Source organism: Pseudomonas sp. Irchel 3A7 (genome assembly GCF_900187565.1).
Classification (GTDB): Bacteria; Pseudomonadota; Gammaproteobacteria; order Pseudomonadales; family Pseudomonadaceae; genus Aquipseudomonas.
In genome coordinates this window covers 1-102,567 of sequence record NZ_FYED01000022.1, presented here as the reverse complement: position 1 = coordinate 102,567, position 102,567 = coordinate 1, and the positions used below count along the sequence as shown (strand labels likewise).

At 60.4% G+C, this 102,567-nt stretch carries 83 protein-coding genes and 1 other RNA gene; 46 read left to right on the top strand and 38 right to left on the bottom strand.

The genetic code is table 11. The annotated features are described in order from the left end of the window. The first annotated feature begins 244 nt into the window (after positions 1-244). Positions 245-1,654 (top strand): MATE family efflux transporter, encoded by a 1,410-nt coding sequence (locus CKW21_RS29565; RefSeq protein WP_095197342.1) that lies wholly within the window; start codon positions 245-247, stop codon positions 1,652-1,654. A 65-nt stretch (positions 1,655-1,719) separates the two neighbouring features. Here CKW21_RS29565 and tusA read toward each other — a convergent pair whose 3' ends face one another. Next, positions 1,720-1,971: a sulfurtransferase TusA gene (gene tusA / locus CKW21_RS29560; RefSeq protein WP_095197341.1), complete on the bottom strand. Its 252-nt coding sequence runs from the start codon at positions 1,969-1,971 to the stop codon at positions 1,720-1,722. Positions 1,972-2,155: 184 nt separating this feature from the next. After that, complete coding sequence (gene rlmM, locus CKW21_RS29550) at positions 2,156-3,229, bottom strand: 23S rRNA (cytidine(2498)-2'-O)-methyltransferase RlmM (RefSeq protein WP_095197340.1); 1,074 nt, start codon at positions 3,227-3,229, stop codon at positions 2,156-2,158. Between the two features lie 222 nt (positions 3,230-3,451). Here rlmM and acnA point away from each other — a divergent pair, with 222 nt between their 5' ends. The 3 genes from acnA to CKW21_RS29535 all read left to right on the top strand — a co-directional run bounded on the left by acnA (position 3,452) and on the right by CKW21_RS29535 (position 9,014). Continuing rightward, positions 3,452-6,193, top strand: a complete 2,742-nt coding sequence (gene acnA, locus CKW21_RS29545) for an aconitate hydratase AcnA (RefSeq protein WP_095197339.1) — start codon at positions 3,452-3,454, stop codon at positions 6,191-6,193. Positions 6,194-6,552: 359 nt separating this feature from the next. Continuing rightward, entirely contained in the window at positions 6,553-7,344 is a 792-nt protein-coding gene (locus CKW21_RS29540; RefSeq protein ID WP_095197338.1) for a CPBP family intramembrane glutamic endopeptidase, read from the top strand. Between the two features lie 104 nt (positions 7,345-7,448). Next, positions 7,449-9,014, top strand: a complete 1,566-nt coding sequence (locus CKW21_RS29535; protein WP_095197337.1) for a PAS domain-containing methyl-accepting chemotaxis protein — start codon at positions 7,449-7,451, stop codon at positions 9,012-9,014. Positions 9,015-9,199: 185 nt separating this feature from the next. Here the strand turns inward: CKW21_RS29535 and CKW21_RS29530 are convergent, their stop codons facing one another. Continuing rightward, positions 9,200-9,895, bottom strand: coding sequence for an alpha/beta family hydrolase (locus CKW21_RS29530; protein WP_095197336.1), 696 nt, complete (start codon positions 9,893-9,895; stop codon positions 9,200-9,202). 86 nt (positions 9,896-9,981) lie between these two features. Between CKW21_RS29530 and ccoN (CKW21_RS29525) the strand changes: the two genes are divergently transcribed. From ccoN (CKW21_RS29525) to ccoP (CKW21_RS29490), 8 genes are all read left to right on the top strand, one after another. Next, positions 9,982-11,406 carry a cytochrome-c oxidase, cbb3-type subunit I gene (gene ccoN, locus CKW21_RS29525; RefSeq protein WP_095197335.1) on the top strand — a complete coding sequence of 475 codons (1,425 nt, stop codon included), beginning with the start codon at positions 9,982-9,984 and terminating at the stop codon, positions 11,404-11,406. 10 nt (positions 11,407-11,416) lie between these two features. Continuing rightward, positions 11,417-12,025 (top strand): cytochrome-c oxidase, cbb3-type subunit II, encoded by a 609-nt coding sequence (gene ccoO, locus CKW21_RS29520; RefSeq protein ID WP_095197334.1) that lies wholly within the window; start codon positions 11,417-11,419, stop codon positions 12,023-12,025. A gap of 3 nt (positions 12,026-12,028) precedes the next feature. Next, on the top strand, positions 12,029-12,232 hold the full coding sequence (locus CKW21_RS29515; RefSeq protein ID WP_095197333.1) for a cbb3-type cytochrome c oxidase subunit 3: 204 nt from the start codon (positions 12,029-12,031) through the stop codon (positions 12,230-12,232). Next, positions 12,229-13,185, top strand: a complete 957-nt coding sequence (ccoP, locus tag CKW21_RS29510) for a cytochrome-c oxidase, cbb3-type subunit III (RefSeq protein ID WP_095197332.1) — start codon at positions 12,229-12,231, stop codon at positions 13,183-13,185. The genes CKW21_RS29515 and ccoP (CKW21_RS29510) overlap by 4 nt, the downstream gene beginning before the upstream one ends. Positions 13,186-13,677: 492 nt before the next feature. Then, positions 13,678-15,120, top strand: coding sequence for a cytochrome-c oxidase, cbb3-type subunit I (ccoN, locus tag CKW21_RS29505; protein WP_095197331.1), 1,443 nt, complete (start codon positions 13,678-13,680; stop codon positions 15,118-15,120). Further along, positions 15,120-15,728: a cytochrome-c oxidase, cbb3-type subunit II gene (gene ccoO, locus CKW21_RS29500; protein ID WP_095197330.1), complete on the top strand. Its 609-nt coding sequence runs from the start codon at positions 15,120-15,122 to the stop codon at positions 15,726-15,728. Before ccoN (CKW21_RS29505) ends, ccoO (CKW21_RS29500) begins: the two co-directional genes overlap by 1 nt. Positions 15,729-15,733: 5 nt before the next feature. Then, positions 15,734-15,919, top strand: a complete 186-nt coding sequence (locus tag CKW21_RS29495; RefSeq protein WP_003175465.1) for a CcoQ/FixQ family Cbb3-type cytochrome c oxidase assembly chaperone — start codon at positions 15,734-15,736, stop codon at positions 15,917-15,919. Next, positions 15,916-16,899: a cytochrome-c oxidase, cbb3-type subunit III gene (gene ccoP / locus CKW21_RS29490; RefSeq protein ID WP_095197329.1), complete on the top strand. Its 984-nt coding sequence runs from the start codon at positions 15,916-15,918 to the stop codon at positions 16,897-16,899. The genes CKW21_RS29495 and ccoP (CKW21_RS29490) overlap by 4 nt, the downstream gene beginning before the upstream one ends. 113 nt (positions 16,900-17,012) lie before the next feature. Here ccoP (CKW21_RS29490) and CKW21_RS29485 read toward each other — a convergent pair whose 3' ends face one another. Then, on the bottom strand, positions 17,013-17,276 hold the full coding sequence (locus CKW21_RS29485; protein WP_095197328.1) for a hypothetical protein: 264 nt from the start codon (positions 17,274-17,276) through the stop codon (positions 17,013-17,015). A gap of 240 nt (positions 17,277-17,516) precedes the next feature. Between CKW21_RS29485 and CKW21_RS29480 the strand changes: the two genes are divergently transcribed. The 10 genes from CKW21_RS29480 (at position 17,517) to CKW21_RS29435 (ending at position 26,894) form a co-directional block, all read left to right on the top strand. Then, positions 17,517-17,771 carry a type II toxin-antitoxin system Phd/YefM family antitoxin gene (locus tag CKW21_RS29480; RefSeq protein WP_056857098.1) on the top strand — a complete coding sequence of 85 codons (255 nt, stop codon included), beginning with the start codon at positions 17,517-17,519 and terminating at the stop codon, positions 17,769-17,771. Continuing rightward, on the top strand, positions 17,771-18,181 hold the full coding sequence (locus CKW21_RS29475; RefSeq protein ID WP_095197327.1) for a type II toxin-antitoxin system VapC family toxin: 411 nt from the start codon (positions 17,771-17,773) through the stop codon (positions 18,179-18,181). Before CKW21_RS29480 ends, CKW21_RS29475 begins: the two co-directional genes overlap by 1 nt. Before the next feature lie 206 nt (positions 18,182-18,387). Continuing rightward, positions 18,388-19,803: a cytochrome c oxidase accessory protein CcoG gene (gene ccoG / locus CKW21_RS29470; protein ID WP_095197326.1), complete on the top strand. Its 1,416-nt coding sequence runs from the start codon at positions 18,388-18,390 to the stop codon at positions 19,801-19,803. Between the two features lie 11 nt (positions 19,804-19,814). Continuing rightward, positions 19,815-20,354 carry a FixH family protein gene (locus tag CKW21_RS29465; RefSeq protein WP_095197325.1) on the top strand — a complete coding sequence of 180 codons (540 nt, stop codon included), beginning with the start codon at positions 19,815-19,817 and terminating at the stop codon, positions 20,352-20,354. A 157-nt stretch (positions 20,355-20,511) separates the two neighbouring features. Beyond that, on the top strand, positions 20,512-22,962 hold the full coding sequence (locus CKW21_RS29460) for a heavy metal translocating P-type ATPase (RefSeq protein ID WP_095197324.1): 2,451 nt from the start codon (positions 20,512-20,514) through the stop codon (positions 22,960-22,962). A gap of 22 nt (positions 22,963-22,984) precedes the next feature. Beyond that, positions 22,985-23,203, top strand: a complete 219-nt coding sequence (gene ccoS / locus CKW21_RS29455) for a cbb3-type cytochrome oxidase assembly protein CcoS (protein ID WP_095197323.1) — start codon at positions 22,985-22,987, stop codon at positions 23,201-23,203. Next, positions 23,196-23,879, top strand: a complete 684-nt coding sequence (locus tag CKW21_RS29450; protein WP_095197322.1) for a sulfite exporter TauE/SafE family protein — start codon at positions 23,196-23,198, stop codon at positions 23,877-23,879. Before ccoS ends, CKW21_RS29450 begins: the two co-directional genes overlap by 8 nt. A gap of 178 nt (positions 23,880-24,057) precedes the next feature. Beyond that, positions 24,058-25,440 carry an oxygen-independent coproporphyrinogen III oxidase gene (gene hemN, locus CKW21_RS29445; protein WP_095197321.1) on the top strand — a complete coding sequence of 461 codons (1,383 nt, stop codon included), beginning with the start codon at positions 24,058-24,060 and terminating at the stop codon, positions 25,438-25,440. A 90-nt stretch (positions 25,441-25,530) separates the two neighbouring features. Then, positions 25,531-26,265: a fumarate/nitrate reduction transcriptional regulator Fnr gene (fnr, locus tag CKW21_RS29440; RefSeq protein ID WP_095197320.1), complete on the top strand. Its 735-nt coding sequence runs from the start codon at positions 25,531-25,533 to the stop codon at positions 26,263-26,265. 80 nt (positions 26,266-26,345) lie between these two features. Continuing rightward, positions 26,346-26,894 (top strand): adenine phosphoribosyltransferase, encoded by a 549-nt coding sequence (locus tag CKW21_RS29435; protein ID WP_095197319.1) that lies wholly within the window; start codon positions 26,346-26,348, stop codon positions 26,892-26,894. Between the two features lie 138 nt (positions 26,895-27,032). Here CKW21_RS29435 and CKW21_RS29430 read toward each other — a convergent pair whose 3' ends face one another. From CKW21_RS29430 to dnaX, 5 genes are all read right to left on the bottom strand, one after another. Continuing rightward, on the bottom strand, positions 27,033-28,181 hold the full coding sequence (locus tag CKW21_RS29430; protein ID WP_095197318.1) for an acyl-CoA dehydrogenase family protein: 1,149 nt from the start codon (positions 28,179-28,181) through the stop codon (positions 27,033-27,035). A gap of 193 nt (positions 28,182-28,374) precedes the next feature. Next, on the bottom strand, positions 28,375-28,977 hold the full coding sequence (recR, locus tag CKW21_RS29425; protein WP_095197317.1) for a recombination mediator RecR: 603 nt from the start codon (positions 28,975-28,977) through the stop codon (positions 28,375-28,377). Between the two features lie 75 nt (positions 28,978-29,052). Beyond that, entirely contained in the window at positions 29,053-30,087 is a 1,035-nt protein-coding gene (locus CKW21_RS29420; RefSeq protein WP_095197316.1) for an NADP-dependent oxidoreductase, read from the bottom strand. 262 nt (positions 30,088-30,349) lie between these two features. Beyond that, a complete protein-coding gene (locus tag CKW21_RS29415) occupies positions 30,350-30,688 on the bottom strand; it encodes a YbaB/EbfC family nucleoid-associated protein (protein ID WP_095197315.1) in 339 nt (112 codons plus the stop codon). Between the two features lie 67 nt (positions 30,689-30,755). Then, positions 30,756-32,831 (bottom strand): DNA polymerase III subunit gamma/tau, encoded by a 2,076-nt coding sequence (gene dnaX / locus CKW21_RS29410; protein WP_095197314.1) that lies wholly within the window; start codon positions 32,829-32,831, stop codon positions 30,756-30,758. 135 nt (positions 32,832-32,966) lie between these two features. On the opposite strand from dnaX, the gene CKW21_RS29405 reads away from it, so the two are divergent. Beyond that, the gene (locus CKW21_RS29405; protein WP_095197313.1) at positions 32,967-33,707 is read left to right on the top strand and encodes an ABC transporter substrate-binding protein; all 741 of its coding nucleotides are present in this window, start codon (positions 32,967-32,969) and stop codon (positions 33,705-33,707) included. Positions 33,708-33,858: 151 nt separating this feature from the next. Here CKW21_RS29405 and CKW21_RS29400 read toward each other — a convergent pair whose 3' ends face one another. Continuing rightward, a complete protein-coding gene (locus CKW21_RS29400; protein ID WP_095197312.1) occupies positions 33,859-35,559 on the bottom strand; it encodes a bifunctional diguanylate cyclase/phosphodiesterase in 1,701 nt (566 codons plus the stop codon). Positions 35,560-35,849: 290 nt separating this feature from the next. Between CKW21_RS29400 and CKW21_RS29395 the strand changes: the two genes are divergently transcribed. Then, the gene (locus CKW21_RS29395) at positions 35,850-36,164 is read left to right on the top strand and encodes a helix-turn-helix domain-containing protein (protein ID WP_095197311.1); all 315 of its coding nucleotides are present in this window, start codon (positions 35,850-35,852) and stop codon (positions 36,162-36,164) included. 175 nt (positions 36,165-36,339) lie between these two features. On the opposite strand, the gene ffs is transcribed toward CKW21_RS29395, so the two are convergent. The 6 genes from ffs to CKW21_RS29365 form a co-directional block, all read right to left on the bottom strand. Continuing rightward, positions 36,340-36,436, bottom strand: an RNA gene (gene ffs, locus CKW21_RS29390) — signal recognition particle sRNA small type. Positions 36,437-36,581: 145 nt separating this feature from the next. Next, on the bottom strand, positions 36,582-37,748 hold the full coding sequence (locus CKW21_RS29385) for a putative zinc-binding metallopeptidase (protein WP_095197310.1): 1,167 nt from the start codon (positions 37,746-37,748) through the stop codon (positions 36,582-36,584). 210 nt (positions 37,749-37,958) lie between these two features. Beyond that, complete coding sequence (gene ligA, locus CKW21_RS29380) at positions 37,959-40,316, bottom strand: NAD-dependent DNA ligase LigA (RefSeq protein ID WP_095197309.1); 2,358 nt, start codon at positions 40,314-40,316, stop codon at positions 37,959-37,961. Positions 40,317-40,536: 220 nt separating this feature from the next. After that, positions 40,537-41,388, bottom strand: coding sequence for a cell division protein ZipA (gene zipA / locus CKW21_RS29375; RefSeq protein ID WP_095197308.1), 852 nt, complete (start codon positions 41,386-41,388; stop codon positions 40,537-40,539). A gap of 257 nt (positions 41,389-41,645) precedes the next feature. Beyond that, positions 41,646-45,134 carry a chromosome segregation protein SMC gene (gene smc / locus CKW21_RS29370; protein WP_095197307.1) on the bottom strand — a complete coding sequence of 1,163 codons (3,489 nt, stop codon included), beginning with the start codon at positions 45,132-45,134 and terminating at the stop codon, positions 41,646-41,648. Positions 45,135-45,136: 2 nt separating this feature from the next. Further along, positions 45,137-45,796, bottom strand: coding sequence for a GntR family transcriptional regulator (locus tag CKW21_RS29365; protein ID WP_095197306.1), 660 nt, complete (start codon positions 45,794-45,796; stop codon positions 45,137-45,139). Positions 45,797-46,062: 266 nt separating this feature from the next. Between CKW21_RS29365 and xdhA the strand changes: the two genes are divergently transcribed. The 4 genes from xdhA to guaD all read left to right on the top strand — a co-directional run bounded on the left by xdhA (position 46,063) and on the right by guaD (position 52,225). Beyond that, positions 46,063-47,517: a xanthine dehydrogenase small subunit gene (xdhA, locus tag CKW21_RS29360; protein WP_095197305.1), complete on the top strand. Its 1,455-nt coding sequence runs from the start codon at positions 46,063-46,065 to the stop codon at positions 47,515-47,517. After that, positions 47,510-49,909, top strand: coding sequence for a xanthine dehydrogenase molybdopterin binding subunit (xdhB, locus tag CKW21_RS29355; protein WP_095197304.1), 2,400 nt, complete (start codon positions 47,510-47,512; stop codon positions 49,907-49,909). Before xdhA ends, xdhB begins: the two co-directional genes overlap by 8 nt. A 142-nt stretch (positions 49,910-50,051) precedes the next feature. After that, positions 50,052-50,897 carry a xanthine dehydrogenase accessory protein XdhC gene (gene xdhC, locus CKW21_RS29350; RefSeq protein ID WP_095197303.1) on the top strand — a complete coding sequence of 282 codons (846 nt, stop codon included), beginning with the start codon at positions 50,052-50,054 and terminating at the stop codon, positions 50,895-50,897. A gap of 23 nt (positions 50,898-50,920) precedes the next feature. Continuing rightward, positions 50,921-52,225: a guanine deaminase gene (gene guaD / locus CKW21_RS29345; RefSeq protein ID WP_095197302.1), complete on the top strand. Its 1,305-nt coding sequence runs from the start codon at positions 50,921-50,923 to the stop codon at positions 52,223-52,225. A 176-nt stretch (positions 52,226-52,401) separates the two neighbouring features. Here guaD and CKW21_RS29340 read toward each other — a convergent pair whose 3' ends face one another. Further along, positions 52,402-53,166 (bottom strand): GntR family transcriptional regulator, encoded by a 765-nt coding sequence (locus CKW21_RS29340; RefSeq protein ID WP_095197301.1) that lies wholly within the window; start codon positions 53,164-53,166, stop codon positions 52,402-52,404. A gap of 355 nt (positions 53,167-53,521) precedes the next feature. Between CKW21_RS29340 and CKW21_RS29335 the strand changes: the two genes are divergently transcribed. Beyond that, the gene (locus tag CKW21_RS29335; protein WP_095197300.1) at positions 53,522-54,715 is read left to right on the top strand and encodes a benzoate/H(+) symporter BenE family transporter; all 1,194 of its coding nucleotides are present in this window, start codon (positions 53,522-53,524) and stop codon (positions 54,713-54,715) included. A gap of 86 nt (positions 54,716-54,801) precedes the next feature. Here CKW21_RS29335 and CKW21_RS29330 read toward each other — a convergent pair whose 3' ends face one another. After that, positions 54,802-55,143, bottom strand: a complete 342-nt coding sequence (locus CKW21_RS29330; protein WP_046042876.1) for a YggL family protein — start codon at positions 55,141-55,143, stop codon at positions 54,802-54,804. Positions 55,144-55,376: 233 nt separating this feature from the next. Between CKW21_RS29330 and dacB the strand changes: the two genes are divergently transcribed. Further along, positions 55,377-56,837 carry a D-alanyl-D-alanine carboxypeptidase/D-alanyl-D-alanine-endopeptidase gene (gene dacB / locus CKW21_RS29325; protein ID WP_095197299.1) on the top strand — a complete coding sequence of 487 codons (1,461 nt, stop codon included), beginning with the start codon at positions 55,377-55,379 and terminating at the stop codon, positions 56,835-56,837. Between the two features lie 124 nt (positions 56,838-56,961). Here dacB and CKW21_RS29320 read toward each other — a convergent pair whose 3' ends face one another. After that, the gene (locus tag CKW21_RS29320) at positions 56,962-59,361 is read right to left on the bottom strand and encodes a GGDEF domain-containing protein (RefSeq protein WP_095197298.1); all 2,400 of its coding nucleotides are present in this window, start codon (positions 59,359-59,361) and stop codon (positions 56,962-56,964) included. A 197-nt stretch (positions 59,362-59,558) separates the two neighbouring features. Continuing rightward, complete coding sequence (gene rlmKL, locus CKW21_RS29315; RefSeq protein WP_095197297.1) at positions 59,559-61,829, bottom strand: bifunctional 23S rRNA (guanine(2069)-N(7))-methyltransferase RlmK/23S rRNA (guanine(2445)-N(2))-methyltransferase RlmL; 2,271 nt, start codon at positions 61,827-61,829, stop codon at positions 59,559-59,561. 529 nt (positions 61,830-62,358) lie between these two features. On the opposite strand from rlmKL, the gene rmf reads away from it, so the two are divergent. After that, complete coding sequence (rmf, locus tag CKW21_RS29310; RefSeq protein ID WP_003223300.1) at positions 62,359-62,574, top strand: ribosome modulation factor; 216 nt, start codon at positions 62,359-62,361, stop codon at positions 62,572-62,574. A 293-nt stretch (positions 62,575-62,867) separates the two neighbouring features. On the opposite strand, the gene CKW21_RS29305 is transcribed toward rmf, so the two are convergent. Then, positions 62,868-63,887: a quinone-dependent dihydroorotate dehydrogenase gene (locus CKW21_RS29305; protein WP_095197296.1), complete on the bottom strand. Its 1,020-nt coding sequence runs from the start codon at positions 63,885-63,887 to the stop codon at positions 62,868-62,870. A gap of 228 nt (positions 63,888-64,115) precedes the next feature. Here CKW21_RS29305 and CKW21_RS29300 point away from each other — a divergent pair, with 228 nt between their 5' ends. From CKW21_RS29300 to cobA, 5 genes are all read left to right on the top strand, one after another. Then, the gene (locus CKW21_RS29300; protein WP_095197295.1) at positions 64,116-65,327 is read left to right on the top strand and encodes a CmpA/NrtA family ABC transporter substrate-binding protein; all 1,212 of its coding nucleotides are present in this window, start codon (positions 64,116-64,118) and stop codon (positions 65,325-65,327) included. Between the two features lie 15 nt (positions 65,328-65,342). After that, entirely contained in the window at positions 65,343-65,918 is a 576-nt protein-coding gene (locus CKW21_RS29295) for an ANTAR domain-containing response regulator (RefSeq protein WP_095197294.1), read from the top strand. A 375-nt stretch (positions 65,919-66,293) separates the two neighbouring features. Next, positions 66,294-67,505, top strand: coding sequence for a NarK/NasA family nitrate transporter (locus CKW21_RS29290; protein WP_095197293.1), 1,212 nt, complete (start codon positions 66,294-66,296; stop codon positions 67,503-67,505). Positions 67,506-67,512: 7 nt separating this feature from the next. After that, positions 67,513-69,183, top strand: a complete 1,671-nt coding sequence (locus CKW21_RS29285; RefSeq protein ID WP_095197292.1) for a bifunctional protein-serine/threonine kinase/phosphatase — start codon at positions 67,513-67,515, stop codon at positions 69,181-69,183. Between the two features lie 173 nt (positions 69,184-69,356). Next, the gene (gene cobA / locus CKW21_RS29280; protein WP_095197291.1) at positions 69,357-70,121 is read left to right on the top strand and encodes a uroporphyrinogen-III C-methyltransferase; all 765 of its coding nucleotides are present in this window, start codon (positions 69,357-69,359) and stop codon (positions 70,119-70,121) included. 86 nt (positions 70,122-70,207) lie between these two features. Here the strand turns inward: cobA and CKW21_RS29275 are convergent, their stop codons facing one another. The 8 genes from CKW21_RS29275 to ppsA form a co-directional block, all read right to left on the bottom strand. Next, positions 70,208-71,242: an OmpA family protein gene (locus tag CKW21_RS29275; RefSeq protein ID WP_095197290.1), complete on the bottom strand. Its 1,035-nt coding sequence runs from the start codon at positions 71,240-71,242 to the stop codon at positions 70,208-70,210. Positions 71,243-71,349: 107 nt separating this feature from the next. Next, entirely contained in the window at positions 71,350-71,940 is a 591-nt protein-coding gene (gene sigX / locus CKW21_RS29270; protein WP_064678884.1) for an RNA polymerase sigma factor SigX, read from the bottom strand. Between the two features lie 91 nt (positions 71,941-72,031). Further along, the gene (locus CKW21_RS29265; RefSeq protein ID WP_008048604.1) at positions 72,032-72,856 is read right to left on the bottom strand and encodes a mechanosensitive ion channel domain-containing protein; all 825 of its coding nucleotides are present in this window, start codon (positions 72,854-72,856) and stop codon (positions 72,032-72,034) included. Positions 72,857-72,858: 2 nt separating this feature from the next. Then, positions 72,859-73,113: a CrfX protein gene (locus tag CKW21_RS29260; RefSeq protein WP_371917554.1), complete on the bottom strand. Its 255-nt coding sequence runs from the start codon at positions 73,111-73,113 to the stop codon at positions 72,859-72,861. Positions 73,114-73,170: 57 nt separating this feature from the next. Then, a complete protein-coding gene (locus CKW21_RS29255) occupies positions 73,171-74,166 on the bottom strand; it encodes a zinc transporter ZntB (protein ID WP_095197288.1) in 996 nt (331 codons plus the stop codon). A 35-nt stretch (positions 74,167-74,201) separates the two neighbouring features. After that, a complete protein-coding gene (gene rraA / locus CKW21_RS29250) occupies positions 74,202-74,690 on the bottom strand; it encodes a ribonuclease E activity regulator RraA (RefSeq protein WP_170948765.1) in 489 nt (162 codons plus the stop codon). A 140-nt stretch (positions 74,691-74,830) separates the two neighbouring features. Then, positions 74,831-75,820 carry an alpha/beta fold hydrolase gene (locus tag CKW21_RS29245; RefSeq protein ID WP_095197286.1) on the bottom strand — a complete coding sequence of 330 codons (990 nt, stop codon included), beginning with the start codon at positions 75,818-75,820 and terminating at the stop codon, positions 74,831-74,833. A 198-nt stretch (positions 75,821-76,018) separates the two neighbouring features. Continuing rightward, the gene (gene ppsA, locus CKW21_RS29240) at positions 76,019-78,394 is read right to left on the bottom strand and encodes a phosphoenolpyruvate synthase (protein WP_095197285.1); all 2,376 of its coding nucleotides are present in this window, start codon (positions 78,392-78,394) and stop codon (positions 76,019-76,021) included. Between the two features lie 174 nt (positions 78,395-78,568). Here ppsA and CKW21_RS29235 point away from each other — a divergent pair, with 174 nt between their 5' ends. Continuing rightward, positions 78,569-79,387 carry a pyruvate, water dikinase regulatory protein gene (locus CKW21_RS29235; RefSeq protein WP_095197284.1) on the top strand — a complete coding sequence of 273 codons (819 nt, stop codon included), beginning with the start codon at positions 78,569-78,571 and terminating at the stop codon, positions 79,385-79,387. A 106-nt stretch (positions 79,388-79,493) separates the two neighbouring features. On the opposite strand, the gene prpD is transcribed toward CKW21_RS29235, so the two are convergent. The 6 genes from prpD to CKW21_RS29205 all read right to left on the bottom strand — a co-directional run bounded on the left by prpD (position 79,494) and on the right by CKW21_RS29205 (position 88,127). Beyond that, the gene (gene prpD / locus CKW21_RS29230; protein WP_095197283.1) at positions 79,494-80,978 is read right to left on the bottom strand and encodes a 2-methylcitrate dehydratase; all 1,485 of its coding nucleotides are present in this window, start codon (positions 80,976-80,978) and stop codon (positions 79,494-79,496) included. 199 nt (positions 80,979-81,177) lie between these two features. Continuing rightward, positions 81,178-82,380 carry a 2-methylaconitate cis-trans isomerase PrpF gene (gene prpF / locus CKW21_RS29225; RefSeq protein WP_095197282.1) on the bottom strand — a complete coding sequence of 401 codons (1,203 nt, stop codon included), beginning with the start codon at positions 82,378-82,380 and terminating at the stop codon, positions 81,178-81,180. 57 nt (positions 82,381-82,437) lie between these two features. Then, complete coding sequence (gene acnD, locus CKW21_RS29220; protein WP_095197281.1) at positions 82,438-85,032, bottom strand: Fe/S-dependent 2-methylisocitrate dehydratase AcnD; 2,595 nt, start codon at positions 85,030-85,032, stop codon at positions 82,438-82,440. A 204-nt stretch (positions 85,033-85,236) separates the two neighbouring features. Then, a complete protein-coding gene (gene prpC / locus CKW21_RS29215) occupies positions 85,237-86,364 on the bottom strand; it encodes a 2-methylcitrate synthase (protein ID WP_095197280.1) in 1,128 nt (375 codons plus the stop codon). Positions 86,365-86,523: 159 nt separating this feature from the next. Continuing rightward, positions 86,524-87,414, bottom strand: coding sequence for a methylisocitrate lyase (gene prpB / locus CKW21_RS29210; RefSeq protein ID WP_095197279.1), 891 nt, complete (start codon positions 87,412-87,414; stop codon positions 86,524-86,526). After that, a complete protein-coding gene (locus CKW21_RS29205; protein ID WP_170948764.1) occupies positions 87,411-88,127 on the bottom strand; it encodes a GntR family transcriptional regulator in 717 nt (238 codons plus the stop codon). The genes prpB and CKW21_RS29205 overlap by 4 nt, the downstream gene beginning before the upstream one ends. A 301-nt stretch (positions 88,128-88,428) precedes the next feature. Here CKW21_RS29205 and CKW21_RS29200 point away from each other — a divergent pair, with 301 nt between their 5' ends. The 4 genes from CKW21_RS29200 (at position 88,429) to pabB (ending at position 93,096) form a co-directional block, all read left to right on the top strand. After that, entirely contained in the window at positions 88,429-88,965 is a 537-nt protein-coding gene (locus tag CKW21_RS29200) for an ATP-dependent zinc protease (RefSeq protein WP_095197277.1), read from the top strand. Between the two features lie 5 nt (positions 88,966-88,970). After that, a complete protein-coding gene (locus CKW21_RS29195) occupies positions 88,971-90,506 on the top strand; it encodes an inactive transglutaminase family protein (RefSeq protein ID WP_095197276.1) in 1,536 nt (511 codons plus the stop codon). Continuing rightward, positions 90,506-91,492 carry an alpha-L-glutamate ligase-like protein gene (locus CKW21_RS29190; RefSeq protein ID WP_095197275.1) on the top strand — a complete coding sequence of 329 codons (987 nt, stop codon included), beginning with the start codon at positions 90,506-90,508 and terminating at the stop codon, positions 91,490-91,492. The genes CKW21_RS29195 and CKW21_RS29190 overlap by 1 nt, the downstream gene beginning before the upstream one ends. Positions 91,493-91,752: 260 nt before the next feature. Next, a complete protein-coding gene (pabB, locus tag CKW21_RS29185) occupies positions 91,753-93,096 on the top strand; it encodes an aminodeoxychorismate synthase component I (protein WP_095197274.1) in 1,344 nt (447 codons plus the stop codon). Between the two features lie 108 nt (positions 93,097-93,204). On the opposite strand, the gene thrH is transcribed toward pabB, so the two are convergent. Further along, positions 93,205-93,822, bottom strand: a complete 618-nt coding sequence (gene thrH / locus CKW21_RS29180; protein WP_095197273.1) for a bifunctional phosphoserine phosphatase/homoserine phosphotransferase ThrH — start codon at positions 93,820-93,822, stop codon at positions 93,205-93,207. A gap of 163 nt (positions 93,823-93,985) precedes the next feature. Here thrH and CKW21_RS29175 point away from each other — a divergent pair, with 163 nt between their 5' ends. From CKW21_RS29175 to CKW21_RS29165, 3 genes are all read left to right on the top strand, one after another. After that, positions 93,986-94,726, top strand: a complete 741-nt coding sequence (locus tag CKW21_RS29175) for a phosphoadenylyl-sulfate reductase (RefSeq protein ID WP_095197272.1) — start codon at positions 93,986-93,988, stop codon at positions 94,724-94,726. A gap of 572 nt (positions 94,727-95,298) precedes the next feature. Then, a complete protein-coding gene (locus tag CKW21_RS29170; RefSeq protein ID WP_095197271.1) occupies positions 95,299-96,840 on the top strand; it encodes an NCS1 family nucleobase:cation symporter-1 in 1,542 nt (513 codons plus the stop codon). Between the two features lie 57 nt (positions 96,841-96,897). Next, positions 96,898-97,626: an aspartate/glutamate racemase family protein gene (locus CKW21_RS29165; RefSeq protein WP_095197270.1), complete on the top strand. Its 729-nt coding sequence runs from the start codon at positions 96,898-96,900 to the stop codon at positions 97,624-97,626. Between the two features lie 130 nt (positions 97,627-97,756). On the opposite strand, the gene CKW21_RS29160 is transcribed toward CKW21_RS29165, so the two are convergent. Beyond that, entirely contained in the window at positions 97,757-98,680 is a 924-nt protein-coding gene (locus tag CKW21_RS29160) for a LysR family transcriptional regulator (protein WP_095197269.1), read from the bottom strand. A gap of 125 nt (positions 98,681-98,805) precedes the next feature. Here CKW21_RS29160 and CKW21_RS29155 point away from each other — a divergent pair, with 125 nt between their 5' ends. After that, positions 98,806-99,552: a 3-oxoacyl-ACP reductase family protein gene (locus CKW21_RS29155; protein WP_095197268.1), complete on the top strand. Its 747-nt coding sequence runs from the start codon at positions 98,806-98,808 to the stop codon at positions 99,550-99,552. 126 nt (positions 99,553-99,678) lie between these two features. Here the strand turns inward: CKW21_RS29155 and CKW21_RS29150 are convergent, their stop codons facing one another. Then, complete coding sequence (locus CKW21_RS29150; protein WP_095197267.1) at positions 99,679-100,374, bottom strand: HAD-IA family hydrolase; 696 nt, start codon at positions 100,372-100,374, stop codon at positions 99,679-99,681. A gap of 245 nt (positions 100,375-100,619) precedes the next feature. Here CKW21_RS29150 and CKW21_RS29145 point away from each other — a divergent pair. Continuing rightward, on the top strand, positions 100,620-102,567 hold a 1,948-nt coding region (locus CKW21_RS29145), incomplete at its 3' end, for a DUF6531 domain-containing protein (RefSeq protein ID WP_256590341.1).

Below are 102,567 nucleotides of genomic sequence, written 5' to 3'. Positions count from 1 at the left end.
GGCCCCCAAACAGATCATCTGTGCAGCAATGCGCAAGCTCCTACATTTTGTCTACGCCGTTCTTAAATCGGGCCAGCCATTTGACCCGAATTTTGCGCTTGCCCGATGAGGGACAAGACGGTATCTACAAAAAAATCGCGTAAAGCTGAAGGTTTACAAATCCGCAACACAGTCTTTTCCTGACCGATACGTCAACGCGTAGAATGCGCTGCCTTGCGCATCAAAAACCTTGGACGCTTCGCTAGTGAATTCCGTGACTGAGACTACCGCCACAACCGCCACTCCCCGCACGACCCCGGTTCGCCAAGAACTCAAAGGCCTGCTCGGGCTGGCTCTGCCGATCATGGTCGCGCAATTGGCCACGACGGCCATGGGCTTCGTCGATGCCGTGATGGCCGGCCGTGTCAGCCCACGGGATCTCGCTTCGGTGGCCCTGGGCAACTCGATCTGGATTCCGGTTTACCTGTTGATGTCCGGCGTTCTGCTGGCCACCACACCCAAGGTCGCCCAACGCTTTGGCGCTGCACAACTTGACGAGATCGGTCCTCTGGTCCGCCAGGCCATGTGGCTGGCGTTGTGTGTCGGGCTGATCGGCAGCGCCCTGCTGCTCAGCGCCGAGCCGATCCTGCATTGGATGAAGGTCGATCCACAGTTGATCGAACCGAGCATGGGCTACCTGCACGGCATCGCCTTCGGTTTGCCCGGTATTGCTTTCTATTACGTACTGCGCTGCTACAGCGACGGCATGGGCCGCACCCGGCCGAGCATGGTCATTGGGCTGTGCGGGCTACTGCTGAACATCCCGCTGAACTATGCGCTGATCTACGGCCATTTCGGCATGCCGGCCCTGGGCGGCGTCGGTTGCGGCTGGGCCAGCGGTATCGTGATGTGGTTCATGGCGTTGAGCATGGCCGGTTGGACCTGCTGGGCGCCCTTCTATGCCCGCACACGCGTACTGGTTCGTTTTGACCGCCCGCAATGGACGGTGATCAAGCGCCTGGTGGGCATCGGCCTGCCAATCGGTATCGCGGTGTTCGCCGAATCCAGCATCTTTGCGGTGATCGCACTGCTGATTGGCAGCCTGGGCTCTACCGTGGTGGCCGGGCACCAGATAGCCCTGAACATCAGCTCGCTGCTGTTCATGATTCCTTATTCCCTGGGCATGGCGGTGACGGTAAGGGTCGGTCAGGCGCTGGGCGCCGGCAATCCTTATCAGGCACGCTTCGCGGCGAAGGTCGGGCTGGGCGCCGCACTGGTGTTTGCCGCGTTCTCGGCCAGCCTGATCATGCTGCTGCGCGAACCTATCGCTTCGATCTATACGCCTGACAAGACCGTGATCCAGATTGCGTCGATGTTGATTGTCTATGCCGCGCTGTATCAGTTCTCCGATGCCATCCAGGTGATCTGCGCCGGGGCACTGCGGGGCTACCAGGACACCCGGGTGACGATGATTCTGACGCTGTTCGCCTACTGGGGCATCGGCCTGCCGGTGGGTTATGTGCTGGGCCTGACCGATTGGTTCGGTCCGGCCAGCGGCCCGAGCGGGTTGTGGGAAGGTTTGATCGCAGGCCTGAGTTGCGCGGCACTGATGCTGTCGATCCGCCTGACACGCAGTGCGCGTAAACGGATTCGTATCAGCCGTTCAGTCGGATGAGACTCAATGGCTAGACAAAAACTGTGGGAGCGAGCCTGCTCGCTCCCACATGTTTTGCATTGTTGTTAACCGGACTTTTTGCGAATCCAGTACAGATAGGTACCGGCATCTTCGTGCTGCGCCACCAGTTCGTGGTCGAGAAACACGCAGAACTTGGGGATGTCGCGACGTGTCGACGGGTCGGTGGCGATCACCTTGAGCAGGCCGCCAGGCACCAGGTCGCGGATGTGCTGGTGCAGCATCATCACGGGCTCCGGACAATTGAGACCGGTGGCGTCGAGGGTGCCGTCAACCGGCGTGTCAGTCATTTCGCTCATGATTCACTCCTGAAACTTGCCGGCATTGTCGCGCATTGCCGGGTGTTCGGTCATCTGTGGCATTACGCCGCCCCCCCTTGTGGGAGCGAGCCTGCTCGCGAAGGCGGTGTGTCATCCAACATAGATACTGACTGACCGGACGCTTTCGCGAGCAGGCTCGCTCCCACAGGGTATTCGCTGAGTGTCAGCGGGACTTGGGCTTTTTCACATCGAGCCGGCGAAGGTGGCAGGTCACTTCTTCGCGGTCGTGGTACAGCTGCTTGCAACCAATCTCCACGCGAATGCCCCGCGCCTTGAAGCCGTCGGCGATGCGCTCCAACAGGCGCTTCACTTCGGCATAACGCTGTTTCATCGGCAACTTGAGGTTGACCACGGCTTCGCGGCAATGGCCTTCGCCGATCCACTCTTCCAGCATCGCGGCATTGCGCGCCGGTTTCTCGACGATATCGCAGACCATCCAGTCCACCGGCTGCTTGGGCTTGAAGGTAAAACCGTCGGCCATCAGATGCTGTACCAGGCCGGTGTCCATCAGGCTTTCGGCCATCGGGCCATTGTCGATGGCCGTCACCAGCATGCCGCGATTGACCAGTTGCCAGGTCCAACCACCGGGCGCGGCACCAAGATCGACACCCGTCATGTCGCTGTGCAGACGCTCGTCCCACTGGTCACGCGGGATGAAATGGTGCCAGGCCTCCTCCAGCTTAAGGGTCGAACGGCTGGGCGCCTCGCGCGGAAACTTCAGACGCGGAATGCCCATCGGCCACATCGCCGAGTTGTTTGACTCCGCCAGGCCCATGAACACTTCACGACCACTCTTGAAGGTCAGCAACAGGCGCGGTTTATGGGCGTCTTCCACCAGTTTGCCGGCGGCTATCAGCGCCTTGCGCAGGTGCACTTCGAATTTCTTGCAGAAGTTCGACAGTTCCTTGCCATCGTTGGTGTCGACCATTTCCAGCCACAGGCTGCCGCAGGCCGGGAAGTCCGCCAGGTGCGCGAGGATCACGCTGATGCGGTCGGTTTCCGGCAGGTCGATAAAGATCCCGCGAGCCCATTGGCGCGGGAAGATCAACTGATCGAAACGCTGGCCGCGCATCAGGCGTTCGGCGCCGTCTTCTTCGGTGCAGACAAACTCGGCGCAGGCGCTGGCGGTCTTGGCCTTGGCATAACCGGCCACGTTCAGCCGTGCGGCGAGGTCGGAAATCTCGGAACAGACTTCGCCTTCGAAGCCCGGCCGGCAATGCATAAAGAGGGTGTTCATTCTTACTCCTGGGCAGATGGCGAGACATTCACCACTGCGCGATGCCCAGACTTGCGCTGGAGCAAAGCCTGTCACGAAAACCGGCGCATGATAGCCGACTTCGGAACCTCGAACTTAACGATAGAGTCCAGTTATTAGCCAGCTACCTAAAACAGGGCTAGGTTTAATGCTCTGCCCGTCCCCCTCAGTCCGTAGCCGTGCGGACGTAAAGGAGTGATCGTAATGCCGTCTCTCGATAGCTTGAACACCCTTAAAACCCTGCAAGTCGACGACAAGACCTACCACTATTTCAGTCTGCCGGATGCCGCCAAGAGCCTGGGCGACCTGAGCCTGCTGCCGATGTCGTTGAAAGTGCTGCTGGAAAACCTGTTGCGCTGGGAGGACGAAAAAACCGTCACCGGCGCCGACCTCAGGGCGATTGCCGCCTGGCTCAAGGAGCGTCGCTCCGACCGCGAAATCCAGTACCGCCCGGCGCGGGTGCTGATGCAGGACTTCACCGGCGTGCCCGCCGTGGTTGACCTGGCCGCGATGCGTGCTGCGATGGCCAAGGCTGGCGGCAACCCGCAACGGATCAATCCGCTGTCGCCGGTGGACCTGGTAATCGATCACTCGGTGATGGTCGACAAGTTCGCCACCAGCAGCGCCTTCGAACAGAACGTCGACATCGAAATGCAGCGAAATGGCGAACGCTATGCGTTCCTGCGCTGGGGCCAAAGCGCCTTCGATAATTTCAGCGTGGTGCCGCCGGGCACCGGCATCTGCCATCAGGTGAATCTGGAATACCTGGGCCGCACGGTCTGGACCAAGGATGAGGACGGCCGCACCTATGCCTTCCCGGACACATTGGTGGGCACCGACTCCCACACCACCATGATCAATGGTCTTGGCGTCCTCGGCTGGGGCGTCGGCGGCATCGAGGCGGAAGCGGCGATGCTTGGCCAACCGGTGTCGATGCTGATTCCGGAAGTGATCGGTTTCAAACTCACCGGCAAACTCAGGGAAGGCATCACCGCCACCGACCTGGTGCTGACCGTGACGCAGATGCTGCGCAAAAAAGGTGTGGTCGGCAAATTCGTCGAGTTCTATGGCGACGGCCTCGCCGATCTGCCGCTGGCGGATCGCGCGACCATCGCCAACATGGCCCCGGAATATGGCGCCACCTGCGGCTTCTTCCCGGTAGACGACGTGACGCTGGAATATCTGCGCCTGTCCGGCCGCCCTCTCGAAACCGTGAAACTGGTCGAGGCCTACAGCAAGGCGCAGGGTCTGTGGCGCTTACCGGGCAAGGAACCGATATTCACCGACAGCCTGGCGCTGGACATGGCCAGCGTCGAAGCCAGCCTTGCCGGGCCGAAACGCCCGCAGGACCGGGTTTCGCTGCCGAATGTCGCGCAAGCGTTCAGCGACTTCATCGGCCTGCAAGTCAAGCCCACCAGCAAGGAAGAAGGTCGCCTGGAAAGCGAGGGCGGCGGCGGTGTCGCGGTGGGTAACGCCGATCTGGCCGGTGAAGTGGACTACGACTTTGAAGGGCAAACGGTGCGACTGAAAAACGGCGCGGTGGTGATTGCGGCGATTACGTCCTGCACCAACACGTCCAACCCGAGCGTGATGATGGCCGCCGGCCTGGTGGCGAAGAAAGCTGTGGAAAAAGGCCTGCGCCGTAAACCCTGGGTGAAAAGTTCGCTGGCCCCAGGCTCGAAAGTGGTCACCGACTACTACAAGGCGGCTGGACTGACGCAATACCTCGATGAACTGGGCTTTGCCCTGGTCGGATATGGCTGCACCACCTGTATCGGCAACTCCGGTCCCTTGCCGGAACCGATCGAAAAAGCCATCCAGAAAGCCGATTTGACCGTAGCTTCCGTCTTGTCGGGTAACCGTAATTTCGAAGGCCGGGTCCATCCACTGGTAAAAACCAACTGGCTGGCCTCACCGCCGCTGGTGGTGGCTTATGCGCTGGCCGGCACCGTGCGCATCGACCTCAGTCGCGAGCCTTTGGGCGAGGACCAGAACGGCAATCTGGTTTACCTGCGCGACATCTGGCCAAGCAGCAAGGAAATCGCCGACGCCGTGGAGCAGGTCAACACCGCCATGTTCCACAAGGAGTATGCCGAAGTGTTTGCCGGCGATGAACAGTGGCAGGCCATCGAAGTGCCGCAAGCGGCCACCTACGTCTGGCAGGCGGATTCGACTTACATCCAGCATCCACCGTTCTTCGATGACATCGGCGGACCGCCACCTGTGGTCAAGGACGTGAACGGTGCCCGCATCCTTGCGTTGCTCGGCGATTCGGTAACCACCGACCACATCTCCCCGGCCGGCAACATCAAGGCTGACAGCCCGGCGGGTCACTATCTGCGGGAAAAAGGCGTCGAGCCTCGGGACTTCAACTCCTATGGCTCGCGACGCGGCAACCACGAAGTGATGATGCGCGGCACCTTCGCCAATATCCGTATTCGCAATGAAATGCTCGGCGGCGAAGAAGGTGGCAATACCCTCTACATCCCGACCGGGGAGAAACTGGCGATCTACGACGCGGCCATGCGTTACCAGGCTGCAGGCACACCGCTGGTGGTGATCGCCGGGCAAGAATACGGCACCGGTTCGAGCCGTGACTGGGCGGCCAAGGGCACTAATCTGCTGGGCGTCAAAGCGGTGATTGCCGAGAGCTTCGAGCGCATTCACCGCTCCAACCTGGTGGGCATGGGCGTGTTGCCGCTGCAATTCAAACTCGACCAAAACCGCAAGAGCCTGAATCTCAGAGGCACTGAAACCCTGGCCATTCTCGGGTTGACCGGCGTCGAACTGACGCCACGGATGAACCTGACCCTGGTCATCACCCGTGAAAACGGTACCCAGGAGAAAGTCGAAGTGCTGTGCCGCATCGATACGCTCAATGAAGTGGAGTACTTCAAGTCGGGAGGGATTTTGCATTACGTGTTGAGGCAGTTGATTGCCTCGTAATTTAACGCTGACAACGACACCGCCTTCGGGCGGTGTTTTTGTTTGAGTGCCCCGGCATACAATCACCCGATTACGTACCAACACATGGCCATTGTGGGAGCGAGCCTGCTCGCGAAGGGGTCACCACATTCAACATTAGTGTCGCCTGATACACCGCATTCGCGAGCAGGCTCGCTCCCACAGGGGATCTGTGCCGGACACAGAAACTGCGACTGTCACCTCACTATTGTGGGAGCGAGCCTGCTCGCGAAAGCGGTCTGTCAGCCTCCATCTCTGGTGCATGTGCCGCCGTCTTCGCGAGCAGGCTCGCTCCCACAATGGGCCGAGGCGACTTGCAGAAATACAAACAAGGATATTCAATGCTGACTCTGCCATGGACCCACCTGGCCCTCCTCTCCCTCGGCTACGGAATGGCGCTGGCTTACGGTCACCTTGGCTGGTTCGCCACGATCTCCGTCGCGCTGTTGCTGATCGCCGGTTTCTCCGTTCGCCAGCAAACACTTCCACTGGGCCGCTACCTCGGCCACGCCCTGTTCATCGTGCTGGCCGTGGCCTTGGCGACACACTGGCTACCCGGTTTCTACAACGGCCGCGTCATTGACCCGCAGCGCTTTACCGATAATGCCGTGCCGTTTTCAATGTACCTGAATCTGGACAAACCCCTGATCGGTTTCTGGCTGCTGCTGGTCTGTCCGTGGATCGTCGGCCGGCGCTCGTCGCGGCTGTTTCTGTATGCCATCGCACTGGCCCTGCCCCTGAGCGCCGTGTTGGCCCTGGGCGGCGCGCTGGTGCTGGATGTCATCGATTGGGCGCCGAAATGGCCAGAGCAGGCCTGGCTGTGGCTGCTCAACAATCTGCTGCTGGTGACGCTGGTCGAGGAGGCGTTGTTTCGCGGCTACATCCAGGGTGGTTTGAGCCGACGCCTGGGACACCTGCCTTACGGCGAAAACCTCGCCCTGCTGCTCGCTTCGCTGGTATTCGGCCTGGCGCATGTGGGTGCCGGTTGGCAATGGGTATTGCTGGCGAGTCTGGCCGGTATCGGCTATGGCCTGGCTTACCGCTTCGGTGGGCTGGCGGCGGCCATCGCCACGCATTTCGGTTTGAATCTGCTGCACTTCAGCCTGTTCACTTATCCGATGCTTGCCGGCTGACGCAAGGGGCATTTTGCGGCGCACAACTGATTATCGAAAAATAATCTCAACAAATCGCAACGGATGCCGATAGAGCACTTGAAAGCCTTGCGGATTAAAAAGCCATGCGTAACAACCAGCCAATTACACAACGCGAGCGGACCTTCCCGGCCCAGCAACGGTTGATTTCCACCACCGATGCCAAGGGCATGATCACCTACTGCAACGACGCCTTCGTCGAGATCAGCGGGTTTTCTCGTGAGGAACTGATCCGTGCGCCGCACAACCTGGTGCGTCACCCCGACGTTCCGGCCGCGGTGTTCGCGCACATGTGGGCGACACTGAAACAAGGCTTGCCATGGATGGGTATTGTCAAGAATCGCTGCAAGACCGGTGACCACTATTGGGTCAACGCCTATGTGACACCGATCTTCGAAGGCAATCAGGTGATCGGTTACGAGTCGGTGCGGGTCAAACCCTCCGCCGAACAAATCCGCCGTGCCGAAGCGCTTTACCAACGCATCAACCAGGGCAAGTCGGCCGTTCCGGCCACCGACAAATGGTTGCCGGTCCTGCAGGACTGGCTGCCGTTCATTCTGGTCAGCCAGTTGAGCTTCATGATCGGTGCCTCGCTCAACTCCCAGTGGGGATTTGCTTTGGCCGCCGGCCTTTCGGTACCGCTGGGCCTGATGGGCCTGAGTTGGCAGCAACGCGGCATCAAGCGTTTGTTGCGTCTGGCCGAGCAGACCACGTCCGACCCGTTGATCGCGCAGATGTACACCGACAGCCGCGGCGCCCAGGCGCGCCTGGAGATGTCGATCCTCAGTCAGGAAGCACGCCTGAAAACCTGCCTGACCCGCTTGCAAGATACCGCCGAACACCTCACCGATCAGGCGAAACAATCCGACGCCCTGGCGCACAACAGCTCCACTGGCCTGGAACGCCAGCGTGTCGAAACCGAGCAAGTGGCCACCGCCGTCAACCAGATGGCCGCCACCACGCAGGAAGTCGCCAGCCATGTACAACGCACCGCCGATGCTACGCAGGAAGCCAATCGCCTGACCGGGCGTGGACGTGACATCGCCGGGGAGACCCGCGAAGCCATTCAGCGCCTGTCGGTGGTGGTCGGGGAAACCGGCCTGACCGTGACCCAACTGGCCAAGGACAGCGATGAAATCGGTGGCGTGGTCGATGTGATCAAGGGCATTGCCGACCAGACCAACTTGCTGGCGCTCAACGCCGCCATCGAAGCGGCCCGCGCCGGTGAGATGGGTCGCGGCTTTGCGGTGGTGGCTGATGAAGTACGGCAGCTGGCACAACGCACCAGCGAATCCACCGGACAGATTCACGCGCTGATCGCCAAGCTGCAGCAGACCGCCGGGACGGCGGTGCAAACCATGGAAGCCGGGCATCGCCAGGCTGAAGAAGGTGTGGCCCGGGTACTGGAAGCGGATCAGGCACTGGTGGGGATCAGCGAAGCGGTGGCCAACATCACCGACATGACCACCCAGATCGCTGCCGCGACCGAAGAGCAAAGTGCCGTGGCCGAAGAAATCAGCCGCAACATCAGCAACATTTCCGAACTGGCTGACCAGACTTCGGAACAGGCGCAGAACTCGGCCTTGTTGAGTGAAGAACTGACCAAAACCGCGAATACCCAGTATTCGTTGGTGGAGCGGTTTAACCGCTGATAGATGCGGGAAACAACAAACCCGGACGGTGAAAACCTCCGGGTTTTTTATTGCCAGTCTTAAAGTGATGTCGCCTGTTCGGGCCTCATCGCGGGCGAGCCCGCTCCCACAGGGTTCTGCATAGCTCTCAACATCAAGCCACACCAAAGATCACTGTGGGAGCTGGCTTGCCAGCGAAGAGGCCGTCACAGCCGGCAAAAAGTCTCACTGAAGAATGCAGCCACTTTTTGCGCCGCAGCCGCCAGATGCTGTTCATGCGTAAACCCCGAAGCCTTCAACGGCTTCATATCATGATCCCCCGCCACCAGCCAGAACACCTCGATGCTCGGTGACAGATCATAGCCCTCGACCGACTCACGATTCCCCAACGCATCCCGCTCGCCTTGCACGATCAACGTCCGCGTCTTCAATCCGGCCAAATGCTCGACCCGTGGCTTCTCCGGTTTGCCCACCGCATAAAACGGATAACCCAGGCACACCAACGCATCGGCGCCTAATTCATCTGCCAGCAAACTGGCCATCCGCCCGCCCATGGACTTGCCGCCGATGGCCAACGGCCCAGCGACATGGCGTCGCACCTCGGCATACAGCTCACGCCAGCATTCCAGCAGCTTCGGTGCCGGATTGGGCGGGCGCTTGCCGCCGTCGACACGCCGTTGCGCCATGTACGCAAACTCAAAGCGCAACACGTTGACGCCAAGCGCCGCGAGGCGTGCAGCCATGTCGTTCATCCAGTCGCTGTCCATCGGCGCGCCGGCGCCATGGGCGAGGATCAGCGTCGCCGACGCCGGCGCCACGGCGGCATCCCACAGCCATCCATGATCCTGCACGCACTGCGCCCATTGATCCCCGTCAATACCGGCCTTGTGCTGTTTGTCCATGCTTGCCTCGCTTTTAGTCTGCCTATAACTCCAGGCGAAGGGTGCGCTGCCGGCGCTTCCTTCGGCTGAACCGTGGATGGGGAACCATGAACACTTCTATCAGTACCGCCTACAACTACAAGGTGGTCCGCCAATTCGCCATTATGACGGTGGTGTGGGGCATCGTCGGCATGGGGCTCGGGGTATTTCTCGCCGCCCAGTTGGTCTGGCCCGAACTCAACTTCAATTTGCCCTGGACCAGTTTCGGGCGGTTGCGCCCGCTGCACACCAACGCGGTGATCTTCGCCTTCGGCGGCTGCGCCTTGTTCGCCAGTTCGTTCTACTCGGTGCAACGCACCTGCCAGACCCAGTTGTTTGCTCCGAAAATCGCCGCGTTCTGCTTCTGGGGCTGGCAACTTGTGATCCTGCTGGCGGCCATCAGCCTACCGCTGGGCTACACCAGTTCCAAGGAATACGCCGAACTGGAGTGGCCGATCGACATCCTGATCACCATCGTCTGGGTCGCGTACGCCATCGTGTTCTTCGGCACGGTGATGCAGCGCAAGACCAAGCATATCTACGTCGGTAACTGGTTCTTCGGCGGGTTCATCATCACCGTCGCCATCCTGCACATCGTCAACAACCTTGAGTTGCCGGTGAGTTTTACCAAGTCCTACTCGCTGTATGCCGGTGCGACCGATGCCATGGTGCAGTGGTGGTACGGCCACAACGCCGTGGGCTTTTTCCTGACTGCCGGTTTCCTCGGCATGATGTATTACTTCGTGCCCAAGCAGGCCGAACGCCCGGTGTACTCCTATCGCCTGTCGATCGTGCACTTTTGGGCGCTGATCACCCTGTACATCTGGGCAGGTCCCCACCACCTGCACTACACCGCGCTACCTGACTGGGCGCAATCGCTGGGCATGGTGATGTCGCTGATCCTGCTGGCGCCGAGCTGGGGCGGCATGATCAACGGCATGATGACCCTGTCGGGCGCCTGGCATAAATTGCGCAGTGACCCGATCCTGCGCTTCCTCGTGGTCTCCCTGGCGTTCTACGGCATGTCGACGTTCGAGGGACCGATGATGGCGATCAAGACCGTCAACGCCCTCTCCCACTACACCGACTGGACCATCGGCCACGTTCACGCCGGCGCGCTCGGCTGGGTGGCGATGATTTCCATCGGCGCGCTGTACCACATGATCCCGAAAGTCTTCGGCCGTGAGCAGATGCACAGCATCGGCCTGATCAACGCGCACTTCTGGCTCGCGACCATCGGCACCGTTCTCTACATCGCTTCGATGTGGGTCAACGGCATTGCCCAGGGCTTGATGTGGCGCGCGGTGAACGAAGACGGCACGCTGACTTACTCCTTCGTCGAAACCCTGGTGGCCAGCCACCCGGGCTTCATCGTGCGACTGGTGGGCGGGGCGATCTTCCTCAGCGGCATGTTGCTGATGGCTTACAACACATGGCGCACCGTGCGGGCTTCGCAACCTGCCGAAGTCGCCGCTGCCGCGCAGATGGCCTGAGGAGTCCGCCATGAAACACGAAACAATCGAGAAAAACGTCGGCCTGCTGATGCTGCTGATGGTGTTCGCCGTGAGCATCGGCGGCCTGACCCAGATCGTCCCGCTGTTCTTCCAGGACGTGACCAATAAACCGGTGGAAGGCATGAAGCCCTACACCGCGCTGCAGCTCGAAGGTCGCGACATCTATATCCGCGAAGGCTGTGTCGGTTGTCACTCGCAGATGATCCGCCCGTTTCGCGCCGAGACCGAACGCTACGGCCACTACTCGGTGGCGGGCGAAAGCGTCTGGGATCACCCGTTCCTCTGGGGCTCCAAACGCACCGGGCCGGACCTGGCGCGGGTCGGGGCGCGCTACTCGGATGACTGGCACCGCGCGCATTTGTACAACCCGCGCAACGTGGTGCCGGAATCGAAGATGCCCGCCTACCCGTGGCTGGTGGCCAATCAGGTTGACAGCAGCCACACCGAAACCAAGCTCAAGGCCATGCGTACGCTGGGCGTGCCCTACACCGACGACGACATTGCGGGCAGCGTCGAGTCACTCAAGGGCAAGACCGAGATGGACGCACTGGTCGCCTACCTGCAAGTGCTCGGCACTGCGATCAAGAGCAAGAGGTAACACATGGTCTTTGAAGTCAGTACTGGCATGATCCGCGGCCTGGGCACGGTCGTGGTGTTCGTGGCCTTCGTCGGCCTGACCCTATGGGTGTTCAACGGCAAGCGCAGCCCCGAATTCGCCGAAGCACGCCTGCTGCCGTTCGCCGACGAGCCGCCATCGGAAAACAGCCCTCAACAAGAAACCGCCGCAAGGAGTACCCGGCCATGACCACCTTCTGGAGTACGTGGATCTGCGTACTGACCATCGGCAGCCTTATCGGCCTGACCTGGTTGCTGATCGGCACCCGCCGGGGCGAAACCAAGGGCAGCGTCGACCAGACCATGGGCCACAGCTTTGATGGCATCGAGGAATACGACAACCCATTGCCGCAATGGTGGTTCATGCTGTTCGCCGGCACCCTGGTGTTCTCCGTCGGCTATTTGATTCTCTATCCGGGCCTGGGCAACTGGAAAGGCATCCTGCCCGGTTACGACAACGGCTGGACCGGCGTGCACGAATGGGAAAAGGAGATGGACAAGGCAGACGCGAAGTTCGGTCCGATCTTCGCCAAATTTGCCGCGATGCCAGTGGAGGAAGTGGCCAAGGACCCGCAAGCACTGAAAATGGGCGGGCGTCTGTTCGCCTCCAACTGCTCGGTATGCCATGGCTCGGACGCCAAGGGAGCATTCGGCTTCCCCAACCTGGCGGACAGCGACTGGCGCTGGGGCGGCAACGCCGAAACCATCAAGACCACCATCATGGGCGGACGCATGGCGGCGATGCCGGCCTGGGGTGAAGTCCTCGGCGAGGCCGGCGTGAAAAACGTCGCGGCTTATGTGCGCCACCAACTGGCCGGCCTGCCTCTGCCTGCCGGCAGCGGGGCCGACCTGCAAGCCGGGCAGCAAGCGTTCAACACCACCTGCGTCGCCTGTCACGGGGCGAACGGCCAGGGGACTGAAGCCATGGGCGCGCCGAACCTGACGCACCCGGCCGGTTTCATCTACGGCACCAGCCTGACCCAGCTTGAACAGACCATCCGCCATGGCCGCCAGGGCCATATGCCGGCGCAGAGCGAACTGCTCGGCAACGATAAAGTGCAACTGCTCGCGGCTTACGTGTTCAGCCTTTCAAAAGGTGATGAGCAGTTGAGCGGCAAGCTGCAAGCTACAAGCGTCAAGTAAGAGCAAAAGCAAAAACCGCAAGCTACAAGCTCTAACTTGGAGCTTGTAGCTTGCGGCTTGCAGCTGCTTCTTTTTGTCGCACCCTCCACGAGTCTGCCTTTCGGTTCCCCGGATTCGGGTCTAAGCTTCCTCCGATGCGGACTGGCCAGTGCCGGTTCCAGGTCGACCCTGAACGATGTGTTCGACGAATCTGCCCGATGACAGGCCGCAAAGGCTGGTAGATACCGGCTGTCGCGCCAATTGCCTGCGGTCACCCAATCGTTGTGTTTGAACACACCCCGTTACATCCGACCTGACCCCCTCGCCTGATCAGTTTTCCGGGACGTTTTGTCCGCGGCCGATTTTGTCCTTACGCGGCGCATGGAAAGGCCGCAGAATCAGCATTTGAACGCATTGACCCAGGTCATGGCGCGTTGCAATGACCCTACGCTTTCTACATACTTGCGGCCGATTTTTAATCCTAATAAAACACCCAAACCGTGGAACCTTAGAATGAGCACAGCAATCAGTCCGACTGCTTATAACTATAAGGTAGTCCGCCAGTTCGCCATCATGACGGTGGTCTGGGGGATCCTTGGCATGGGGCTCGGTGTCTTCATCGCCTCTCAACTGGTCTGGCCGGAATTGAACTTCGGTCTGCCCTGGACGAGCTTTGGACGCCTGCGCCCGTTGCACACAAACCTGGTGATTTTCGCCTTCGGTGGATGTGCACTGTTTGCCACTTCCTATTACGTCGTGCAGCGAACCTGCCAAACGCGACTGATTTCCGACAGCCTCGCCGCCTTCACCTTCTGGGGTTGGCAAGCGGTGATCGTCGGCGCCATCGTTACCTTGCCGCTGGGTTACACCACCACCAAGGAATACGCTGAGCTGGAATGGCCCCTGGCTATTCTGCTGGCCATCGTCTGGGTCACCTACGGTCTGGTGTTCTTCGGCACCATCGTCAAGCGCAAGACCAAGCACATCTATGTGGGCAACTGGTTCTACGGTGCCTTCATCGTCGTGACGGCGATGCTGCACATCGTCAACCACGCTTCCCTGCCCGTCAGTTTCTTCAAGTCGTACTCGGCCTACTCGGGTGCGACCGACGCGATGATCCAGTGGTGGTACGGCCACAACGCCGTAGGCTTCTTCCTGACCACCGGCTTCCTGGGGATGATGTACTACTTCGTGCCGAAACAGGCCGAGCGTCCGATTTACTCCTATCGCCTGTCGATCGTGCACTTCTGGGCGCTGATCACCCTGTACATCTGGGCCGGTCCGCACCACCTGCACTACACCGCGCTGCCGGACTGGGCGCAATCGCTGGGCATGGCGATGTCGATCATCCTGCTGGCGCCGAGCTGGGGCGGCATGATCAACGGCATGATGACCCTGTCGGGTGCCTGGCATAAGCTGCGCACCGACCCGATCCTGCGCTTCCTGGTCGTCTCCCTGGCTTTCTACGGCATGTCGACCTTCGAAGGCCCGATGATGGCGATCAAGACCGTGAACTCGCTGTCTCACTACACCGACTGGACCATCGGCCACGTACACGCCGGCGCCCTGGGCTGGGTAGCGATGATTTCGATCGGCGCGATCTACCACATGATCCCGAAACTGTTCGGTCGTGCGCAGATGCACAGCGTCGGCCTGATCAACACGCACTTCTGGCTGGCCACCATCGGTACCGTCCTGTACATCGCTTCGATGTGGGTAAACGGCATCACCCAGGGCCTGATGTGGCGTGCAATCAACGATGACGGCACCCTCACCTACTCGTTCGTCGAAGCGCTGCAAGCCAGCCACCCTGGTTTCATCGTCCGCGCCCTGGGCGGTGCGTTCTTCGCCGCCGGCATGCTGTTCATGGCCTACAACGTGTACCGCACCGTACGCGCCTCGAACCCGGCTGAAGCCGAAGCCGCCGAACAGATCGCTGTAGTTGGAGCTCACTGATGAAGCATGAAGCAGTCGAGAAGAACATTGGCCTGCTGGCCTTCTTCATGGTCATCGCCGTCAGCGTCGGCGGCCTGACCCAGATCGTTCCGCTGTTTTTCCAGGACGTCACCAACAAGCCGGTCGAAGGCATGAAGCCTCGCTCCGCCCTTGAACTGGAAGGCCGCGATATCTACATCGCCAACGGTTGCGTCAGCTGCCACTCGCAGATGATCCGCCCGTTCCGTGCTGAAACCGAACGTTACGGCCACTACTCGGTTGCCGGTGAAAGCGTCTGGGACCACCCGTTCCTGTGGGGTTCCAAGCGTACCGGTCCGGACCTGGCCCGTGTCGGCGGTCGTTACTCCGATGACTGGCAGCGTGCGCACTTGTACAACCCGCGCAACGTGGTGCCCGAATCGAAAATGCCGGCCTACCCGTTCCTCGTGGAAAACAAGCTCGACGGCAAAGACACCGCGAAGAAAATGGAAGTCTTGCGCGCGCTCGGCGTCCCTTACACCGACGAAGACATCGCCGGTGCCAAGGATGCCGTGAAGGGCAAAACCGAAATGGACGCGCTGGTGGCCTATCTGCAAGGCCTGGGCACCATCATCAAAAGCAAACGGTGATCTAAATGGATATCGGGATGATTCGTGGCCTGGGCACCGTTGTCGTGATGGTTGCCTTTATCGGTCTGGCCTTGTGGGTGTTCAGCCCCAAGCGCAAGTCGGAGTTTGAAGACGCGACCTTGCTGCCTTTCGCGGATGATCCCGAAGCCATCAAGCACGTCGAGCAAGCTTCTAGGAGTAACAAAGAATGACTACATTCTGGAGTCTGTACGTCACAGTCCTCAGTCTCGGTACGATCTTTTCCCTGACCTGGCTGCTGCTGTCGACCCGCAAGGGCCAGCGCACCGAGTCCACCGAAGAGACGGTTGGGCACTCCTTCGACGGGATCGAGGAGTATGACAACCCGCTGCCGAAATGGTGGTTCATGCTGTTCGTGGGCACCATCATTTTCGCCCTGGGTTACCTGGTGTTGTACCCGGGCCTGGGCAACTGGAAAGGCTTGCTGCCAGGTTACAACTACCTGGACAACGAGAAGCAGACCGCGTTCGCCAACGGCCAGACCGGCTGGACCGGCGTTCACGAGTGGGAAAAGGAAATGGCTCGTTCGGACGCCAAGTTCGGTCCGATCTTCGCCAAGTTCGCTTCCATGCCGATCGAAGAAGTGGCCAAAGACCCGCAAGCCCTGAAGATGGGTGGCCGCCTGTTCGCCTCCAACTGCTCGGTCTGTCACGGTTCCGACGCCAAGGGCGCTTACGGCTTCCCTAACCTGACCGACGCCGACTGGCGCTGGGGCGGCGAGGCGGAAACCATCAAGGCCACCATCATGGGCGGCCGTCACGCGGTCATGCCGGCGTGGGCTGAAGTGATCGGCGAGCAAGGCGTCAGTGACGTTGCTGCTTTTGTCCTGACCAACCTCGATGGCCGCAAGCTGCCGGAAGGCGCCAAGGCTGACCCGGTTGCAGGCCAGAAGCTGTTCGCTGCCAACTGCGTGGCTTGCCACGGTCCGCAGGGCAAAGGCACCCCGGCCATGGGTGCTCCTGACCTGACCCACCCGGGCGCCTTCATCTACGGTTCGAGCTTCGCTCAACTGCAGCAGACCATCCGTTACGGCCGTCAGGGCCAGATGCCTGCGCAAGAGCAAATGCAGGGCAATGACAAGGTTCACCTGCTGGCCGCTTACGTCTACAGCCTGTCTCACGGCGAGAAGGCTGCGGCGGAAAATGCCCAGTAAGGCAAACGCTTGATGCGATGAAAAAGGCCCCGCCAATGTGAATTGGCGGGGCCTTTTTCATTCAAACCTGCAAGGTGATTCCTGGGTCGTACATGGGAAGCCAATGAACGGACTCAAACAATATTGCCACCCCCCAAACTATCCAGAGAACCAAGGCTCTTGGTCTTTCGTTTTTTTTTCGGCCCGTCATTCCGACCGTTTTCCCCACTTGTGAGACTCATGGTCTGGGGGAATTCGCCCCCTGACTCCAGCGCGGCAAGCGCCGCTTCCAGGTAAGCCGTCAGTGCGGGTGTTCCCGTGGTTCCCGAACGGAGAATTGCCCTCAATGTTTCTATTTCAAGACTGACATCCAACTCTTGCTCAATAGCGTCATTCATAAACTCTCATCCTTGAAAAAATCCACCGCAGTAAGAAATTTGCGGCGCTCGTTTAATGCCATAGGCGGCGCAAACAACAATACCGCCGTGCGAACCCGCCTTCTAATCGGCCATTGTCTCAAACCATGTGGGCAGATTTTCAAACGACACCGGCGGTCGACCATTCAGCGTCGGAGGTTGCGAGGCCCACAATCAGGTAGTAACGTTTCTACATCAGAACGTCCAGGAGGGTCACTCATGATGGCCATCACCACCATTTCCAGCCGTGAGTTCAACCAGGATACAAGTGGTGCCAAAAAAGCCACGCGCCAGGGTCCGGTTTTCATCACCGACCGAGGCAAGCCGGCCCATGTGCTGCTAAGCATTGAGGATTACCAGAAATTGACCGGCATCAACGCCGACATCGTCGAACTGCTGGTAATGCCAGAAGCGGCAGACATCGAGTTCGAAACCGAACGCGCCGTGATCACTCATCGCCCCGTGGACTTGTCCTGATGTTTCTACTCGACACAAACGTGATTTCCGAACTTCGCAAACCCCAGGCTGACGCCCAGGTCGTCGCCTGGGCCAAAAGCATCATCGCTCCCCGTATGTTTATTTCGGCCATTACTTTGAAGGAGTTGGAGACAGGCGTTCTACGCATGGAGCGTCGCGATCCCGCCCAGGGAAAAGTATTGCGTACCTGGCTCAAACGTCACGTCATACCGGCTTTCGATGCCCGAATCCTGCCGATCGACGCCGCCGTGGCCCTTCGGTGTGCAAGTTTGCATGTTCCAGATCGCGTCAACGAAGCAGACGCCTTGATTGCCGCGACGGCGCTGGTTCATGGCCTGATTGTCGTCACCCGGAATGTCAGCGACTTTCAATCGAGCGGTGTTCAGTTGATCAACCCATGGGCTGATTGAGCTCTGCCCTGCGCAAAACCGGCCATAATTCACAAGTCAATTGATACAGGTCATTACACGGTCATTTGGATTCCACCAACGTGACCAAAGGTCGCACCCTTGAGCCAGAGCGACAGGCGTATCATTGCGCCACTGCAACACCTCTTTTTGACCGCGGTCGGCACGTACTGACCGAGGCATTTTTCCACTGCCGTGGGATGCAACCGATGAGCAACCAGATTCCGGTACACGACGTTACCCCGCCCGCCAAAAACGGGAACAACACCGTCGACCTCTACGCCTCTCGAGAAAAGATCTACACCCGTGCCTTCACCGGCATTTTCCGCAACCTGCGGATAGCCGGTGGTGCTGTGCTGTTCCTGTTGTATTTCGGTACGGTCTGGCTGAACTGGGGCGGTCACCAGGCTGTCTGGTGGAACCTGCCGGAGCGTAAATTCTTCATCTTCGGCGCGACCTTCTGGCCACAGGACTTCATCCTGCTGTCGGGCATGTTGATCATCGCCGCCTTCGGTCTGTTCTTCATCACGGTGTATGCGGGCCGGGTCTGGTGTGGTTACACCTGTCCGCAGAGCGTCTGGACCTGGATTTACATGTGGTGTGAAAAGGTCACCGAAGGCGACCGCAACCAGCGCATCAAGCTCGACAAGGCGCCGATGAGCGCCAACAAATTCCTGCGCAAGTTCAGCAAGCACACGATGTGGCTGCTGATCGGTTTCGTGACCGGCATGACCTTCGTCGGCTACTTCTCGCCGATCCGTGAGCTGACCATCGACTTCTTCACCGGCGAGGCCGATGGCTGGTCCTATTTCTGGGTCGGCTTCTTCACCCTCGCCACCTATGGCAACGCCGGCTGGCTGCGCGAGCAGGTGTGTATTTACATGTGTCCGTATGCGCGCTTCCAGAGCGTGATGTTCGACAAGGACACCTTGATCGTTTCGTACGACCCGCGTCGTGGCGAAGGTCGTGGCCCACGCAAGAAAGGCATCGACTACAAGGCTCAGGGCCTGGGCGACTGCATCGACTGCACCATGTGCGTCCAGGTCTGCCCGACCGGCATCGACATCCGTGACGGCCTGCAAATCGAATGCATCGGTTGCGCCGCCTGCATCGATGCCTGCGACGCCATCATGGACAAGATGGAGTATCCACGCGGCCTGATCAGCTACACCACCGAACACAACCTGTCCGGCCAGAAAACCCATAAACTGCGTCCGCGCCTGATTGGCTATGCCGTGGTGTTGCTGGCAATGATCAGCCTGCTGGTCACCGCGTTCTTCATGCGCTCGCTGGTGGGTTTCGACGTCAGCAAGGACCGTGTGCTGTACCGCGAGAACGCCGAGGGCCGGATCGAAAACGTCTACAGCCTGAAGATCATGAACAAGGATCAGCGCGACCATACCTATGTGCTCGAAGCCACCGGCCTGCCGGACCTCAAGCTGCAAGGCAGGCGCGAGATCAAGGTCGCGGCCGGCGATATCGTCAGCCAGCCGGCCGAACTGTCCGTGGCCCCGGAACACCTGCCATCGAGCACTAACGAGGTGAAATTCATCCTCAAGGACGCCGATGACGCCAGCATTCACGTTGAAGCCAAGAGCCGATTCATCGGCCCACAAATTCGTTGAGAGAAGTGATCATGCCCGCAGCAACTGCCGCAAGTCCCTGGTACAAGCACCTTTGGCCATGGATCATCATCGGGATCCTGGCTTGTTCGGTGACCCTGACTTTGTCCATGGTGACCATCGCGGTGAACAATCCGGACAACCTGGTCAACGACAACTACTACGAGGCCGGCAAAGGCATCAACCGCTCCCTCGACCGTGAACTGCTGGCGCAGACCCTGTTGATGCGCGCCAGCGTTCACCTGGATGACGTGACCGGCGAAGTCGACCTGCGCCTGAACGGCAACAGCCAACCGAAAACCCTTGAGCTGAACCTGATCTCGCCGACACAGCCGGAAAAGGACCGCAAGATCGTCCTGACCCGCAGCGAAACCGAACAGGGCCGCTACATCGGTCAGTTGAGCGACAAGATCGAAGGCCGTCGCTTTGTCGAATTGCTGGGTACTCAGGACGATCACATATGGCGCATGTTCGAGGAAGAACTGGTCAGCCATGACAAGGATCTGCTGCTCGGTGATGAACCGTTGCAGGGTGCGGAAGACCTGAAGAAGTAAAAAGCTGCGCTTCGCGCATTCGCGAGCAGGCTCGCTCCCACAGTTGATCACTGTCGTGCTTGAAGTTTGAGTACACCAATGATCCATGTGGGAGCGAGCCTGCTCGCGAAGAGGCCCTTTCTGATGACCCGGATTCAGCGGTACCAGTGAATATCCAATGACCACCCCAACCCCCTGCTACCACTGCGCCCTGCCCGTCCCGGCCGGCAGCCGTTTCACCGCGGCGGTCCTGGGGCAAACCCGCGAGTTCTGCTGCCCGGGTTGCCAGGCTGTGGCCGAAGCGATAGTCGCGGGCGGGCTGCAAAGCTATTACCAGCATCGCAGCGAAGCGTCGGCCAACCCCGAAGCGCTGCCGGTGCAATTGGTGGATGAACTGGCGCTGTACGATCGCGCCGATGTCCAGCAACCCTTTGTCCGCCATGAAGGCGAACTGGCCGAAACCACACTGCTGATGGAAGGCATCAGTTGCGCCGCCTGCGGCTGGTTGATCGAGAAACACCTGCGCGCCCTGCCGGCGGTGGCCGAAGCACGCCTGAACCTGTCCAACCATCGCTTGCACGTGCGCTGGGCGGACGCGCAGTTACCGCTGAGCCAAGTCCTCAGTGAACTGCGCCAGATCGGCTACGCTGCCCACCCCTATCAAGCCGACCGCGCCAGCGAACAACTGGCCAGCGAAAACCGCCTGGCATTGCGCCAGCTCGGCGTAGCCGGTCTGTTGTGGTTCCAGGCGATGATGGCAACCATGGCCACCTGGCCGGAATTCAACATCGACCTCAGCCCTGAACTCCATGCGATCCTGCGCTGGGTCGCGCTGTTCCTCACCACACCGATCGTGTTCTACAGCTGCGCGCCGTTCTTCAAGGGCGCCATGCGCGACCTGCGCACCCGTCACCTGACCATGGACGTTTCGGTGTCACTGGCCATTGGCAGTGCCTACATCGCCGGGATCTGGACCTCGATCACCGGCGTCGGCGAACTGTATTTCGATGCGGTCGGCATGTTTGCGCTGTTCCTGCTGGCCGGACGCTATCTGGAGCGCCGCGCCCGGGAACGCACCGCCGCCGCCACCGCCCAGCTGGTCAACCTGCTGCCGGCCTCCTGCTTGCGCCTGAGCGGCGACGGCCAGAGCGAGCGGATCCTGCTCAGCGAACTGCGGGTGGGCGACCAGGTCCTGGTGCACCCGGGTGCAATCCTCCCGGCTGATGGCAAGATCCTCGACGGCCAGTCGAGCATCGACGAGTCGCTGCTGACTGGCGAATACCTGCCGCAACCCCGTACGCCAGGCGACGCCGTCACTGCAGGCACCCTGAACGTCGAAGGCGCGCTGACCGTGCAAGTCCAGGCGCTCGGCCAGGACACGCGCCTCTCCGCCATCGTCCGTTTGCTGGATCGTGCCCAGGCGGAAAAACCACGACTGGCGGAAATCGCCGACCGCGCCGCCCAATGGTTCCTGCTGCTGACGCTGATTGCGTGCGCCTGTATTGGCCTGCTGTGGTGGGAGCTGGACTCGTCGCGAGCCTTCTGGATTGTGCTGGCGATGCTGGTGGCAACTTGCCCCTGTGCCCTCTCCCTGGCGACGCCGACCGCCCTCACCGCCGCCACCGGCACCCTGCACAAACTCGGTTTGCTGCTGACGCGTGGTCATGTGCTCGAAGGCCTGAATCAGATCGACACGGTGATTTTCGACAAGACCGGCACCCTCACCGAAGGACGTCTGGCGCTACGCTCGATCCGCCCCCTCGGCGCCCTCCACAGCGATCAATGCCTGAGCCTGGCCGCCGCTTTGGAAAACCGCTCCGAACACCCGATCGCCCGCGCCTTCGGTCGCGCGCCACTGGCCGCCGAAGACGTGCACAGCACGCCGGGCCTCGGCCTTGAAGGACTGGTCGGCGAACAGCGTCTGCGCATCGGCCAAGCCGGGTTTGTTTGTGAACTCAGCGGTGCCGTCGTGCCATCGATGCCGGATGAGCCTGGCCAATGGTTGCTGCTCGGCGACCAACAGGGGCCCCTGGCCTGGTTCGTGCTCGATGACCGCTTGCGCGCCGACGCCCCGGCCCTGTTGGCCGCCTGCAAGGCACGCGGCTGGCGCACATTGTTGCTGTCGGGCGACAGCTCGCCGATGGTCGCCAGTGTCGCCGCCGAACTCGGCATCGACGAAGCCCGCGGCGGCTTGCGCCCCGATGATAAGTTACAGGTTCTGCAACAGCTGCATCTGCAAGGTCGCAAGGTGTTGATGCTCGGGGACGGGGTCAATGATGTGCCGGTGTTGGCCGCCGCTGACATCAGTGTCGCCATGGGCTCGGCCACCGATCTGGCAAAAACCAGCGCCGACGCCGTGTTGCTGTCCAATCGCCTCGATGCACTGGTGCAAGCCTTCGGCCTGGCCCGGCGCACCCGTCGGGTAATCATCGAGAACCTGCTGTGGGCGGCGCTGTACAATGGCCTCATGTTGCCGTTCGCCGCCCTCGGCTGGATCACGCCGGTGTGGGCTGCGGTCGGCATGTCCATCAGTTCGTTGACCGTGGTGCTCAATGCCCTGCGCCTGACTCGCCTGCCGAGTGGGCCGGCTGCCGGCATCACGCCAGAAACCCGCCCGTTGCCGGCCTGAGCCGAGCGGGCATGGAGTCCAGATGCCAGCTCTTTACGTGATGATCCCGGCCGCGCTGCTGATCGTGGCCATCGCTATCTACATCTTCTTCTGGGCGGTCGACAGCGGTCAGTACGACGACCTCGACGGCCCGGCCCACAGCATCCTGTTCGATGATCAGGACCCGAAGCACACCGCAGCCGTCGACGAGGCCAGCGGCCATCCGGCCCAACCCGACGACAAGGCCCCGCCCCATGCTTGAATTGGCGCCATTGCTGGTGTCTGCGGTGATTCTCGGTCTGCTCGGTGGCGGTCATTGCCTGGGCATGTGCGGCGGCTTGATGGGCGCGCTGACCCTGGCGATTCCCAAGGAGCAACGCAGCCGCCGCTTTCGCCTGCTGCTGGCGTACAACCTCGGGCGAATCCTCAGCTATGCCGCCGCCGGCCTGCTGATCGGCCTGGCCGGCTGGGCGGTGGCCAACAGTCCGGCGGCGCTGTTCATGCGCGTGCTCGCCGGCCTGTTGCTGATCGCCATGGGCCTGTACCTCGCTGGCTGGTGGAGCGGGCTGACGCGCATCGAAAGCGTAGGTCGTGGGCTTTGGCGGCATATCCAGCCGGTGGCCAACAAACTGCTGCCGGTGTCGAACGTCCCCCGCGCACTGCTTCTGGGAACGCTCTGGGGCTGGCTGCCTTGCGGTCTGGTTTACAGCACCCTGCTGTGGTCGGCCAGCCAGGGCAATGCACTGGACAGCGCGTTGCTGATGTTGGCGTTCGGCCTCGGCACCTGGCCGGTGCTGCTCGCCACCGGGCTGGCGGCGGAACGGGTGACGGCATTGTTGCGCAAACGCAGCGTGCGCATGACCGGTGGATTGCTGGTGATGCTGTTCGGTATCTGGACCTTGCCGGGGCCGCATCAGCATTGGCTCATGGGACATTAGTTCCGCGGCGCGCCCTTCGCGAGCAGGCTCGCTCCCACATTTGGAATGCGCTCCCCTGCTCGCGAAGCGGTCCGCACCAACGACACAGATCCCGACCTTGATGCAAATCAAGATCCCCACATGTCACCCCCCCTAGACTGGCCGCCACTGCCAGCCTATTCCGGGGGATGCCCGCATAATGCTCGACGCCATTCGTTGGGATACCGATCTGATCCGCCGTTATGACCTGGCGGGACCGCGCTACACCTCCTATCCGACCGCCATGCAGTTCCATGGCCAGGTCGGCACCTTCGACCTGTTCCACGCCCTGCGCGACAGCCGCAAGGCCCAGCGCCCGTTGTCGCTGTACGTCCACGTGCCGTTCTGCGCGAACATTTGCTATTACTGCGCCTGCAACAAAGTCATCACCAAGGATCGTGGCCGCGCCCTGCCCTACCTGCAGCGCCTGGAACAGGAAATCCAGCTGATTGCCTGTCACCTCGACCCCGCGCAAAAGGTCGAGCAGCTGCACTTTGGTGGCGGCACGCCAACGTTTCTCAGCCACGACGAACTGCGTCAGCTGATGGCGCACCTGCGCAAGCATTTCAATTTGCTGGATGACGATTCCGGCGACTACGGCATTGAAATCGACCCTCGTGAAGCCGACTGGTCGACCATGGGCCTGTTGCGCGAACTGGGCTTCAATCGGGTCAGCATCGGCCTGCAAGACCTCGACCCGGCCGTCCAGCGTGCAGTCAATCGCCTGCAAAGCCTGGAGGAAACCCGCGCGGTGATCGACGCCGCCCGCACCCTGCAATTTCGTTCGATCAACATCGACCTGATCTACGGCTTGCCGAGACAGACCCCGGAGAACTTCGCCCACACCGTCGAAGAAGTCATCCGCCTGCAACCGGACCGGCTCTCGGTCTTCAACTACGCGCATCTGCCGGAACGCTTCATGCCGCAACGGCGGATCAACAGCGATGAGTTGCCGACGCCAGCGCAGAAGCTGGAAATGCTGCAGCGCACCATCGAACAACTGACCGGCGCCGGTTACCGCTACATCGGCATGGATCACTTCGCCCTGCCTGACGATGAACTGGCGGTTGCCCAGGAAGAATCGACCCTGCAACGTAACTTCCAGGGTTACACCACCCACGGGCATTGCGATCTGATCGGCCTGGGCGTGTCGGCTATCAGCCAGATCGGCGACTTGTACTGCCAGAACAGCAGCGACTTGAACCAGTACCAGAACGCTTTGGACTCTGCGCAACTGGCCACCAGCCGCGGCTTGTTGTGCAACGCCGATGACCGCCTTCGGCGTGCCGTGATACAACAGTTGATCTGCGATTTCACTCTGGAATTCGCCCAGATCGAACAGGCCTTCAACATCGATTTTCAAGGCTATTTCGGCGAACTTTGGCCGCAATTGCAGAACATGGCCAAAGACGGCCTGATCGAACTGAGTCGTGAAAGAATCACTGTATTGCCGGCCGGACGCTTGCTCGTGCGCTCGGTGTGCATGGTGTTCGATGCATACTTGGAACACCACAGCCGCCAGCGGTTTTCACGGGTGATCTAGAGGTGCGACAAAAGCGCCATGCACTGGCCCAGTGCCCTCTGCTGAGTTACCCTTACGTCTTATGTGTGTTTTCCCACAAGGATCGAAGAAATGTCCGAGCCAGTAAAACTGCGCGCTCATAACCAGGCCCATTGCAAGGATTGCAGCCTGGCCCCGCTGTGTTTGCCGCTTTCGCTGAATCTGGAAGACATGGATGCGCTGGACGAAATCGTCAAACGTGGCCGCCCGTTGAAAAAGGGTGAGTTTCTGTTCCGCCAGGGCGACACTTTCGACTCCGTTTACGCGGTACGCTCCGGCGCCCTCAAGACCTTCAACTTGAGCGATGCCGGTGAAGAACAGCTCACCGGCTTCCACCTGCCGAGCGAACTGGTCGGCCTGTCGGGCATGGACACCGAAAAGCACCCGGTCTCGGCGCAGGCACTGGAAACCACTTCGGTCTGTGAAATTCCCTTCGAACGCCTCGACGAACTGGCCCTGCAATTGCCGCAGTTGCGCCGTCAGTTGATGCGGGTGATGAGTCGCGAGATTCGTGATGACCAACAGATGATGCTGCTGCTGTCGAAAAAGACCGCCGACGAACGCATCGCCACCTTCCTGGTCAACCTGTCGGCACGTTTCCGCGCGCGTGGCTTCTCGGCCAATCAGTTCCGCCTGAGCATGTCGCGCAACGAAATCGGCAACTATCTGGGCCTGGCGGTGGAAACCGTGTCGCGGGTGTTCACGCGCTTCCAGCAGAACGAGCTGATCGCCGCCGAAGGCAAGGAAATCCGCATCCTCGACCCGATCCAGCTATGCGCTTTGGCCGGTGGTTCGATCGAGGGCTGATTCAAGATGTTGCGGCTGAGCATAAGGGGTCAGCCGCCGTTATAATGCGTCGTTTGCAGCCCTGCCAGGACACCCCAACGATGGCCTTCGACTCCTTCGACATCAAATCCCTTATCCGCCCCGTGATCGACTTCCCCAAGCCGGGGGTGATTTTTCGCGACATCACTCCGCTGTTCCAGTCGCCCACGGCCTTGCGCCTGGTGATGGACAGCTTCGCCCATCGTTATGTCGAAGCCGATTTCACCCACATCGGCGCCATGGACGCCCGTGGCTTTCTGATCGGTTCGGTATTGGCCTATCAGCTGAACAAACCGCTGGTGCTGTTCCGTAAGCAAGGCAAACTACCGGCCGATGTCCTGGCCGAAGGCTATGCGACCGAGTACGGTGAAGCCTTCCTCGAAGTGCACGCCGACAGCCTCTGCGAGGGCGACTCGGTGGTGATGTTCGATGATTTGATCGCCACCGGTGGCACTCTGATCGCGGCAGCGAACCTGATTCGCCGCATGGGCGCCCGGGTGCATGAAGCGGCGGCGATCATTGACTTGCCGGAGCTGGGTGGATCGCAGCGTCTCGAAGATATGGGTATTGCGACGTTCTGCCTGACTCAGTTTGCCCTTACCGACAAGTAAGTAGCGTCTGTACCGGCCTCTTCGCGAGCAGGCTCGCTCCCACAGTCGACTTTCGTCATACGCAAAATATGTGTACGCCGAAGCCCCCCTGTGGGAGCGAGCCTGCTCGCGAAAGCGTCAGTAGTCACACCGCAAATCTCAAAGCCCCATCTGCTTGCTGATGATTTCGTTCATCACTTCCCGCGTCCCGCCCCCGATCGAAAGTATCCGGTTATCCCGGTACAGCCGCTCCACCAGACTCTCGCGCATGTAGCCCATTCCCCCCAGGATCTGCACCGCGTCGTGAGTAATCCTGTCCGCCGTGTCGGTGGCGAAATTCTTGGCCATGGAGATCTCCTTGATCACACTCTGCCCCGCGGCCATTTTCGCCGCCTGGCGGTAGGTGAACTCCCTTGAGACTTCCAGTTCTGTGGCCATTTCGGCGAGGCGGTGCTTGATCACCTGGAACTTGCCGATAGGTTTGCCGAAGGCCTCACGCTCCCGTGCCCATTTCAGGCTTTCCTCCAGGGCGAGCTGCGCCGTCATGTTGGCCATCAAGGCCAGCGCCAGGCGTTCGCTCTGGAAATTGCCCATGATGCAGGCAAAGCCCATGTTCTCGCTGCCGATCAGATTGCCCACCGGCACGCGGCAATCATCGAAGAACAGCTCGGCGGTGTCCGATGCCCACCAGCCCATTTTCTTCAACTGCCGCCCCACGGTGAAACCGGGGGCGCCCCTCTCGATCAACAACAGGCTGATGCCGGCGAAACCCGGCTCACCGGTGCGCACCGCAACCGTGTAGTAATCCGCACGTACGCCACTGGTGATAAAGGTTTTGCTGCCGCTGACCCGGTAAAAATCGCCGTCACGCACGGCGCGGGTTTGCAGGTTGGCGACGTCTGAACCGCCGCCGGGTTCGGTGACGGCCAGGGCGCTGATCTTCTTGCCGGACACCACCTGCGGCACGACGTGGTCACGGACTTGTGGCCTGGCCCATTTAAGAATCGGCGGCAGACCGATGTCCAACGACCCCAACCCCGCTACCAGGCCACCTGAACCACAGCGCATCAGCTCTTCGCTGGCGGCGACCTTGGCGAACAAATCTCCTTCATGGCTCCCGCCGAGCGCTTCCGGGTAACCGATCCCGAGAATCCCCGCCGCACCAGCCTTGAGGTAAAGCTCACGGGGAAAGCTTTCGGCTTCTTCCCACTGATCGATGTCAGGAAGAATCTCGCGTTCGACGAATCGTCTGACGCTGTCGCGGACCAATTGGTGGCTGGGATCGAAGTATTCCTGAAAGGCAGGCATCGGCGAACTCCACTGAAGGGTTCAGCGAAGTTAACCGAGCGCTTGCTTGGTTTACAACAGGATTGTGTGAATCAGGGAGTCCGAGGTGCACCCTTCGCGAGCAGGCTCGCTCCCACAAGGGATTCGTATACACCGAAAATCCAATGTGGGAGCGAGCCTGCTCGCGAAGGCGTCATAACAGACGACACACAAACTAAAGCGAAATCGGTTTACGCCCCGCAAACGAATGCGCCAGTGTCCCACCATCCACCAGTTCCAACTCGCCCCCAAGCGGCACGCCATGGGCAATACGCGAAGCGATCAGGCCTTTGCTGCTGAGCAACTGGGCGATGTAGTGCGCCGTGGCCTCCCCTTCCACCGTCGGGTTGGTGGCGAGGATCACTTCGGTGAACGTACCCGCTTCCTCGATCCGCGCCATCAACTGGGGAATGCCAATGGCTTCCGGCCCCAGGCCATCGAGGGGCGACAGGTGTCCCTTGAGCACGAAATAGCGGCCGCGAAAACCGGTCTGCTCCACGGCGTAGACATCCATTGGCCCCTCCACCACGCAGAGCAGCGTATCGTCGCGCCGGGTATCGGCGCACTGCGGGCAAAGATCATCTTCGGTCAGCGTGCGGCACAAACGGCAGTGACCGACCCCTTCCATGGCCTGGCTCAGGGCCTGTGCCAATCGCGAGCCGCCGCTGCGATCACGCTCAAGCAACTGCAACGCCATGCGCTGGGCGGTTTTCTGACCCACGCCTGGCAAAACGCGCAGGGCATCGATCAGTTGGCGAATCAAAGGGCTGAAGCTCATGGGGGAAAAATCCGACAAAACAACGAGACGCGGTTTATACCCGCGCCTCTGTTTAGCGTCAAATTGCAGCATCAATTAGTTCTGGGCGACCCGTACCACCAGTTTGCCGAAGTTGCGTCCTTCCAGCAGACCGATGAACGCCTGGGGCGCATTTTCCAGGCCATCGACCACATCTTCACGGAATTTCACCTTGCCGTCACGCACCCACGGCGCCATGGCGCTGGCGAACTCAGGCTGACGGTCGCCGTAATCGTCGAACACGATGAAGCCCTGGATCCGCACGCGCTTGGTCAGCAGCGTACGCTGCAATTGCGGCAGGCGATCCTGCCCGCTCGGCGCTTCGCTAGCATTATAGGAAGCAATCAGGCCGCACAGCGGAATCCGCGCCTTGGGATTGAGTAACGGCACGACCGCGTCGAAGACTTTGCCACCGACGTTTTCGTAATAGATGTCGATACCCTTGGGGCACGCCTGAGCCAGTTCATCGACGAAGTCCGGGCTCCTGTGGTCGATGCAGGCATCAAAACCCAGATCTTGAATCACGTAGCGGCACTTGTCTGCGCCTCCCGCCACACCGACCACCCGCAAGCCCTTGATCTTCGCCACTTGGCCAACCACCGAGCCCACCGCGCCGGATGCAGCCGCCACTACCAGGGTTTCACCGGCCTTGGGTTGACCGATGTCCATCAATCCCATGTAGGCAGTCATGCCCGGCATGCCCAGGACGCCCAGGGCCATGGACGGGCTGGGCAGCGTTGAGGGAATCGGCATGATGCTGCGACCGTCATTGATGCTGTGGCTTTGCCAGCCCGTGGCACCCACCACCAGATCGCCTTCCTGAAACTTGGGATTGAGCGAGCGCTCGACCCGACTGACCGCGCCACCGGTCATCACCTCGCCGATTTCCACCGGGGCTGCGTAGGACGGAGCATCACTCATGCGTCCGCGCATGTACGGGTCCAGCGACAGATAAAGGGTTTTGAGCAACACCTGACCGTCCGCCAGATCGGGTAGCGCGACCCGTTCCAGGCGAAAGTTCTCCGGCGTCGGCGCGCCGACCGGGCGCGAGGCCAGGACGATGCGTTGGTTGAGGGTCAATGGATCGGACATGTCAGCGTCTCCTTTGGTCGATGAGTTCGGGGGTATAGGGAGCAGACCTTTGGGGCAATAGTGCGTTCGATGTTTCTACTTTAAGGCCGGGTTGTCTTCTTCGCGAGCAGGCTCGCTCCCACATTGGAATTCGACCACCTGTGGGAGCGAGCCTGCTCGCGAAGGCGATTTCACAGACTTCGCATTTCCAACAGCCGGAAACAAAAATGCCAGGCGCAATGCCTGGCATTTTCATTTAGCCCATCCGAAGCGCTGTGGCGAATCAGAACGGCAGCTTCATGCCCGGTGGCAGTTGCATGCCGGCAGTCATGCTGCCCATTTTTTCCTGGCTGTTGGCTTCGATCTTGCGCACCGCGTCGTTGACGGCGGCAGCGACAACGGCTTCCAGCATTTCCTTGTCGTCTTCGCTCATGCCTTCGACCAGGCTTGGGTCGATGCTCACGCTCTTGACGTCATGACGACCGGTCATCACCACGGTGACCATATCGCCACCGGCTTTACCGGTGACTTCGGCGTTGGCCAGCTCTTCCTGCATCTTGGCCATTTTTTCCTGCATCTGCTGCGCCTGCTTCATCAGGCCGGCCATGCCACCTTTCATCATGGTAATCACCTCAAAAGTACTTGGATTAAAGCGGCGCCCGGTGCTTGTAGCCGAACGCCTTCAGTTATTAGCCCTGACTGACCAGGGCTTCGACAGGTTCAATAGTATCGTTACGGATCACCGCACCGAACTGCTGCATCATTTGCTGGATGAACGGATCGCCGTGGATCGACTCCTCGGCCTCGCGCTGGCGGTCGGCGCGACGACGTGACGCCGCCTGGGCCGGGGTCTCCTGCTCGGGCTTGATCAGCTCCATGGTCAGGGTCAGGGTACGCCCGTGATACTGGTTCAACGCATCGTTGAGGCGACGCTGTTGCGTGGCATTGAACAAGGCGCTGTGGGCCGGGTCCAGGTGCAACAGCCAATGGTCGCCATCCACGGCGATCAAGGTACAGTTGGCGGCGATGCTGCCGGTCATGCCGGAGATCGACAGTTTCGGGAACAGTTCCAGCCATTGCAGGGCCAACCCCGTGGCCGGCGCGGCGGCAGGCTCAGGCTCGGGTTCCGGTGTCGGCTCGGCGGCATGTTCGCTGGCCAAATCATCCAGGTAGCTGTAAGCCGAGTCCATGTCCGGCTCGATGTAGTCCTCGTCCAGCGGCGGCTCGTCGTCCAGGTCCATGCCCGGTGTGGCGGCATCGACTTCGGCCACGGTCGGTTCCGGGATCGGCGCCGCGGCCCACTCTGGAGCGTCCGGCACCGCGGTGTCCGGCGTCGGCAACGGCATCGGTGGCAATTCGGGTTGTTCAGCGGCGGTTTCCAGCACGGGCTCGACCGCTGGCTGCTGGACCGGGGCCGGCTCGACCGGGTCGTTCCACGGCAGGTCGACGACCTCTTCGACCACCACTGGCTCGACCACCGCCTGCGCGATCACCTGCGGCACGACCGGTTCAGGCACAGGCGCGGGCTCCGGTGTGACAACTGGCGCAGGTACGACGGGTGCAACTGCCGCAGCGACTACCGGCGCAACAACGGGCGCGGCAGCCACGGATTTGGCGGAATCAACTGTGGCCTGGCTGATCCCCACTGGCTTTAGCGGTTGCCTCGGGGCGTCCGCGGTGTCGGCGGGCCGGAACGCGAGCATGCGCAACAGCACCATTTCGAAGCCGCCCCTTGGGTCCGGCGCCAATGGCAGGTCGCGACGGCCAATCAGGCCCATCTGGTAGTAGAACTGCACGTCTTCGGCTGGCAGGGCCTGGGCCAGCGCCAATACCCGGTCACGGTCGCCGTGCCCGTTGTCGACGCCCTCAGGCAAGGCCTGGGCGATGGCGACACGGTGCAGCACGTTGAGAATTTCCGAGAGCACGCCATTCCAGTCCGGGCCTTGTTCCGCCAGATGACGGACAGCTTCGAGCAAAGCCTTGGCGTCGCCTTCGATCAACGCATGAAGAACGTCATAGACCTGACCGTGATCGAGGGTCCCGAGCATCGCCCGCACATCGGCGGCCATGACCTTGCCTTCACCAAAGGCAATCGCCTGGTCGGTGAGACTCATGGCATCGCGCATCGAACCGTCGGCGGCGCGGCCCAGCAACCACAGGGCATCGTCTTCAAACGGCACGTTCTCGACACCCAGCACGTGGGTCAAATGCTCGACCACCCGCTCCGGCGTCATGTTCTTCAGGGAGAACTGCAGGCACCGCGAGAGAATCGTTGCAGGAAGTTTCTGCGGGTCGGTGGTGGCCAGGATGAACTTGACGTAGGGTGGCGGCTCTTCAAGGGTTTTGAGCAGCGCATTGAAGGAATGGCTGGAGAGCATGTGCACTTCGTCGATCAGGTAGACCTTGAAGCGCCCGCGGCTCGGCGCGTACTGCACGTTGTCGAGCAGCTCGCGGGTATCCTCGACCTTGGTGCGGCTGGCGGCGTCGATCTCGATCAGGTCGACGAAGCGGCCTTCATCGATCTCGCGGCATACCGAACACTCGCCACAGGGCGTGGAAGTGATACCTGTTTCACAGTTCAGGCATTTGGCGATGATCCGCGCGATGGTGGTCTTGCCGACCCCGCGGGTACCGGTGAACAGGTAGGCGTGGTGCAGCCGCTGGCTGTCCAAGGCATTGATCAGAGCCTTGAGCACATGGGTCTGGCCGACCATTTCGCGGAACGAGCGCGGACGCCATTTACGTGCAAGAACCTGATAACTCATCGAAAACCATCGCAACGAAAGAAGCAGAAGCGGCTAATGCTAGCGGAGCAAGGCCAAAATTGCATCCGGTGCGCTCGTCTAATCTGGGTAAGCTACGTTTTGCGGGCTTTTTGTTTCGAAGATAGCGGAGCGTTTATGCGGCTGGCCTTGGTGGCACTGCTGTCGATCAGCTTGAACGGCGTCGCCGCGCAAGCGCCGTTGCGCTTTGTGGTGCCTGACAGTTGGGCAATGCCGATGGTGCAGCTTGAACATGGCCGGCCGACCCAGGGCATTTTGTATGACGTGATGCTCAGCCTCGCGACCCAGGTTGGCGTCCCGGCGCAGTTCCACGTTTTGCCCAGAGGGCGCGTGCAAAGCGCCATGGAGCATGGCGAGGTCGATGTCCGCTGTTATGCCGCGCAATCCTGGTTGCCGAACCAGTCCGGCGACTACCTCTGGAGCATCCCGCTCTTTACTCAACCCGATTTACTGATCAGCCGCCCTGACCCGCAAACCTCGGTGATACCGGCGAACCTGTCGCGACAACCCATCGGCACCGTGCTCGGCTATAGCTACCCGACCCTGCAACCGCTGTTCGATGCCAATCAGCTGCTACGCGACGACGCTCGCAATCAGGAGCAAGTGCTGGAAAAACTTCACGCCGGGCGCAATCGCTATGCCGTCAGCAATCAATGGACGCTGGACTGGTTCAATCAGCGGCTGCTGCCGGGCCGACAACTGCAAGGTGTAGCGGTGCTGCAGGAGCAAAGCGTCGGTTGCTACGTACGCAATGATCCGAAGGTGCCGGTACAACGGATTCTGCGTACGTTGGTGCGCATGAAAATGTCCGGGGAGATTGATGACATCATTCGACTTTATATTGGTGGCAAATCATAACCTTCCCCACAGAGCACCACTGTGGGAGCGAGCCGGCTCCGGGCGGCGTTCCGACGAAGAATCCCTCACATCCAATATCGATGCTGACTGATCCACCGCTTTCGCGAGCAGGCTCGCTCCCACATTTGCTCTTCATCCTGCCAAAAGGAATTCAGGCAGTTTGATCCAGTGACCGCCACTGCGGCGGCGCAACAAACCCTGCCACCCAGCCCGGCACTTCCACGGGTGGCATCGGCCGGGCAATGAAATAGCCCTGCGCCACTTCGCAACCCAACTGCAGCAGCAACTCCCCGTGCTCGACGCTCTCCAATCCTTCGGCAATCACCTGCCGGCCAAATGCCCGCGCCAGGCCGATGATCGCGGTGGTCAGGGCAAGGTCGTCACGGTCATGCAGAATATCGCGCACAAAAGATTTATCGATCTTGATGGTTTGGGTGCGCAGACGCTTGAGGTAGCTCAGGGACGAATAACCCGTGCCGAAATCCCCCAATGAGAATTGCACCCCCAGCGCCTGACAGGCTTGCAAGCAGTCGCTCACATGCTGGATGTTCTCGATGGCGACCGACTCGACAATTTCCAGGTCCAGCCGTTGCGGCGCAACCCCGACATGCCTTGCCAGCACACCCTTTAGCCGTTCGACAAAGTCCGCCCGCTGAAAATGCCGCGCCGCGATGTTGACGCTCACCGGCCAGTCATGCCCGGCGTGCCGCCACTGCTCCATCTGCGCCAGCACCTGATCCATCACCCACTCACCGATATCGATGATCAGGTCGGTCTCTTCGACCACCGGCAAAAACTCACGGGCAGGCACGATGCCATTTTGCGGATGTTGCCAGCGCAGCAACGCCTCGAAACCGACGACTTTGCCACGACGCATGTCGACCTTGGGCTGGAAATGCAGGCGCAACTCGTCGCAAGCAAGCGCCTGACGCACCTGCTCGACCGTCTGGTGGGTGGCCTTGACCTCTCGATCCCGGGACACATCAAATAAATGAAAGCGCTTGCGGCCACTCTGCTTGGCCACGTACATCGCCTGATCGGCATGGCGCAACAGCGTTTCGGCATCTTCATTATCATGGGGGAACAGCGTGACGCCGATGCTGGCAAACACATTGATGTCCTTGCCACTGAGCGAGTAAGGCGCGCAGATCGCTTCCAGCACCCGGTTCAGCGCCGCGTGCAATTCCGGCAAGTCGCGCACATAACGCAACACCAGCACAAACTCGTCACCGGCCAGTCGCGCCACCACATCTTCGCCACGCAGGATGCCGCGCAATCGTTTGGCAACTTCCACCAATAAAAGATCGCCGCTGGCATGCCCGTAGCCATCGTTGACGGCCTTGAAACCATCGAGATCGAGCATGCACACCGCCAGCGGGATGCTTTCCTGCCGCGAGAATTCCAGCGCCTGGTCCAGCAAATCCGAGAGAAACGCACGATTGGGCAGCCCGGTCAGCACGTCATGTCCGACCCGCCATTGCAGGGAATGCAGCAGTTGACGCTTTTCGCTGATATCGAAGCGAATCGATAAATAACGCTCGATGCGTCCGGTGGTTTTATCGAGCACCGGCACCATGGTGCTTTCGACCCAGTACAGGCTGCCATCTTTCGCGCGGTTGCAGATTTCGCCCTTCCAGACATTGCCCGAGGCGATGGTGCGCCACATTCCAGCGAAGAACTCGGCCGAGTGCATGCCGGAATTGAGCAGGCGATGGTTTTGCCCGAGCAACTCCTCGCGGCTATAGCCGGAGATCGCGCAGAATTGATCGTTGACGTGGGTAATCCGGCCGGTCGGATCGGTTTCGGAAAAAATCGCGGCGGCATCCACGGCCCTGCGGTACTTCTCATCCATGAGTCAGACTCGCTGTCGCTGGCGGTGGGACCCGTTTAAGGCAGCAGCACCAATACTGGTAATATTTTGCAAGGTTTCAGTAGCGAGCCCAGGTTCTCGCAACCCTGCGAGTGGGCGCGATAATAGCTCACTCGCATTGTTCGAACTTGCTGGAACAAGTCACTAAACCACCCTTTTGGGCGGCGATTCTACGAAACACATCACATTTTGCAAAGCAAGGTGATGGATCATGCAGTTGTCTAATGCAAAAATCTATCGTTAAGTTCTTGATTCTGAATGGGAATTGAGCGATGCAAATTTCAAGTTTGGGTCCGGCCATTCGGCGCTACCGCAAGGTCGCGGGGCTTACTCAGGCTGAACTTGGCGAAAGAACCGGTTTTGACCCCAAAACCATCAGCCGCTTCGAAACCGGCACCTATACCCCCAGCGTCGATGTACTGTTCTTGCTTGCCAATGTGCTGGGCGTGAAGCTGAAAGCTTTTTTCGTCGATCCGGGCGATGAAGATGAACAGCGGGCGTATCTGTTCGGTGTCATACATAAAGCCACCCCGAAGGATCTGGGAAAGCTGATCGCAGCGGTTGACCAGGCCTTGTCCAAGCCTTAGCGCCAGAAAAGAAAAAGGAGGCCGACTTGTCGCACTGACAGGTCGGCCTCCTTTTTATGCCGCTTCCCAAACTGGAAACGACAAAAAACCGCGATAGACAAATTCCATGGCAGCGCAATTGAAAGTATTCATTCGGATAACGCGAGAGAGGACTCGCTTGGCGTTAAGGTGGCGACCCCACCAGCCACACCCCGGCACACAATGTCACCGCTGCGGCTGCTCCCTTCCAGGCCTGACCGGGTTCACGGCTGATCGTTGCGGGGGGACCGATGGGGTCACCATAACGACGCTCACCTGTCGGCGAGCCGCGCCATTGTACCTATCTGAGACGAAGTTACAACCGTTCGGGCGGATTAAAAAATATAGCTGCTTCAAGGACATGCAGAACGCCTGAAAGATCACGGCGTCCGCCCGCCTTCACAGGTCCTGTACGACCTCATCCGCCCTGCCGCCCTCGCGCTGGATGACCAGATGAATGAAGTGCAGCTTGGCGATCACCGCCGGTGGCAGCACAAAGGGATAAAAATCCGGCTGCCCCATGCTGCGCGACAGTTCATTGAGCATGCCGGCCAGCTCGATCCAGGCGTTGACGAAGGAGAGAAACGCCGCGCCGCCGGGATGCTGCGGATCATAGAGGGTATCCAGCGGAAATGGCTGATAGTCGAAGTCCATTTCCCGGGCACTCATGCCAAACCCCAATGCCGTATCTACCGCGTCCATCATGTGCAGGTAGTGCGCCCAGGTTTCCGCCCAGTCTTCCCAAGGGTGCATGGTGGCGTAGGCGCTGACGGAGTGCTGCTGCCAATCAAGCGGAGCGCCTTGCTGATAATGCCGCTCCAGGGCGTCGGCATAGCTGGCGCGCTCATCGCCGAACAGCCCGCGAAACGGTTCCAGCCAATCGGTGTTGGCAATCAACCGATCCCAGTAGTAGTGCCCGACTTCGTGCCGAAAGTGCCCGAGCAACGTGCGATAGGGTTCGTGCATCTGCACCCGGACCTGTTCGCGATGGGCGTCATCGGCTTCTTTGATATCGAGGGTGATCAGACCGTTCGCGTGGCCGGTGGTGGGTGGCTTGCCTTCAAGATCCACACCGATGAAATCGAAAGCCAGGCCGGTATCTTCGTCCATGGCTTTAGGAATGACCTGCAACCCCAGGCTGACCAACTGCGCCACCAGACGCCGCTTGGCGGTCTCCACCTTGCGCCAGCGTTCGTGGTTCTCGTTGATAGATAGATCGGGAATGGTGCGATTCAGGCTACAGGCGATGCACAAGGCATCCTTATCGTTGGCGCGCAGCAGCCAATTGCAGGCGGCTGGGGAGTCGAGGTTGGCGCAACGGCGAAACAGGCCGGCGTCGGGATCGACATCAAGCGTCCAGGTATTTGATTGCACGCCCGGCTGCAGCGAGGACAAGCGACTCTGCTCCGGCTGATAACCCAAGGCTGCCGAACAGGCCAGGCATTGACTGTTGCGAAAGAACAGCGACTGCCCGCAACGACAGGGCCAAACCTTGCTGTTGCGCGAGCTTTCACCCATGAAAGGCGCGGCGATGCGCGAGCTGAGTTGTTCGAAGAACCGGTACATGGCGATCTCTCCCTGGGGCTTGCCAAGACTAGATCATTCTCCGAACAAGATCGTTCCATGTTCCAAAACAGCCTTGTGGCGAGGGGATTTATCCCCGCTGGGCTGCGAAGCGGCCCCCAAACCATCCAAACCCGTTGTGCCAGATAACACACGATTGCAGGATTTGCGGCGGCTTCGCCACCGAACGGGGATAAATCCCCTCGCCACAGGTCAGACTGCTATACCGTGATCCTTCAAGAAAACGACAAACGCCTCTTCATCCAGCACCTTGAGCCCCAGCTCATTGGCCTTGGTCAACTTCGACCCCGCCCCCGGCCCTGCCACCACACAATGGGTCTTGGCCGATACCGAGCCGGCGACCTTGGCGCCGAGGCTTTCGAGCTTGTCCTTGGCCACATCGCGGCTCATCAATTCCAGCGAACCGGTCAGCACCCAGGTCTGACCGGCCAGCGGCAAACCTTCCACGACTTTCTTTTCGCTGTGCCAGTGCATACCGAAATCGGCCAATTGCTTTTCGGCCGAGACCGCAAGCAGGCGATTGTCCTCGACGGCAAAAAACTCCCGAACCGAATTAGCCTGCTTCTCCGGCAGCGCCTGGCGCATGTCCAGCCAGTCAGCGTCGATCACCCCTTGCAACGAACCGAACCTGTCGGCCAGCTTCTGCGCCCCGCCCGGTCCGACCGAAGGAATGTGCAGCTTGTCGAGGAAACCACCGAGGGTAGTGCTGGCGGCAAATTCGGCGCCCAGTTCGCCCTGATCCTGAATCTGCAAGCCGTGCCTGAGCAGATCGGCGATGACCTGCTGGTTATGCGCATCCTCAAAGAAACTGTGAATCTCATGGGCCACTTCCAGGCCGACATCCGGCAAGTAAGTCAGCACCTGCGGCAGCGCTTGCTGCACTCGCGCAAGCGAGCCCAGCGAGCGCGCCAGCACCTTGGCCGTCTCTTCGCCGACATCGGGAATCCCGAGGGCGTAGATGAAGCGCGCCAGGCCCGGTTTCTTGCTGTCTTCGATGGCACCGAGCAACTTCCGGCTCGACAGTTCGGCAAAGCCTTCCAGATCGACAATATCCTCGAACTTCAAGGCATAGAGATCAGCAGGCGAACTCACCAGCCCCTCATCCACCAGTTGCTCGACGCTCTTGTCGCCAAGGCCTTCGATGTCCATCGCCCGACGGGAAACGAAGTGAATGATCGCCTGCTTGAGTTGTGCGCCGCAGGCCAGTCGACCGACACAGCGATACACCGCGCCTTCGCTGACCGTCTCGCGACCCTTGCTGCGCTTGACCAGTTGCGTGCGTTCGACATGAGAACCGCAGACCGGGCATTGCTCCGGAATCTGCACCGGCCGCGCGTTTTCCGGACGCCGCTCGGTGACCACTTGCACCACTTGCGGAATCACGTCACCGGCGCGGCGAATGATCACCGTGTCGCCGATCATCAGCCCCAGACGCGCCACCTCATCCATATTGTGCAGCGTCGCGTTGGCCACGGTGACACCCGCGACCTTGACCGGCTTCAGGCGCGCCACTGGCGTGACCGCACCGGTACGGCCGACCTGGAATTCCACGTCGAGCAGTTCGGTGAGCTCTTCCATGGCCGGGAATTTATGAGCGATGGCCCAGCGCGGTTCGCGGGCGCGGAAACCCAGCTCACGCTGGGAGGCGATGCTGTTGACCTTGAACACTACGCCGTCGATTTCATAGGGCAACGCGTTGCGGCGTTCGCCGATGTCGCGGTAGTAATCCAGGCACGCATCAATGCCGTTCGCCAGTTTCAGCTCATGGCTGATCGGCATGCCCCAGGCTTTGAGCTGCTGCAAATTGCCGATGTGCGTGTCGGCGATATCCGCAGACACCTGGCCGATCCCGTAACAGCAGAATTCCAGTGGCCGATTGGCGGTGATCTTCGAGTCCAGTTGCCGCAAACTGCCCGCCGCCGCATTGCGCGGGTTGGCGAACGTCTTGCCGCCGACTTCCAGCTGTGTGGCGTTGAGCCGCTCGAATCCAGCCTTGGACATGAACACTTCGCCGCGTACTTCCAGGGTTGCCGGCCAGCCCGAGCCGTGCAGCTTGAGCGGGATGTTACGCACGGTACGCACGTTGACACTGATGTCTTCACCGGTGGTGCCGTCGCCGCGCGTGGCACCACGCACCAGCACACCCTCCTGATACAACAGGCTGACCGCCAGGCCATCGAGTTTGGGTTCGCAGCTGTATTCAACCGCCGCACCACCACCGAACAGGTCGCCGGCCGGCAGGTCCAGCCCCTCCGTTACCCGGCGATCGAATTCGCGCATATCGGTTTCTTCGAAGGCGTTGCCGAGGCTGAGCATCGGCACTTCGTGGCGCACCTGGGTGAATGCCGACAACGCCGCGCTGCCCACCCGCTGGGTCGGCGAGTCGCTGGTGATCAATTCGGGATTGGCGGCTTCGAGTGCCTTGAGCTCGTTGAACAACCGATCGTACTCGACGTCCGGAATGCTCGGCTCATCCAGCACGTGGTAGCGATAGTTGTGCAGATCCAGCTCGGCACGCAGTTCTAGAATGCGGTCTTTGGCGGCAGTCATGGATGTTCTCTCATAAAGCAAAAGAGCAGCCGAGGCTGCTCAATCTTCTAAATCACAGTAGCTTAAGGCTATGGACATTGTGGCGAGGGAGCTAGCTCCCGCTCGGCGGCGTAGCCGTCGTAAATCCTGCAATCTCATCGTACCTGGCACAACGAGGTGGATGGCCTTGGGGCCGCTTCGCAGCCCAGCGGGAGCAAGCTCCCTCGCCACAGAAGCGCCCTTATCGTTTCTGGGTCAGTGCGCGACGCTCGAATTCAACGATGCGCTGACGATAGTGCTCGATCGTCTGGGCGGTCAGCACGCTGCGCTGATCGTCTTTCAGTTCGCCGTTCAGCTCTTGCGACAGCTTGCGAGCCGCCGCCACCATCACGTCGAAGGCCTGCTTCGGATGACGCGGGCCTGGCAGCCCCAGGAAGAAGCTCACCGCCGGTGTGCTGAAGTGGTCGATGTCATCCAGATCGAAAACCCCTGGCTTGACTGCGTTGGCCATGGAGAACAGCACTTCGCCATTCCCCGCCATGCTTTCGTGACGATGGAAAATATCCATTTCGCCAAAGCGCAGACCGCTTTCCAGAATGTTCTGCAACAGCGCCGGACCTTTGAAACCGGCCGCATCGCGGCAAATCACGCTGATGACCAACACTTCTTCAGCTTGTGGCTGTTCTTTGTCGCTGACCGAAGGCGAAGCCTTGGTGTCTTCGACGAAATCGTCGTCGCGGCTGCTGAAGCTTGGACCGCCATCCAGATCGAGACTCAGATTCATATCGCCCTGGGACGGCTCACCACCACGCTTGCCGCGCTTGGAACCCGATTCACGAGGCTCGCGTGCCGGCATGCTCACCGACGGCAGATCCTGTTCGTCCAGTTGCGGTTCCTTGTGGTTGTCCAGCACGCGGGACGGGCCCAACAGCTCGGCGCTGGTGTCCTCGTCCGGCAGGTTGGACAGACTTCGGTCAAGACGGAATTTCAGTTTTCCCTTGCCGCCGCGCATGCGGCGCCAGCCATCAAAAAGAATACCGGCAATGACAATAATGCCGATGACGATCAGCCACTCGCGCAGACCGATTTCCATGTAATCCCGTGCCTCTATAAAAAATGCTGAAAAATAAGGGGTTTACAACCTGTAAACCGCTTTAAAACGTGGCGCCAACTCTATGTTCTGACAGGCGTTTTGCCCACGTATACGAAAAATTGACATTAAACTAGCACGACCAAAGGCAACTTTACACCGTCTGTCACTATGGCTTCAGCGAATATGTCGATTGGCCAGCAAGTCAGGACAAGTAAAAAAGTCCTATAAGCCCGTAGTATCCATCCTACAGATACAAATCAGGCATCCACCATCGCCATCGCCTCCTCGACATCCACTGCCACCAGTCGCGAACAACCGGGTTCATGCATCGTCACCCCCATCAATTGTTCGGCCATTTCCATGGCGATCTTGTTGTGGGTGATATAGATGAACTGCACCGTCTGCGACATCTCTTTGACCAGCCGTGCGTAGCGTCCCACGTTAGCGTCATCCAATGGCGCGTCAACCTCGTCGAGCATGCAGAACGGCGCCGGGTTCAACTTGAAGATCGCAAAAACCAGGGCCAATGCCGTCAGGGCTTTTTCGCCACCGGAGAGCAAATGGATGGTGCTGTTCTTCTTTCCGGGCGGCTGCGCCATGATCGTCACCCCTGTATCGAGTAGATCTTCGCCCGTCAGTTCCAAATACGCGCGACCTCCACCGAAAACTTTTGGGAAAAGCGCCTGTAAACCGCCATTGATCTGATCAAAGGTATCCTTGAAGCGGTTGCGGGTTTCCTTGTCGATCTTGCGAATCACGTTTTCCAGTGTCTCAAGCGCTTCCACCAGATCGTCGTTTTGCGCATCCAGATAACGTTTACGCTCGGATTGTTGCTGGTATTCGTCAATGGCCGCGAGGTTGATCGCACCGAGGCGCGCAATCCGCGCGGCAATGCGCTCAAGTTCTTCCTCGGCGGCCTTTTCGCTGGCCTCGGCGGTCAGTGTGGCGAGCACGCCGTGCAGGTCGTAACCGTCTTCGAGCAATTGGTCCTGCAAGGCTTTGCGTCGCACGGTCAGGGCTTGCCATTCCATGCGCTGATGTTCGAGCTGACTGCGGATCAACTGCGATTGCTGCTCGGCCTGGCTGCGGCGCTTCTCGGCGTCGCGCAGTTCGCGGTCGGCGTCTTCGAGGGCGATCTGCGCGGTCTTGAGTTCTTCGTCGACGGTCATGCGCTTGTCGAGCAACTCTTCAAGTTTCAGGCGCAACTCTTCCAGCGGTGCCTCGCCCTCCTCCAGATTGAGGCTCAACTGCTCACGCTTTTCGGTCAGGCGTTCGGACTGCATTTCCAGTCGCTCCAGCGCCTGGCGCGTCGAATCGTGCTGCGCCCGCAGGGAACCGAGGCGCACCGCCAGTTGATGGGCGTGATCCTTGTGTTGCCGCGCTTCCTGACGCACCCGGTCCAGCCGCTCGCGCAAGCTGTCGCGTTGGGCCAACAGTAACTCGCGCTGCTCGGTGTCCAGCGCCATGCTGTCGAGGGCTTCCTGCAATTGCAGGCGCGCTTCGCCGATGTGCTCGTGCTCCAACGCGCGCTGTTCATTCAACTCGGCGAGTTCTTCATCGAGTCGGGTGCGGCGCAGGGTCAGCTGTTCGGCCTTGGCTTTGCCGGCCGACAACTGGGCTTTCAATTCACCTTGCTGACGGGCTTCGTCTTGCAGCAATCGACGCAAGTGTTCGCGACCGTTTTCCTGCTGGCGCTGTTGCGCGCGCAGGTTTTGAAGCTGGGTTTCCAGGGCTTCGACGGCGGCTTCACGCTCTTCACGCTCAAGGCTCAACTGCTGGATTTCCTGCCCCCGGGCCAGAACCCCGCTTTCCGCTTCGCTGGCACGCCGCACCCGCAGGAAATGCCGGCCGACCCAATAACCGTCGCGGCTGATCAGGCTCTGCCCGACGGCCAATTGCCCGCGTAAAGCCAGGGCCTGTTCAAGACTCTCGACCGGTTTGACCTGACCCAACCACGGCGACAGATCAATCTGCGCCTCGACCTTGTCGAGCAAGCTGCCCGGCACACGCACGCCATCGCTGGCCGGGCTGAGCAAACGCAGGTCGCCCTGGGCAAACCCGGACAGATTGAAAGCGTTGAAATCGTCCACCAGCACCGCTTGCAGATCGGCACCCAACACGGTTTCCACCGCCAGCTCCCAACCGGCTTCAACGTTCAGGCCTTCGGCCAGCCGCGGGCGATCCGCCAGATGTTGATCGCGCAGCCACTCGGCAGTACCGGTGCCTGGATCGAGGGCCGCTTGCTGCAAGGCTTCCAGCGACGCCAGACGCCCGTTGAGCCGTTGCAAATCACACTGGGCCTGCTGCTGCGCCGACAGGGTTTGCTGCAATTGCTGGCGCAGTTGCTCGAGCTTTTCGACCTGAGCTTCTTCACTGGTCTGCAAATCTTCCAGGGTCGCCTCGGATTCAGCGAGTTGCTCGCTGAGTTCCATGATCGCCGCGTCCTCCGGGTCCGCGGCAAGCAAGGCACGCTCTTCGCCCAGACGCTTCTGGCGATCGGCCAGACGCTCAAGGCTGGTTTCCAGCTGCTGGATTCGCGATTGCTGAACTTCGGCCTGACGCCGCGGCTCGGCGGCGGTCAGGTTGAACGTGTCCCACTGCTCCTGCCAGCCATGCATGGTGGTTTCGGATTCTTCCAGTGCGGCGGCGGCTTCTTCGGCAGCGGCACTGGTGACTTCCTGCTCGGGGGTGAGCATGTCCAGCTCTTCACCGAGGGTCAGCAGCAAGGTACGGTCATGGCCCAGGTGCGACTCGGTTTCCAGGCGCGCGCGCTCGGCTTCTTTCAAATCGTCCTGCAGCTGGCGCAAACGCTGCTGGCCGTGCTGAATGCTCTGCTCGACCCGGGCGATATCACCACCGACCGAATAGAAGCGTCCCTGCACCAGATTGAAGCGTTCTGACAGGTCATGGTGCCCGTCCCGCAAGCGTTCGATGCTGGCATCGGCATTGCGTTGCTCGGCCACCAAGGCTTCGAAACTGATTTCCTGGGTGCCAATGATCCCCTCACGCTGGCCGACCTGATCGTTCAGATCCTGCCAGCGCAGGGCTGACAGTTGTGCCTTGAGCTGACGCTCCTCGCCCTTGTACTCCTGGTACTTCTTGGCGGCCTCGGCCTGGCGGTGCAAGCGTTCAAGTTGACGCTCCAGCTCTTCGCGCAGGTCGGTCAGTCGCTCCAGGTTTTCATGGGTTCGACGAATGCGGTTTTCAGTCTCGCGCCGGCGCTCCTTGTACTTGGAGATGCCCGCCGCTTCTTCGATGAAGTTGCGCAGGTCTTCGGGCTTGGACTCGATCAGCTTGGAGATCATCCCCTGCTCGATGATCGAGTAACTGCGCGGACCCAGGCCGGTGCCGAGGAAGATGTCGGTGATGTCACGGCGCCGGCATTTGGTGCCGTTGAGGTAGTAGGTGGTCTGGCTATCACGGGTTACTTTGCGGCGGATGGAAATCTCCGCATAGGCCGCGTATTCACCGAGCAGTGTGCCGTCGGAGTTATCGAACACCAGTTCGATGCTCGCCTGACTCACCGGCTTGCGGCTGGTGGAGCCATTGAAGATGACGTCGGTCATCGACTCGCCACGCAAGTTCTTGGCCGAGCTTTCGCCCATCACCCAGCGCACGGCGTCGATGATGTTCGACTTGCCGCAACCATTGGGTCCGACCACCGCCGCCATGTTACTGGGGAAGTTCACCGTGGTCGGATCGACGAAGGATTTGAACCCCGCCAGCTTGATGCACTTTAGCCGCACGCTCAGGCGTCCGTCAGGGCAGAGATCACCAGATCGCAACTGCGCTGACCGTAAGCCGTCAGCACTTGGCGAATCTGTGGAAAGTCACGGGCGATCACCGCGGCGAGCAGGCGCTCGAACAGCTCCAGGTACTCGCTCATCGAGGCCTTGCGCTGATCCAGCGCCAGGAAGTAGGCACGGCTCATGGCCGGCTGCAGATTCTCGACGGTTTCCTGCAGATAGGGATTGTCGGCGAACGGATACGTGGCACGCATCACGTTGAAACTGTCGTCGACGAAGGCATGGATGTCCTGACGTTCGTAACTGGCGGTCAGGCGCTGCTGAATCTGCACGAACGGCGCCAGGTCGGCCTGGACTTTCCAGCCGGTGGCCACGGCGTTGGCCAGCAGGATGTACATCTCGCTCATCAGCGTGCACAGGCTCCGCACCTTGTGCGCGGTGAGTTCGGTTACATGGGCACCACGTCGCGGCAGGATCGCGATCAGATGGCGACGCTCGAGAATCAGCAAGGCCTCGCGGACAGAACCACGGCTGACGTCGAGCGCCTGCGTGACCTTCTGTTCCTGGATGCGCTCCCCGGGCTTCATTTCACCGCGAATGATGCGTTCGGCGAGGTGGTGAGCGATTTGCTCGGCGAGGCTGTCCGGCGCCTTGAACGTCATGGTTGTCCTTCAAACTCTTCGATTTGCACAAGCGGCGCAGTGTAGCGCAATTGATACGTCATGGCGGAGTGCCCGGGCGGCGGTTTTTGGCACGATTCAAGCAAAAAGCAGGCTATCCCGCGAGGGTCAATACTGTAGGAACGAGTCGTTGATCGACGAAATGCATTTTCCTGACCTTTAAGTCAGAAAATCATTGACCGGAAAGTCAGACCTGCTAAATTCGGTTCAAGTCGGTTAACAACAATAATGAGTCTGCGAGGCCTTCCGTGATCCAGTTTTTACTAAACCAGGAACTCCGTAGCGAGCACGCCCTGGACCCGAACCTGACCGTGCTCAATTATCTGCGCGACCATGTGGGCAAACCCGGCACCAAAGAAGGCTGCGCCAGCGGTGACTGTGGCGCGTGCACCGTGGTGGTGGGCGAGTTGCAGACGGATGAAGCGGGCCGCGAACACATTCGCTATCGCAGCCTCAACTCGTGCCTGACGTTCGTTTCGTCCCTGCACGGCAAACAACTGATCAGTGTCGAAGACCTCAAACACCAAGGCGAGCTGCACAGCGTGCAGAAAGCCATGGTCGAGTGCCACGGCTCGCAATGCGGCTTCTGCACCCCCGGTTTCGTGATGTCGCTGTTCGCCCTGCAAAAGAACAGCGATGAACCGGACTCGCACAAGGCCCACGAAGCCCTTGCAGGCAACCTGTGCCGCTGCACCGGTTATCGGCCGATCCTGGAAGCGGCCCAGCAATCCTGCTGCGGCAAAAAACCGGACCAGTTCGATGCCCGTGAAGCCGAGACCATTTCCCGCCTGAAAGCCATCGCGCCCACCGATATCGGCGAACTCAACAGTGGCGACAAACGCTGCCTGGTGCCGCTGACCGTGGCCGATCTGGCCGACCTCTACGACGCTTATCCACAGGCACGCCTGCTGGCGGGCGGCACGGACCTGGCACTGGAAGTGACGCAGTTCCACCGCACCCTGCCGGTGATGATCTACGTCGGCAACGTCGCCGAAATGAAGCGCATCGAACGCTTCGACGACCGCCTGGAAATCGGCGCCGCCACCGCCCTTTCCGACTGCTACGACGCCCTTAAGGCCGAGTACCCGGATTTCGGCGAATTGCTGCAGCGTTTCGCTTCCCTGCAGATCCGCAACCAGGGCACCCTGGGCGGCAACATCGGCAACGCTTCACCCATCGGTGATTCGCCTCCCCTGCTGATTGCCCTCGGTGCACAGATCGTGCTGTGCAAGGGCGAAACCCGCCGCACCATGGCTCTGGAAGATTACTTCATCGACTACCGCGTCACGGCGCGTCAGGAAAGCGAATTCATCGAGAAGATCATCGTGCCGCGCGCCAGCGCTGAACAATTGTTCCGCGCCTACAAGGTGTCCAAGCGTCTGGACGATGATATCTCGGCAGTTTGCGCGGCTTTCAATATCCGCCTCGAAAACGGCGTGATTGCCGATGCCCGCGTGGCTTTCGGCGGCATGGCGGCGATTCCGAAACGCGCCTGCGCCTGCGAAAACGTCCTGCGCAATGCGCCGTTCAACAGTGCCACCGTCGAACGCGCCTGCGCGGCCCTGGCCGAAGATTTCACCCCGCTCTCGGACTTCCGCGCCAGCAAGGAATATCGCCTGCTCAGCGCGCAGAACCTGCTGCGCAAATACTTCATCGAACTGCAAACACCGCACATCGAGACTCGGGTGACCGCTTATGTCTAACCATCACGCCGTAGAGAAGACCCAGGCCGAACTGGCTGAACTGTTCGCCAAGGACCTGACCACCGGTGTCGGCCGTAGCGTCAAGCACGACAGCGCCGCCAAGCATGTGTCCGGTGAAGCGCAGTACATCGACGACCGCCTGGAATTCCCCAATCAGCTGCACGTTTATGCACGCCTGTCGGACCGCGCCCACGCGAAGATCATCAGCATCGACACCTCGCCCTGCTATGCCTTCGAAGGTGTGCGCATCGCCATCACCCACGAAGACGTTCCGGGGCTGAAAGACATCGGTCCGCTGATGCCGGGTGACCCATTGCTGGCCATCGACACGGTGCAGTTCGTCGGCCAGGTGGTGCTGGCCGTGGCCGCCCGTGACCTGGAGACCGCACGCAAAGCCGCCATGGCCGCAGTGATCGAATACGAAGATCTGGAACCGGTGCTGGACGTGGTCGAGGCCTTTCGCAAAAAGCATTTCGTGCTGGACAGCCATACCCATGAACGCGGTGATTCGGCAGGCGCGCTGGCGACGGCAAAAAATCGCATCCAGGGCACATTGCACATCGGCGGCCAGGAGCACTTTTACCTGGAAACCCAGATCTCTTCGGTAATGCCTACCGAAGACGGCGGCATGATCGTTTACTGCTCCACGCAAAACCCCACCGAAGTGCAGAAGCTGGTGGCTGAAGTACTGGACGTGTCGATGAACAAGATCGTCGTCGACATGCGCCGCATGGGCGGTGGTTTCGGCGGCAAGGAAACCCAGGCGGCGAGCCCGGCCTGCCTGTGTGCGGTGATCGCGCACCTGACCGGCCAACCGACCAAGATGCGTCTGCCACGGGTCGAAGACATGCTGATGACCGGCAAACGCCATCCCTTCTATGTCGAATATGACGTAGGTTTTGACGACAGCGGGCGCCTGCACGGCATCCAGCTGGAACTGGCGGGCAACTGCGGCTGCTCGCCGGACCTGTCGAACTCGATCGTCGACCGGGCGATGTTCCACTCGGACAACTCGTATTACCTGGGCGATGCGACCATCAACGGTCATCGCTGCAAGACCAACACCGCCTCGAACACTGCTTACCGTGGTTTCGGCGGCCCGCAGGGCATGGTCGCCATCGAAGAAGTGATGGACGCCATCGCCCGTCATCTGGCCCTCGATCCGCTGGCGGTGCGCAAGGCCAACTATTACGGCAAGACCGAGCGCAACGTCACTCATTACTACCAGACCGTCGAGCACAACATGCTCGAGGAAATGACCGCCGAACTGGAAGCAAGCAGCCAGTACGCCGAGCGCCGCGAAGCGATCCGTCGCTACAACGCCAACAGCCCGATCCTGAAAAAAGGTTTGGCGCTGACCCCGGTGAAATTCGGCATCTCCTTCACTGCCAGCTTCCTCAACCAGGCTGGCGCCTTGGTGCATGTCTACACCGACGGCAGCATCCACCTGAACCATGGCGGCACGGAAATGGGCCAGGGCCTGAACACCAAGGTTGCGCAGGTGGTGGCCGAAGTGTTCCAGGTGGAAATGGACCGCGTGCAGATCACCGCGACCAACACCGACAAAGTGCCGAACACCTCGCCGACCGCAGCGTCCAGCGGTGCGGACTTGAACGGTAAAGCTGCACAAAACGCTGCAGAGACCATCAAGAAACGCCTGGTGGAGTTTGCCGCGCGGCAATACAAAGTCAGCGAAGAAGACGTGGAATTCCACAACGGCCATGTGCGGGTTCGCGATCACATCCTGACCTTCGAAGCGTTGATCCAGCAGGCGTATTTCGCTCAGGTGTCGCTGTCGAGTACCGGGTTCTACAAGACCCCGAAAATCTACTACGACCGCAGCCAGGCCCGTGGTCGTCCGTTCTATTACTTCGCGTTCGGCGCGGCGTGCTGTGAAGTGCTGGTCGACACCCTGACCGGCGAATACAAGATGCTGCGTACCGACATCCTCCACGACGTCGGCGCCTCGCTGAACCCGGCCATCGACATCGGCCAGGTCGAGGGCGGTTTCATCCAGGGCATGGGTTGGCTGACCATGGAAGAACTGGTGTGGAACAACAAGGGCAAGCTGATGACCAACGGCCCGGCCAGCTACAAGATCCCGGCCGTGGCGGACATGCCGCTGGACCTGCGGGTGAAGCTGGTGGAAAACCGCAAGAACCCGGAAGACACGGTGTTCCACTCCAAGGCCGTGGGCGAGCCACCATTCATGCTCGGCATCGCCGCGTGGTGCGCGATCAAGGACGCGGTAGCGAGCCTGGGCGACTACCGGCATCAACCGAAAATCGACGCACCGGCGACGCCGGAGCGGGTGTTGTGGGGCTGTGAGCAGATGCGCCGGTTGAAGATGGCGAAAGCCGTTGAAGCCGAAACCGAGTTGGCTTCGCTCTAAACCGAGGCGCGCCAATCGCTGGCAAGCCAGCTCCCACAGGATTTGCGTGGAATCCAAATTGTGTGGGCACCACAAAACACTGTGGGAGCTGGCTTGCCAGCGATGAGACCCGAACAGACAACGATGTTGTAGGGGTGAAAACATGTACAACTGGATCGACGCCCTCGCCGACCTGCAAAACCAGGGTGAGCCCTGCGTCTTGGTGACCATTATCGAAGAACTCGGCTCGACGCCGCGCAATGCCGGCTCGAAGATGGTCATCAGCGCCAGCCAGTCGTTCGACACCATCGGTGGCGGGCACCTGGAATACAAAGCCATGCAGATCGCCCGCGAGATGCTTGCCAGCGGCAAACAGGATACTCACCTGGAGCGCTTCAGCCTCGGTGCCAGCCTGGGCCAGTGCTGCGGTGGCGTGACGGTGTTGCTGTTCGAACCAATGGGCCAAGTCCAGGCGCAGATCGCCGTGTTCGGTGCCGGCCATGTCGGCCGGGCGCTGGTGCCGTTGCTCGCCAGCCTGCCCTGCCGCGTGCGCTGGATCGACTCGCGGGACGCCGAGTTCCCCGAGCAGATCCCCCACGGTGTACGCAAGGTCGTCAGCGAAGAACCCGTCGATGAAATCGACGACCTGCCCGCCGGCAGCTACTGCATCGTCATGACCCACAACCACCAGCTCGACCTCGAACTCACCGCCGCGATCCTCAAGCGCAACGACTTCGCCTACTTCGGCCTGATCGGTTCGAAGACCAAACGGGTGAAGTTCGAACATCGTCTGCGCGACCGTGGTTTTGACAGCGCGGTGCTGCAACGCATGCGCTGCCCGATGGGCATCGGCGAAGTCAAAGGCAAGTTGCCCGTGGAAATCGCCATCTCCATCGCCGGCGAAATCATCGCCACCTATAACGCGAATTTCGGCCAGCACAGCGCCAACGCCGGATCGTCGATTGCCAAACTGCTGCCCGCTTCTCGCCGCAGCCAAGCCTCCAATTGATAAGCCTGAAAACCGGGAATCCCATGCCTCTGACACGCAAAGCCTACCGCGCCGCCATCCTGCACAGCATTGCCGACCCCGCTGAAGTGGGTATTGAAGCCTCCTACGAGTATTTCGAAGACGGCTTGCTGGTGGTCGACAACGGTAAAATCAGCGCCCTTGGTCACGCCAGCGAGCTGCTGCCGACCCTGCCCGCCGAAATCGAAATTACCCATTATCAGGACGCGCTGATCACCCCCGGCTTCATCGACACCCACATCCATCTGCCGCAAACCGGCATGGTCGGTGCCTACGGCGAGCAACTGCTGGACTGGCTCAACACTTATACCTTCCCGTGCGAAAGCCAGTTCGCCGACAAGGCCCATGCCGATGAAGTCGCGGACATTTTCATCAAGGAATTGCTGCGCAACGGCACCACCACCGCACTGGTGTTTGGCAGCGTGCATCCGCAGTCGGTGAACTCGTTCTTCGAAGCCGCCGAGCAGTTGGACCTGCGAATGATCGCCGGCAAGGTGATGATGGATCGCAACGCCCCGGACTACCTGACCGACACCGCCGAATCCAGCTATGTCGAAAGCAAGGCGCTGATCGAGCGCTGGCACGGCAAGGGTCGCCTGCACTACGCGGTCACCCCACGCTTTGCACCGACCAGCACCCCGGAACAGCTTACCCTGGCGGGGCAGTTGCTCAGTGAATACCCGGATCTGTACATGCAGACCCACATCAGCGAAAACCTCAAGGAAGTCGAGTGGGTCAAGGCGCTGTTCCCGGAGCGCAAAGGCTACCTGGACGTCTACGATCACTATCAGTTGCTTGGCGAGCGCTCGGTGTTCGCCCACGGCGTGCATCTGTGCGACGACGAGTGCGCGCGATTGGCCGAGACGGGCTCTGCCATTGCCTTCTGCCCGACGTCGAACTTCTTCCTGGGCAGCGGTCTGTTCAACCTGCCGATGGCCGAGAAGCACAAACTCAATGTCGGCCTGGGCACCGACGTCGGTGGCGGCACCAGTTTCTCGCTGCTGCAAACCCTGAACGAAGCGTACAAGGTCATGCAACTGCAAGGTGCGCGCCTGAGCCCATTCAAGTCGCTGTACCTGGCGACCCTCGGCGGCGCTCGTGCTTTGCGTCTGGAAGACAAGATCGGCAACCTGCAACCGGGCACCGACGCCGACTTCCTGGTACTGGATTACAACGCTACACCGCTGCTCGGGTATCGCTTGAAGCAGGCCAATAACATTGCCGAGTCGTTGTTTGTGCTGATGACCCTTGGGGATGACCGGACGGTGCTGCAGACCTATGCGGCGGGGAATCTGGTGCATCAGCGGTAAGGTTTCAGGCAAAAAAATCCCCCGTCGCTGTGAAGCCCGGGGGATTTTTTATTGCCTGTCCTGCCGCCATCGCTGGCAAGCCAGCTCCCACAGGGTCCGAGGTGAGTTGCAAGTTCTGTAAACACCGAAGATCACTGTGGGAGCTGGCTTGCCAGCGATGGCGGCGCCGCGGTCTATCAGATTTTCGCCGGCGAACGCCCCGGCTTCTTGGTCTGCAACAGATGCGAAAACACCGCATGCAAATCATCCGACGCACTTTCTTCGTCGAGGTTGAGTTTGCTGTCGATGTGATCCATGTGGTGCATCATCAAGTCCACCGCCAGCTCGCCGTTGCGCGCTTCGATCGCATCGATCAACTGGGTGTGCTCGTCGTAGGAGCAGTGGGAACGGTTGCCGGTTTCGTACTGGGCAATGATCAGCGACGTCTGGGACACCAGGCTGCGCTGGAAACTGATCAACGGCGCGTTTTTCGCCGCCTCGGCCAGTTTCAGGTGGAACTCGCCCGACAGACGGATGCCGGCACCCCGATCGCCGCGGGAGAAGCTGTCGCGCTCGTCGTTGACCATCTGGCGCAACTCGGCAATTTGCTCGGCGGTGGCGTGTTGCACCGCCAGCTCAGTGATTGCACGCTCTACCAGACGTCGGGCCATGAACACCTGACGCGCCTCTTCGACGCTCGGGCTGGCTACCACGGCGCCGCGATTCGGACGCAACAGCACCACGCCTTCATGGGCCAGGCGCGACAGCGCGCGGCGAATGATGGTGCGGCTGACCCCGAAAATTTCCCCCAGCGCTTCTTCGCTCAACTTGGTGCCGGGCGCCAGACGCTGTTCGAGGATGGCCTCGAAGATATGCGCGTAGACAATATCGTCCTGGGTACCGCTGCGGCCGGCTTTGCCTGCTCGCGGTTGTTTCTTGAGGGGTTGCAACTGTTCGTTCATGGGCACTCGAGTCGGGAGAACTGCGGCGAATTGACCGTGACTGTAATACGGCACAGTGGGTCGCTGGCAAGTATCGCGTAAAAAACACTGCAATTGTACACAATGGATGGTGGCAACACGACTGTACGGCTGTTTGTCGCTTCTGCTGTATAGCAACGCCTGCTTACATTTGAGTTTAGGCTAATCCCGAAATCCACCGCTCAACGCAATACCCCTGTGGGAGCGAGCCTGCTCGCGAAGGCGGCGTGTCAGTCAACGCAGATGTCGACTGATCCACCCCTTTCGCGAGCAGGCTCGCTCCCACAGGGTTCAGCGTCGATTCGTACATCTTTTTCAGAACCAGGAACGCGCTGTCATGAACGACGCCACGCACACCCATCTCCGCCCATTGGCCGATACCTCCCCTTCGGCCATCGTCGCCGGCTTCATCGCCATGATGACCGGCTACACCAGTTCCCTGGTCCTGATGTTCCAGGCCGGGCAAGCGGCGGGCCTGACCAGCGGGCAGATCTCCTCGTGGATCTGGGCGATTTCCATCGGCATGGCGGTGTGCTCGATCGGCCTGTCGTTGCGCTATCGCACGCCGATCACCATCGCCTGGTCGACCCCGGGCGCGGCATTGCTGATTACCAGCCTGGGCGGTGTGAGCTATGGCGAAGCCATCGGGGCCTATATCACCTGCGCCGTGCTGGTGACGATCTGCGGTTTGACCGGCAGCTTCGAGCGTCTGATGAAAAAAATTCCCGCGTCACTGGCGGCGGCGCTGCTGGCGGGGATCCTGTTCAAGATCGGCAGCGAAATTTTCGTCGCCGCCCAGCATCGGACCGCGTTGGTGCTCGGCATGTTTTTCACCTACCTGGTGGTCAAGCGAGTGTCACCGCGCTACGCGGTATTGGCCGCGTTGCTGATCGGCACCGCGTTGTCGGGGTTCATGGGACTGCTGGACTTCAGCGGTTTTCGGCTGGAAATGGCCACGCCCGTCTGGACCACGCCGAACTTTTCCTTCGCCGCAACGATCAGCATCGGCATCCCGTTGTTCGTGGTGGCAATGACCTCGCAAAACATGCCGGGCATCGCCGTGTTGCGTGCCGACGGCTACAGCGTTCCGGCTTCACCGCTGATCACCACCACCGGTATCGCTTCGTTGCTGCTGGCGCCCTTCGGCTCCCACGGGATCAACCTCGCTGCCATCAGCGCGGCGATCTGCACCGGACCGCATGCCCATGAAGATCGCAACAAACGCTATACCGCAGCGGTGTGGTGCGGGATTTTCTATGGCTTCGCAGGGGTGTTCGGCGCGACGCTGGCGGCCTTGTTTGCCGCACTGCCCAAGGAACTGGTGCTGTCGATTGCCGCTCTGGCGCTGTTCGGCTCGATCATCAATGGCTTGAGCATCGCCATGAGCGATGTAAAGGAACGTGAGGCGGCGCTGATCACCTTTATGGTCACGGCATCGGGGCTGACGCTGTTTTCCATCGGTTCGGCATTCTGGGGGATTGTGGCGGGGGTGGTGACGTTGGTGATCCTGAATTGGAGAAAGCAGCTATAAGCTTCAAGCTTCAAGCTTCAAGCTTCAAGCTTCAAGCTTCAAGCGCAATTAACTTGCCGCTTGCAGCTTGAAGCTTGCAACTGCCCTTAAGCCTGATTGATCGGCTTTTCCGGGTACCAAACGTCCAGCAGCGGGCTGACTTCAACGCTGGTCAACTCGGTGCGCCCCTTGAGCCAGGCTTCAACGGCAGCGCGCTGTTCAGCGCTGACCGAGCCACGCTTCTGCAGGCAAACCAGACCGTAGTCGTCGCCGCCAACATAACCCAGGCCGTTGGCTTCCATGGCTTCTTTGAGGAACGCATCGAGGAAAGCATCAATGGCTTCATCAGCCAAATCTTCTTTGAAATCCAGGTTCAGTTCGAAACCCAGCTCTTGAAATTCATCGACGCACAGTTTTTTGCGCAGACGCTGGGAACGGTTAGTCGCCATTGGAACAATCCTCTTAAGTAATAACGGCCGGCACTTTAGCAGTTTAAGTCGCCGATTGCCCGCCTCTGAACGGCGCGCACCCTACCGCCGGTAAAAAAATAGCCGATAACAAGACCAAGGCACGGCACAAGCCATGACACCTTGGGGCATAATGCCGACACTTTCATGACCGCTGAGGGCTTTTCATTTTCATGCCCTCGTCTTTTCCCCTCGGCTGTAGGGTTTTATTTCACATGATCAAATCGTTGCGTCCACTGCTGCTGGCTGGCCTCCTTTTCCCGCTGGCCCTCCCCGTTTCCGCTGAACCGATCAACACCGCGCTGTCGCCCAACGTTGAAAAAGCCCTCAAAGCCAGCAAGTTGCAGGACAACGCCCTGTCGTTGGTGATGATTCCACTCAACGGCCCGGGCACCCCGACCATTTTCAACGCCGACGTATCGGTCAACCCGGCCTCGACCATGAAACTGGTCACCACCTACGCGGCCCTGGAAATGCTCGGCCCGAACCACCAGTGGAAAACCGAGTTCTACACCGACGGCACCCTCAGCGGCGGCATCCTCAACGGCAACCTCTACCTCAAGGGTGGCGGTGATCCGAAACTGAACATGGAAAAACTCTGGCTGTTGATGCGCGATCTGCGCGCCAATGGCGTGACCCAGGTCACCGGCGACCTGGTGCTGGATAAGAACTTCTTCGCGCAACCGCAATTGCCGGAGTTCAACGACGACGGCAACGATGAGAACAAGCCGTTCCTGGTCAAGCCCGATGCGTTGCTGGTCAACCTCAAGGCCCTGCGCTTCGTTGCCCGCAACGATGGCGGCCGGGTGCTGATTTCCGTGGAACCGCCGATTGCCAGCATCCGCATCGAAAATCAGGTCAAAGCACTCAATTCCAAACAGTGCACCGGCGGTGTGCGTTACAACCCGGTCACCCAGGCCGATGGCAGCGTGACCGTCACGGTCGGCGGTCAATTGGGCGAAGGCTGCAGCTCGCAGACTTACCTGTCACTGCTCGACCATGCGACCTACACCGCCGGTGCCGTGCGCGCGATCTGGAAAGAACTGGGTGGCAGCATTCAAGGCCGGGACGTTCTGGCGCCAACGCCGAAAGACGCCAAGGTACTGGCCCGGGCATTCTCGCCGGACCTGGCGGAAATCATCCGCGACATCAACAAATACAGTAACAACACCATGGCCCAGCAGCTGTTCCTGAGCCTCGGCCAGAAATTCCGCACCGACGCCGACGGCGACGACGCCAAGGCTGCCCAGCGCGTGGTGCGTCAGTGGCTGGCCAAGAAAGGCATCACTGCGCCGCATCTGGTAATGGAGAATGGCTCCGGCCTGTCCCGCTCCGAGCGCGTCAGTGCCCGGGAAATGGCTTCAATGCTGCAAGCCGCGTGGCGCAGCCCATACGCCGCCGAATACATCAGCTCGATGCCGATAGCCGGTACCGACGGCACCATGCGTAAACGCCTGAAGACCACCGCGATGCGCGGTGAAGCCCACGTCAAGACCGGGACCCTGAACACCGTGCGGGCGATTGCCGGATACAGTCGCGACGTCAATGGCAATACCTGGGCCGTGGTGGCAATCCTCAACGACAAGGCCCCGTTCGGCGCCTCGTCGGTGCTCGATCAGGTGCTGCTGGACCTGTATCGCCAGCCGAAAACGCCGCAGACGGCTTCGGTTCTATAAGACACCACAGAACCACTGTGGGAGCGAGCCTGCTCGCGAAGACGGCAGCACATTCAACATTGATGTGACTGATAGACCGCTTTCGCGAGCAAGCCCGCTCCCACAGGTAAAGGTGTACGACTGACTAATTCATCTCCCCCTGCACCCGATCCCTTCCCGCCTGCTTCGCCGCATAAACCCCGGAATCCGCGCGCAGCAATAGCGCATCCGCGCCCTCGCCGACCCGCCAGCTGGCAATCCCGAAACTGGCCGTGACGACCCCCACTTCGTCGATCGGTGCATTGCGCAAGCTTTGCCACAATTCCACCGCCAGCAGATGGGCCTGTTCGCCGCCGATGTCCGGGCACAGCACCATAAACTCTTCGCCGCCCAGACGGCAGAACACATCCGTGCGTCGCAGCCGTTGACCAATGCGCTCACACACCGCCTGCAACACCCGATCGCCCACGGCATGACCGTGCTGATCATTGATGCGTTTGAAGTGGTCGATGTCGAGCATGATCACCGACAGCTCGCCGCCGCCACGCTCCACCCGGGCCATCTCGCCGGTCAGGCGCTCCTGGAAATAGCGGCGGTTGTGGATACCGGTCAGGGCGTCGGTGACCGACAGCGCGCGCAGCTCTTCTTCCACCCGCTTCATGTCGGAAATGTCCGAGATATAGCCATGCCACAGTACGCCGCCACCGGGGAGTTCCTCCGGCGTCGCCTCACCGCGGACCCAGCGCAGGCCGCGCCGGGGCAGTTGCACGCGGTATTCCTCGCGCCAGGGACTGAGGGTGTCCGCCGAAGCGCGGATCGATGCGCGAACACGAGTCGTGTCTTGAGGATGAATGCGCGTGAAGATCGCTTCGGCATTGAGCAGCAACACATCCGGTTCGAGCTCGTAGATCTCGCGAATACCGTCGCTGGCATAAATGACGCTGAAGCGACCGTCGAACTCCATCTTGAACTGGTAAATCCCGCCGGGCACATGGGCGCTGAGTTTCTTCAACAGCAGGTCCCGCGCCGCCAACGCCTCATGCACGCGTTTGCGTTCGGTAATGTCGATGCATACCGCCAGATGCCCGACCCACAAGCCTTGTTCGTCGAGCACCGGAGTGGCCAGCATGTTCACCATCAAATGGCTGCCATCGCCACGCACCAGCGTCCACTCCCGCGCTTCGTGCCCGCCCTCGATGCTGTTCTCGACCAACATCGCGTGGCAGGTCGGCACCGGCTTGCCGAATCGCGCGCTCAACTCGGCCGAACGTGCGGCGAGCTCCCGGGGCAAGTGCAGGTTTTCCAGGGTCATGTGCCCCACCACTTCGGCGGCGGTGTAGCCGAGCATTTGCTCGGCGCCGGCATTGAAGGTGCTGATCACCCCGCGCAGGTCCGTGGCGATGATTGCCACCTGGGTGGCGGCATTCAGCACCCCGCGCAACTGACCGTGGGTGCCGCGCAGTTCCTGTTCGCGGGCACGCAGTTCCTCGGTCCGCTGCTCGACCATTTTCAATGCCCGTTGCCGCTGGCTGACCAAGACGTAGAGCAAGGCACTGAGCAACATACTGAGCAAGCTTCCCAGCACCACCAGGGTGGTCACCGACGAATGATTGGCCTGCAGGAACGCCTCGCTGGGCTGGATATCGACTTGATAATCGTGATCAGCCAGGCGTAACAACCGGGTCGCGGACAACTCGCTGACGGCAGGAGCGTTCGGCGATTCGAACAGTACTTCGTGCTGTGCATCGGTGGATAAGTCGAGGATGCGCACCGAAAGATAATCACGGCCAGATTCCGGCAAGCCGTCGGCCAGCAGCTGACGCATGCTGATCACCGCCATCACATAACCGAACGGTTTGCCGGTTGCGCCATCCGGGTGGTTGCGCAACATGACCGGCGCGACCAGCAGCACACCCCGTGCATAGGCCGGTTCGATACTGACCAGGTGCATCGGTTGCGACACCGCCATGCGCCCGTGCCGGTCGGCCCGTTCGAGGGTGGTGCGCCGCATCGGCTGCGCCAGCAAATCGTAGCCGAGCGGCGCGCCGAGTTTGCTTTGCGTCTGGCTGTACACCACCACCACATACTCATCCCGTTCGGCAGCCAATTGCAGTTGGCCGTCGGCATTGAGTTCGCGCAGGGTAAAACCGCTCAGGCCCTCATCCCGCAAACGGCGCTCGAACGCCGCCCGCTGATCGCCACTGACCCGTTCGGCGAATGAATACGCCTGGGTGCGGTGCAACAGAGGTAGGGTGTAGCCGTTGAATTCTTCTCGGGAAACCGAATCGGAATTGGCGAAGAAGCGGCGCAGACCATCGAGGCGCTGCTCCTGATCTTCGAAACGTTCTTCGATACGGCTGTAACGTTCACTGGCCAGCAGTTGAAAACGTTGCCGCAATTGATGTTGAAACAGATTGAGCGTTGACCAGGCCAGTAACCCCGTGAGAATCCCGCCGACGAGCAATACCAGGAGCGCGACCAGCCAGGCCGAGACATCTTCGCTGATAAAACCCAGGATTTTTGGGCGCACGGCGTGCAACGACATAAATACAACTCAGAACGCCAGGTGCGGGAAAGCCCTTTGGCCTTGAGTTGAGTTATAGCTATTAGCCACTAATTTGACCAGCGCTGTAGGAGCGAGCTCTGCTCGCGATGGTCGATAACGATAACGCGTACTTTCTGGATGTACGCGGTGCTCTCGAATCCATCACGAGCAGAGCTCGCTCCTACAGGGGTTTAACATCAACGGGCCGTGATTTTCCACGCGCGGTGGATCTTGGCATTGCGCGCAAAATCCGGATCGATGGTCTGGGCGGTGATCTCTTCGATCGCATAACGCTCGGAAAGATTGGGCTCCAGCTCGAACTTGCGGAAGTTGTTGGAGAAGTACAAAACCCCACCGGTGGCCAACCGCGCCATGGCCAAGTCGATCAATTGCACCTGGTCACGCTGCACGTCGAAGATACCTTCCATGCGCTTGGAGTTGGAGAAGGTCGGCGGGTCGATGAAGATCAGGTCGTACTCGTCACGGCTCGCCTCCAGCCAGGCCATCACATCGCCCTGCTCCAGACGGTTCTTGTCCGAGAAACCGTTCAGCGACAGATTGCGCCGTGCCCAGTCCAGATAGGTCTTCGACAGGTCGACACTGGTGGTGCTGCGCGCGCCGCCCTTGGCCGCATGAACACTGGCGGTGGCGGTGTAGCAGAACAGATTGAGGAAGCGCTTGCCGGCCGCCTCTTTCTGAATGCGCAGGCGCATCGGCCGGTGGTCCAGGAACAGGCCGGTATCGAGGTAATCGGTGAGGTTCACCAGCAGCTTCACGCCGCCTTCGTTCACTTCGACAAACTTGCCCTGCGCCGCCTGGCGCTCGTACTGCCTGGTACCGCTCTGGCGCTCGCGGCGCTTGACCACCACGCGGCTCTTGTCGATGTTCAACGCCTGCGGAATCGCGGCCAGGGCATCGAACATGCGCGCCGAGGCTTTTTCCGGGTCGATGGATTTGGGGGCGGCGTATTCCTGGACGTGGACCCAATCCTGGTACAGGTCGATGGCCATGGAATATTCCGGCATGTCGGCATCGTAGACGCGGTAGCAGTCGATACCTTCACGCTTGACCCACTTGCCCAGGCCCTTGAGATTCTTTTGCAGGCGGTTGGCAAACATCTGCCCGCCTTCGCTCAGGCGAGGCTGCTCGACCACCGGCGCGGGGGCTGGAGTTGGCTTGATCGGATTGCCGTTCTTGTTGTATTTGCGCTCTTGCGGCTCGCTCGGCGCCTGATCATATTCAGCCTGCTCACGCTCGGCCTGACGCTGTTCCGGGGTGCGACGCTCGCCGGTGACGAATTGATCCGGCAGCACTTTGATCAACAGCAGTTTGCACGGCAAGGCGCCGTTCCAGAACGAATACTGCTTGTGGCTGCGGATACCCATGCGCTTGCCCAGGTCCGGCGCGCCGGTGAACACCGCGGCTTCCCAGTTCAGGCAGGCCTGACGCAGACGCTCGCCGAGGTTCTGGTAGAGGTAGAGCAGGCTCGCCTCGTCACCCAGACGTTCGCCATAGGGAGGGTTGCAGATCACCAGGCCTTTCTGGTTCTGGTCCGGACGCGGCTCGAACGTCGCGACTTCGCCCTGGTAGATTTTGATCCACTCGCTCAGGCCGGCACGCTCGACGTTATTGCGACCCGGCTGAATCAGGCGCGGGTCGGCTTCGTAACCGCGAATCCACAGCGGTGGCTTGGCCAGGCCGGCGGCGGCGCGCTCGGCGGCTTCTTCATGGAGTTTTTTCCACAGCGCCGGCACGTGGCCGAGCCAAGCGGTGAAACCCCATTGCTCGCGGCGCAGGTTCGGCGCGATATCGGCGGCGATCATCGCCGCTTCAACCAGGAAGGTACCCACACCACACATCGGGTCCGCCAGCGCGCCGCCTTCGGCCGCGATACGTGGCCAGCCGGAACGGATCAGGATCGCTGCCGCGAGGTTTTCCTTCAGCGGCGCCGCGCCTTGCTGCAAGCGATAACCGCGCTGGTGCAGGCTGTGGCCGGACAGGTCGAGGGACAGAATGGCTTCGCCACGGTCCAGACGCAGATGGATGCGCAGGTCGGGGTTGAGTTTGTCGATGGACGGACGGTCGCCCTGCGGCGTGCGCAGCTTGTCGACGATGGCGTCCTTGACCTTCAGCGCACCGAAGTGGGTGTTGTCGATACCCGAGCCATGACCGCTGAACTCGACCGCCAGGGTACCGTCATTGAGCATATGGTCTTGCCAGTCGATGTCGAGTACGCCGTGATAGAGATCTTCGGCGTCTTTCATCGGGAAACGCTTGAGTACCAGCAGCACCCGGTTGGCCAGGCGCGACCACAGGCACAGGCGATAAGCGGTTTCCATGGTGGCCATGCCGCGCACGGCAGAGGTGTGCTCACGTGCTTCCTCAAGGCCAAGCCCGACGGCTTCCTCGATGAGCAGGCCTTCAAGGCCTTTTGGGCAAGTGAGGAAGAGTTCGAAACGATCGGACATGAGGATTTCTGTGCCTTTGGCTGAGTGAACCGGCAACGCATTGCCGGCCCGGTTTTCAATCAGGCGCTTTTCTCGAAGAGCGCCCGCGTGGCACGAAGGTGTGCCGTCCCACCCTTGCTGCTCGGGTTAAAAGAGCTTAGATGCAAGGACAGATAAAAAAGTTGATGCAACAAAATGTCATAAGTCGACCCTTCGTCGAATAATCCCCACTGCAACGCGAGGCATTCTCACCAAAGGATTAAACCCTTCATCCTGCGGGGGGCCGATCATACAGGGCTTTGATCAATAAATACGCGGAGAACATCGTGTTACTTATGGCCATACCACATTAACGGTTACGTGCTTATGACAAAACGATCATTCCCTCGATGTGACGCATTGGTTAGAACTCAATACAGGTTGGCGCCGCAATGACGTCAACACCTTGGCTCGCCACGCCGGCAGCGAGCCCCCAACGGCAGAGTTTTTCTGCCTGACCTCGATTGAGGTCGACGCGATAAAAACAGTCAACAAGTGAGGGCTACACCCTATGAGAAGACTTAAGCGTGATCCGTTGGAAAGAGCATTTTTGCGCGGATATCAATATGGCGTTGGTGGCAAATCCCGTGAGCTTTGCCCATTTACTCTACCGTCGGTACGTCAAGCCTGGATTAACGGCTGGCGAGAAGGACGCGGCGACAACTGGGACGGTATGACCGGCACTGCGGGAATCCACAGACTCAACGAACTTCACGCCGTCGGCTAACACAGGGCACACACTCCGACACACAATCTGATTACGCAACGAATTAACCACGCACGTCCCATCCGGACGGCGGGCTACGGCCCAGGGGCTCCTTCGAGGAGCCCTTTTTTATGTCTGTTGGAAATCCAATAAAAACGCAACCACCTTTGTGGCGAGGGAGCTTGCTCCCGTTCGGCTGCGAAGCAGTCGTAAATCCTGCAACCACGCTTTACCTGACACGCTCAATTGGATGGTTTTGGGGCCGCTTCGCAGCCCAGCGGGAGCAAGCTCCCTCGCCACAACAGCACCTTGCGTCAGCGCAGGGCGGCGATAGCGTCGACCGACTCGCGAATCAATGCCGGGCCTTTGTAGATAAAGCCCGAATAGATCTGCACCAGGCTTGCGCCCGCGGTGATTTTCTCGGCTGCGTGTTTGCCTTCGGTGATGCCGCCCGCCGCGATGATCGGCAAGCGACCGCCCAGCTCGGCCGCCAGCACCTTCACAGTGTGGGTACTCTTGTCGCGAACCGGTGCGCCCGACAGACCGCCCGCCTCGTCGCCATGCTCCATGCCTTCGACGCCCACGCGGCTCAGGGTGGTATTGGTCGCGATGACCGCGTCCATACCGGTTTCAATCAGTGCCTGGGCGACCTGGGCGGTTTCCTCGTCGGTCATGTCCGGGGCGATCTTGATGGCCAGCGGTACGTGCCTGCCGTGACGCAGCGCCAGTTCCGCGCGACGTGCAGCCAGGTCGGCCAGCAATTGCTTGAGCGAGTCACCGAATTGCAGGCTGCGCAGGCCCGGGGTGTTCGGCGAACTGACGTTGACCGTCACGTAGCTGGCGTGGGCGTAGACCTTGTCCAGGCAGATCAGGTAATCGTCGACGGCACGCTCGACCGGCGTATCGAAGTTCTTGCCGATGTTGATGCCCAACACGCCCTTGTACTTGGCCGCCGCCACGCGGGCCAGCAGGTGATCGACGCCGAGGTTGTTGAACCCCATGCGGTTGATGATCGCCTCGGCTTCCGGCAGACGGAACAGGCGTGGCTTCGGGTTGCCCGGCTGCGGACGCGGGGTGATGGTACCGATCTCGACAAAACCGAAACCCAACTGCGCAAAGCCGTCGATGGCCGCGCCGTTCTTGTCCAGACCGGCCGCCAGCCCTACCGGGTTCGGGAAGTCCAGCCCCATGACACTTACCGGCATCTTCGCCGGTGCCTTGCACAGCAAGCCGTTGAGCCCCAGACGCCCGCCCGCGCCGATCAGGTCCAGGGACAGATCGTGGGAAGTTTCCGGGGAAAGTTTGAACAACAGCTGACGGGCCAGGGTGTACATGGGCGGGTTGGACTCAGGGCGGCGAAAAGTGGCGGCGATTATAGCCGGGCACAGGTCCACAGGCGAGGCGCAAGAGAAAAACAGCCGGCGATGGCATATGCCTTGCACCCGCTCAGTCATCAGCACCCATGCCAACGACGGGATGAGTGCCAGGACAATGGCGTCGTCACCCGGACTTGCGTGTGCAAGGACCCGGGACGACGCTTTTTTTTGCAAGGTGAACACGCGATGAACGAACCGTCAGCCGGCCCTCTGGCCTGGGTCAATGGCAGCGATGCCCCGGAAAAGACCGAAATCAATCTGGGCTTCATGGCCCTGAGCGACTGCGCCTCGGTGGTGGTTGCCGCCACCCAGGGGTTCGCCCAGCCCTACGGCCTGACCCTGAACCTCAAGCGCCAACCGTCCTGGGCCAATCTGCGGGACAAACTGGTCAGCGGAGAACTCGACGCCGCCCACAGTCTCTACGGCTTGATCTATGCCGTGCACCTGGGCATCGGTGGCGTGGCCGCGACCGACATGGCCGTGCTCATGGGGCTGAACCAGAACGGCCAGAGCATCAACCTCTCCCACGGTTTACAGAGCCTGGGCGTGACCGGTCCTGAGGCACTGCACCGACACGTGCACCAAACTCGCCCAAAACTGACCTTTGCTCAGACCTTTCCCACCGGCACCCACGCCATGTGGCTGTATTACTGGCTCGCCAGTCAGGGCATTCATCCGTTGCAGGACGTCGACAGCGTGGTGGTGCCGCCGCCGCAAATGGTCGCGCACCTGCAAGCGGGCCGCATCGACGGTTTTTGTGTCGGCGAGCCCTGGTCCGCCAGCGCGGTGCAACAGGATCTCGGTTTTACCCTGGCGACGACCCAGACCATCTGGCCCGATCACCCGGAAAAGGTCCTGGGCTGCACCCGCGCCTTCGTCGAGCAATACCCCAATACCGCCCGGGCGCTGGTGATGGCAATCCTGCAAGCCAGCCGTTTCATCGAAGACAGCACCGAAAATCGCCGCAGCACCGCGCAATTGCTCAGCGCACCGCAGTACCTCGACGCCCCGCTCGACTGCATCGAACCGCGTCTGCTGGGTGACTACGCCGACGGTCTCGGCAATCGCTGGCAAGACCCGCGCGCCTTGCGTTTCCATGCTGATGGCGAGGTCAATTTGCCGTACCTGTCCGATGGCATGTGGTTCATGACCCAATTCCGTCGCTGGGGGTTGTTGCGCGACGATCCGGATTACCTCGCGGTGGCCCGTCAGGTCCAGCAACTAGACTTGTACCGAGAGGCCGCCAGTGCCGTCGGAGTCGCTTCTGCGAGCGAAGCAATGCGCAGCAGCCAGCTGATCGACGGCAGGGTCTGGGATGGGTCTGATCCGGCCGGCTACGCCCGCAGCTTCAAGCTGCACGCCATGAGCGACAGCTCGCCCCTTATTGCCAGCCGCTGACAGGAGACTGCGAATATGTTGCGTATCCTGCTGATCAACGACACCGCGAAAAAAGTCGGGCGCCTGAAAGCGGCCCTGATCGAAGCCGGCTTCGAGGTGATCGACGAGTCCGGGCTGACCATCGACCTGCCCGAACGCGTCGAAACGGTGCGTCCGGACGTGATTCTGATCGATACCGAGTCACCCGGCCGCGATGTGATGGAGCAAGTGGTGCTGGTGAGCCGCGACCAGCCACGGCCGATCGTGATGTTTACCGACGAACACGACCCCGACGTGATGCGCCAGGCGATCAAGTCCGGGGTCAGTGCCTACATCGTCGAAGGCATTCACGCACAACGCTTGCAGCCGATTCTCGACGTGGCCATGGCCCGTTTCGAAAGCGACCAGGCCTTGCGCGCGCAACTGCATGCCCGCGACCAGCAACTGGCCGAGCGCAAGCGTATCGAGCTGGCCAAGGGGCTGCTGATGAAAATGAAGGACTGCAACGAAGAAGAGGCCTACACCCTGATGCGCCGCCAGGCCATGAGCCGCCAGCAGAAGCTGATCCAGGTGGCGGAGCAGATCATTGCCATGAGTGAGTTGCTTAATTGAAGCCCCGCTCCTCTGTGGCGAGGGAGCTTGCTCCCGCTGGGTTGCGCAGCGGCCCTAAAATCAGGCAATCCGATGAATCAGGTATTACTGGATTTACGACTGCTGCGCAGCCGAGCGGGAGCAAGCTCCCTCGCCACAAAAGCTCTTTCCCTGCATAGCTGGCTGTTGGCACAAATCTCGCTAGGTAATCGCCACAGGTAACCAACGGCGGTTGCCCCACCTACGACAAAGACGTCGCTCACCCCATTTGCCCCTGGCGAATCGGGTAGCGGCGTTTTTTTTGTTTTGGCCCCATAGCTCGGGGCCGGTGGTGCGGCCCTGAGGCGCCCCACCTGCATGAATCCCGTTCGAGACTCCTATCAGCTGAGGTGCGCGATGAATTCAAGCTTCTGGAAATCCGGCCATACCCCGACCCTGTTCGCGGCCTTCCTCTATTTCGATTTGAGCTTCATGGTCTGGTACCTGCTCGGCCCCCTGGCGGTGCAAATCGCCGGTGACTTGCACCTGACCACCCAACAGCGCGGGCTGGTGGTGGCCACGCCGATTCTGGCCGGCGCGGTGTTGCGCTTTGTGATGGGCATGCTGGCTGATCGCCTGTCACCGAAAACCGCCGGCATCATCGGTCAAGTGATCGTCATTTGTGCGTTGTTCGGTGCCTGGAAACTCGGGATCCACAGCTACGAGCAAGCGCTGCTGCTGGGGCTGTTCCTGGGCATGGCTGGCGCCTCTTTCGCCGTCGCCCTGCCCCTGGCATCACAATGGTATCCGCCGCAGCATCAAGGCAAAGCCATGGGCATCGCCGGGGCCGGTAACTCGGGCACCGTGCTGGCCGCGCTGATTGCGCCAGTGCTGGCAGCGGCGTTTGGCTGGAGCAATGTATTCGGCTTCGCCTTGATCCCGCTGATCCTGACCCTGATCGTCTTCGCCTGGCTGGCCAAAAACGCCCCCGAACGGCCGAAAGCCAAGTCGATGGCCGACTACTTCAAGGCGCTGGGCGACCGCGACAGCTGGTGGTTCATGTTCTTCTACTGTGTGACCTTCGGCGGCTTCATTGGCCTGGCCAGTGCCCTGCCCGGTTATTTCAACGACCAGTATGGCCTGAGCCCGGTGACCGCCGGTTACTACACCGCGGCCTGCGTGTTCGGCGGCAGCCTGATGCGTCCTTTGGGTGGCGCCCTGGCTGATCGCTTCGGCGGCATCCGCACCTTGCTGGCGATGTACACCGTAGCGGCGATCTGCATCGCGGCCGTGGGTTTCAACCTGCCAAGCTCCTACGCGGCCCTGGCACTTTTCGTCTGCACCATGCTGGGTCTTGGGGCAGGCAACGGTGCGGTGTTCCAGCTGGTTCCACAGCGCTTCCGTCGGGAGATCGGCGTAATGACCGGCCTGATCGGCATGGCTGGCGGCATTGGCGGTTTTGCCCTCGCCGCCGGCATGGGTGCGATCAAACAAAGCACCGGCAGCTACCAGATGGCGCTGTGGCTGTTCGCCAGTCTCGCTGTCCTCGCCTGGTTCGGCCTGCATGGCGTGAAGCGTCGCTGGAGAACCACCTGGGGCTCGGCCGCTGTAACCGCTGCACGGGTCTGATGCTTCCATGAGCCTGCAACTGAGTTTTGCCGAAGCCAGCGCCATCGGTCCGCGCGACGAAAACCAGGACGCCTTGCGCCTGGTGACGCCGGCCCCGGCGCTGGCAGCCAGCAAGGGTTACCTGTTTGCCATCGCCGATGGCGTCAGCCAGTGTGCCGATGGCGGCCTGGCCGCCCGATCGACGCTGCAGGCCCTGGCGCTGGATTACTACGCTACCCCGGAAACCTGGGGTGTCGCCCAGGCACTGGATCGCCTGCTGATCGCGCAGAATCGCTGGTTGCAGGCCAACGGCAGTGGGCAACCACTGCTGACTACGGTCAGTGCCCTGGTCTTGCGTGGCCGGCGTTTTACCCTGGCCCACGTCGGTGATTGCCGGGTGTATCGCTGGCATGCCGATCAATTGCAGCGGGTCAGCGAAGATCACGTGTGGGATCAACCGGGCATGCAGCATGTGCTCAAGCGGGCGCTGGGGCTCGATCAGCACCTGGTGCTGGATTTTCTCGACGGTGAATTGCGTCAGGATGAGAGCTTCGTGCTGCTCAGCGATGGTATCTGGGCGGTTCTGGGCGATACCGCGATTGCCGCCATACTGCGTGATCAACCGGATCTGGACCACGCCGCGCAGACGCTGGTGAGGGCCGCGCACCTGGCCGGCAGCCAGGACAATGCCAGCGCCTTGCTGGTGCGGGTCGATGCCCTCGGTGAAACCAGCATTGGCGACGCGCTGATTCAGTTGCAGCAATGGCCGCTGCCGCCGACGCTGAAACCGGGCCAGGACTTCGAGGGTTGGCAGGTCGAAGCCATTCTCGGCCAGAGCCAGCAATCGCTGCTTTATCGAGTGCGTGACAGCCAGCAACAACCCTGGCTGCTGAAAACCCTGCCCGGTGCTCTGCGTGATGATCACTTGGCCGGGCAAGCATTGTTGTCGGAAGAATGGTTTCTCAAGCGTGTGGCCGGGCGACATTTTCCTGAAGTCCATGCTGCCAGTCAGCGTCAGCATTTGTACTACGTGATGCGTGAATATTCCGGCTCCACCCTGGCGCAACTGCAGGCGCGGATCGGAACGTTGCCACTGCCCCAGTGGCAGGACCTGGCCGAGCGACTGCTCAAAGCGGTCGGCCTGCTGCATCGACGCCAGATCCTGCATCGAGACATCAAACCGGAAAACCTGCTGCTGGGGGACGATGGTGAGTTGCGCCTGCTGGATTTCGGGCTCGCTTACTGCCCCGGCCTGTCCGAAGACCAACCCTCTGCCCTGCCCGGAACACCCAGCTACATCGCGCCGGAAGCGTTTCGCGGTGAAGCGCCGACAGCGCAACAGGATCTGTATGCGGTCGGTGTGACCCTTTACTACCTGCTCACCGGGCATTTTCCCTACGGCGAAATCGAAGCTTTCCAGCGTCCACGATTCGGCGTGCCCGTCAGCGCCAGCCGCTACCGCCCGGACCTACCGGAATGGCTGGCGCTCAGCCTGGAACGCGCGGTAGCGGCGGATCCGGCTCAGCGCTTTGAAACAGCGGAAGAATGGTTGCTGCAGATAGAACAGGGTGAGCGCCGCAGCTTGAGCGTGCGCCCCCGGCCGCTGCTGGAGCGCGAGCCGCTGAAAGTGTGGAGAACGTTGGCGCTGGTGTCGCTACTGATAAATCTGGCGCTGCTGTTTGCGGTATTTCATGGCTGAGACCGAGTTGCGCCCTTCGCGAGCGGGCTCGCTCCCACAAGGGATCGTGTGAACACCTCCGAATCCCCTGTGGGAGCGAGCCGGCTCCGGGCGGCGTTCCGACGAAGGCGAACTGAACGTCGCTGCAATTCTTTCGACTTGCTCCATTACCGTTTCACAATGAGGAAAACACGATGAACGCAAAAGTCTGGCTGGTCGGTGCAGGCCCTGGTGATCCGGAATTGTTGACGCTCAAGGCCGTGCGGGCGATGAGAGAAGCGGATGTCGTGCTGATCGATGATCTGGTGAATGACGCAGTCCTTGAACACTGCAGCAATGCGCGAATCATTCCCGTGGGTAAACGCGGCGGCTGCCGCTCCACGCCACAAGCGTTCATTCACCGCCTGATGCTGCGCTACGCGCGCCAAGGCAAATGCGTGGTGCGGCTCAAGGGTGGCGATCCGTGCATTTTCGGGCGCGGCGGTGAAGAGGCACAGTGGTTGCGCGAACGCGGGGTTGAGGTCGAACTGGTCAATGGCATCACCGCCGGGCTCGCTGGCGCCACGCAATGCGATATTTCGCTGACCCTGCGCGGTGTAGCGCGCGGCGTGACACTGGTGACGGCCCATACCCAGGACGGCAGCAGCCTGAACTGGCAGGCGCTGGCCCAAAGCGGTACGACCCTGGTGATCTACATGGGCGTGGCCAAGCTCAGTGAAATACGTGAACAACTGTTGGCGGGCGGAATGAGGGCCGACACGCCAGTGGCGATGATCGAAAACGCTTCACTGCCGCAACAACGGGAATGTCGGAGCGATCTGACGGGCATGGAAGAAGCTGCCCACGCCTTCGAGCTGAAAAGCCCGGCGATTCTGGTGATTGGCGCAGTAGCCGCCAACGCAACATCTCCCGTGTGGGAGCGTGGCTTGCCCGCGAATACGGTCTGTCAATCAGCCTGACATTGCTGACTCACCGGCACTCCCACCAAATCGCAGACAAAGAAAAGCCCGGCCTAAGCCGGGCTTTTCTCAAAGCTGCGGGCTAATTACTTAGCTTGAGCTTCAACCTGCGCTTCTACGCGACGGTTTACAGCGCGGCCAGCGTCAGTGGCGTTGTCAGCAACCGGGCGGGATTCGCCGTAGCCAACAGACTGAACGCGGGACGATTCAACACCGTACTGGTTGGTCAGAACTTGCTTAACGGCGTTTGCACGACGCTCGGACAGTTTCTGGTTGTAAGCGTCAGGACCGACGGAGTCAGTGTGACCTTCAACAGTGGTGCTGGTGGATGGGTACTGCTTCATGAAGTCAGCCAGGTTTTTGATGTCGCCGTAGCTGTTAGGCTTGACTACCGACTTGTCGAAGTCGAATTTCACGTCCAGCTCTACACGTACGACTTCAGCAACTGCTGGGCAGCCATCAGCGTCAACGGTAACGTTGGCTGGGGTGTCCGGGCACTTGTCGACGTTGTCGCACACGCCATCGTTGTCGCTGTCGGAGCAGACTTCAGCTGGTGCTGGAACTGGAGCAGCGGCTGGCTTGGAGCCGCCACCGAAGTTCACACCGATACCGACGCTAGGAGCCCACTCAGTGTTGCCCTGGTCGATGTTGTATTGAGCTTCAACGCCGGCACGGGCGTAGAAGTTGTCGGTGAAGTACAGCTTGGCGCCGCCACCAACGTTGGCGAAAGTGGAACGGTCACGGCCGTTCGAACCGTTCTGGTCGATGCTCTGGTCGGAGAAACCGGCCGAGACGTAAGGACGCAGCATGTCGCCTGGGTTGTTGAAGTGGTACAGAGCGTCCAGAGCGGTGTTAGCGCCTTTTACGTTCTTACCGTCGTCAGCACGGACGTTGTGTACTTCGTCGTAGGCCAGACGCAGCTCAACGTCGTCAGTCAGGAAGTAACCAACCGAGCCACCGAACAGGTTGCCGTCGTTTTTGAAGTTACGGGTGCTGTCATAGTACTCTTTCTTGGCGAAGCCTTCGATTTCAACTGCGCCTTGGCCCTGTGCCAGAGCGCCGATCGAAGTGGCGGCAATAAGAGAACCAATGGCCAAGCCCAAGGTGTTTTTCAGTTTCATCCGTTAAATCCCCATCTGGTGATTGTGAAGCAGTCCCGCAAACCGGGGGACAACTCGGCGGCAAGTCTATCAGAACTTGCCTACACGTAAGAGATATTTGCGCCGAACTAAGTTTCGGCAACGCCTGCAAATTTCTCACGCAATTTATCTAGAGCGCGTTTGTACCGCATTTTTGTTGCACTCAAACCCATGTGCATGATGTCTGCGATCTCCTGAAATTCCAGCTCTGCGACAAATCGTAGCACCAGAATTTCGCGGTCAATCGGGTTCACATACACTAGCCAGCGATCAAGTCCGCCCTTCTCCTCGGGTTTCGGCGCCTTTTCTTCGGACGCTTCTTCGAGGGGGTCCAGACTCAATGCGTCCATCAAGCGACGCTTTCGCCGTTCCTTCCGATACTGTGTGATGCACTCGTTGTACGTGATGCTATATAGCCATGTCTTGAACTTCGATTTGCCCTCGAAGTTCTTCAAGCCATACAACACCTTCAACATCACTTCCTGACAGACATCATCTGCATCGCGATCGTTCCCGAGATATCGTGCACAGACGTTAAATAATGTTCGCTGGTAACGCCGCATCAGTTCTTCATAGGCGCGCGTAACATGAAACAGCTCGGTATGCGAGCGCGCGACCAACTCCTCATCAGAGAGCTCGCGGGGGTCGTAGCGCGTGGATAGCGATTGGGCTTTATTCAAAACAAGTCGGGCCGACAGTCAGGTCAATGTCCACCGCTGCCTGCGTCTGCAGGCTTTTTAGCGGCGGCATACATTAGCAGGGTTTGCCGGGTTAGCGGCTACTCACATGCTGCTCAAGGAGGATCCGATTGGAAAGAGAGACTAGCTCACCCTCATCGGTCAGCAATGTGGTTTTAACCGTGCCGATCTCTTCGATCTGCCCTTCGACCTCGCCAACACGCACTTGTTGCCCAACCTGGTACAACTCACGCACATAGATTCCCGCAAGAATCTGACCGGCAATTTCCCGGCTTCCCAATCCCATGGCCAGCGCAACCGCCAGACCAACGGTAATCAAAACGATGACGATCACATGGTTGAGCAGGTCAGTTTTGACCTCCAACTGGCTGATCGCTACCGAGATGCTGATGATGATCACCAGGCCCTGGGCAATTCGCCCCAACCCGGAAGCGTAGTCCAGGCCTACGCCTTCCGCGGCGCCGCGCACCAGGCCATTGGCCAGTTGCGCCAGCAGGACACCCACCAGCAGCACCAGCGCTGCGCCGAATACCTTCGGCAAATACAACGCAAGCATATCCAGCGTAGCTGAAACTCGCTCAAGTCCAAGGGATTCTGCGGCAGAAACCAGAAAAATCAGCAGAACGAACCAATAAACGATTTTACCAATCAGCGTGGAGATCGGAACCTGGAGACCGGCGCGTGACAGCAGCTTGGTCAGGCCGGTACCGCCCATCAGGCGATCGAGGCCCAGTTTGGCGAGCAATTTGGACAGCAACGTGTCCAGCAGCTTGGCCACGACAAAACCCAAAAGCAGCACAACCAGTGCGCCAAACAGGTTCGGAATGAAGTTCGCAACCTTGGTCCATAACGCAGTCATTGCAGTGACGAGGCTCTGTGTCCAGAGATCAAGTTCCATATTCAATCAGCCTTATCAGCAGTGCGAGCGGTAGGTTTACGAAGACGGGACACCGGCGCCACGTGGGCCGAGCCGTTATTCAGAGCGATCATCAGCGCGGGCAGCCAGCGGCCCAGCAGGCTGAACAGATCGCCGGCGCCGACCTGGCGGTTGGCGGTTTTCAGGACGCGACCAAGGCATGCATCGTCGTCCCGGGTGGACGGTGATGCCTTGAGCATGTCACGCAAAGACTCTTCAAACGGATCGTGCATACGCACCTCTCGTGATGTCTGTGAAAGACGCGGTCAAATTTGGTCGGGTCACATGGGTCACTTTCAAACCCAGCGCAAACGTCGGAATAACCACCACTGCCCGAGCGCCACCGAAATCATCAGCAGGCAGGCGACGAGGAAGCCATAGGGGCTTTCGGAAAACGGAATACCCCCGACGTTGATCCCCAAAAGACCGGTCAGAAAACTCATCGGCAGAAAGATCCCGGTGATGATCCCGAAGCGATACATCGTGCGGTTCATGCGCACGCTCAAGCGGCGGTCTTCAGCCTCCAGGACCAGCCCCACCCGCTCCCGCGTTAACTCAAGTTCCTCTAAATAACGGGTCAGGCTGTTGTTCAATTCATTCCAGTAATCCCCGTCGTCCTCAACGAACCACGGCAACTTGATCCGCGTCAGCTGACCAAAAATATCCCGCTGCGGAGCGAGAAACCGCTTCAACGCAGCCGCCCGGCGACGGATCTGTAAAACCTCTCCATGCTCGGGTGTATACCGTTCGTCGGCATCCAGCTTTTCTTCTTCCTCATCGACCACTTCCGAGAGGCAACTGACCAGATCCTGCACCTTGTTGGTGAGGTACTGCGCCATATAAAGAATGAGTTCGGAGGCGGTTTTCGGTCCCTTGCCGTCCGCCAGTTGCACCAGCAGCTCTTCGGTGGCGCGCAATGGACGCAAACGCAGGGAAATGACCCGTTGGGCCGAGCCGAAGATCCGTACCGACACCATGTCTTCAGGCTCGGCGCCCGGATTGAGGTTTACCCCACGCAAAAATAGCAGCAGTTCGCTGTCCGAAAGCTGTAGAAGGCGCGGACGGGTATTTTCTTCCAGCAGGAGGTCGCAGCTGAACTCGCTCAGACCGCTGGTTTTGCGCAGCCAGGTCTGGGTTTGCGGGTGACTGCGATCCCAGTGCAGCCACAGGCTTTCATGGGCCTGCAGCTGCAAGTCATCGAGTTCTGTCCGGGCTATCGAACGCGCACCGCCTTTACCGTCCAGCACAAGGGCATGTACCAGCCCCCACTGCGCGTTTTCTTCCTCGAACATCCGCATTCCATTCTTCAAAAAAAGTCGGCTGAATCTTACTCAGGCATTTTCAGCGGGCTTGGCGAAATGATCACGCCATTGTTGTCCGCATAGATGTACTGGCCTGGATGGAAGGTCACGCCGGCGAAGGTCACGGCAACGTTGAGGTCGCCGATGCCGCGCTTGTCGGTCTTCATCGGGTGACTGGCCAGCGCCTGCACCCCCAGGTCGGTTTGCGCGATAACGTCGACATCACGGATGCAACCGTAGATCACCAGCCCTTCCCAGCCGTTATTCGCCGCCTTCTCGGCCAGCATGTCGCCCAGCAGCGCGCGACGCAGGGAGCCGCCGCCATCGACCACCAGTACCTTGCCCTTGCCGTTGAGTTCGACCTGATCCTTGACCAGCGAGTTGTCTTCGAAGCACTTGATGGTCACGATTTCGCCGCCGAAGGAATCACGGCCGCCGAAATTGCTGAACATCGGTTCCAGCACCTGCACCAGCTCCGGGTAGGCGTCGCACAGGTCAGGCGTGAGGTAATGGATCATCGAGAAACTCCTGTAAAGAGGAAGACGGGACGAACATCACTGATGACTCAATCATCAAAAATGACTGGAATAGCTCAATCCGTCATATCTTAGCCGCAAGCCGATCAGAGCGAAATGCCCCTGATAGAGCGTCCAGCTTAGATCGTCGTGGTCAAATCCGCTTGATTGCCCAGCAGCGGTGTTTGTTGATCCGCCAACCAGCGGGCCACCAACGGCCAGACTTCAGCCTGGGCGGCTTTGCTGACCAGCATTTCCACGTGACCAAAATTGTCACTAAAGCCCTGATCGCGACCCAGGTTGATAAATTGCTTGTGCTCGGAACCCACCTGATCGAACAACTTGTGACAAGCCCAGGTCGGATCCTGATGATCGCCTGCGGCGCTCACTGCCAGCACCGGCAACTTGACCTCGGCCAACCCTGCCCACCAGTCCTTGTCGGCATCGCCAAAGCGCCCGAACAAGCCGTACCAGCGCATGCTTTCCAGAGCCAACCCGATCGGCTCGTCTTCCGGACCGCGCTTGAGTCGTGAACCGGACAACTGGGCAAAACGCTTGAGAATGAAACGCCCGCTCCACTCGACTGGCGGAATTTTCAACGGCCAATAGGTGCGGCTGACTTGCGTGCCGAAAAATGCCGCGGACGCCACCACCGGCTCGCCAATGTAATCACCACCCAGCGCTGCCGCCAGGGTAATGCCGCCCAGCGAATGGCCGATCCAGTGCGGGACCTGGCCGCTTTGCTCGCGCACGAATGCGCCAATGGCCGGCAGATCGTAACGCGCATAGTCGGCAACGCGGTTTTTGCGATAGTTCTGGTTGCGCTGGGACAAGCCGTGACCGCGCATTTCCGGAATCCAGACATCGAATCCCAGGCGCGTCAGATAAGCCCCCAGGCCCAGGCCCTTGGGGGAAAACCAGAAGCGTCGATTGGAAAAGCTGCCATGCAACAGAATCACCGGCACGCCGCGCACGGAGTGCTCATCGGCCATGCCCAGGCGCGTCACAGCCAGCTCGACGGTACCGTCAGGGCTGTTGGCGGGCTTCAATCGATAGACATCTTCGCTCAGATCACCGCGCCGCTCGGCGCTGATCAGGGCGACAGGAAATAGGTTGCTGCTGCTTTGCATAGTCTCTTGCACAAAAAAGGGCGGCATCCAGAGGAGCCCGCCCTACTTCAATCTTGAAACGAACCGCCCCACCCTGTAGGAGCGAGCTTGCTCGCGAAGAACTTCAGAACACCACGTTCATCCAGGATAAACGCGTCATCGTTGACGTCCATCGCGAGCGAGCTCGCTCCTACAGCAAGACGGGCCGTTCACACACGATCAAGCCGAAGCCTGACCCTCAGCCAGGAAGAACCAGGTTTCCAGTACGGAATCGGGGTTCAACGAAACGCTTTCGATGCCTTGTTCCATCAGCCACTTGGCCAGGTCCGGGTGGTCCGAAGGACCCTGACCGCAAATGCCGATGTACTTGCCGGCCTTGTTGCACGCGGCAATGGCGTTGGCCAACAGCTTCTTGACCGCCGGGTTACGCTCATCGAACAGGTGCGCGATGATCCCGGAGTCACGGTCCAGGCCCAGGGTCAGCTGGGTCAGGTCGTTGGAGCCGATGGAGAAACCATCGAAGAATTCGAGGAACTCTTCAGCCAGGATCGCGTTGGACGGCAGTTCACACATCATGATGACGCGCAGACCGTTGTCGCCACGGGCCAGGCCGTTTTCGGCCAGCAGATCCACCACTTGGCTCGCTTCACCCAGGGTGCGAACGAACGGCACCATGATTTCAACGTTGGTCAGGCCCATCTCGTTGCGCACGCGCTTGAGGGCACGGCATTCGAGTTCGAAGCAGTCGCGGAACGATTCGCTGATGTAACGCGAAGCGCCACGGAAGCCCAGCATCGGGTTCTCTTCTTCCGGCTCGTAGAGCTTGCCGCCGATCAGGTTGGCGTATTCGTTGGACTTGAAGTCCGACAGGCGCACGATGACCTTTTTCGGCCAGAACGCGGCGGCCAGGGTGCTGATGCCTTCGACCAGTTTATCGACATAGAAGCCGACCGGATCGTTGTAGCCGGCGATGCGCTTGTCGACGCTTTCCTTGATGTCCTGCGGCAGGCCGTCGTAGTTCAGCAGCGCCTTGGGGTGCACGCCGATCATGCGGTTGATGATGAACTCCAGGCGGGCCAGGCCCACACCAGCGTTCGGCAACTGCGCGAAATCAAAGGCGCGGTCCGGGTTGCCGACGTTCATCATGATCTTGAACGGCAGCTCCGGCATGGCGTCCACGGAGTTCTTCTTGATGTCGAAGCCCAGTTCGCCTTCGAAGATGAAACCGGTGTCGCCTTCAGCGCAGGAAACGGTCACGCCCTGGCCGTCTTTCAACAGCTGGGTGGCGTTGCCGCAACCGACCACGGCCGGGATACCCAGCTCACGGGCGATGATCGCTGCGTGGCAGGTACGGCCGCCACGGTTGGTGACGATGGCGCTGGCGCGTTTCATGACCGGTTCCCAGTCCGGGTCGGTCATGTCGGAGACCAGAACGTCGCCTGGCTGGACCTTGTCCATCTCGGACACGTCCTTGATGATGCGCACCTTGCCGGCGCCGATGCGCTGGCCGATGGCACGGCCTTCCACCAGCACGGTGCCGGTTTCCTTCAACAGGTAGCGTTCCATGACGTTGGCCTGGGTGCGGCTCTTCACGGTTTCCGGACGGGCCTGCACGATGTACAGCTTGCCGTCGTCACCGTCCTTGGCCCATTCGATGTCCATCGGGCACTGGTAGTGCTTCTCGATGATCATCGCCTGCTTGGCCAGCTCGCTGACTTCGGCGTCGGTCAGGCAGAAACGCGCGCGATCGGTCTTGTCGACATCGACGGTCTTGACCGAACGTCCGGCCTTGGCCTCGTCGCCGTAGATCATCTTGATGGCCTTGCTGCCCAGGTTGCGGCGCAGGATCGCCGGGCGACCGGCGGCCAGCGTGCCTTTGTGGACGTAGAACTCATCCGGGTTGACCGCGCCTTGTACGACGGTTTCACCCAGGCCGTAGGCGCCGGTGATGAACACCACGTCACGGAAGCCCGATTCGGTATCGAGGGTGAACATCACGCCGGCGGTGCCGGTTTCGGAACGGACCATGCGCTGTACGCCGGCCGACAGGGCTACCAACTTGTGGTCGAAGCCCTGGTGCACGCGGTAGGAAATCGCGCGATCGTTGAAAAGGGAGGCGAACACCTCTTTGGCGGCGCGAATGACGTTTTCGACACCACGGATGTTCAGGAAGGTTTCCTGCTGACCGGCGAAAGAGGCGTCTGGCAAGTCTTCGGCAGTCGCGGAAGAACGCACGGCCACGGCCACGTCAGGGTTGCCGGCGGACAGCGCGGCGAATGCGGTGCGGATTTCGGTGTTCAGTTTTTCAGGGAACTCGGCTTCCATGATCCATTGACGGATCTGGGCACCGGTCTTGGCCAGTGCATTCACGTCGTCGACGTCCAGGGCATCGAGGGCATCGTGAATCTGCTGATTCAAGCCGCTCAGTTCCAGGAAATCACGATAAGCCTGAGCGGTCGTGGCGAAGCCACCGGGCACCGATACACCGGCACCTGCCAGGTTGCTGATCATCTCGCCCAGGGATGCGTTCTTGCCCCCCACATGCTCAACATCGTGTTTGCCGAGCTTATCGAGGGAAACTACGTACTCTACCAAGGTGATCTCTCCACTAACTGTGTTGGAAAAGCTCAGAAGCCGGTTGCTCGGGGGAGCGTTTGCCGGCTGTATGGCCTGGACCTGGAAAATAAGTGAGAATGCGGGCCAATGGCGGCCGACAAATCGCGCCTATCATATCCAAGAATGATCATTAGCTTAAGGCCCAAGGTGCAAATGAAACGATCTGCTTTCTTTATCTCCGATGGCACCGGCATTACTGCCGAAACCCTGGGTCAAAGCCTCCTGGCGCAGTTCGAAAACATTACCTTCAGCAAAGTCACGCGGCCGTACATCGACAACGTGGACAAAGCGCGGGCCATGGTACAACAAATCAACAAAGCCGCCGAAAACGACGGCTTTCGCCCGATCATCTTCGATACCATCGTCAATCAGGATATTCGTGAGATCCTCGCGACTTCCAATGGTTTCATGATCGACATTTTCTCGACCTTCCTGGCGCCCCTTGAACAGGAACTGACCGAGCATTCTTCCTACACCGTCGGCAAGTCCCACTCCATCGGTGCCAACACCAATTACATGGAGCGCATCGAGGCGGTGAATTTCGCCCTCGACAACGACGACGGCGCCCGCACGCACTATTACGACAAGGCCGACCTGATCCTGGTGGGCGTGTCGCGCTGCGGCAAAACCCCGACCTGTCTGTACATGGCCATGCAATTCGGCATCCGCGCGGCCAACTACCCGCTGACCGAAGACGACATGGAACGCCTGCAACTGCCAAGCGCCCTGCGTGCCCACCAGCACAAGCTGTTCGGCCTGACCATCGACCCGGACCGACTCACCGCGATCCGCAACGAGCGCAAGCCCAACAGCCGCTATTCGAGCTACGCCCAGTGCGAGTTCGAAGTGCGCGAGGTGGAAAACCTGTTCCGCCGCGAGAACATTCCGAACATCAACTCCACGCATTTTTCCGTTGAAGAAATCTCCGCGAAGATTTTGGTGGAGAAAGGTGTGGAGCGGCGGTTCAAATAGATTTGTAGCGCCTGACACACCGCCTTCGCGAGCAGGCTCGCTCCCACATTGGAAGGCGGTCAAATGTGGGAGCGAGCCTGCTCGCGAAGAACGATAACGCGGTCTTTCAGATAACAAACAAATCCACAAACCGATTCACCGGCGTTGCCTCAAGCCGCGCCTGATCCTTGCACAGGGTAAATATCTCCTCGCATCGCTGTGCCGTGAAGCGCGTCGCCAGGTTTGCCTTGAACTTGTCCTCCAGCAACGGAATACCATCCGTACGGCGCCGACGGTGACCAATCGGGTACTCAACCACCACGTTCTCGGTGCTGGAACCGTCCTTGAAAAACACCTGCACCGCATTGGCAATGGAGCGTTTGTCCGCTTCCAGGTACTCGCGGGTGTAACGCGGGTCCTCGACGATGACCATTTTGTCGCGCAGCACATCGATGATCGGATGCGCCCTGTGGAAGTCATCTTCGTAGTATTCGGCCACCAGATTGCCGAAGGCCAGCGGCACCGCGGTCATGTACTGGATGCAGTGATCGCGGTCGGCGGCATTGGCCAGCGGGCCGACCTTGGAAATGATGCGGATCGCCGATTCGTGGGTGGTGATGACGATTTTGTCGATTTCGTGCAGCCGGTTGCGGACTTGCGGGTGCAGGGTCACCGCCGCTTCGCAGGCGGTTTGCGCGTGGAACTCGGCGGGAAAACTGATCTTGAACAGCACGTTTTCCATCACATAGCTGCCGTACGGGCGGGAGAAACTGAAGGCGCGCTTGTCGTCGGCCTTGAGCGCCAGATCGTTATTGGTGTGGCTGAACAATACGTCGTAGAAGCCCCACTGCCTGGCGCTCAAGACACCGGGAATACCCATCTCGCCCCGCATCGCGATGTCTGCCAGACGCACCCCACGGCTTGAGGCATCACCGGCCGCCCAGGATTTGCGCGACCCGGCATTCGGCGCATGACGATAGGTGCGCAACGCCTGGCCATCGGCAAAGGCGTGGGACAACGCCGACAACAGTTGCTCGCGGTTGGCCCCCATCAGTTTGGCAGTGACCGCGGTGGAGGCGACTTTCACCAGAATGACGTGATCGAGGCCGACACGATTGAACGAGTTTTCCAGAGCGATCACGCCTTGAATTTCATGGGCCATGATCATGGCTTCGAGCACAACGCGCAGGGTCAGCGGTGCATCGCCATTGGCCAGGCGTTTTTGTGACAGGTGGTCGGCCACCGCGAGAATGCCGCCCAGGTTATCCGAGGGGTGCCCCCACTCGGCGGCGAGCCAGGTGTCGTTGTAGTCGAGCCAGCGCACAATACAGCCGATGTCCCACGCGGCTTTAACCGGGTCCAGACGATAACTGGTGCCGGGAACCCGCGCGCCGAACGGCACGACAGTGCCTTCGACCACTGGTCCCAGGTGCTTGGTGCATTCGGGAAAGCGCAGCGCCAGCAGACCACACCCCAGGGTATCCATCAGGCAGTTGCGGGCGGTGTCCAGGGCTTCTGTGGATTCGATCTTGAAGTTGAGGACGTAATCGGCAATGTCCTGCAGGACCTGGTCATAGTCCGGACGATTGTTCAGGTCAACGTTGGCGCTCATGTTCGATTCACTCTGTAAGTGGTTCGTTGATGGGACCTCGGTTCAAGGCAATCTCAGCGGATGATTACTTTCTTATTTTGAAATGCGATCAGTTGTGGGAGCGAGCCTGCTCGCGAAAGCGGCGTATCAGTCGACATCCATGTTGAATGTCACCCCGTCTTCGCGAGCAGGCTCGCTCCCACAAGGGTTCAGTACTCGATCAGAAAGAATCACCCGGCACGCGGACGTAGCCTTCCATCAACACCCGCGCACTGCGGCTCATGATGGCTTTGTTCACGGTCCATTCGCCGTCGACCTGGCTGGCTTCGGCGCCGACGCGCAAGGTGCCCGACGGGTGACCGAAACGCACGGCATTGCGTTCGACACCGCCCGCCGCGAGGTTGACCAAAGTACCGGAAATCGCCCCCGCCGTACCGATCGCCACCGCTGCGGTGCCCATCATCGCGTGGTGCAGCTTGCCCATGGACAACGCGCGTACCAGCAGGTCGACATCACCGGCGGCAATCGCCTTGCCGCTGGACGCCACGTAGTCCGCAGGCTTGGCGACAAACGCCACCTTCGGCGTGTGCTGCCGCTTGGCCGCTTCGTCAATGTTCGAAATCAGGCCCATGCGCAGTGCGCCGTAAGCGCGGATGGTTTCGAACATCAACAACGCTTTCGGGTCGCCGTTGATCGCGCCCTGCAATTCGGTGCCGGTGTAACCGATGTCTTGGGCATTGACGAAAATGGTTGGGATGCCGGCGTTGATCATGGTGACTTTGAGCGTGCCGACGCCCGGCACTTCCAGCTCATCGATCAGGTTGCCGGTGGGGAACATCGAACCACCGCCACCCTCTTCTTCCGCTGCCGGGTCGAGGAATTCGAGTTGTACTTCGGCAGCCGGGAAGGTCACACCGTCGAGCTCGAAGTCGCCGGTTTCCTGCACTTCACCGTTGGTGATCGGCACGTGGGCGATGATGGTCTTGCCGATATTGGCCTGCCATACACGGACCACGGCAACGCCGTTTTGCGGAATGCGACTGGCATCCACCAGGCCATTGCTGACGGCGAACGAACCGACCGCCGCCGAGAGGTTGCCGCAGTTACCGCTCCAGTCGACGAAAGGCTTGTCGATGGACACCTGACCGAACAGGTAATCGACGTCGTGATCGGCCTTGGTGCTTTTCGACAGGATCACGGTTTTGCTGGTGCTGGAGGTCGCGCCGCCCATGCCGTCGATTTGCTTGTCGTAGGGGTCTGGGCTGCCAATGACGCGCAACAACAACGCATCGCGGGCCGGGCCTGGAACCTGTGCCGCCTCGGGCAGGTCCTTGAGGCTGAAGAACACGCCTTTACTGGTGCCGCCGCGCATATAGGTGGCGGGAATCTTGATCTGCTTGGCAAAATGAGCTGCGTGAGACATGAGTGCTCCTTCAAAAACAGACACGGGACCCAAAGTCCCGTGCCCGTACAGCCAGTGTTAGACGGCAACCGCCGACTCTTCGAGGAAGTCCTGGGCGAAGCGTTGCAACACGCCGCCCGCCTCGTAGATCGACACTTCTTCGGCGGTGTCGAGGCGGCAAGTCACCGGCACCTCGATACGCTCGCCGTTCTTGCGATGGATCACCAGCGTCAGCTCGGCGCGCGGCGTGCGATCGCCGATCACGTCGTAGGTTTCGCTGCCGTCGATGGCCAGGGTGTGGCGGTTGGTACCCGGCTTGAACTCCAGCGGCAACACGCCCATGCCCACCAGGTTGGTGCGGTGAATGCGCTCGAAACCTTCAGCGGCAATCGCTTCCACACCCGCCAGTCGCACGCCCTTGGCCGCCCAGTCGCGGGACGAACCCTGACCGTAGTCGGCGCCGGCGATGATGATCAGCGGCTGCTTGCGGTCCATGTAGGTTTCGATGGCTTCCCACATGCGCATGACCTGGCCTTCCGGCTCCACGCGCGCCAGCGAACCCTGCTTGACCTTGCCGTTTTCCTGGACCATTTCGTTGAACAGTTTCGGGTTGGCAAAGGTCGCGCGTTGTGCGGTGAGGTGGTCACCCCGGTGAGTCGCGTAGGAGTTGAAGTCCTCTTCCGGCAAGCCCATTTTCGCCAGGTACTCGCCGGCGGCGCTGTCCAGCATGATGGCGTTGGACGGCGAGAGGTGATCGGTGGTGATGTTGTCCGGCAACACCGCCAGCGGGCGCATGCCCTTGAGCGGACGTGCCCCGGCCAGCGCACCTTCCCAGTACGGCGGACGGCGAATGTAAGTGCTCATCTCGCGCCAGTCGTACAGCGGCGCGACTTTCGGGCCGGTGTCTTCGTGAATGGCGAACATCGGGATATAGACCTGACGGAACTGCTCCGGTTTGACCGACGCTTTCACCACGGCGTCGATTTCTTCGTCGCTTGGCCAGATGTCTTTCAGGCGGATTTCCTTGCCATCGACCACGCCCAGCACGTCTTTTTCGATGTCGAAACGGATGGTGCCGGCGATGGCATAAGCGACCACCAGCGGTGGCGAGGCGAGGAACGCTTGCTTGGCGTACGGGTGAATCCGGCCGTCGAAGTTGCGGTTGCCGGACAGTACGGCAGTGGCGTACAGGTCGCGGTCGATGATCTCTTGCTGGATCACCGGATCCAGCGCGCCGGACATGCCGTTGCAGGTGGTGCAGGCAAAGGCCACGACGCCGAAGCCGAGCTGCTCCAGTTCATCGGTCAGGCCGGCTTCGTCCAGGTACAGGGCCACGGTTTTCGAACCCGGCGCCAGAGACGATTTGACCCATGGCTTGCGGGTCAGGCCGAGCTTGTTGGCGTTGCGCGCCAGCAGGCCGGCAGCGATCACGTTGCGCGGGTTGCTGGTGTTGGTGCAGCTGGTGATGGCCGCGATGATCACCGCGCCATCCGGCATTTGACCGGGTACGTCTTCCCACTGGCCGGAGATGCCTTTGGCCGCCAGATCCGAAACCGCCACACGGGCGTGCGGGTTGCTCGGGCCGGCCATGTTGCGCACCACCGAAGACAGGTCGAAGGTCAGGCCGCGCTCGTACTGCGCGCCCTTCAAGCTGTCGGCCCAGAGGCCGACCTGCTTGGCGTAGTTCTCGACCAACTGCACCTGCTCGTCTTCACGACCGGTCAGCTTGAGGTAGTCGATGGTCTGCTGGTCGATGTAGAACATCGCCGCCGTGGCGCCGTACTCCGGGGCCATGTTGGAAATGGTGGCGCGGTCGCCCAGGGTCAGGGCCGATGCGCCTTCACCGAAGAATTCCAGCCATGCACCGACCACTTTTTGCTTGCGCAGGAATTCGGTCAGCGCCAGCACCATGTCAGTGGCGGTGATGCCCGGCTGCAGCTTGCCCGTCAGTTCGACACCAACGCTTTCCGGCAGACGCATCCACGACGCGCGGCCCAGCATCACGCTCTCGGCTTCCAGGCCACCGACGCCAATGGCGATTACGCCCAGCGCATCGACGTGCGGGGTGTGGCTGTCTGTGCCGACGCAGGTGTCGGGGAATGCAACGCCGTCGCGCACTTGAATCACCGGAGACATTTTCTCCAGGTTGATCTGGTGCATGATGCCATTGCCCGGCGGGATCACGTCGACGTTCTTGAACGCCTTCTTGGTCCAGTTGATGAAGTGGAAACGGTCTTCGTTGCGACGGTCTTCGATGGCGCGGTTCTTCTCGAACGCCTCGGGATCGAAGCCGCCACGCTCGACGGCCAGGGAGTGGTCGACGATCAGTTGCGTCGGCACCACCGGGTTCACTTGCGCCGGGTCACCGCCTTGCAAGGCGATGGCGTCACGCAGGCCGGCGAGGTCCACCAGTGCGGTCTGGCCGAGGATGTCGTGGCACACCACGCGGGCCGGGAACCATGGGAAATCGAGGTCGCGCTTGCGTTCGATGAATTGCTTCAGGGATTCGGTGAGCGTGGCCGGGTCGCAGCGACGCACAAGGTTTTCCGCCAGCACGCGGGAGGTGTACGGCAGGGTGTCGTAGGCGCCGGGCTGGATGGCCTCGACCGCCGCGCGGACGTCGTAGTAATCCAGATGGCTGCCGGGCAGCGGTTTACGGAATTCTGTGTTCATCGGTCAGGACTCGGTCACGGTAGTTACAAAGGGTGGGGCCTGGTACCGACCTTGAAATTCACACTGAACCCTGTGGGAGCTGGCTTGCCAGCGATAGCGGTGGGTCTGTCACCATCAGTGTTGGATGTGACTCAGTCATCGCTGGCAAGCCAGCTCCCACAGGGTTTTCGGTGAACCTCTGGATCAGTGCTCGGCCCCCACCATTCAGCGTTGTTCGATTGGCACGAACTTGCGCTGTTCGACGCCGACGTACTCGGCGCTCGGGCGGATGATGCGGTTGTTGGCGCGTTGTTCGTACACATGGGCAGCCCAGCCGGTCAGGCGCGAGCAGACGAAAATCGGTGTGAACAACTTGGTCGGGATGCCCATGAAGTGGTACGCCGAGGCATGGTAGAAGTCGGCATTCGGGAACAGTTTCTTCTGCTCCCACATGGTCTTGTCGATGGCTTCGGAGACCGGGAACAACACCTTGTCGCCCACTTCGTCAGCGAGTTTTTTCGACCAGCCCTTGATCACTTCGTTACGCGGATCATTGTCCTTATAGATCGCGTGGCCGAAGCCCATGATCTTGTCCTTGCGCTCGAGCATGCCGAGGGTGCCCTTGATCGCCTCTTCCGGCGACGCGAAACGCTCGATCATTTCCATCGCCGCTTCGTTGGCGCCGCCGTGCAGCGGACCGCGCAACGAACCGATGGCCGCGGTGACGCAGGAGAACAGGTCGGACAACGTCGAAGCGCAGACCCGCGCGGTGAAGGTCGAGGCGTTGAACTCGTGCTCCGCGTAGAGGATCAGCGAAACGTTCATCACCTTGACGTGCAATTCGCTCGGTTTCTTGCCGTGCAGCAGGTGCAGGAAGTGACCGCCGATGGATGCCTCGTCGCTCACGCAATCGATGCGCTGGCCTTCATGGCTAAAGCGATACCAGTAGGTCATGATCGCCGGGAACGCGGCCAACAGGCGGTCGGTCTTGTCGTGTTGCTCGGAGAAGTCTTTCTCCGGCTCGAGGTTGCCCAGGAACGAGCAACCGGTGCGCATCACGTCCATCGGATGGGCGTCGGCAGGGATGCGTTCCAGCACTTCCTTCAAGGCTTGCGGCAGGTCGCGCAGCTTGCTCAGCTTGCTGATGTAGGCCGCCAGTTGGGTTTTGCTCGGCAGTTCGCCGTACAGCAGCAGGTAAGCGACTTCTTCGAATTGAGCGTCAGCCGCCAGTTCGCGAACGTCGTAGCCGCGATAGGTCAGCCCTGCGCCCGACTGGCCCACGGTGGACAGTGCGGTTTGCCCGGCAACCTGGCCACGGAGCCCGGCGCCACTGAGTACTTTTGCTTCGGCCATTGCTGTCTCCAATTTTTGAATTTGTTAGGGAAACCAATCTCTTCTGTAGGAGCGAGCTTGCTCGCGAAGGTGGACGGCACACCGCTGTGCATCAGGGACACAGCGTTATCGTTGAGGTCCATCGCGAGCGAGCTCGCTCCTACAGGTACAGGGTGTTCATTACTTCTTCGCGGCAAACAACGCATCGAGCTTCTGCTCGAAGGTGTGGTAGTCGATGCGATCGTAAAGCTCCATGCGCGTCTGCATGGTGTCGATGACGTTCTGCTGCGTGCCGTCGCGGCGGATCGCGGTGTAGACGTTTTCCGCCGCCTTGTTCATGGCGCGGAAGGCCGACAGCGGGTACAGCACCAGCGACACGTCGGCAGCGGCGAGTTGCTCGGTGGTGTACAGCGGCGTCGCGCCGAATTCGGTGATGTTGGCCAGGATCGGTGCTTTCACGCGGCTGGCGAACAGTTTGTACATTTCCAGTTCGGTGATGGCTTCCGGGAATACCATGTCGGCACCAGCCTCGATGCACGCCGCCGCGCGATCCAGAGCGGACTCCAGGCCTTCCACGGCCAAGGCGTCGGTGCGAGCCATGATCACGAAGCTGTCATCGGTACGGGCATCGACGGCCGCTTTGATGCGATCGACCATTTCCTGCTGCGAAACGATTTCTTTATTAGGACGGTGACCGCAGCGCTTGGCGCCGACCTGGTCTTCGATGTGAATCGCTGCCGCGCCGAACTTGATCATCGACTTGACGGTACGGGCGACGTTGAACGCCGAGGAACCGAAACCGGTGTCCACGTCCACCAGCAGTGGCAGATCGCAGACGTCGGTGATGCGGCGCACATCGGTCAACACGTCATCCAGACCGGTAATGCCCAGGTCCGGCACACCGAGGGAGCCGGCAGCGACGCCGCCGCCGGACAGGTAAATCGCCTTGAAACCGGCACGCTTGGCCAGCAGCGCATGGTTGGCGTTGATCGCGCCGACCACTTGCAATGGATGCTCGCTGGCGACCGCATCGCGGAAACGCTGGCCTGGAGTGCTCTTGTTGGAACTCATGACTCACCTCGTTTGGCTGTCGGATTGGCGCCGTCCTGGTAGTGACGGGCGATGTTGCGTTTGGAAGCGCCGATGTGACGGCGCATCAACAACTCGGCCAGTTCACCGTCACGGTCGGCGATGGCATCGAGAATTCGGTGGTGCTCGGCAAAGGCCTGGTGCGGGCGATTGGGCGTGGTGGAAAACTGGATGCGATACATGCGCACCAATTGATAGAGCTCGCCGCAGAGCATTTGCGTCAGGGTGCGGTTACCGCTGCCCTGGATGATTCGGTAGTGGAAGTCGAAATCGCCTTCCTGCTGGTAATAGCCTCGGCCAGCCTGGAACGCTTCATCGCGCTCGTGGGTTTCGAGGACGCGCCGCAGTTCGTCAATTTCTTCGACACTCATGCGTTCGGCCGCCAGACGACAGGCCATGCCTTCAAGGGATTCGCGGATTTCGTAGAGCTCCAGCAGCTCCGCGTGATTGAGCGACACCACCCGTGCCCCGACGTGCGGTACGCGCACTAGCAGGCGCTGCCCCTCCAGGCGGTGGATGGCCTCGCGCAGCGGACCGCGGCTGATGCCATAGGTACGGGCCAGCTCCGGCTCGGAAATTTTGCTGCCAGGAGCGATCTCGCCCTTGACGATAGCCGCCTGAATGCGCCGGAAGACGTTCTCGGAGAGTGTTTCCGAATCGTCCTGGACGCTAAGCGGCGGATCGAGTTGCTCCAGCATATTGTCGACACCTTCAAAACCAATGCCACAAAAACTAGCGAAATCAGCGTCAACAGTCAAAGGATAAATCGATATTGTCGACAATCGTCTAATAACCGCTTGCACCAACAAGATGCAGCAGCTCTGGTTATAGCCGCCCGCCAGCGCTGGCGCCATCAAGCCACCGTGCTAGAATGCCGCCCGCATTTGTTTGTCACATCTGCACTGTCTGTCATAAATAGCTGATAGGCATACGAGGAGCTTGCGCAGCAATGCCAGGGTCTTGAATCGAAATACGGACCGCTGCGCACCAGGATTTATGAGACTCAAGCCCTTCTCCACATTCCTTTATTTTCTTTGCCTGCCCGGTTTTGCAGTGGCGGGGGAAAAGACTGTGTATGGCCTCAATGAGTACGCGTCGCTGGGCGGCATCGACCTTGAAGTCGCCGCCAAACTCGATACCGGGGCGAAAACCGCTTCCCTGAGTGCCCGCGACATCAAGCGTTTCAAACGCAATGGCGAATCCTGGGTACGCTTCTATCTGGCCATCGACGCCGCCCATTCGCACCCGATCGAACGACCGCTGGCCCGCGTCAGCAAGATCAAGCGCCGCGCCGGTGACTACGATCCGGAAGAAGGCAAGAAGTACACCGCCCGTCCGGTGATCGAACTGGATATCTGCATGGGCTCGGCCTTACGCAGCATCGAAGTGAACCTGACCGACCGCAGCGCGTTCCAATACCCGCTTTTGATCGGCTCCGAAGCGCTCAAACGCTTCGATGCACTGGTCGACCCCAGTCTTAAATACGCTGCCGGCAAACCCGCCTGCGCCACCGACGCTCATACCGCAGAGTAATTCCAATGCGCTCTCTTACCCTTCATCTGAAAATGCTGATCGCCATCCTGGTGGTGCTGGGCATTTCAGTCACGGCCTATCAGATCTTCGTGCTGGGCATTCCCGTGACCGAAGACGCCACCGACGACTTGTGGAACATCGACGCCAAGGTCGAGTTCGTCGCCAGTGCCAAGGACCCGGTCAAGATCCAGATGTTCGTGCCGCCGTTGAGCCGCGACTACGTCAGCCTCAACGAAAGCTTCATCTCCAATAACTATGGGGTGGCGGTCAACCGCGTCGACGGCAACCGCAAGGTCACCTGGTCGGCACGTCGTGCCAAAGGCAACCAGACCCTGTATTACCGCCTGGTGCTGACCAAGCGCTACAGCGCCGAAAAAACCAAGATCAAAGGGCCGACTTTCCGCGACAGCATCGCCATCGAGGGCCCGGAAAAAATCGCCGCCGAAGCCCTGCTCGCGCCGATCCGCCAACACTCGGCCGACGTCGAAACCTTCGTCGGCGAAGCGATCAAGCGTGTCAACAATGTCAACGACGACAACGTGAAGCTGCTGCTGGCAGGCGATCCGTCCACCGCGCAAAAGGCCAGGATCGTTGAACTGGTGCTGTCCATCGCCCATGTGCCGGTGGAAAAGGTCCACACCATTCGCCTGGTGGCCGATCAACCGCAAACCCCGGAACTCTGGCTGCGCAGCTTCAACGGCACCGACTGGCTGTACTTCAACCCGGAAACCGGCGAACAGGGCCTGCCGACTGACCGCCTGCTGTGGTGGACCGGCGATGAAAACCTGATCACCGTCGATGGCGGCAAGAAAGCCACCGTCACCTTCAGCATGAACAACAGCGAAATGAACGCCATTCGCCTGGCCAAGCTGACCGACGAAAACACCGACGCCAACTTCCTCGAATACTCGCTGTACGGCTTGCCGCTGCAAACCCAGCAAACGTTCATGATCATGGTGATGATCCCGATCGGCGTGCTCGTGATCCTGATCCTGCGCAACCTGATCGGCCTGCAGACCCTCGGCACCTTCACCCCGGTACTGATCGCCCTGGCCTTTCGCGAAACCCAGCTCGGCTTCGGCATCGTGCTGTTCACGATCATCACGGCCCTGGGACTGTCGCTGCGCTCCTACCTGGAACACCTGAAACTGCAAATGCTGCCGAGGCTGTCGGTGGTGCTGACCTTCGTGGTGGTGTTGATCGCGGCCATCAGCCTTTTCAGCCACAAACTCGGCCTGGAGCGCGGGCTGTCGGTGGCGCTGTTCCCGATGGTGATTCTGACCATGACCATCGAACGCTTGTCGATCACCTGGGAAGAACGTGGCGCCAGCCATGCCATGAAAGTGGCGATCGGCACCCTGTTCGCCGCCACCCTGTCACACCTGATCATGAGCGTGCCGGAACTGGTGTATTTCGTGTTCACCTTCCCGGCGATCCTGCTGATCCTGGTGGCCTTCATGCTGGCGATGGGTCGCTATCGCGGCTACCGCCTGACCGAACTGGTGCGTTTCAAGGCCTTCCTGAAAAAGGCTGATGCCTGATGTTCGGTTTCTGGAAGACCTGGAAGGCCCTGGAAGCGCGGGGCATCATGGGGATCAATCGGCGCAACGCAGACTATGTGCTCAAGTACAACAAGCGCAGCCTGTACCCGATTGTCGATGACAAGATCATCACCAAGGAACGCGCCATCGCCGCCGGCATCCATGTGCCGGAACTCTACGGGGTGATCTCCACCGAGAAGGAAATCGACAAGCTCGACGAGATCATCGGCGAGCGCAGCGACTTCGTGATCAAACCGGCCCAGGGCGCGGGCGGCGACGGTATCCTGGTGATCGCCGACCGCTTCGAGGGGCGCTATCGCACGGTGTCCGGCAAGATCATCAGTCACGAGGAAATCGAACATCAGATTTCCAGCATCCTCACCGGACTGTATTCCCTCGGCGGGCACCGCGACCGGGCGCTGATCGAGTACCGGGTGATTCCAGACCAGATCTTCAAAAGCATCAGCTACGAAGGCGTGCCCGATATCCGCATCATCGTGCTGATGGGCTACCCGGTCATGGCCATGCTGCGCCTGCCGACCCGCCAGTCCGGCGGCAAGGCCAACCTGCACCAGGGCGCCATCGGCGTCGGTGTCGACCTTGCCACCGGCCTGACCCTGCGCGGCACCTGGCTGAACAACATCATCACCAAACACCCGGACACCACCAACGCGGTGGACGGCGTGCAACTGCCCTACTGGGACGGTTTCATGAAACTCGCCGCCGGTTGCTATGAGTTGTGCGGCCTGGGCTACATCGGTGTCGACATGGTGCTCGACCAGGAAAAAGGCCCGCTGATCCTCGAGCTCAACGCCCGACCGGGCTTGAACATCCAGATTGCCAATGATTGCGGCCTGACCTTGCGCACCCATGCGGTCGAGGCGCGGCTGGAAGAGCTGAAAGCTCGCGGCGTGACCGAAACCGTCGAAGAGCGTATGGCGTTTGTGCAGGAGATGTTCGGGCATATTCCGCCGGTTGAGGGTTGACTTCTGCTTTTTGAGGGGTGCCACTGCTTTTTGTGGCGAGGGAGCTTGCTCCCGCTCGGCTGCGAAGCAGTCGCAAACCCAGACTACTCGGCGGGACTGAAGAACCCTGGGGGCTGCTGCGCAGCCCAACGGGAGCAAGCTCCCTCGCCAGAGGTTTCACGCAGAATCGCAAAATGCCAATCCCCGACATCCCCTCTAGGAGCAATTCCCCGAGGGGACTACAATCGCCACCCCGCCTCGATGGCCGATCCAACCCGCCCATGCTGACCTGTTCCGTACACCCCCTGCCCTATCGCGCCAACCCCGCCGACTACTTCGCGGCCATCCGTCATGCCCCCGGTGCCGTACTGCTCGACAGTGGCCGCCCCAGCGCCGAGCGTGGCCGGTTTGACCTGCTCAGCGCCTGGCCGCTGGAACAACTGACGGTAGCGCCTGACGAACGTGGCGGCAGTTTTCTGCAACGCCTGCGCGATAACCTGACGCGATTGGGTGAAGCATCGTTGCCGGCACCCTATGAGTTGCCGTTCGCGGGCGGCTTGATCGGCTACCTGAGCTACGACTTCGGCCGCCACCTGGAAAATCTGCCACACCAGGCGCAGGACGACCTGCAATTGCCGGACGCGCGTTTCGGTCTGTACGACTGGGCGCTGATCAGCGATCACCACCAGGCCACCAGTCAACTGGTGTTTCACCCGACGCTGGCCGACAGCGAGCGTCAACGCCTGATCCAGCTGTTCAGCCAGCCCGCCGCTGAAGCGGTCGAGTCGTTCACACTGCAAGCGCCCATGAAGCCCGACCTGAGCGTTGATCAGTATCGGCAAGCCATCGAGCGCATTCAGCAATATATCCAGGCCGGTGACTGCTATCAGGTCAACTTCGCCCAGCGTTTCCGCGCGCCCTGCCAGGGTGACCCATGGGCGGCGTATTGCGCGCTGCGGCTGGCGTGCCCGACGCCGTTTTCCGGCTTCCAGCGCTTGCCCGACGGTGGCGCGGTGCTGAGCCTGTCACCTGAGCGATTTGTCAAAGTCAGCGAACGTCATGTGGAAACCCGGCCGATCAAAGGCACGCGCCCTCGCGGCCTGACTCCGGCCGAAGATGCGGCCAATGCCGCCGAACTGCTGGCCAGCCCCAAGGATCGCGCGGAAAACCTGATGATCGTCGACCTGCTGCGCAACGACCTCGGTCGCACCTGCCGCACCGGTTCGGTCCGGGTGCCGGAACTGTTCAGCCTGGAAAGCTACCCCAATGTGCATCACCTGGTGAGCAGCGTGACCGGCGAACTGGCAGATGGCCGGGATGCGCTGGACCTGATCGCCGGAAGCTTCCCCGGTGGCTCGATTACCGGTGCACCGAAGATTCGCGCGATGCAGATCATCGACGAACTGGAGCCGACCCGCCGCGGGTTGTATTGCGGCTCACTGCTGTACCTGGACGTACGCGGCGAGATGGACAGTTCCATCGCCATACGCAGCTTGCTGGTCAAGGATGGGCAGGTGTGTTGCTGGGGCGGCGGCGGGATCGTCGCCGATTCCGAGTGGCAGGCGGAGTATCAGGAGTCGATTACCAAGGTGAAGGTACTGCTCGATACCCTGCAAAACCTTTGATTTTTGTGGCGAGGGAGCTTGCTCCCGCTGGGGTGCGAAGCGCCCCCAAACCGATTGCGACTGCTGCGCAGCCGAGCGGGAGCAAGCTCCCTCGCCACAGGGGTGTGTTTACAGGCTAAGGGTACGGTTCGACGCCTGGATGAACGCCTGCTTCAGCTCTTCAAACGTATGCACCGCCGGGAACTGCGGGAACTCGCGAATCACGTTGTCCGGCGCGTGAAACAGAATCCCCGCATCCGCCTCACCCAGCATCGTGGTGTCGTTATAGGAATCCCCCGCCGCAATCACTCGGTAGTACAGGCTCTTGAATGCCAATACCGACTGCCGCTTGGGATCTTTCTGACGCAATTGATAGCCAGTGACTCGCCCGGTATCGTCGGTAATCAGACGATGGCAGAGCAAGGTCGGGAAGCCCAGTTGACGCATCAGCGGCTGGGAAAACTCGTAGAAGGTGTCCGACAGAATCACCACCTGGAACCGCTCGCGCAGCCAATCGACGAACTCGATGGCGCCGTCCAGCGGTTTGAGCGTGGCGATCACTTCCTGGATATCGGCGAGTTTCAGCCCGTGTTCGTCGAGTATCCGCAGGCGCTGTTTCATCAACACGTCGTAGTCGGGAATGTCCCGGGTAGTGGCCCTGAGGGATTCGATCCCGGTTTTTTCGGCAAACGCGATCCAGATTTCCGGGACCAGCACACCTTCAAGATCCAGACAGGCAATTTCCACAAGACACTCCCATTGGTATTGTTTATTGAGTCGAGCGAGCCCGAACTCTAGCGGCTCCACCCCCACCGCGCAACGCAGAGGACACCCCGGCCGGCGCTGCTTTTTGTTACCATCGGCCCCATATAGAGCGCCCAGCGCCACCGACCTGTAGGAAGCCGCCCTGATGAGCCCAACGTTCGACGTCGTGGAACTCGCCACGACCTATGCCAACAAATCCGCCCAGGACATCCTTAAACTCGCGTTCGCCGAGTTCGGCGATGACCTGTGGATATCTTTCAGCGGCGCCGAAGACGTGGTGCTGGTGGACATGGCCTGGAAGCTGAACAAGAACGTCAAAGTGTTCAGCCTCGACACCGGTCGCCTGCACCCTGAGACCTACCGCTTCATCGATCAGGTGCGCGAGCACTACAAGATCGACATCGAACTGGTATCGCCGGACTACACCAAGCTCGAACCGTTCGTGAAGGAAAAGGGCCTGTTCAGTTTCTATAAGGACGGCCATGGCGAATGCTGCGGCATCCGCAAGATCGAGCCGCTGCGCCGCAAGCTGTCCGGCGTGAAAGCCTGGGCCACCGGCCAACGCCGTGACCAGAGCCCCGGCACCCGCAGCGCTGTCGCGGTGATGGAAATCGACACCGCGTTCTCCACCCCGGAGCGCACCCTGTACAAATTCAACCCCCTGGCGCAAATGACCAGCGAAGAGATCTGGGGTTACATCCGCATGCTGGAGCTGCCGTACAACAGCCTGCATGAGCGCGGTTTCATCAGTATCGGTTGCGAACCCTGCACCCGCCCGGTATTGCCGAACCAGCACGAGCGTGAAGGGCGTTGGTGGTGGGAAGAAGCGACGCAGAAAGAATGCGGACTGCATGCAGGGAATATCATCAGCAAGTCCAAGGACTGATCCGGAACCTAGTGATATCCAATGTGGGAGCGAGCCTGCTCGCGAAGGGGGCGGTACATCCAACATTGGTGTCGCCTGACATAACGCCTTCGCGAGCAGGCTCGCTCCCACCGTTTGATTTTTCTGCCCAATAAATGTGTACACATGAATGTCACCATCAGTGCCATTTATGTGTGCACTTTTTGTTTCTGCGCACCCAAAAGTTACATTTCCTCGCCTGACTTGCGTTGCTTCGCGCGCCTGAAAATCCACCCGCAAAAATAAATACCTGCGCAATCGGTCAGCTTATATCGCCCGTTTTTCAGCGCTTTAGCGCCCGTTGATAACAAAACGAAATGAGCAACGACATTCATAGATTCAGGACTGGCACAGATCTGGCTTAAGTGCATACATGTTTTGTATACAATCACCTCAAAACATAAAAACACTTTAGATCCGCAAGCCTGAAGCGCCCTATCCCGTACAGGCTGCAGATGCCCCGTAACCAATGATATTCGCCACCCGCGACGAAGATTTGTCGAGCCAACGCTCATGCACAGTCATCGCGGGTCGAGCATCAGGAGCCTGCCGGAATGCGTACAAGCCTCTCCAACAACAATATTGCGCTGGATCTGCCCTCCTCCCCTTCCACTCAAACCACCGGTGATCACACCCTGCAATGCCCCGTGGCACTCAGCCCCCGTCTGCATAACAACGACCTGGCACCGACCAAGGCTGAAGGTCGACGCTGGGGCAAATACAGCATCTTCGCCCTGTGGACCAACGACGTTCACAACATTGCCAATTACTCGTTCGCCATCGGCCTGTATGCCCTGGGCCTGGGCGGCTGGCAGATTCTGCTGTCGCTGGGGATCGGCGCGGCGCTGGTGTATTGCTTCATGAATCTGTCCGGGTACATGGGACAAAAGACCGGTGTGCCGTTTCCGGTCATCAGCCGGATCAGTTTCGGCATCCACGGTGCACAAATTCCTGCATTGATCCGCGCCGTTATCGCCATCGCCTGGTTCGGCATTCAGACGTACCTGGCCTCGGTGGTGTTTCGTGTCTTGCTGACCGCCATTCATCCCGGATTCGCCGACTATGACCATGACTCGATCCTCGGTTTGTCGACCCTGGGCTGGGTGTGTTTCGTCGCGATCTGGTTCGTGCAACTGGCGATCCTCGCCTATGGCATGGAAATGGTGCGGCGTTACGAGGCGTTTGCCGGACCGGTGATTCTGCTGACCGTCGCCGCCCTCGCCGGGTGGATGTACTTCCAGGCCAACGCGACCATCGCCTGGTCGATCCGCGAACCGCTGACCGGCGCTGAGATGTGGCGCAATATCTTTGCCGGCGGCGCACTGTGGCTGGCGATCTACGGCACCCTGATCCTCAATTTCTGCGACTTCGCCCGCTCTTCGCCGTGCCGCAAGACCATCAAGATCGGAAATTTCTGGGGCCTGCCGGTGAACATTCTGGTGTTTGCAGCCATTACCGTCCTGCTCTGCGGTGCGCAATTTCAGATCAATGGCCACATTATTGAAAGTCCTACCGAAATCATCGCCTCGATCCCCAACACCTTCTTCCTGGTCCTCGGTTGCCTGGCATTCCTGATCGTCACCGTGGCGGTCAACATCATGGCCAACTTCGTCGCCCCGGCCTTCGTGCTGAGCAACCTGGCGCCCAAGTACCTGACGTTCCGCCGCGCCGGCCTGATCAGCGCAGCCATTGCCGTACTGATCCTGCCGTGGAACCTCTACAACAGCCCGCTGGTGATCGTGTACTTCCTCTCCGGTCTCGGCGCCCTGCTCGGCCCGTTGTATGGCGTGATCATGGTCGACTACTGGCTTGTAAGAAAAGGTCGGATCAACGTGCCGCAGTTGTACAGCGAAGACCCGAACGGGGCTTATTACTACAGCCGCGGCGTCAATTTGCGCGCCGTGGCGGCGTTCATTCCCGCCGCCTTGATCGCCATCATCCTGGCGCTGGTACCTGGTTTCCACAGCGTGTCGCCGTTTTCCTGGCTGATCGGTGCCGGGATTGCCGGAATGCTCTATCTGATCATCGCCAAACGCCAACCTGACTACGCCGACGTCAGTGGTGAATCCATCGCCGTCGACAACGTCAGCCACTAATCCCGACGCGGCCCGGCAGCGTCGGGCCGCAGAACCACCCCGCTATAAGGACTTCCCATGCGAATTCTCGTGGTTAACGTCAACACCACCGAATCCATCACCCAGGCCATCGCCCGCTCGGCGCAGGCCGTTGCTTCCCCCGGCACGGAAATCGTCGGCCTGACGCCGCACTTCGGTGCCGACTCCGTCGAAGGCAACTTCGAAAGCTACCTGGCCGCCATTGCCGTCATGGACCGAGTGATGTCCTACGACCAGCCCTTCGATGCGGTGATCCAGGCCGGTTACGGCGAACACGGCCGCGAAGGTCTGCAGGAACTGCTCAACGTGCCGGTGGTGGACATCACCGACGCGGCGGCGAGTACCGCGATGTTTCTCGGCCACGCCTATTCGGTGGTCACCACCCTGGATCGCACCGTGCCGCTGATCGAAGATCGCCTGAAACTCTCCGGGCTTTGGGATCGTTGCGCGTCAGTGCGGGCCAGCGGGTTGGCAGTACTGGAACTGGAGCACGAACCGCAACGCGCGCTGGAGGCCATCGTGCATCAGGCCGAACTGGCGGTGACCCAGGACAAGGCCGAAGTGATTTGCCTGGGTTGCGGCGGCATGGCCGGGCTGGATGAGCAGATCCGCCGGCGCACCGGCGTGCCGGTGGTGGATGGCGTGACGGCGGCGGTGACCATTGCCGAATCGCTGGTGCGGTTGGGGTTATCCACTTCCAAGGTGCGGACGTATGCGACGCCGCGGCCGAAGAACATCATTGGCTGGCCGGGGCGGTTTGCCCGATAAACCGAGTCGTCCCCTTCGCGAGCAGGCTCGCTCCCACAGGATTTGCGTCGTACCACGATGCGGTGAACGACGCTGACCCTGTGGGAGCGTGGCTTGCCCGCGATGGGAGCACCTCGATTCAAAGACGTGTTCAGATGGCACTAAACCTCTGAGCCAACCCCTGCTCTGCAAACTGCTCAATAATGAAGTCGACAAACGCCCGGGTCTTGCCCGGCAGCAGTTTGTGCTCGGCGTAATAGATCGAGATATTGCCGTCATCGACATACCAGTCCGGCAGCACCCGCTGCAATGTCCCCGCCTGCAGATAACCCACGGCGAACGGCATGCTGACCAGCGCAATGCCCAGGCCCTGGGTCGCCGTGGCGCAGGCTGCTTCCGAATCGCTCATGGTCATCCGCGCTTTCAGGATCAAGGGGCTGTGCTGCTGACTGCGGCTGGTCAACTGCCAGGAACGCACGCGGCCCGTCTGCGGTGAGCGAATCAGGATGCCTTCGTGCTGCTTGAGATCGTCCGGTTCATTGATCGCCTCACGCGCCGCAAGATAGTCGGCCGAAGCCACCAACACACGATGGGCCGGCGTCAGTTTGCGCGCTACCACGCCTTGGGGCAGTTCGAACCCGCCACCAATGGCGGCGTCGAAGCCCTGGCCGATCAGGTCAACCTGGCGATTATCGAAATGCCAGTCCGGGTTGATTGCCGGAAAGCGCTGCAAAAACTCCCCGAGCAGCGGCACGATGTACAAGCGACCGAACACCGTGCCCATGCTGACTTTCAACGTCCCCGCCGGACGCCCCTCGGCGCTGGCAAGGTTGGCCACGGCATTCTGGATCGTGTGCAAACTGGCACTGACTTCGCCGAGAAACACCTGGCCGGCCTCCGTCAACGTCAGGCTGCGGGTGCTGCGCTGGAATAGCCGCACCCCCAGTCGCGCCTCAAGCTTGGCTACGCTTTTGCCCACCGCCGCCGGGGTCAGGCTCAAGCGCCGGGCGGCTTCGGCGAAGCTGCCGACCTCGGCGCTGCGAACAAAGCATTCGATACTGCTGAAGGTTTCCATAGGCGCCACTATAAACTTCTGGTTTACACAGACTATCGCAATTACCGTCTACACAGCGTGCAATCGGATATCGATACTAGGCTCCATCAACCGGGACATCCTGCCTCGGGACTTTGGAGATCGATATGACTACTCAGAACCTCAGCGGCAAAGTGGCATTGATTCAAGGCGGCTCCCGCGGCATCGGTGCTGCCATCGTCAAACGTCTGGCCGCTGAAGGCGCGACTGTTGCCTTTACCTACGTCAGCTCCACGGCCAAGGCCGAAGCACTGCAGAACAGCATCATCGCCGACGGCGGCAAAGCCTTGGCCATCAAGGCGGACAGCGCCGACGCCGAAGCCATCCGCAACGCCGTGAACGCGACGGTGGAAACCTTCGGTCGACTGGACATCCTGGTCAACAACGCCGGCGTGCTGGCCGTCGCCCCACTGGAAGATTTCAAACTCGAAGATTTCGACCAGACCCTGGCCATCAACGTCCGCAGCGTATTCATCGCCACCCAGGCCGCCGCCCGCCATATGACCGAGGGTGGTCGAATCATCAACATCGGCAGCACCAACGCCGACCGCATGCCCTTCGCCGGTGGCGGCCCCTACGCCATGAGCAAGTCGGCGCTGGTCGGCCTGACCAAGGGCCTGGCCCGCGACCTCGGCCCGAAAGGCATCACCATCAACAACGTGCAACCCGGTCCGGTCGATACCGACATGAACCCGGCCGAAGGTGATTTCGCTGACAGTCTGATCCCCCTGATGGCCGTCGGGCGTTACGGCAAAGTTGAAGAAATCGCCAGTTTCGTTGCCTACCTCGTCAGTCCCGAGGCTGGTTACATCACCGGTGCGAGCCTGACTATCGATGGTGGTTTTGGCGCCTGATAAAGGTCAGCCAACCACACCCCCTGTGGGAGCGAGCCTGCTCGCGAAAGCGGTGTGTCAGCCAACATCAATGTCGACTGATACTCCCTATTCGCGAGCAGGCTCGCTCCCACAATTGGATTTGCGTCAGGTCCAATCGAGCGCCGGAAGACCACAGGCACTCGGCCTGAACGCCTTGAGCGTACGAAGAATCCCATCGGCGTGCGCGTACTTTTCATCAGCCATTGCTGCATCCGGAATGGCAATCGCCGTCATCCCCGCCGCCTTCGCCGCCGTGACACCAAACGGCGAATCTTCGAACACCAGGCAATCCTGTGGCGCGACACCCAGGCGTCGCGCCGCCGTCAGGAAGATATCCGGTGCCGGTTTGGCCGCGCCGACTTCCGGGTCATCCGCGGTGACGATGGTGTCGAACAGCGCGAACCAGTCCCGATGCAAGGTGGTTTTCTGACCAAACGACTGGCTCGAAGAACTGGTACCCACCGCGATGGGAATGTTGTTGGCCTTCAGATGCCGCACCAGCTCCTGTGCGCCAGGCATCGCCTGTGCGGTAGCAAAACGCTCGCGCATCAACGGTTCGCGGATCACCAGAAACTCTTCGGCGCTGATCGGCAGATCAAGCGCCTCGACCACGTAACGCGCCAGGTCCCCGGCGCCACGACCGATGATGTTCTGCTTGATGCTCCAGTCGAATGTCCGCCCGTAACGACCCGCAATGATGGACGTGACCTCGGTGTAAATGCCCTCGGTGTCCAGCAGCAAGCCGTCCATATCGAAAATCACGGCCTTAATCGGGCCAAACTCATTGAGCGCTGCATTCATCGCATCTGATCCGTTTTCAATGACATCCCAGGCGGCTCGGGTGCGGCCGGCTCAGTGACTGATTAAAGGGTTCAGCAGCATAGCGAGCGCGGTTGGCATAGAGCAACGGGCAAAATCCGAGCGCTCTCGATGCGGTACCGATGATTTAACGAATCGCCCTACACGAAACACCTCCTTTCCCGACTTCTTTCCTGATTGATCCGCCGCAGAGTTTCGCGCTCCTTCATTCGAGCGAAACACTGCGCATGTTCGATCCTGACAAGCTGCTGGCCCTGAACAACACCATCGGCTTGCTGGTGGTCGCCGCGATGAACCCGGAGCAGCCGGACGTCGAAGCGCTGCTCGGTGATTTTCGCCTCTGTCTCAACAACTACGAAGCCTGGGCGGAGAGCTTCTGGACCGGCGGCGCACTGGATGTCGAGCAGGTGTTCAAGGTCGGCAACGACGTTCGCCTCAGCGCACCAAAGCATTCCAGCGCGCCCGTCAGTTCCACCGTCGCCCAGTGCCCCGCCAGTGGACCGCTGACCCTGGTGCATCTGTTTGAAGCCGCACGCTTCATACCCATCGGCAATACACCCGTCGTGCTCGAACCGCTGATTTCCGAAGGGCCGGACGGGCCAGTGTTTGGCGCACCGATACACGAAACCATCGGCCCCAGCGGCATCCTCGAAATCTCCGATTGCTGGCGTGGCAATCGTTATCGCATCACCTTTTTTCCCAACGTCACCACCGATCACGTCAAGGCCCTGTATGCCTCTTACGCAGGCGTCGTCAGTGAGCTGGAAGGCTGGCTGCGCGAGGAGTGGGCGAGCGAGTTTCAACCGCTGTGGGACGGGTTTTCCGAGGCTGACTTCATTGAACGCTACGGCCTGCTGCGACACGCCGATTGGCGGGGTGTCGAGCACGCGTTGCACGGTTTGTGGGACGACGTGAAGCAGCTTTACGCCCTGATCGCCGACCTGCAGGCAAACAGCGCAAAACTCCTTGAATACCTGACCGAGGCGGAACTTGAGGCGCTGCTGGCGGCTTCGTCCGAGTCCATCGCCAATCTGTTGCTGGTGCTGAGCGACGAGCCCTTGATGTTCATCCATCTGGCCGCCTTCACCAGTTGGTTGAAGATGTTGCCGCCGCAGTACATCGCCGAAGTCGTGGCGGAAGTTCGTACGGAGTTGCTGATCAGTTTCCTGCTGGTGTGCTTGACCGGTCCAGCCGGCTTGAAGCTCGGCATCAGCGCCAAAGTACTCAGCAAAATGAAGTCCGAGCGCGCCCGACGCTGGCTGGCCGCGGCGGGTTTGCGGCTGGCGGAGCTGACGAGTCGCTCCGATCTGAGCGCTCACGCGGGCGTGCTCAAGCCATTGTCGGTGAATGCCCGGAAGGCACCGTTAAAGCCTGCACCCGCCATTCCATTGCAGATCAGCACGGCGGGATCGACCGATCTTTTGATCAATAATCCAGTCGCCATTGCCCGTAACAAGTCTGCTGCCACGACTCGTTTGAGCCGGCAGGAACCTCACGACGACGCGCCGATTCAGGCGAAAAACCCAAACGGCGACAGCGCCGATACCGCCGCCCACACCGCCACCCACGGTTGCCCGCTGTCGCTGGTCAGCGGCGAGGAACTGCTGACCCTCAGCGACGGCACCCTCGACGGTATCTTGCCCTTTGAGTTCACCCGCCTCTATCGCACCAGCGCCGTGGAGCTCGACAGCGGCCTCGGTTTCGGCTGGAGCCATTCGCTGAGCCAGCGCCTGGAGATCGACGGCGACACGGTGCTGTGGATCGACGCGGAAAACCGCCGCACGCCGTTCCCGCTGCCGAGCCTGGCGCGCCCGGCGATCCACAACAGCCTGTCGCGGGCGGCGATCTACCGGGGGGACGATCCTGAAGAGCTGATCCTGGCGCTGGCCGGCGAGTCGCCGCGTTTTTATCACTTTCACGACGGCCGCTTGAGCGCCATCAGCGACGCCTACGGCAACCGCTTGAGCGTGCAGCGCGATCTGGCCGAGCGCATCCAGCGCCTGGACAACGGCGCCGGGCGCTGCTTGCTGTTGCGCTACGACCGCCGCCATTTGATCGCCATCGACTACCAGCGCTTTGACCTCGGCGACGACCAGCCAGCGGCCTGGGTGACGCAACAGACGCTGGTCAGCTACCGCTACGACGCCCGTGGCCGGCTGATCGAAGCGACCAATG

Bases quoted from the DNA above. Each gene is read 5' to 3' on its own strand.
- tusA (WP_095197341.1), bottom strand. From the start codon at position 1,971: ATGAGCGAAATGACTGACACGCCGGTTGACGGCACCCTCGACGCCACC.
- rlmM (WP_095197340.1), bottom strand. From the start codon at position 3,229: ATGAACACCCTCTTTATGCATTGCCGGCCGGGCTTCGAAGGCGAAGTC.
- acnA (WP_095197339.1), top strand. From the start codon at position 3,452: ATGCCGTCTCTCGATAGCTTGAACACCCTTAAAACCCTGCAAGTCGAC.
- CKW21_RS29540 (WP_095197338.1), top strand. From the start codon at position 6,553: ATGCTGACTCTGCCATGGACCCACCTGGCCCTCCTCTCCCTCGGCTAC.
- CKW21_RS29535 (WP_095197337.1), top strand. From the start codon at position 7,449: ATGCGTAACAACCAGCCAATTACACAACGCGAGCGGACCTTCCCGGCC.
- CKW21_RS29530 (WP_095197336.1), bottom strand. From the start codon at position 9,895: ATGGACAAACAGCACAAGGCCGGTATTGACGGGGATCAATGGGCGCAG.
- ccoN (WP_095197335.1), top strand. From the start codon at position 9,982: ATGAACACTTCTATCAGTACCGCCTACAACTACAAGGTGGTCCGCCAA.
- ccoO (WP_095197334.1), top strand. From the start codon at position 11,417: ATGAAACACGAAACAATCGAGAAAAACGTCGGCCTGCTGATGCTGCTG.
- CKW21_RS29515 (WP_095197333.1), top strand. From the start codon at position 12,029: ATGGTCTTTGAAGTCAGTACTGGCATGATCCGCGGCCTGGGCACGGTC.
- ccoP (WP_095197332.1), top strand. From the start codon at position 12,229: ATGACCACCTTCTGGAGTACGTGGATCTGCGTACTGACCATCGGCAGC.
- ccoN (WP_095197331.1), top strand. From the start codon at position 13,678: ATGAGCACAGCAATCAGTCCGACTGCTTATAACTATAAGGTAGTCCGC.
- ccoO (WP_095197330.1), top strand. From the start codon at position 15,120: ATGAAGCATGAAGCAGTCGAGAAGAACATTGGCCTGCTGGCCTTCTTC.
- CKW21_RS29495 (WP_003175465.1), top strand. From the start codon at position 15,734: ATGGATATCGGGATGATTCGTGGCCTGGGCACCGTTGTCGTGATGGTT.
- ccoP (WP_095197329.1), top strand. From the start codon at position 15,916: ATGACTACATTCTGGAGTCTGTACGTCACAGTCCTCAGTCTCGGTACG.
- CKW21_RS29485 (WP_095197328.1), bottom strand. From the start codon at position 17,276: ATGAATGACGCTATTGAGCAAGAGTTGGATGTCAGTCTTGAAATAGAA.
- CKW21_RS29480 (WP_056857098.1), top strand. From the start codon at position 17,517: ATGGCCATCACCACCATTTCCAGCCGTGAGTTCAACCAGGATACAAGT.
- CKW21_RS29475 (WP_095197327.1), top strand. From the start codon at position 17,771: ATGTTTCTACTCGACACAAACGTGATTTCCGAACTTCGCAAACCCCAG.
- ccoG (WP_095197326.1), top strand. From the start codon at position 18,388: ATGAGCAACCAGATTCCGGTACACGACGTTACCCCGCCCGCCAAAAAC.
- CKW21_RS29465 (WP_095197325.1), top strand. From the start codon at position 19,815: ATGCCCGCAGCAACTGCCGCAAGTCCCTGGTACAAGCACCTTTGGCCA.
- CKW21_RS29460 (WP_095197324.1), top strand. From the start codon at position 20,512: ATGACCACCCCAACCCCCTGCTACCACTGCGCCCTGCCCGTCCCGGCC.
- ccoS (WP_095197323.1), top strand. From the start codon at position 22,985: ATGCCAGCTCTTTACGTGATGATCCCGGCCGCGCTGCTGATCGTGGCC.
- CKW21_RS29450 (WP_095197322.1), top strand. From the start codon at position 23,196: ATGCTTGAATTGGCGCCATTGCTGGTGTCTGCGGTGATTCTCGGTCTG.
- hemN (WP_095197321.1), top strand. From the start codon at position 24,058: ATGCTCGACGCCATTCGTTGGGATACCGATCTGATCCGCCGTTATGAC.
- fnr (WP_095197320.1), top strand. From the start codon at position 25,531: ATGTCCGAGCCAGTAAAACTGCGCGCTCATAACCAGGCCCATTGCAAG.
- CKW21_RS29435 (WP_095197319.1), top strand. From the start codon at position 26,346: ATGGCCTTCGACTCCTTCGACATCAAATCCCTTATCCGCCCCGTGATC.
- CKW21_RS29430 (WP_095197318.1), bottom strand. From the start codon at position 28,181: ATGCCTGCCTTTCAGGAATACTTCGATCCCAGCCACCAATTGGTCCGC.
- recR (WP_095197317.1), bottom strand. From the start codon at position 28,977: ATGAGCTTCAGCCCTTTGATTCGCCAACTGATCGATGCCCTGCGCGTT.
- CKW21_RS29420 (WP_095197316.1), bottom strand. From the start codon at position 30,087: ATGTCCGATCCATTGACCCTCAACCAACGCATCGTCCTGGCCTCGCGC.
- CKW21_RS29415 (WP_095197315.1), bottom strand. From the start codon at position 30,688: ATGATGAAAGGTGGCATGGCCGGCCTGATGAAGCAGGCGCAGCAGATG.
- dnaX (WP_095197314.1), bottom strand. From the start codon at position 32,831: ATGAGTTATCAGGTTCTTGCACGTAAATGGCGTCCGCGCTCGTTCCGC.
- CKW21_RS29405 (WP_095197313.1), top strand. From the start codon at position 32,967: ATGCGGCTGGCCTTGGTGGCACTGCTGTCGATCAGCTTGAACGGCGTC.
- CKW21_RS29400 (WP_095197312.1), bottom strand. From the start codon at position 35,559: ATGGATGAGAAGTACCGCAGGGCCGTGGATGCCGCCGCGATTTTTTCC.
- CKW21_RS29395 (WP_095197311.1), top strand. From the start codon at position 35,850: ATGCAAATTTCAAGTTTGGGTCCGGCCATTCGGCGCTACCGCAAGGTC.
- CKW21_RS29385 (WP_095197310.1), bottom strand. From the start codon at position 37,748: ATGTACCGGTTCTTCGAACAACTCAGCTCGCGCATCGCCGCGCCTTTC.
- ligA (WP_095197309.1), bottom strand. From the start codon at position 40,316: ATGACTGCCGCCAAAGACCGCATTCTAGAACTGCGTGCCGAGCTGGAT.
- zipA (WP_095197308.1), bottom strand. From the start codon at position 41,388: ATGGAAATCGGTCTGCGCGAGTGGCTGATCGTCATCGGCATTATTGTC.
- CKW21_RS29365 (WP_095197306.1), bottom strand. From the start codon at position 45,796: ATGACGTTCAAGGCGCCGGACAGCCTCGCCGAGCAAATCGCTCACCAC.
- xdhB (WP_095197304.1), top strand. From the start codon at position 47,510: ATGTCTAACCATCACGCCGTAGAGAAGACCCAGGCCGAACTGGCTGAA.
- xdhC (WP_095197303.1), top strand. From the start codon at position 50,052: ATGTACAACTGGATCGACGCCCTCGCCGACCTGCAAAACCAGGGTGAG.
- guaD (WP_095197302.1), top strand. From the start codon at position 50,921: ATGCCTCTGACACGCAAAGCCTACCGCGCCGCCATCCTGCACAGCATT.
- CKW21_RS29340 (WP_095197301.1), bottom strand. From the start codon at position 53,166: ATGAACGAACAGTTGCAACCCCTCAAGAAACAACCGCGAGCAGGCAAA.
- CKW21_RS29335 (WP_095197300.1), top strand. From the start codon at position 53,522: ATGAACGACGCCACGCACACCCATCTCCGCCCATTGGCCGATACCTCC.
- CKW21_RS29330 (WP_046042876.1), bottom strand. From the start codon at position 55,143: ATGGCGACTAACCGTTCCCAGCGTCTGCGCAAAAAACTGTGCGTCGAT.
- dacB (WP_095197299.1), top strand. From the start codon at position 55,377: ATGATCAAATCGTTGCGTCCACTGCTGCTGGCTGGCCTCCTTTTCCCG.
- CKW21_RS29320 (WP_095197298.1), bottom strand. From the start codon at position 59,361: ATGTCGTTGCACGCCGTGCGCCCAAAAATCCTGGGTTTTATCAGCGAA.
- rlmKL (WP_095197297.1), bottom strand. From the start codon at position 61,829: ATGTCCGATCGTTTCGAACTCTTCCTCACTTGCCCAAAAGGCCTTGAA.
- rmf (WP_003223300.1), top strand. From the start codon at position 62,359: ATGAGAAGACTTAAGCGTGATCCGTTGGAAAGAGCATTTTTGCGCGGA.
- CKW21_RS29305 (WP_095197296.1), bottom strand. From the start codon at position 63,887: ATGTACACCCTGGCCCGTCAGCTGTTGTTCAAACTTTCCCCGGAAACT.
- CKW21_RS29300 (WP_095197295.1), top strand. From the start codon at position 64,116: ATGAACGAACCGTCAGCCGGCCCTCTGGCCTGGGTCAATGGCAGCGAT.
- CKW21_RS29295 (WP_095197294.1), top strand. From the start codon at position 65,343: ATGTTGCGTATCCTGCTGATCAACGACACCGCGAAAAAAGTCGGGCGC.
- CKW21_RS29290 (WP_095197293.1), top strand. From the start codon at position 66,294: ATGAATTCAAGCTTCTGGAAATCCGGCCATACCCCGACCCTGTTCGCG.
- CKW21_RS29285 (WP_095197292.1), top strand. From the start codon at position 67,513: ATGAGCCTGCAACTGAGTTTTGCCGAAGCCAGCGCCATCGGTCCGCGC.
- cobA (WP_095197291.1), top strand. From the start codon at position 69,357: ATGAACGCAAAAGTCTGGCTGGTCGGTGCAGGCCCTGGTGATCCGGAA.
- CKW21_RS29275 (WP_095197290.1), bottom strand. From the start codon at position 71,242: ATGAAACTGAAAAACACCTTGGGCTTGGCCATTGGTTCTCTTATTGCC.
- CKW21_RS29265 (WP_008048604.1), bottom strand. From the start codon at position 72,856: ATGGAACTTGATCTCTGGACACAGAGCCTCGTCACTGCAATGACTGCG.
- CKW21_RS29255 (WP_095197288.1), bottom strand. From the start codon at position 74,166: ATGTTCGAGGAAGAAAACGCGCAGTGGGGGCTGGTACATGCCCTTGTG.
- CKW21_RS29245 (WP_095197286.1), bottom strand. From the start codon at position 75,820: ATGCAAAGCAGCAGCAACCTATTTCCTGTCGCCCTGATCAGCGCCGAG.
- CKW21_RS29235 (WP_095197284.1), top strand. From the start codon at position 78,569: ATGAAACGATCTGCTTTCTTTATCTCCGATGGCACCGGCATTACTGCC.
- prpD (WP_095197283.1), bottom strand. From the start codon at position 80,978: ATGAGCGCCAACGTTGACCTGAACAATCGTCCGGACTATGACCAGGTC.
- prpF (WP_095197282.1), bottom strand. From the start codon at position 82,380: ATGTCTCACGCAGCTCATTTTGCCAAGCAGATCAAGATTCCCGCCACC.
- acnD (WP_095197281.1), bottom strand. From the start codon at position 85,032: ATGAACACAGAATTCCGTAAACCGCTGCCCGGCAGCCATCTGGATTAC.
- prpC (WP_095197280.1), bottom strand. From the start codon at position 86,364: ATGGCCGAAGCAAAAGTACTCAGTGGCGCCGGGCTCCGTGGCCAGGTT.
- prpB (WP_095197279.1), bottom strand. From the start codon at position 87,414: ATGAGTTCCAACAAGAGCACTCCAGGCCAGCGTTTCCGCGATGCGGTC.
- CKW21_RS29200 (WP_095197277.1), top strand. From the start codon at position 88,429: ATGAGACTCAAGCCCTTCTCCACATTCCTTTATTTTCTTTGCCTGCCC.
- CKW21_RS29195 (WP_095197276.1), top strand. From the start codon at position 88,971: ATGCGCTCTCTTACCCTTCATCTGAAAATGCTGATCGCCATCCTGGTG.
- CKW21_RS29190 (WP_095197275.1), top strand. From the start codon at position 90,506: ATGTTCGGTTTCTGGAAGACCTGGAAGGCCCTGGAAGCGCGGGGCATC.
- pabB (WP_095197274.1), top strand. From the start codon at position 91,753: ATGCTGACCTGTTCCGTACACCCCCTGCCCTATCGCGCCAACCCCGCC.
- CKW21_RS29175 (WP_095197272.1), top strand. From the start codon at position 93,986: ATGAGCCCAACGTTCGACGTCGTGGAACTCGCCACGACCTATGCCAAC.
- CKW21_RS29170 (WP_095197271.1), top strand. From the start codon at position 95,299: ATGCGTACAAGCCTCTCCAACAACAATATTGCGCTGGATCTGCCCTCC.
- CKW21_RS29165 (WP_095197270.1), top strand. From the start codon at position 96,898: ATGCGAATTCTCGTGGTTAACGTCAACACCACCGAATCCATCACCCAG.
- CKW21_RS29160 (WP_095197269.1), bottom strand. From the start codon at position 98,680: ATGGAAACCTTCAGCAGTATCGAATGCTTTGTTCGCAGCGCCGAGGTC.
- CKW21_RS29155 (WP_095197268.1), top strand. From the start codon at position 98,806: ATGACTACTCAGAACCTCAGCGGCAAAGTGGCATTGATTCAAGGCGGC.
- CKW21_RS29150 (WP_095197267.1), bottom strand. From the start codon at position 100,374: ATGAATGCAGCGCTCAATGAGTTTGGCCCGATTAAGGCCGTGATTTTC.